Origin of the sequence: Propionibacterium freudenreichii subsp. freudenreichii, from assembly GCF_000940845.1 — a bacterium.
Taxonomy (GTDB): Bacteria; Actinomycetota; Actinomycetes; order Propionibacteriales; family Propionibacteriaceae; genus Propionibacterium; species Propionibacterium freudenreichii.
In genome coordinates, this window is sequence record NZ_CP010341.1 from 2,412,847 (window position 1) to 2,528,189 (window position 115,343).

Sequence of the window (115,343 nt, forward strand, 5' to 3'; positions counted from 1 at the left end):
GCTACTGGGCGATTGAGATGCACGTCGACGGGTTCCGCTTTGATCTGGCCGCCGCCTTGGCCCGGGAGTTCCACGACGTCGACCGCCTCGCCGCGTTCTTCGACCTGGTCCAGCAAGACCCCGTGGTTTCCCAGCGCAAGCTCATCGCCGAACCGTGGGACATCGGCGCCGGCGGTTACCAGGTCGGTAACTTCCCGCCCCTGTGGACCGAGTGGAACGGCCGCTACCGCGACACCGTCCGCGACTTCTGGCGCGGCACTCCCGGGACCATCGGGGAGTTCGCCTCCCGGCTCACCGGCTCCTCCGACCTGTATGAGTCCAGCGGCCGGCGCCCGTACGCCTCGATCAACTTCATCACCGCCCACGACGGCTTCACCCTCCAGGACCTGGTCTCCTACAACACCAAGCACAACGAGGCCAACGGGGAGAACAACGCCGACGGGACCAATGACAACCGCTCGTGGAACTGCGGGGTCGAAGGCCCCACCGATGACGCGGCCGTCCTGGCGTTGCGCGAGCGGCAGAAGCGCAACCTGCTCGCCACGCTGTTGCTGTCCCAAGGGGTGCCGATGCTATTGGCCGGTGACGAGCTGGGCCGTACCCAGGACGGCAACAACAACGCCTACTGCCAGGACAACGAGCTGTCCTGGGTCGACTGGGGTCGCGCCGCGCAGTTCAGCGAGCTGACCGAGTTCACCGGCCGGCTCATTCGCCTGCGCCGCGAGCACCCGGTGTTTCGCCGGCGCCGGTTCTTTGAAGGCCGCCCCGTGCGCGGCACCAACCTTGAAGACATCGCCTGGCTCACGCCTGCCGGTGAGCTGATGAGCGACCATGAGTGGACCGCCGGGCACGCCCGCGCTCTGACCGTCTTCCTCAACGGCGAGGGCATCCCCGAACCAGACCGCCGCGGTCGGCCCGTGCGCGACGATTCCTTTCTCCTCATGGTCAACCCCACACCCGCGCCGTTGTCGTTCACCGTGCCCGGGATCGAGTACGGCACCACCTGGACGGACTACCTCGACACCGCCGACCACACGACCGGCATCACCGTCGCAGCCGGGGCCATCCCGGCTTCAGCGCCGCGATACGGACCCCGCGACGTCATCACGCTCGAACCCCACTCCCTCCGACTGCTCATCTGCACCCACTGACCCGCTGCGCGGTACTGCACCTGCGGTCATTCCGGCGCCGGGTCGGTCCGCAAGGTGGTGTGAGGTCACGTGAGCGAACACGGCGGTTTGGAGGAAGACAGCTGGGCAACCTCGTTCCGGTCCCGTCTCAACTTCCTCGTGGCTATGGTGCCCCCGCCGTCTGGTGAAAAGTGGACCAACGAACTCATCGCAGAGGAGTGTTTGGCCAGGGGAGTGGAAGCCACTTACTCCAATATCGCCCATCTCAGAACGGGCCGCCGGACGAACCCGTCAGCCCGTCTCGTGGGCGCTCTAGCACAGGTTTTCGGGGTCGACGTTGACTACTTCTTCAACGATCTCCGCGCCCATCAGATTCAGAAGCAGTTCCTGGCGCTGCAACAGCTCCGCGAGTCCGGAGTGAAGATCGAGGGCATCGCAGCCCGCGGTGAGGGTCTGAACCCCGACCTGGTGATGGAAGCCATCAGGGCTCTGCGCCGTGACTCAGACGACCGACGATGACGTCGTAGAGTGACTCACCAGCTTGTGATCATCGACAAGCGGGGGGAGAGTCCGATGAACGTTCGACACGTGTTTTCGACGGTTCTTCGTGATGTCAGGTCAGTGGACGAGGCCATCAAAGCGACGAGCGCTGCCACAGGGCGACCCATCTGTCTCCAAGAGGTCTCATACCTAGGACAGCAGGGCCCTTCCGGTCTTCTGGTGCAGTCCGGATCATGTGATGTCATCCAGCTACCATCCGGCGTATCTGGTCGCCGTCGGGTCGGGATCATTGGTCATGAGCTTGGCCACCTCCTTCTGGGGCATCAGCCCGAGGATCTCTCTGGCTTGTTTTCCATCGACCCGGACATCGTCAAACGGATCTTGGCTCGTCACCACTTCGACGACAGGAAGGAGCGAGACGCTGAGCTGATTGGCACGATGCTGGCTCAGACCATCGGAAGGAATCTTCAGTTCGAAGGTCTGTGGAGCTGCCTGTCATGACGATTGACCTGGTGCTTGTTGGCTTGTGGCTGGTGGGGATCGTCGACCTGACACGCACTCTGCGAGGACGATCTGATCCTGGCTCATCACAATCCACGGTGTAGTGGGGGTGTGATGGTGGCTGGTGTGTCGGTCACCGGGTAGGGGTCGAGGTCTTCCGAGGATGGGGGTTCTCACACCAACCCATCGGGAAGACCTCGACGTGCCTGACGCTACCTTCGCGACCCCTGACCTGACCACCTTCTGCCGGCTCGACGAGCTGGGCCTGGTTGCGGTTGGTCAACGACTCGAGCCTGGACGGGCGGTGATCGCTTGTCAGGTTGTCGAGCCGGACGACTGGTGCCACCGCTGCGGCCAGCATGGTGTGTTGCGGGACACGGTGGTGCGTCGGCTCGCTCACGAACCGCTCGGGTGGCGGCCGACCCTGCTGGAGGTGCTCGTCCGCCGGTACCGGTGCGCCGACTGCGCTCATGTGTGGCGCCAGGACACGAGCCGGGCCGCGGAGGCCAAGACCCGACTGTCGCGCCGCGGGCTGCGGTGGGCGTTGGAAGGGATCGTGGTGCGCCACCTCACCGTGGCCCGGATCGCCGAAGGCTTGGACATCAGCTGGAACACAGCGAACGACGCGGTGCTCGCCGAGGGTAAGCGGGTGCTGATCAACAACCCGCACCGGTTCGACAAGGTGACCACGATCGGCGTGGATGAGCACGTGTGGCGGCACACCCGTCGCGGCGAGAAGTACGTGACCGTGATCATCGACCTGACGCCGGCAAGGACGAACAGTGGACCGGTCAGGTTGCTGGACATGGTCGAGGGCCGCTCCAAGAGCGTGTTCAAGCAGTGGTTGTCTGAGCGTGACCAGGCGTGGCGCGACCGGGTGGAGGTCGTCGCGATGGACGGCTTCACCGGATTCAAGACCGCCACCACCGAGGAGTTGCCTGATGCGGTCGCGGTGATGGACCCCTTCCATGTCGTGAGGCTCGCCGGCGACGCCCTCGACCGGTGCCGCCGTCGAATCCAACAGGATCTGCACGGCCACCGCGGCCGTGCCGGCGACCCGCTCTACTCGGCCCGGCGAACCCTGCACACCGGAGCATCGCTGCTCACCGACAAACAGAAGACCCGGCTTGACGCCCTGTTCGCTGACGAGGCGCACACCGAACTTGAGGTCACCTGGGCGGCCTACCAACGCATGGTCACCGCCTACCGCGACCCCGACCCTGCTCGCGGCCGAGACCTCATGAACAAGCTCATCGCCAGCCTCGCCAGCGGCGTCCCAGCAGCGCTGGTCGAACTCCGCACACTGGGCCGCACGCTGAAGCAGCGGGCGGTCGACGTGCTGGCCTACTTCGACCGGCCCGGCACCAGCAACGGTCCCACAGAGGCGATCAATGGCCGCCTCGAGCACCTCCGCGGATCAGCCCTCGGCTTCCGCAACCTCACCCACTATGTCGCCAGATCCCTCCTCGAAACCGGCGGGTTCAGACCTCAGCTACACCGTGGATTATGATGAGCCCCTATGGGTACTGGCCATGGCCTACGGGCCGGTGCGCCTGGTCCTGCTGGCGGTGATGGCGATCGGGGCGGTGAGTGCCACCCTGATCCTGGGAGCCGACTTGTGGGAGCGCCCACGGCGGCGAGCCCAACGTGAGCAGGTCATCCTGTTCAATTTGGCCACCACCGCGACCGTGGCCATCGGGGTTGTGGTGTTCTACCTCGTCTTATTCATCCTGTCCTGGGTCGGCGCGCTGCTGCTCATCGACGAGCAGGTACTGGCCGGTATCGCCGGGAACCCAGTGAACGCTTTGGACTACGCGAAGATCAGCTGGCTCACCGCCAGCCTGGCCACCGTGGGCGGAGCACTAGGAGCTGGACTGGAGGACGACGATGTGGTGCGCGCCGCTGCCTACACCCGGCCCAGCACCTGACACAGCCCCAGCACGCCACGCCCAGTCCTTCGGCAACTCGGGCCATCGACAGGTGGCCGACGACGATCCCGACCAGACCCCACCGCAGGCCGGCGCGGGAGATCTTGGCCCGCGGCGGCGCCGCAGCGGTGGTGTCCTGACGCCACACGTGCGAGCACTCCTTGCAGCGGTAGCGGCGCACGGTGAGCACCAGCGTGGTAGGGCGCCACCCGAACGGCTCGTGCGCCAACTCCCTGCTCACCGTGTCACGGGGCACGCCCTGGCAGCCGCACCGCCTGCACCAGTCGTCCGGCTCCACGACCCGGCACGCCAGCACGGACCGGTCAGGCTCGAGCAGCTGGCCGGTGACCTCCAGACCGAGGCCGTCGAGGCGGGTGAAGGTAGTCAGGTCAGGGCGCGTGAAGGTAGCGTCAGGCACGTCGAGGTCTTCCGGACGGGTTGTGTGAGAACTCCCATCATCGGAAGACCTCGACCCTCACCCCGACACCGACGCGCCGCCCCAGGTCGCACCACAGCTACACCCTCATCTGTGAAGAGCCCCTCAAGGGCGCTGCGCGTCGCTGCGCGATGCCGCCTGCGGCGGCACCCTTGACTGCCACCCTCCACGCACCTGCTGGCAACTATCAGGACGAAGGGGTGCTCTGGGCTCGGGCAAGGGCTCGGCGTACCGATGACGTGCTCACGCCGAGCACGGTGGCGATGTGCGCGTTGCTCTGGCCCTGCGCCTTCATGCGCAAGGCGGCGTCGATTCGCTCCGACCCCATGACGGTGGGGCGGCCGCCGACCCTCCCCTGGGCCCGCGCATAGGCCAGGCCGCGCCGGGTGTTCTCCCGGATCGTGTCCACGCGCAACTGAGCGAACACGGCCATAATCCCCACAATGGCCTGGCCCATCGGGCTCGACGTGTCGATGCTCAGCGCCGGCTCCGTCAAGCTCTTGATGCTCACGCCCTGCCCGATCAGGTCATGGACGATCTCGATGGCCATGACCTCGCTTCCGGCCAGCCGGTCCAGCGCCCGGAACACCAGCGTGTCGCCCGGACGCAGATAGTCGCGGCACGCCAACCACTGCGGCCGGTCGGCCGCACGGCTGGACTCGCCGTGGTCCACGAACACGCGCTCGGCCCCGGCCGCGCGCAGCTCCGCCTCCTGGGCGGCCGGAGTCTGTTCGCGCGTGGACACGCGTGCGTACCCGACGATCGTCATCGGCTCCCCCGTCCTCTCGGCTCTCCTCGGTGCGGGTCGTCATCGTCATCGCGCTTCGCGCGACGCCGTTCCATCTCGCTCTCGATACGTTCGTGCAGGCCAGCCCGGGTGTTCTCACGCCGGACGCGGGCGTGAATGCTCGATGCCCACGCCTTGGTGCGCATCTTCACATCGTCGAGCTGACCAGCCGTCAGACCGTAGACGCGCACCTCTTCGGGCTGGATACGCTCCACGTTGTCAAGGTTCTGGGCGAACCATCCCAGGTCGAAGCCAGCATCGACTCCCCGGACCAAGTCCAGCAGTTCCTCGTCGCTGTACCGGCCGGAACGCCGGATCGCGTCCACATCGAGGTAGTCGCGGGTCTCGGCCCGCGAGAACAGGGCCCCGACCTTGTTGCCCACCGCGTCCTCAATGGACAAGACGGGCCCGACCTCCAGCCGCACGGGCGGGTGAGCCCGCCAGTCCACGCCCAGGTCCATGTCAGTGCTGCGCCCTTGCGCGCTGACGATGGTGAGCTGGGCGAACGTGTCCTGCCGCCGGCGGCTCTCCACGGTGTAGCCGGCCGCACGCAGCGCCGCAATGATCCGGTCGAGCGACGTGCCGAACCGTGCCTGGGCCTGCTGGACGGTGAACAGGTCCACGTCCTCGGTGGGCCGGTCGATCAGCCCGTGCTCACGGATCGCGCCCGAGCCGGCCAGGGCGAAGCCGGCATCGTCGCCGACGGCCTCCAAGGCCAGGCGCGTGATGCGCCGCTGCTCCTCCTGATCTCTGCTCACACGACGACCCGAAGCCGGGGGAACCTCTTCTCCCACAGGCCGCGCACGCGCGGATCCATGTTCAGAATCGGCCACGCCTCGATGAGCCGATCTCGGTTCATCAAGCGGCGCTGCTGATCGGCAGTCCCCTCGGCGAGCAACGCCTGGTAAGCCATGCGACGCCAACCCAGGTTCGACACGTCCACGTCGAACCGATCGGCCTGCCAACGCACAGAGTGTGGCAGGTCGATGGGCCCGTCATAGGGTCCGCGCAGCTCGTCGAGCGAAGCGGGCGCGTCATAGGGCTTGACATCGCGGAACCGCACACGAGCCGCTGTCACCTCAGCCATGGCCCGCCTCCTTCCATCTCATCCCAGTTTACCCGGCCAGGTCGAAAACGGTCTATCACCCGTTTCGGTTTCGGTGGGGGTTTTGACCACCCTTCGACCGCCAACTTACGCGGGTCATGTCAGTTTCCGAAGTCGGCTGCACGGAAGTTCGAAGTCGTCTGCACTCTGTGCTCAGGTATGCCGCGCGAGCGCTCGGGTGCAGGTCGATGGGACGCCTCCAGGGATGTCCCTGGAGGTCCTGGAGGCCGCCATGGCCACCGACGCGGGCTGGAATCTGTTGCGGTCGCGTCGTGTGGGCTGTGGTGGTATCATGGGAAAGACGAGGCCCGGAGGGCCGGGCCACCGGTCACTGAGAGGTGATGGTGAAGATGACTGCTCTGGATCCGTTCCGTGAGATTGAGCGTTTGCTGGGCACGGCCATGCGTCAGGCCCCGTCTGCAGCGGCGATTCCGATGGATCTGTACCGCTCGGGTGATGATGCCTTTGTCGCCAAGATCGACCTGCCGGGCGTGGACCCGGACTCGATCGATATCGATGTCGATGACCGCACGTTGACGGTGCGCGCCGAGCGGCGCCCGGAGGAAGCGGAGGCGCAGTGGCTGGTGCGGGAGCGGCCTGCGGGGATTTTCGCCCGTCAACTCACCTTGGGTCGGGGGTTGGCGACGGACCGCATCGAGGCCGGCTATGCCGACGGGGTGCTGACGTTGACGATTCCGGTGGCTGAGGAGTCCAAGCCGCGCAAGATCCAGGTCACGGCCTCCGACCGCACGGCAGCGATCGAACAGGGGTCCTCCTCCGGCGAGCAGCAAGCCACCGGCGAGGGATCGGGGCAGAGGCAGTAGAGGGATCGCGGACGCCGGCGCGAGCGGGACGCCGGCGTCCGCGGCGGGACACCTCCCGTCTCCTGGTCGGCTGCCACTGGGACGCCCGGCTCCCTGCGCGACTCAACGGCTCACCTCGCTGCAGGCGCTCCCGCCTGGGGTAGCTGTACTTCCCCGGGAGGTTGTGAACGGGTGAGGTAGCGAAGACCTCCGGGCAGGATGTGGGTTACCACACTCACTCTCCTGACCACGGAGGTCTTCGTGACTCACGCTAACGCACCCTTGACACCGGAAGGGCGTCGTCGTCTTGCTGTTCTCGTCGTGGAACAGGGCTGGTCGTTGCGGCGGGCGGCGGAACGGTTCCAGTGCTCGCCCGCGACGGTGAAGCGGTGGGCCGACAGGTACCGGGCAGGGCTGCCGTTGATCGACCGTAGTTCGAGGCCCACCTCGTCACCGAACCGGCTTTCGCGTAAGACGGAGCATCGGATCGTCGCGTTGCGGTTCACTCGCCGGTGGGGTCCGCACCGGATCGCGTATCACCTGCGGTTGCACCGTTCCACGGTCGGTCGGGTGCTCGCCCGATACAAGATGCCGAAGCTGATCAACATCGACCAGGCCACCGGGCTGCCGGTTCGCCGCCCGAAGCCGACACGGTACGAGGTCGCCGCGCCGGGCGAGCTCGTGCACGTAGATATCAAGAAACAAGGCCGGATCCCCGACGGCGGCGGGTGGCGTGCCCACGGTCGCGGATCCATGCAGGACCGTCACGCGGGAGTGGCCCGCGACAAGGCAGCCCGTGCCGGGGCAGCCGGCTCTCGCGGCTACCGGTATCTGCACCACGCCGTGGACGACCACTCCCGGATCGCGTACTCAGAGATCCTTGACGACGAGCGCAAAGAGACCGCAGCGGGGTTCTGGACCCGCGCGAACGCGTTCTTCGCAGGCCTGGGCGTCACAGTCACCGCGGTGATGACCGACAACGGTTCCTGCTACCGGTCAGGCGCCTTCGCTGACGCGCTCGGCGACGAGGTGAAGCACAAGTGGACCCGGCCATACCGGCCGCAGACCAACGGCAAGGTCGAGCGGTTCAACCGAACCCTCGCCGTCGAGTGGGCCTACGCGAAGCCCTACGCCAGCGAAGCCGAGCGCGCCGCAGCCTACGAGACCTGGCTCCATCACTACAATCACCACAGACCCCACACCGGGATCGGCGGCCAGACTCCCTCAGCCCGCGTTCACAACGTCACGGGGAAGTACAGGTAGCCCCCATCAGAAAAGAAGCCACAGAGGGTCCAGGTGCGGGAATAAAACCTGAGCGTGGTTCGCTCAACTATGTGATCTTGATATGTGATCTTGAGACGAGAGGAAGGTGATGGTGATGGCACTGCCTGTTCGTGGCGGCAACACGGAGATCACCCATCGGGATCCTTTCAGCGAACTGCACGACCTCACCACCCGGATGAACCAGCTCGTCCAGTCCGCGCTGGGCGACTTCCCCAACCGGGTCGCCTCGCTCTGGGCCCCGCCGGTAGAGCTGGAGGAGACAGAGGGCTCCTACGTTCTGGAGGCTGACCTGCCCGGTGTGAAGGAGGACGACGTTGACCTCGAGCTGCGCGGCAACGAGCTGAGCATCCACGGCGAGGTCAAAGAACGGGAGCGGACCGGCATCCTACGCCGGAGCACACGCCAAGTCGGGCAGTTCGAGTACCGCGTGACGCTGCCGGCCGACGTCGACCCAGACCAGGTCAACGCCACGCTACGCGACGGTGTCCTGCGGGTGGAGGTGGCCAAGACCGAGGCCACCCAGCCACGCCGCATCCAAATCACGAAGGGCTGAACGCAGCTCCACGCCGCGTCCCCACGCGAGAAATCAGAGGGAGGTCCTCCCCATTCAGAAGACCCGCACTGCCACCAACCTCATGGCCGGGTACATCTAGGCATCTGAGGAACCCGGGCGACCTCACAGACCGGGTCACCACAAACTATCTCGTCCTCAGACTGTGATCACATCGCCGAGAACGACCGATCGGGTTCGCGGAATCCGGAAGGCCGTGGTGCGGTCGGCCTGGTTCCTCGACAGCGTGAGGTAGACGAGCCGCCGCCAGGTGGCCATCGGGCATCTGGATGCCAATGGGTCGGTGTCGTCGGCGCGACGTATGTTGGCCACTGACAGGAAGTAGACAGCTTCCTGCATGTGCATCCGGGGGTCGGGGAGCTGGTCCATGACCAGCGCCAGGGCGGACGGAATGTTCTGGGAGTCGGCGAAACCGACATGGCACTCGACGTATGCGATGCCGTCGTCGGGGTCCCCGAGGTCGGTGACCCTGATCCGATCCCGATGAGGGATGTGGGAGATGTTCTCATCAACCATCGAGATGATGACGTTGTGCTCATGGAGCACATGGTTGAACTGGATATTGTTGCGCAGCGCGAGTGGTGTGGTGACCCGGCCCGGATGCGGGTAGATCGCCAAACCGGGAACCCGAGTCGGTCGATCGTCCTTGATACGAGCCAGGAAGTCATCCAGCGGCCCCTCGGCGGAGGCACGACTGGAGACGACGAACGCGGTGCCCTTGCGCCACGCCGTCATGATGACGATGATCGCACCGGCGATCACCAACGGAATCCAGCCCCCCGAGGTGATCTTGAGCAGATTGGCCGCGAGGAGAGACAGCTCCAGGCCACCGATGACCACTGCTATCGGCAGAACTCGCCACCACGACCAGTCCCAGACGAGGCGGACCAGGATCAGGAAGAGGGCCGTGGTGAGCAGCAGGGTTCCGGTCACGGCGAGTCCGTAGGCGGTGGATAACCGTGCCGACGTGCGGAAAGCGCCGATGAGCAGCAGAACACCGAGGTAGAGCATCCAGTTGACCTCGGGAATGTAGATCTGGCCGCCCTCCTCCCGAGAAGTGTGGCGAATCGAGAAGCGAGGCAGCAGGCCAAGCCTGGAGGCTTGATGGGAGACCGAGAACGTGCCGGATATCACAGCCTGGGAGGCAATGATGGTGGCCAGAGTGGCGATCACCACCAGCGGGACCTGTGCCCACTGCGGCGCAGTTCGGAAGAAGGGGTTGTCGATCCAGGCGGGATGAAGAATGATCATGGCGCCCTGCCCGAGGTAGTTCAGCATGAGAGCAGGCAGCACCACCGAGAACCAGGCGATGCGGACCCGGCGGCTGCCGAAGTGGCCCATGTCGGCGTAGAGCGCCTCCGCTCCCGTGACGGTCAGCACGACCGCCCCCATGGCGACGAAAGCCGTCCACGGGCGCTCAAGGACGAACAGCAGGGCCCACTGGGGTGACAGCGCCATCAGGATCTGAGGACAGCGAAGAATCCACGGTGCCCCCAGCGCGGCGATGCTGATGAACCAGACCAGCATGATGGGTCCGAACGCCCGTCCAATCACCGCGGTACCCCTCTGCTGGATGACGAACAGGGCGGTGAGGATAACCACCGCGGCGGGCAGCACCATCCGAGTCAGACCGGGATCGATGACGGCGGCACCCTCGAGGGCGCTCATCACCGAAATCGCGGGCGTGATCATTGAGTCCCCGTAGAACAGCGCCGCCCCCACCATTCCGATTCCCATCGTCACAGCGGCGAGTCGGCAGCGTGAGGGGATGTGGCGTTGCAGCAGAGCCATGAGGGCCAAGATGCCGCCCTCGCCCCCGTTGTCGGCACGCATCACGAGGGTGACGTACTTGATGCAGACGATGAGCAGGATGGACCAGATGACCAGCGAGATGATGCCGATGACGTTGTCGCGGCTGGGTACGGCGGTGTGGTGATCGATCGCGAAGACGGTCTGCATGGAGTAGAGGGGTGAGGTGCCGATGTCGCCGAACACGACACCCAGCGCAGCGAGCACGAGCCCTCGAGCGGGGGAATACGGTGCCTTGGATGGTCTCTGTCGCCATAAAGGCAGACTCCGGTGATCGCTGTGTGTGGACACGAGCATCTGACTCCCTTGTTGACAGCGGCAGCGCCACTCACCCTGGATGCGCTCCGCCCGACCGACCTGATGGCGCACTGCACTCTGGGCAGGCGCAATCATCGATCAAATCGCGGCACGCGCAGGAGTGGCGCGATCCTCACGAAATCCATACGGTGGAAGGGGCAATGCTTGCAGAATCCTCACGGCCGCAAGGGTCCCCTCCGCGCTTCCAGGAATGATCGCCGAGCTGGGCTCATCATAATCCACGGTGTAGCTGAGGTCTGAACCCGCCGGTTTCGAGGAGGGATCTGGCGACATAGTGGGTGAGGTTGCGGAAGCCGAGGGCTGATCCGCGGAGGTGCTCGAGGCGGCCATTGATCGCCTCTGTGGGACCGTTGCTGGTGCCGGGCCGGTCGAAGTAGGCCAGCACGTCGACCGCCCGCTGCTTCAGCGTGCGGCCCAGTGTGCGGAGTTCGACCAGCGCTGCTGGGACGCCGCTGGCGAGGCTGGCGATGAGCTTGTTCATGAGGTCTCGGCCGCGAGCAGGGTCGGGGTCGCGGTAGGCGGTGACCATGCGTTGGTAGGCCGCCCAGGTGACCTCAAGTTCGGTGTGCGCCTCGTCAGCGAACAGGGCGTCAAGCCGGGTCTTCTGTTTGTCGGTGAGCAGCGATGCTCCGGTGTGCAGGGTTCGCCGGGCCGAGTAGAGCGGGTCGCCGGCACGGCCGCGGTGGCCGTGCAGATCCTGTTGGATTCGACGGCGGCACCGGTCGAGGGCGTCGCCGGCGAGCCTCACGACATGGAAGGGGTCCATCACCGCGACCGCATCAGGCAACTCCTCGGTGGTGGCGGTCTTGAATCCGGTGAAGCCGTCCATCGCGACGACCTCCACCCGGTCGCGCCACGCCTGGTCACGCTCAGACAACCACTGCTTGAACACGCTCTTGGAGCGGCCCTCGACCATGTCCAGCAACCTGACCGGTCCACTGTTCGTCCTTGCCGGCGTCAGGTCGATGATCACGGTCACGTACTTCTCGCCGCGACGGGTGTGCCGCCACACGTGCTCATCCACGCCGATCGTGGTCACCTTGTCGAACCGGTGCGGGTTGTTGATCAGCACCCGCTTACCCTCGGCGAGCACCGCGTCGTTCGCTGTGTTCCAGCTGATGTCCAAGCCTTCGGCGATCCGGGCCACGGTGAGGTGGCGCACCACGATCCCTTCCAACGCCCACCGCAGCCCGCGGCGCGACAGTCGGGTCTTGGCCTCCGCGGCCCGGCTCGTGTCCTGGCGCCACACATGAGCGCAGTCGGCGCACCGGTACCGGCGGACGAGCACCTCCAGCAGGGTCGGCCGCCACCCGAGCGGTTCGTGAGCGAGCCGACGCACCACCGTGTCCCGCAACACACCATGCTGGCCGCAGCGGTGGCACCAGTCGTCCGGCTCGACAACCTGACAAGCGATCACCGCCCGTCCAGGCTCGAGTCGTTGACCAACCGCAACCAGGCCCAGCTCGTCGAGCCGGCAGAAGGTGGTCAGGTCAGGGGTCGCGAAGGTAGCGTCAGGCACGTCGAGGTCTTCCCGATGGGTTGGTGTGAGAACCCCCATCCTCGGAAGACCTCGACCCCTACCCGGTGACCGACACACCAGCCACCATCACACCCCCACTACACCGTGGATTGTGATGAGCCCCCATAGGTCCGCGGCCACCAATGTCAGTATGTCGGTGGCCGCTGCCACGACCAGCGCCCGGGAGAGCCGGGCCACGAAGGCCCAAGGCTGGTTGGCGCGGATCATGCCCAGCAGCAACCGCACGTTGCCGCTCAGCACTCGGGCCGTGAACTGCACGACGTTGTCGTCCGGGCGTTCGTCGAGGTCGGTGGACAGCTGGTGGGCTCTTCGAGCAAGATCCCGCTGGGCGTTGGGGTCTTCGGCGTCGTAGCCCAGGAGCTGCCCGACCACGTGCACGGTGGTCTCTTGCACCTTCTGCCGCACGTGCACGGGTCCCAGGGTTGGGACGGAGACCAGTCCTACCCCGTGCACGGGGCTGAGCTGGGTGAGCACCGGACGTCGGCCGGTCTTCAGGGGGATCTCGGTGAGCACCACGGCCAAATCCCAGTTCTCCTCCAGCACGCGGTTTCGGGCCGCCTCCCGCAGGTCCAAGGTCTCGGTGGGTGGATCGACCAGCCGGTCTTCGGCCATCTTCAGTTGCCAGCGCACTCCCGGATACCGCTGCACCAAAATCTTGCGCACCGAGGTGGTGACCTCGGGGCCGAGCACCGCATTCAGGGATGGTGAGACCACCAGGCCGATGAGCAGCTCGGCATCGGAAAGGGGTTCGGCAGGATCGGCGGTGGATCGGCAACGCTCAGCAGTCACCGCTCCATGGTGAGGCAACCACGGTCGGATTGCCACTGGCTCGATGGAGCCCCCAAGGTTTCGTGCAGCACCGCGGGCCGGATTCGGTGGTCGCCTCGATCCCGGAAAGAGCGGTGCTGCTCACTGAAATCCTCTCCCCGCCGACGCCGCCAGCGCGAAGACATCACAGCCAGCGGGCCCGGGACCTGCCGGTGTCGAGGACGACTTCTCGATGATGCTGCAGTGACGGATCGGTTGAAGTGCTTCGGCGGTGTGGGAGCAGTGATCAGCGTGGGGCCGGTCGATTCCGTTCGGACAGGTGATGCATCGACTGCCCAGCGGCAGGTGCGGTACTGATGCGGGGGTACCCGGTGCAGGGGTGTCAAGGCCCAGCTCCGAAGACGGCAAGCCGGGCACGTGAAAGGCGAATTATAGCCCGCCGCAACCCGAGCGGGAAGGCATGTGTGGCACGAGGCGCCGAAGACGGGCCGGGCGTTTACTGCAGAGATAAATATGCTTATCCTGGTAAGGTCCGCGACATTTTGTAAGGCCCTGAGAGCGGGCCCGTCGCTGGTCCACCACGGACCGACGGGCTCGGGGATGGGGCTGAGGACCCGGAGAGGAGCCACGGCCGTGGCCGAGCTGATGCGCAAGGACCTTGATGCGTTCGGGTCTTTCTACCGCCACCTGCACCGACGGGGTGCTGGTGATTTCGGGCTCCGATGCCGAGTCGGAGCCAGTGGCAGAAGTCCACGAAGATCGCAGGCACCGCGGCTGAACGGCCGATACCGAGGGGGAGGAAGGGAGGCCAGGGCTGCTGATGTGCCCGGACTGTTCCGCAATTTCTCTTCCTAACTTTCCGTCCACTCCCGACCCAGGTGCCCGGCAACCCCGGGTGCAGGCCACCGTCCGGGTCGGATCGTCACCACGAACAGGAAACGATAAGCATGTCCCATCCCTCCCCTCTTCCACCCACTGCTTCGGCTCATTACCAGGTCCTGCGCACAGTGCCCTCCTATGACGAGGCTCAGCGCCTTGTCGACCGACTCTCCGACGCCGGGTTCCCGGTTGAGCACGTGCGCTTGGTCGGCACCGATCTGCGCCTGGTTGAGCAGGTCACCGGGCGGATGACCTACGGCAAGGCCGCCCTGTACGGGGCCGCCTCCGGAGCCTGGCTGGGATTGCTCATTGGCTTGCTGTTGGGTCTTTTCACGGTCGTGGGGTGGCTGTCGGTAATCCTGTGGGCGGTACTCCTGGGCGCGGTGTGGGGGCTGATCTTCGGGTTGCTGGGCCACGCGGCCACCGGCGGGCGCCGGGACTTCAGTAGCGTCCAGGGCCTGGAGGCGTCCTCCTACGAGATTCTTGTGGAGGCCGAGTACTTCGAGGCGGCCACGGCCAAGCTCGACGCCAGCCGTCCCACGACTTGACCGCCAAAGGCCCGGGCCCGGACCGGGTGCTGGCCCACGCCCGAGTAAGTGCTGAGGGCCGTGGCCCTCTGCGCTCCCCCGACACTCACCGCTGGAACGGATTCAGGAGCGGATCTCGCCGGGAAGCAGGGACGTCGGCGTGCCTGTCACCACCAACCGGGAGCCTGCTCGGCTCTGCCGAGCGTGATCCCCGCAGTTGCCTGCAGTGGACCCCGACAGCTTCGTCCCCAAGACCCTCTGTCAGGGGCATCCCAGGTAATCACCCGCGGGACCGTCCGAGGCATTCTCCGGCCACAGCGATGGCCTCGACCGGATCGGAGCAGCCCGGCGGATTCAAGCGGTCAGTGCAACGAGTCCTGTGAGATGAGGCAGTCACTGATCACAGGAGGATCCGGATGCAGGGCAGGCACGGTCATCTCAGCCGGGAGCAGAAGCAGCTCGCGCTCAGGCTGCACGGGAAGGGCTGGCGGCTGGTCGACATCGCGAAGGAGATCGGCTGCAGCGCGCCGATGGTCGGCATCATGGCCCGCACCGGCAGGCACCTTGACGCCAGGCCGTTCGGGTGGGAGCCACGTCAGGGCTGTCTGACGATCGACGAGCGCGAGCAGATCCTGCTGGGCATCAATCGCGGCGATACCTTCACCGCGATCGCCGAGCAGCTGGGGCGTGCGGTGTCGACCGTCAGCCGTGAGGTGAAGCGCGGTGGGGGTCGCTGCGGCTACTCGGCGTGGCGTGGTCATGAACGTGCCCGCGAGCAGGCGCGCCGACCGAAGCCGTTCAAGCTTGCGTCGGGCCGGCTGCTCGAGGAGGTTGCCAGCCGGCTGGAGCAACTGTGGTCACCTGAGGAGATCGCGGCGCGCCTACGGTTGGATCACGCCGACGACCCGGAGATGCGCGTGAGCCACGAGACGATCTACCAGTCGCTGTTCGTGCAGGGCCGAGGCGAACTGCGCCGTGAGCTGGCGCGGTGCCTGCGGTCCGGAAGATCGGCCCGCAAGCCCCGCCGAACCACGGACGGTCGCGGCCGCATCCCCGGCATGATCATGCTCAGCGAGCGCCCCGCAGAAGCCGACGACCGCGCCGTGCCAGGCCACTGGGAAGGTGATCTCATCCTCGGCGAGGGCAGCCGCAGCGCCATCGGCACGCTCGTTGAGCGCTCGACGCGAATGACACTGCTGCTGCACCTGCCCGACGGCAAGAGCGCCGAGCAGGTCGAGGCCGCGATGCGCGCCGCAATCAGCAAGCTGCCGTCCTCGTTGATCCGAACGATCACCTGGGACCAAGGCGCGGAGATGTCCAAGCACGCCGCGTTCTCCATCGCCACAGGAATCCCGATCTACTTCTGCGATCCCCACTCGCCCTGGCAGCGGGGGAGCAACGAGAACACCAACGGCCTGCTGCGCCAGTACCTACCCAAAGGCACCGACCTGAGCGTCGTCAGCCGCGAGGAGTTGGACGCGATCCAGGACAGCCTCAACGGACGCCCCCGCAAGACGCTGGGCTATCTGACACCATCAGAGAAGCTCGCAGAGTTCCTTGCGCCCATCGCTTGAATCCGCCATCGAGTTCGCCCTGCGCAGCTCACGCACTTCCTTCTCCAGCTCGACCAGGCGCTGGGACTCGCTGGTCGTGGTCCCGGGACGGTGCCCCTCGTCAACCTCGGCCTGCACGACCCAGTTCCTCAGAGTCTCAGGATTGATCCCGAGCTGCTCGCCCACACGGCGAAACGTTCCCGACCTCGTCGATGGATCGCGCCGTGACTGAACTGCCATCCTCGTGGCTCTCTCCCGAAGTTCGTCGGGGTACTTCCTCGGTGCTGCCATGCTCCTCATCCTCCCGTGGATTCAGAGCCTCCACCAGACCCGGGGCGATTCACCAGGCCGACACCGAGCTGCGGGGCGATGGCACGTATCGACTCTGCGCGCGGGCCTCCCTCGCGCGCCTGGCGCTCGTAGACCATCCGCACGGCGCGGTCACGCAGCTCGGGACTGAACTTCTTGGGCATACTCCGATTCTCCTTGCTGAGACTCGGAACAGAACCCAGGACGCTTCACCCGCACCCCAAAACACGAATCGCGCCACCGTTAGTAAACGATGACGCGACTCATGACATACGGGGTGCCTGAGTAGTACGTTCGGCAACTCCGCCCCCAAGACAAAAACCCTGGTCAACCGCCTAGACCGTGGGGTCTACGAGGTCTCTCGACGTCCCCAGGATACCGCTCCGAAGGATGATCGTGGCCCTGTTGCGAGCACTGTCGAGACGGCTCAAACTTTTCTGACCGACTCCGAGGTGGACGCCCTCGTCGGCGACTACCTGGCCGGGATGAGCGTCAAGGCGCTCGCTGAGAGGTACGGCATTCACCGCGCCACCGTGTTCTCCCATCTGCGTCGCCGCAAGGTGCCGAGCCGCCGACCAAGGCTGGGGATCGACGAGAAGGCGGAGGCCGTGCGGCTCACCCGAGCGGGCGTCTCGATGCGGGCCATCGGTCGCCGGATGGGCGTGGACCGTAAGGCCGTGCGGGCTGCACTGGTCGAGGCTGGACTCATCGTGGACGAGGCGAGCGATGACTCGTAGCTGCGGTTCCGATTTGCTGATCCGTCGGTAGCTCTCGGCGCACCTCGTCGGTAACGAGCGCCGAGAGGAACCGATGATGACCAGCTTGAGTGAGGTCGCGAATGACGAGCGCACCGCGAGGATGGTGCTGTCCATGCTCATCGAACCCAATGACCCGGTGACAGGACGCATCTTGTCCAGGCTCGGAGCAGTCGAGACGCTTTGGCGGCTCATCGCGAATGAGAGTGTAGGAGCGGTCTGAATCCGCCGGCTTCGAGGAGCGATCTGGCGATGGTATGTCGACCTCGGGGTTATGTTGACCGGCTCGGTGAGCGCGCAGGCGGGGCAGGGGTGAATGGTTGAGCCGGTCAACATAACCATCGCGGTGTCACCGGTTCTTGAGGAACGCGATGAGAGCGTCGGATGCCTTGTATCGGGCTGGTGGCCGCTCGTCGAGCGCGGGAACGCGTTCGAGGGTTCGCTGCTTGAGTTCCAGGTCGGCATGCAAGTAGATCTGCGTGGTCTGGATGCTCGCGTGCCCGAGCCAGAGCGCGATGCTGGCGGTGTCGATGCCGGCGTGCAGGAGGCTCATCGCGCAGGTGTGCCGCAGCGTGTGCGGCGTGACGTTCTTCCCTGTCAATGAAGGACACCTCTCGGCCGCGGTCGCGGCGTGCCGGGTAACGAGCTTCCCAACGGCAGCCCTGGTCAGGGGTGTCCCGCTGTTGGTCGGGAACAGCGGCCCCTCTCGCGCTGGTGGGAGCTCGGCGAGCCAGGCCGTGAGGAGCCTGACGGTGTTCTTCTGCAACGGGATCACGCGTTGCTTGCGGCCCTTCCCGACGCATTCGAGTTGGCTGTGTGGTCCGAGCTGAAGGTCACCGACGCGCAGGTTGATGAGTTCGCTGACGCGGAGTCCGGTTTGGATGCCCAGGTGCAGCAGGAGCCGGTCGCGGCGACCGAGCCAGGTCCGGGTGTCCGGGGCAGCGATGAGCGCCTCTGCTTCGGGGCGGTGAGGAACGACACGAGCGTGGTCTTGGTGCGTTTCGCGGCTCTTCACGAACGAGGGTGTAGCGGGTTGAGCGTGTCGGTGGCCGGGTAGGGGTCGAGGTCTCCCTGAGGATGGAAGTTCTCACACTCGCCATCTGCCGGAAGACCTCGACGTGTCACACCCTACTTTCACTACACCTTGCCTGACCACGTTCTGCGGTCTCGACGAGCTCGGCCTGGAGGCTGTCGGGCAGCGTCTGGACCCGGATCGGGCGGTGATCGAGTGCCGTGTCGTGGAGCCGGACCGGTGGTGCCGCGAGTGTGGATGCGAGGGCGCCCCGCGCGACACGGTGATCCGTCGGCTCGCGCATGAGCCATTCGGGCATCGGCCCACGACCCTGCTGATCCGGGTCCGGCGCTACAAATGCTGCGGGTGTGGGCGGGTCTGGCGGCAAGACACCACGGCCGCCGCGCCGGTACGGGCGAAGATCTCCCGCGGTGGGTTGGCGTGGGGGCTGGCGGGCTTGGTCCTCGATCATCTCTCGGTCACGCGTGTCGCGGCAGGGCTGGGGGTGTCCTGGTCCGCCGCGAACGACGCGATCCTCGCCGAGGGCCGCCGGCGGCTGATCGATGACCCGGCGCGGTTCGAGGGCGTGACCACGATCGGCGTCGACGAGCACGTGTGGCGACACACCCGCCACGGCGACACGTACGTGACCGTGATCATCGACCTGACCCCGGTGCGCGACAAGACCGGCCCGGCACGGCTGCTGGACATGGTCGCCGGACGCTCGAAAGCCGTGTTCAAGACCTGGCTCGCCGCCAGACCGAAGCCCTGGCGAGAGGGGATCGAGGTCGTCGCCATGGACGGATTCACCGGGTTCAAGACCGCCGCCGCCGAAGAACTGCCCGACGCGGCCCCGGTCATGGATCCGTTCCACGTGATCCGGCTCGCCGGTGACGCGCTGGAGAACTGCCGACGCCGGGTACAGCACGACGTCTTCGGCCGGCGGGGCATGAAGGGCGATCCGCTCTACCAGGCCAGACGGACCCTGCTCACCGGTGCCGGTCTGCTCACCGACAAGCAGCAGGCGCGGCTAGATGCCCTGTTCGCCGAGGACAGGCACGTCGAGGTCGAAGCGACGTGGGGCATCTACCAAGACATGATCACCGCCTACCGGGACAAGGACCGCGGCCTGGGCAGATTCTTCCTCGCGCACACGATCGACAAGATCAGCGCCAGCGTCCCGGAGCAGCTCGTCGAGATCCGCAAACTCGCCCGCACCCTCACACAGCGCGCTTCGGACGTGCTCGGCTACTTCGACCGCCCCGGCACCAGCAACGGCCCCACCGAAGCGATCAACGGCCGACTCGAACACCTCCGCGGCACGGCCCTCGGCTTCCGCAACCTCAGCCACTACATCGCTCGGTCGCTGCTCGAAGCCGGCGGATTCAGACCCGCGCTACACCCTCGTTCGTGAAGAGCCACAAAGCTGGCCAGTCAGGCCCTGGACGAGGTGCGTCGCCGAGTCCAGCAAGACACCCTGGGGCGCAGGGGACACGCCAAAGACCCCTTGTATCGGGCTCGGAGACTCCTCCTCACCGGCGCCAACCACCTCACCGAGAAGATGGCGACCAAGCTGGATGCCCTCCTCCAAGAAGGCGACCCGAACTGGGAGGTGACCATCACTTGGACCGTCTACCAGAAACTGATCGATGCCTACCAGCAGAGCGACTCCCATGACATGGTCACCCTCATCGATGCTCTCAAGGACCTGGGGGTACCTCCCGCTTGGAGCGAAGCACGCGGGGGAGCCGATTCCTGAGGTCGCCAGGCTGGGGCGCACCTTGAAAGCCTGGAAGAGGGAGATCCTGGCCTATTGGCACACCGACCGCTCGAACGCGGGCCCCACCGAGGCGATCAACAACGTCATCGAGACCACCCGACGCATCGCCCGCGGCTTCCGCAACTTCGACAACTACCGCCTGCGGATCCTCGCCTCAGCCTCCGGACAACGCCCCTACCGCCAACCCCCGAAACTCGTCAAGCAAGGACAACCAAACCACGCTGAATGACGAAGAGCCGGATATCCCCTATCCATGAACCACCGTGAACTTGTCGGAGATCCGACGATAGTGCTTTCTGGGAACTCCTCCAATTTCAGAAACACCGTCTCGCAAAAAAACTCCAGCGAAACGATATGCACGAACTCTGGTGACGGGATCGACGGCCTGAATGAATACTACTCGCTTCTGTCCAGTAGCCGAATCTATTGCATTCCAATCCTCATTGTATTCATCCAGACTCAGCCCGTCATCCGAGAGCATATTGTTCCAGCCACGACTGACCGCATGCCCCGCAACTGCTTTCTTGGGAAACCAGACCAAATACTCGCTGCCATAGATCGACCGGAGAGAACTGGGAACAAAGCAAGACTTGCGAGGACCTCTACTCTCCAGAGAGTATGAAGACCCAAGAATCGAGTTGCATACCGTGGCAATATTGGCGAATCCGATGTCATCGGCCATGGAAATCTCATCACGGTTCTGGAAGTATGCAAATGGATCGTCCGGTTCAATCACCCAAGGCGAGAAGCCGCCACTTTGCCGGAGGGTCTCGATTCGTGCGCGCAGCTTTCCAACCACGTCATCGATGGCATTGTCAACCGCTTCAAGCGGAGCCCATTGAACGTTCCCAGTGTGATCCCTGACAAACACGTCGATGTCAAGTTGTTGATACCCACTGTTCGGTTGAACTTGATGCAGCACATCGAATATGGTAATCGTTCTGCCCGCGTCTTGCTCTGAGCGAGTTGCGTGATACGGTTCGTTGCATTCGATGCCCATATTGAGCTGTGGAAAGTACAAGTCAATGAAGTATCGCGACCGAGGATCGATCGCAACCAGCTTCTGGGAGACCGGCTGGACTTCAGAGTCGTCGAGGCGGTTCCAAACCGCGTTCACGACGTAGTTCTCATAGTCTTTGCGACTCGTTCGCGAGAGTGTCCGCGCCAAGTACTCCAGTTTTTCCACGGCTATTCTCCTCTAGACAGTCTGGGCCAACGCCCGTTGGCGGCGGTCTTGCATGATCAAGCAGAACCACGTCAGCGGGCTTCCTTCTGGCCACGAGATCCATTGCAGCGCCCGAACTCAATGCTCATCCAGTCTACCCTCCTGATGCCCAGTTGTACGGCGGTTGACAGTGGACAGATCTTCTGAGCACAAAAGGCTGCCCAGCAGGGAACTGCACGCATATGCTTCGAGCATGTCTACCGACTTGGGCGGGCTCCTAACCGCCGTTCAACAGGATCTCGGCGACTCAGCGAACTGGCAGTGTCCTGTCGAGTTCCACGACTCGTTGGCCCTGTGCGCGCTCAACTCCGCATACTCCCTTCGCGCTACCTCAGCCTCAGTCAAGAAAGTGATCTCGCTATACCGGGAGTCTCGTGCGACAGCGGATACCGACAGTGGACCCGATCTCCTCCAGTTCATGCAGGAAGCGGGCGGGCCCGAGGACTTCGCTCGCGATGTTCTGCAAAACCTGAGCAAACTGCCCGGCACGAGTCGACTTCGAACCGTTGGGATACATGAAGCACTGACAAACCGGCTCTTCGTCATTCAGCGTGGTTTGGTGAGGCTGGCCTGAGTGTCGTGGGGTGGTGAGAGGGGTGTGTCGGTGCTGGTGAGAAGGGTCGGGGCCTTCTTGAATGGGAAGCGTTCAGACTCACCCGTTCGAAGAAGACCCCGACCGTGTTCCACACTACCTGCACTCATCCCGGCTACTGCACGCTCGCTGATGCCATCGCTGACCTCCCCGGCTTCCACGTCACGCGTGTGGACCGCTCACCTGCGGGCCTGCGTCTGAACGTCGAGACCGACCCTGGGGGAGTGCTCTGCCCCGCCTGTGGGGTCCAGGCTGTGGCGGATGGTCGCCAACAACGTCTCCTCCACGACATCGGTGTCTTCGGTGTCCCTGTCCTCCTCGTGTGGTCCAGGCGCACCTGGCGGTGCAGGCAACACTCCTGCCCCCAGGTCTCGTGGGGGGAAGAGACGCAGTTGGCTCCACCCCTGCCAAGCACTTCACGACCCGAGCCATCACCTGGGCTGTGAACCAGCTTCTCACCCGAGACGTTGTCATCTCCGCCCTGGCCCGGGACCTCCAGGTGGGGTGGCGCACCTTGTGGAAGGCAATCGAGGGACCCCTCCAGGAGCGCCTCAAGGAGATCAGCGACCAGGCCAGCGTGGAAGCCCTGGGCCTCGACGAGCACGTGTGGCGTCATTGCGGGCCCCACAAGAATCGGATGATCACCGGGGTGGTGGACCACACGAGGCCGAAGAGAGGCAAGGACGGGAAGACGAAGCCGTTCGCGAGGCTCCTGGATGTCCAGGTCGGGCGCTCGGGAGCGGTCGCTGAGGACTGGTTGGCCTCCCAAGGCAAGGAGTTCGCGAGCAAGATCCTCATCGCTGCCATCGACCCCTACAGGGGCTATGCCAACGCGATCTCAGCGACCCTGAAAGAGGCGGACATGGTCGTCGACATCTTCCACGTGACAAAGCTGGCCAGTCAGGCCCTGGACGAGGTGCGTCGCCGAGTCCAGCAGGACACCCTGGGGCGCAGGGGACACGCCAAAGACCCCTTGTATCGGGCTCGGAGACTCCTCCTCACCGGGGCCAGCCACCTCACGGAGAAGATGGCGACCAAGCTGGATGCCCTCCTCCAAGAAGGCGACCCGAACTGGGAGGTGACCATCACTTGGACCGTCTACCAGAAGCTGATCGATGCCTACCAGCAGAGCGACTCCCATGACATGGTCACCCTCATCGATGCTCTCAAGGACCTGGGGGTACCTCCCGCTTGGAGCGAAGCACGCGGGGGAGCCGATTCCTGAGGTCGCCAGGCTGGGGCGCACCTTGAAAGCCTGGAAGAGGGAGATCCTGGCCTATTGGCACACCGACCGCTCGAACGCGGGCCCCACCGAGGCGATCAACAACGTCATCGAGACCACCCGACGCATCGCCCGCGGCTTCCGCAACTTCGACAACTACCGCCTGCGGATCCTCGCCTCAGCCTCCGGACAACGCCCCTACCGCCAACCCCCGAAACTCGTCAAGCAAGGACAACCAAACCACGCTGAATTGGGGTTACCCGCAAGTTTCGGACGGTTGGATTGGTCCAGGCGGCCCGTGTCAGGGCTGCCGCGTGTTGGGCTTCGAACTCGACTGGGGTCTGGTAGCCGATCGCTGAGTTGAGGCGCTTCGTGTTGTAGAAGTCGTAGATCCACTCCTCCACGCCCTGAATGGCCTGCTGGGGGGTGTCCCACTCGTAGCGGTCGTAGAACTCAGCCTTCAACACGGACCACTGGGATTCGATCATCGCATTGTCCCAGCACACCCCGGTGCGTCCCATTGACTGGTCGAGGTGGAGTTCCCGGCAGCACTCATACATCTGCTCGGAGGTGAATTGCGTGCCACGGTCGGAATGGATGATCACTTTCCTGGGCGCGTTCGGGCGAATAATGCGAGCCCGGCGCAACGCCTCCTCCACGAGGTCCGTCGTCATGGTCGTCGACATGGCGGTTGCGATGACCTTCCGGGAGCAAGCGTCCTTGATGGCGCACAGGTACACCCACCCGGCCCGCGTCCTCAGGTAGGTGATGCCGGTGACCCACACGCGATCCACCTGCCCCGTGTCCCAGTGTCGCTTGACCCGGTCAGGGATCGAATGCGTGCGCGTCCCCGGTATCGTCGTCACCGGACGGAACCGGCGCGGGCTGATGCCCGCAAGGCCCTGACGGCGCATCGAGGCCGCCACCGTCTTACGATCCACCACCACCCCCTCACGGCGAAGCTGGGCGCACACACGCAGGTACCCGTACGTGCTTCGGGAGTCCACCCATATGCGGCGCACCGCCTCATCCAGGCGCCGACGCGCCCGGAGGCTGGGGAGAAGATGATCCCCATCCCGCTGCTGGGCCGCAACCCACGCGTAGTACCCGGAAGTGGACACTTTCAACAGGCGGGCCATCCGGGCAATCGGGTACCGAGCCTTCTCCGCCTGCATCAGCGTGTACTTCTCACTCACTGATGCTTCGCAGCGAAGAAGGCCGCTGCTTTTCCCAAGAACTCGTTGTCCATCCGCAGGTCCGCGTTCTCCTTGCGGAGCCGCTTCAACTCCTCGCGTTCATCCGGACTCAACGTGCTCGGCGTCATGGTCTCCTTCTCTGCCTTCACCCACCTGCCCAACAGTTGGGGACCCAGCCCCAGCTCCTGGGCGACCTCGGCGATCGTGCGACCCGAGTCGATCACCATCCTCGCCGCCTCATGGCGGTACTGGGCCGTGAACTTGCGACGCTGCCTCCGCGTCTTCTCGTTCCCCGTGCTCATGACAACACCTTCCCCCAGGGCCACCAGGCCCCGCCACATCAGGTGTCCGAAAAACCAGGGTAGGCCCACTGCACGGCTGGCGGCACCATGGCGGTGAAGCGCGGCACCACCTATTGCACCTTCGGCACGCAGGTGCAGACAGCACTTGCTGCCGACGCCACGCGCACGTCGCTCACCCTCACCAACAGCCAGACCAGACGGTCAGTGGCCGTCACCTGCGCCAAGGGCACCACGATCACCACATGCACCGGGGACGACGGTTCGGTGGTCTGGCTGCGCGGCTGACCCGGCGCGCTCGGAGGCCGTGCGCCTGGATGCGTACGACCGGACCACGGCGCACGTCGGGGCATGGTGCCACACTGGAGACATGCTTGCCCATGTGTTCGGTCTGGAGGCCGATTGGCCCGGCCAGGATCTCGTGGGCTTCACCGACACCATCGACACCGAGTTGACGCTGGCAGCCTATGCGTCGGGCCTGTTCCCGATGCCGCTGCATGAGTCCGATTTTCATGGCATGGGCTGGTGGTCGCCCGTACGTCGCGCCATCCTTCCGCTGGGGGCGCTGCGGGTGAGTCATTCGCTGCGGCAGGCGCTCAACCATTACCGAACCTCGGTCGACACCGCCTTCGAGCAGGTGCTGGCCGGCTGCGCCGACCCAAAGCGTCCCGACGGCTGGATCGACCAGGATGTGGTCGCCGTGTACACGCAATTGTTCGAACGCGGCGTGGCGCATTCGGTGGAAACCTGGGATGACGAAGGACGTCTGGTGGGCGGCCTGTATGGCGTGGGTATGCGTGGCCTGTTCGCCGGTGAATCGATGTTCCACGACCCCGAACATGGCCGGGATGCGTCGAAGGTGGCGCTGGTGCGTCTGGTCGACACCTTGCGGGCGCGCCCAGATGGGGTGGCGCTGTCGGCTGATGTCTGGGTGTTCCCCCGGCCACCCCCGTACGTGCCCGCTGCCCGCACCCGTCTGATCCCCTCAACTCTCACCGTCTGGCAGAGGAAACAATCATGCCGAGCAAGAACCAGCCGACCACTGAGCAGGTCGCAAAAACCAAACGGAGGGCCGAAACCGTATCGGCCTACGCATCCAAGGGCTGGGTGCAGGCCGTCGCTTTCGTCATGTTGCTGGGTTTCGGCATCATGGCAGCGCTTGCGATGCGCACCTACACCGACTCGATGCCCCAGCCCGATCGCATCGTCAATGAGCAGGGCCAGGAGATCATCTCCACCGAGCAGATCAGCCACGGTCAGGCGCTCTACCAGAGCCGCGGCCTGCAGGAATACGGCTCGGTGATGGGCCACGGTGCCTATCTGGGCCCCGACTTCACCGCCGAATATCTGCGCCTGACCACCGACGCTGCCGTCGAGAAGTACACCGCCGATGGTGTGCAGGATCCTCGTCAGGCCGTCGAGGACGAGTGGCGCACCAACCGTTACGACGAGAACACCGGCACCTTGGTGTGGACAGACCAGCAGATCGCCGGTTATCACCAGATGGTCGACTACTACACCGACTTCCTGGGTTCGCCGACCACCGAGCATGGCATGTTCCCCAATGCACTCGAGCCCGGTGAAGAAATCGAGGACACCACCGCCTTCTTCGGTTGGACGGCGTGGGCATCGTCCACGAACCGGCCCGGTCACGACTACTCGTACTCGAACAATTGGCCCTCCGAGCCGAATGTGGGCAACGGCCCAACCGCCAATCTGATGATCTGGTCGGTGCTGTCGCTCATCGTGTTGCTGGGTGGCATCGGCATTCTGTTCGCCGTCTATGGTCGCTGGTCGGCACGCATCGGCTGGCATGGTGAAGAAGCCCCGGTGCTTGATTTCCGCCAGCCCGACGAGGTGCATCTGACGCCCAGCCAGAAGGTTTCGGGCCTGTTCTTCGTGGTGATCATGGTGTTGTTCTTCGCCCAGGCGATGGTGGGCGCGCTCACCGAGCACTACCGGGTCGAGCTCACCGGCTTCTTCGGTATCGACATCGCCCAGATCCTGCCCTACACGGTCTCGCGCACCTGGCATGTGCAGCTGTCACTGCTGTGGACTGCCGCCGGGTTCCTGGCGGCCGGCATCTTCCTGGCACCGCTGATCACCCGCAAGGAACCCAAGAAGCAGGGCTTCCTCACCGGCGTGCTGCTGGTGGCCGTGGCCATCGTGGTGTTCGGCTCGCTGGCCACCGAATGGTTGAGCCAGAAGGGCATCCTGCCCGAGGGTTCACTGTTCTCTCAGCAGTGGGAGTATCTGGATTTGCCCAGGCTGTTCCAGATCGCATTGACCGTGGGCATGTTCTTGTGGATGTTCATCGTGATCCGCACGCTGCGCTCCAAGCTCAACAGCACCAAGAAGACGTCGCTGCCGTGGCTGTTCATGTTCTCCGGTCTGGCCATCCCGATGTTCTATGCGGTGGGCATGCTGGCCGGTTCCGAGACCCACTTCTCGGTGGCCGAGTTCTGGCGCTTCTGGGTTGTTCACCTGTGGGTTGAGGACTTCCTGGAGCTGTTCACCACCGTGATGGTTGCCTATGTGTTCGTGCTGCTGGGTGTGGTGCGTCAGAAGATGGCGATTTCGATCATCATGCTCGACGTCATCCTGTATTCGCTGGGTGGCGTGGTGGGCACCATGCACCACCTGTATTTCTCGGGCACCAGCGCCGAGACGATGGCTTTCGGTGCCGTGTTCTCGGCTGCCGAGGTGATCCCGTTGACGTTCTTGACGGTGGAAGCCTGGGGCTTCATGCAGTTGGGTTCGCGTCAATACACCAACCGCACCAAGCCGTTCCCGCATCGTTGGGCCGTGATGTTCCTCATCTCCGTGGGTTTCTGGAACTTCCTGGGTGCCGGCATTTTCGGCTTCCTGATCAACCTGCCGATCGTGTCGTACTACGAGATCGGCACGGCCTTGACCGCCAACCATGCGCATGGCTCGATGATGGGCGTCTACGGCATGTTGGCGTTGGCGTTCGCGGTGTTCGTGTTGCGCTACATCATTCCCGAGAAGGAATGGCCCGAGAAGGGCGTCAAATGGGCGTTCTGGGCAACCAACATCGGCTTGGTGTGGATGGTGTTCATCTCGCTGCTGCCGTTGGGTGTCGCCCAGCTGTACCAGAGCGTCGGCAAGGGTTATTACGATGCCCGTGCCATCGGCTACATCACCGATCCGGGCAATACTCTGCTCGACTGGTTGCGCATGCCCGGTGACGTGATCTTCCTGTCGGGCATCGTGCCGCTGCTGTGGCTGGCGTGGAAGGCGCTGAAGTCGTACTTCAGCAAGGATTCCAAGCCGGTTGTCTACGAATTGATGGATCCGCCGCTGTACGAGGCGCTGACCGATGAGCGCATCGCCGAGATGGCTGCCGCCAACAAGGCCGATGCGGTTCCCGATCAGGTGAGCCCCTACCGCAGCGATCGCAGAGAGGAATAACACCATGGATGCGCCGTTGTGGGGTGTTGATTTCGTGGTGTGGATGTTCTGCGCCTATGCGCTGATCCTGGTTGGTGTGGGCTATGGGCTTGACCTGTTGGCCAAGCGCACCTCGCAGCAGTCGTCGGCGAAGCGGAATTTCGGTTTCCACTACCACGAGAATCAGGACGCCTGGTTGTGCTCCGAGGACCAGTGGCTTTTCCCCACTGCCTTCGACCGTGACAACCGGGTGATGCACTACCGCGCGTCGTCCATCGTGTGCAACACCTGCCAGGTGAAGAACACCTGCACCACCTCGATGATGGGCCGCGAGATCACTCGCGAGGTTGATCCGTGGCCCTATTCGGAGTCGGGACGTTTCCACCGGGGCATTGCCCTGGCGGTGGCGGTTTCGGGGTTGGTGTTGATCGCGGGGGTGGCCATTTTGGGTCACACCGCGGCAGACATTGCGGTCGAGGTGGCCACTGCCGTTGCGGTGGTGGCTGCCTCGGTTCCGCTGGCCCGTCATCTGATGCGCAGCCCGGCGAATTTCGTCGAGCCCACGCATGTGAAGGTGGTGGACGCCGACGAGATCGATGCTGCTGTGCTGGCCGATCGGTTCGCCCAGAAGTGGGGCAATGTGAGCGACGAACGCAAGCGCGCCGCAGCCCTGGAACGCGAACGCGTACTGGCCGATGCAGCCCCGGCCACCGGTTGGCGTGGACGCGGCACCCGCGACACCCCGCTGCACATCAGCTCGGCGTTGGCGATGAAGGAACGCCTCAAGCGCGAAAGTCGGGGCGCCGAGGTGATCCATGATGGTTCGGCGCCGATTCCGGGAGGCCCGCGTCCACGTGACATCGGTGCCGGTCGTGAAGAGACGCCGGACTCGTGACCATCTGCTCGTGGGTCGGCCACCCGTGATGGGCCGATCCTTGGGGTCGAATCCTGATCAATCATGAGTTCTGCGGCCGGGACCCCGGCCATGCCAAACCGTCACTACTTTTTTCGTTCTGAAAGGCCCGCGTCGTGGCTCTGCTGATTGTTGTTCTTGCTGTTGTTGCCGTCGTGCTCATTGTGCTGCTCGTGTCGTTGCGGGTGATTCCCGAATATCAGCGCGGCATTGCGTTCCGGTTCGGGCATCTGCGTCCCACGTTGGAGCCGGGCATCCACTTCGTGTTCCCGCTGGTCGATTCGTTGCAGCGGGTTGATCTGCGGGTGATCACGTTGACGATTCCGCCGCAGGAAGTGATCACCAAGGACAATGTGCCGGCGCGGGTGAATGCGGTGGTGCTGTTCAAGGTGCTTGAGCCGAAGGATGCGATTCTCAAGGTGGAGAATTACGCGATTGCCACCTCGCAGATCTCGCAGACCACATTGCGTTCCCTGCTGGGACGGGTCGATCTGGATACCCTGCTGGCCCACCGCGACGATCTCAACATCGATTTGCAGGGTGTGATCGATGCCCGCACCAAGCCGTGGGGCATCGAGGTGTCCACCGTGGAGATCAAGGATGTGGAGATTCCCGAGGCGATGCAGCGGGCGATGGCGCGTGAGGCGGAGGCCGAGCGTGAGCGTCGCGCCAAGGTGATTTCGGCGCGTGGCGAGTTGGAGGCCTCCGATGAGCTGCGTCAGGCCGCCGAGACCCTGAGCCAGTCGCCCGCGTCGTTGCAGTTGCGCTACCTGCAGACGCTGCTCGAGCTGGGTGCCGACCAGAACTCCACCGTGGTGTTTCCGCTGCCGCTCGACATCATCGGCCCGCTGCTCAACAAGATGGGCAACGCCCTCAAATAGAGCATGTGGGCGGTCAGATTTTCGACCGTGCACTGAACAGCCCGTCCTGGTTCACCGGGGCGGGCTGCTTTCAGTTGTCCATGCCGATGGGCTCGGCCTCGTAGGCTTTGGATATGCCAGAGTCATTGACGCAGGCCGAGCCCATTGCCCTGTCGCAGGCGGTGTCGCCGCTGGTGTTGGCGATGGACATCGGCTCCACCTCGAGCCGGGCTGCGGTCCATGACGCGCTGGCACGCCCGGTGGTGGGGCATCAGACCGAGGCGAAGCATCGTTTTCATGAGGCCTCCGATGGCACATCCGAGATCGATGCCGATGCGATGGTTGCCGAGATTTCCGGGCTCATCGGCGAGACGGTCCAGGGCTTGCCGGCATCCAGCATCGCGGCGGTGGCGATGGACACGTTCGCCAGCTCGCTGGTGTGTGTCGACGATCATGGTGGCGTTGACGATCCTCGACCCCCGCAGCCGTCCGTTGGTCCCAGGGGTGGCGCCGATGACATCGGAGGAGTATCAGCGGGCGTTGACCGGGGTTCATGACGTGGTGGCCTCTGCAGTCGCACTCCCGCCCGCCGATGCAGGAGAAGCACTCGCCAGCATGGACATGGGGATCCGTGCCGTCACCCTGAGTAGCGGGGAGCTGGGGTTCTGGTCGCGTCGCGATGAAGTTGGCAGGGCGGTGGTTCGCGGAGACCTCGACACCGTGCGCTACTCCGCGTTCTTGGAAGCCCTTGGTGAGCACGTTGTCTGGCCCAAGGCGGACATGCAGCGAAACAGCGTCGAGGGTTGAGAGACGTCGAGTGACCCTCACGCCTCCCAGAGATGGACCTGGTAGTCCATCAGCCGTGCGGCGCGAAGACGCCGACCCATCGAGGGATGTACCGCGATCTCCTTGGTGACCATCGAGGCAGGCTTTCCGTATCCGGGAAAGGAGAGCGTTCCAGACTTCGGCACCGGTTGCCAGCTGTCCCCCGGTTGAACGATCAGTCGCGGATCGGATCGACGTGCGCCCCAGAGGTAAAGAGTCTCTTTCAATAGCTGGTCCAAGAACGTACACATCGACCCTCGCAAGCCCTCCAGCACCGTCTGCGGCGTGGACACCAGGAACATGGAACTCATCGTGCCTGCTTTTCCGGCGTCGATCATGGCACGTGTGCCCACCCAGTCCGGCTGACTGGGCAAGGGATTGATCACACCCGTCGGACGCGCCCTGGTGCCCACCATCTGGATCAATGACATTCGCGGTGCACGGTGCACCATCGTGTTGCGCTGAGCGATCAGCCAGGAAAGCCAGTCCTCAGGGCCATGATCCTCGGGTTTCAGGACATCTGAGAGCAGAGCATTCTGTCGCTCACGCCCCGATGTGCCGACATCAGCCAGCACACCCTGTCGCAACCCTTGGCCACGACCGTTCTTCAGCGCCTTGACGGCCACCTTCTGAAGTTCGCCCCAATCGGTGCGAATGACGTCGCACTTGATCCCGGCGACAATGACGATCACCGCGGCAACCCGGTCGAGGGCCTGTCCAAGGCTGACGATGGTCTGCTCTAGCCATGCGTCGAGTCGATCCTCACGCCGCTGTCCGGCATCTCCGAGAGCCTGCTGAGCGCCGATCAGTTCGTCGCGGGATCCCCCACGCTTGGCAATGGCGCGCCAGGCCTGCGTCAACGCATGGTCGCGGGCACATGAGCTGAAGCGCCCTGGGTCTGATGGAGACTCGCGCTATTTGATTCCGATCAGCAGATTGCTGTCGTTGGGGACAGCATAGAACGCGTTCTCGAACTCGGCGGGTGGGACGTCTCCGAGGTATCCGTGGAGGCGCTGCGTGTTGTGCCAGTGCACCCAGCCGAGCGTCGCGAGCTCGAGATCCTCGACCGTCTTCCACGGTCCCGAGCGGGTGGGCCCGCGAACCAACTCGGCCTTGTAGTAGCCGTTCACCGTCTCGGCCAGGGCGTTGTCATACGAATCGCCGACGGTCCCGATCGAGGGTGTCGCACCGATCTCTGCGAGGCGTTCGCCGTAGCGAATCGATGTGAATTGCCTGGGTTCAACCGGTCGTTGCAACACCGGGTTGTTGGAGCGAGTGTAACTGCTCCTGGAATACTTCGGCGGGGGTCTTCCAGTCGAGGCTCTTGCGGGGTCGGTTGTTCAGTGCGAGGGCGACTGCTTCGAGGTCTTCAGCGGACCATCGTGAGAGGTCGGTGCCCTTCGGGAAGTATTGCCGCAGCAACCCGTTGGTGTTCTCGTTCGTCGGCCTCTGCCAGGGCGAGTGGGGGTCGGCGAAGAACACCTTCGTGCCCGTCTCGAGCGCGAACTGGGCGTGCGCGGAGAGTTCTTTGCCGCGGTCCCAGGTGAGCGTCTTGCGGAGCTGTTCGGGGAGCTTCATCATCGACGCGATGAGCGCGGCGTTCATCGCGACTGCGCCGTAGCCGCCCAACGCGGGCCCGTTCTTGATCGGCGGCGCCTCGCCCCACCCGTCCAGCCTCGGCAGGTGCACCAGCAGGGTCGACCGGCTCTTGCGTTCGACGAGAGTGCCGATCGCGGACCGGCCCGTGCCGATGATCAAGTCGCCCTCCCAATGCCCGGGCACGGCGCGGTCCGCGGCTGCTGCGGGCCGTTCGGAGAACACGACATCGGCGGTGACGTGACCTTGCGGGCGGTTCTGTGCTCGAGCCCGCGGCTGCCGGAGGGCGCGGCCGGTGCGCAGGCACGTGACGAGCTCGCGTTTGAGCGCACCACGGCCCTCAATGAACAGCGACTGGTAGATCGCCTCGTGGCTGATGCGCATGGATTCATCATCCGGGAAGTCGACCTTCAGCCGGTGCGAGATCTGCTCCGGGCTCCACGCGGTCGCCCACCGCCGGTCCTGCCGGTGAGGTTTGTTCAGCCCCTTCCATGCCGGCGGTTCCGGCCCCACGACGATGCTGCCGTCAGGCCGACAGACGTTTCCGGCGAGGCGCTCCTGAACGTACTCACGCAACCGGTCGTTGGTCGCGAGCTTCGCCGTCTTCGGGCGCTTCGCTGTCTGCTGAGCCTTCCATTGCGCTACCAACGCCCGGTACTCCTGCTTCCCGCTGCGCGTGGCCGCGTTGCGGCGCAGTTCGCGGGAGATCGTTCCCGGGTCGCGGCCGATCCTGCGCGCGATCTCACGCACGCCGACCTGCTTGGCGCGCAGGAGCGCGATCTCCTCACGCTCCTCGAAGGACAGGTAACGGCCGCTGGGCTCGGCAAGTGAGATCGGTGGCATGCCGCCAGCGTGGCGAAACCAACGGGACCCGACCGGCACAGACACGCCCACCTTCAGAGCCGCTTCGGCTGAGGTGATGCCCGTCGCGATCAGACGCCAGAACTGCCGCTGCACCGCCCGCGAGGGCTCAGGCCGCCCGGGCGAACGCATCGGCGGACGCAACGCCCGATCCGCACGCCATTGCCGACGCGCACCCTCGGGCACATCGCTCGTCTTCGCGGCCCAGTCCCTCGTCGCCACAGCTGAACACCTCCACGGTCAAGGTGTTGCGACGACCAGTTGAATTCACCTTGACAGCCCGCGTCGCTGTGACACCGCAGATCCTCATGGTGGGCGCCTCGGGACCAGCGCGCCATCTCGATCGCGTCGAGGACCATCTCGGTGCGCATATGTGACGCGACCCGCCACCCCACGATCATCCGGGAGAACGCGTCGATGATGAAGCAGACGTAGGCGACGCCAGCCCAGGTGGGCACGAATGTCAGATCGGTCACCCAGAGCCGGTTCGGTGCCGTCGCGGTGAACTCCCGCTTGACCAGGTCCGGGTGCCGCGACGACGCCGGGTCCGGCCGCGTGGTCTTCACCCGCTTCGACCGCCTCGCACCTTCGATCCCTGCGACGCGCATCAGCCTCGCAGTCTGGTCGCGGCCGATCATGATGCCCCCACGCCGGGCAGCCTTCCAGAGCTTGCGGACCCCGTAGACGCGGTAGTTGGCCTCCCAGATCTCGACCAGCTGCGGGATCAGTTCCTCGTCACGCAGCGCACGGGCAGAGGGCGCACGGGTCTTGGCGGCGTAGTAGCTGCTCGGAGCCACCTGCAACAGTCTGCAGATGAGCTCGACTCCGAGCCGGCGACCGTCCACGACGTCGTCCTTGTTCGCGTCGATGAACGCGACTACTTCCGGTAGTGGCGGTCGAGCTCCGCCCCGAAGAAAGACGCCGCCCGTTTCAGCACCTCGTTGGCCCGGCGCAGCTCCCGATTCTCTTGCTCGAGCTCTTTCACCCGCTGCTCCTCCGCCGAGCTCACACCGGGGACGACACCGTCGTCGACGTCGGCCTGCTTGACCCACATCCGCACGGACTCGACCCCGTAACCGAGCTGCGTCGCGACCCGCTGCACCGTCCCCTGCGTGACGCCCAGCTCCGCGCGCAGCGTCCTCACCATCCGCACCGCGGCGGCCTTCTCCTCGACCGAGTAGCGACGCGTCGTCGGCTTCCCATTCGCCAGTTCCTTCGGCATAACCCCATCCTCGTTTCCAAGGTCAGGAGTCTCCAACAAACTCAGGGCGCTTCAAGCTTTCTCTATACTCCTGGATGGCCAGCGAGGCTTTGATCAAGGCTTCCGACACACCGCCGCAAGCAGACAGTAGATACTCCCCCAGTTCCGCTGAGACTTGCCAGCCCACGTATCCTCGCCACCAGCCAATCCCGCCCTGATTGTCGTCAAGGTCGGCCAAGATCTCATCCATGAGACGAGCCACCGAGGATGTGACCGGCTCGACTGCGCTGCGGTAGGACGTCATAGCCCCAGCGTAGAAGGACATCGCCGTGATGCCCGGCGTTGTCGTCGCGGTCCTGTGGGCACTCATTGCCCTGATCCTGTTCCTGGTCGGGCGCAGCCAGATCAAGCAAGTGAAGGGCGTCCCGCAGACCGTGGACACCCTGAAAGAGATCCCCGAAACGCTGAAGAGAAATGAGGAGAACCGATGAGCGATTCACCCGACGAGATCCGCGCCGACATCGAGCGGACCCGCCACGACCTCGGCAGGGACGTGGACGCCCTGGCCGATGAGGTCTCCCCGTCGAAGATCGTGGACCGACAGGTCGACAAGGTCCGTGGCGCCTTCACCTCCGTCCGGGAGCGTGTGATGGGCGCAGCGGATGACGCCGGCTCGTCGCTGACGGATGCGGGCTCTCACGCCGGAGATCTGAAGGACCGCGCGGTCGCCAAAGCAGAAGGGAACCCGCTGGCGGTCGGACTGATCGCGTTCGGTGCCGGCCTGCTCGCGGCGTCGCTGATCCCCGCGTCATCGAAGGAGAAGGACCTCGCTGCAACCGTGAAGGAGCAGGCGCAGCCGCTGGTTGACGAGGTCACCGATGCTGCGAAAGAAATCGGCGAGCATCTGAAGGAGCCTCTGCAGGCGTCGGTCGAATCCGTGAAGTCGTCGGCACAGGACTCCGTCGCCACAGTCAAGGACGAAGCCCAGGGCGCGGCCAGCGACGTGAAAGACCAGGCTCAGCACGCTCGCGATAACATCTCCGACAGCTGAACCCGCACGAATCGGGCGGGCCCGTCACACGACGGGCCCGCCCCTTCACGAAGGAGCCTGCAATGACCAGCACAGCCCCCTCCACCCCGCGCAACGCCCCAGACCCCGAAGCATCAGGCAAGCCCGATTCCCCAGACGATCTGCACAAGAGGTCCTGGAAATACGTACTGCGGAAGACGATTCGCGAGTTTTCCTCGGACCAGTGCACCGACATCGCCGCCTCCCTGACGTATTACGCGGTGCTGTCGCTCTTCCCGTGCCTGATTGCAATCTTCTCGCTACTGGGTGTCGTCGGGCAGGGAAAAGCCGCCAGCGACGCGGTGCTGGGAATCATCGAGCAGGTCGCTCCCGGCGACACGGTCGACACAATCCGCGGACCGATCGAGCAGATCGCCGAGTCCCCGGGTGCCGGGTTCGCCCTCATCACCGGCATCCTGCTGGCCATCTGGTCAGCATCCGGATACGTGGGAGCGTTCAGCCGTGCGATGAACCGGATCTACGAGATCGAGGAGGGGCGGCCGTTCTGGAAGCTGAAGCCCGCCCAGCTGCTGGTCACCGTCATCACCATCGTGCTGCTCGTCATCGCCGCGATCATTCTTGTCGTCTCCGGCGACGTCACCAAAGCGATCGGCGACGCCCTCGGCATTGGCGACGTACCCCAGACGATCTGGTCCATCGCCAAGTGGCCGTTGCTCATATTCATCGCGGTGTTGGTCGTCGCCATCCTCTACTACGCCACCCCAAACGCGAAGCAGCCAAAATTCCGGTGGATCAGCATGGGCGCCCTGCTAGCAATCATCGTGCTCGCACTCGCCACCGCAGCCTTCGGGTTCTACGTCGGAAACTTCTCCAACTACGACCGCACCTACGGCTCGCTCGCGGGCGTCATCATCTTCCTGCTCTGGCTGTGGATCGCGAACCTCGCGCTGCTGTTCGGCGCGGAGTTCGATGCTGAGCTCGAGCGAGGTCGCCAGCTGCAGGCGGGCATCGCCGCCGAGGAGGACATCCAGCTACCTTCGCGCGACACCCGCAAGAGCGACAAGGCCGCCGAGAAGGAGCGGCAGGACATCGAGAAGGGCCGAGAGATCCGACAGAATGCCGACCCCGACGACACAGCCAAGGACGCGACCACCCCCGGTCCTGCCAGAGAACACTGACGGACGGCCTCGCTCGGGGCGCTCACGCCGCACGCGATTCTTCCCCGTGTCCGTCTTCGACCTCGCCCAGACTGACCCTATCGAAGGAGCCGAGCCGATCCCCGAAAACCCCGCTGACGCCCACCAGCTCAGCGGCGACGACCCCGCTGGCATCGCCGAGGCCGTGACCGACTGGCTCACCGGCCAGGGCTGGGCCATCGAGCACAACCAGCTCGGGGCCGGACTCAACGGCTACACCAGCCCCGACGACAAGCGAATCGTGATCGGGCTCTTCCCAGATGAGGGTGTAGGTGTGGTCTGAATCCGCCGGCTTCGAGGAGTGCGCGGGCGATGTAGTTGGTGAGGTTGCGGAAGCCGAGGGCCAGGCCACGCAGGTGCTCGAGGCGACCGTTCACGGCTTCGGTAGGTCCGTTGCTCGTGCGCGGCCGGTCGAAGTAGGCCAGGACGTCGCAGGCGCGTCTTGTCAGGGTGCGGCCGAGCTTGCGCAGTTCTACCAACGCCTCAGGCACACCCTCGGCGAGGGCGTCGATCACGGAGCTCATCTCGACGCGGCCGGCTGCCCGGTCGGGGTGACGGTAGGCGGAGATCATGCGCTGGTAGATCCCCCAGGTGCACTCGACGTGCACGTGCCGGTCCCCAGCGAAGAGCTTGTCAAGGCGCTCGTGCTGGCGGTCGGTGAGCAGGTCAGCCCCGGTGTGCAGGGTCCGCCGCGCGGTGTAGAGCGGGTCGCCCTTGCGTCCGCGGTGTCCGTGCAGTTCCTGCTGGACTCGGCGGCGGCACTCATCGAGAGCGTCCCCGGCCAACCGGATGACGTGGAAGGGATCCATAACCGTGACGGCGTCCGGCAGCTCCTCGGTGGTGGCGGTCTTGAAGCCCGCGAACCCATCCATGGCCACGACCTCGATCCCATCGCGCCAAGCCTGGTCCCGCTCGGCCAGCCAGTCCTTGAACGCCTTCTTCGACCGACCTTCGACCACGTCCAGCAGGCGTGAGGGCCCGGTGCCGTCCCGGACCGGGGTGAGGTCGATGATCACGGTGACGTACTTGTCACCGCGCCGGGTGTGCCGCCACACGTGCTCATCGACCCCGACGACCTTGACACCGTCCAGGCGGGTCGGGTCCTCGATGAGCAGACGCCGGCCCTCAGCCAGGACCGCGTCGTTGGCGGTGTTCCACGCCACGCCCAGTCCTTCGGCAACTCGGGCCATCGACAGGTGGCCGACGACGATCCCGACCAGACCCCACCGCAGGCCGGCGCGGGAGATCTTGGCCCGCGGCGGCGCCGCAGCGGTGGTGTCCTGACGCCACACGTGCGAGCACTCCTTGCAGCGGTAGCGGCGCACGGTGAGCACCAGCGTGGTAGGGCGCCACCCGAACGGCTCGTGCGCCAACTCCCTGCTCACCGTGTCACGGGGCACGCCCTGGCAGCCGCACCGCCTGCACCAGTCGTCCGGCTCCACGACCCGGCACGCCAGCACGGACCGGTCAGGCTCGAGCAGCTGGCCGGTGACCTCCAGACCGAGGCCGTCGAGGCGGGTGAAGGTAGTCAGGTCAGGGCGCGTGAAGGTAGCGTCAGGCACGTCGAGGTCTTCCGGACGGGTTGTGTGAGAACTCCCATCATCGGAAGACCTCGACCCTCACCCCGACACCGACGCGCCGCCCCAGGTCGCACCACAGCTACACCCTCATCTGTGAAGAGCCGGTTTTCCAGTGAACCCCCGTACTCGTCCGTCCGGTGGTTGTCGAGTGGTGACAGGAACTGGTTCACCAGGTACCCGTGAGCTCCGTGAATCTCCACTCCGGTGAATCCGGCGTCCCTCGCGATGACTGCGGTGCGTGCGAACCGACCGACAATCGCTTCAATTTCGCCACGGGACAGCTCGCGGGGCATGGAGAAGAAGCGTTCGTACTTGCCACCGAATCCGATGGCACTGGGAGCTACCGGATGCTGGTTGATGGTGCGGGGCGACTGCTTGCCGGGATGGTTGATCTGCATCCACAGGGCCGCACCATTCTCGGTACCGGCCTGCGCCCACTGGCGCAGCATGTCCATATCCGTCTCGTCCTCGACGGCGACATTGCCGGGCTCGCCCAATTGCCGCGGATCGACCATCACATTTCCAGTGAGCAACAGCCCGGTGCCGCCGCTCGCCCAATGCCGATAGAGGTTCACGAGCGGCTCGGTTGGGTGCGCACCGCGATCGCCCAGGGCCTCGTTCATGGCGCCCTTGAGGATGCGATTCTTGATCACGGCACCCGAGGGCAGCGTCAGGGGATCAGCCAGGGTGGCCTGCCTGGTCGCCAGGATGTCGGCGGATGCATGGTTCGAGCTCATGGCTCACCTTCTCGGAGTAGATGTTTGTGCGTAGAAACGTTTATACCCTTTGACATATGGCACGCTAGCTGTACTTCCCCGGGAGGTTGTGAACGGGTGAGGTAGCGAAGACCTCCGGGCAGGATGTGGGTTACCACACTCACTCTCCTGACCACGGAGGTCTTCGTGACTCACGCTAACGCACCCTTGACACCGGAAGGGCGTCGTCGTCTTGCTGTTCTCGTCGTGGAACAGGGCTGGTCGTTGCGGCGGGCGGCGGAACGGTTCCAGTGCTCGCCCGCGACGGTGAAGCGGTGGGCCGACAGGTACCGGGCAGGGCTGCCGTTGATCGACCGTAGTTCGAGGCCCACCTCGTCACCGAACCGGCTTTCGCGTAAGACGGAGCATCGGATCGTCGCGTTGCGGTTCACTCGCCGGTGGGGTCCGCACCGGATCGCGTATCACCTGCGGTTGCACCGTTCCACGGTCGGTCGGGTGCTCGCCCGATACAAGATGCCGAAGCTGATCAACATCGACCAGGCCACCGGGCTGCCGGTTCGCCGCCCGAAGCCGAAACGGTACGAGGTCGCCGCGCCGGGCCAGCTCGTGCACGTAGATATCAAGAAACAAGGCCGGATCCCCGACGGCGGCGGGTGGCGTGCCCACGGTCGCGGATCCATGCAGGACCGTCACGCGGGAGTGGCCCGCGACAAGGCAGCCCGTGCCGGGGCAGCCGGCTCTCGCGGCTACCGGTATCTGCACCACGCCGTGGACGACCACTCCCGGATCGCGTACTCAGAGATCCTTGACGACGAGCGCAAAGAGACCGCAGCGGGGTTCTGGACCCGCGCGAACGCGTTCTTCGCAGGCCTGGGCGTCACAGTCACCGCGGTGATGACCGACAACGGTTCCTGCTACCGGTCAGGCGCCTTCGCTGACGCGCTCGGCGACGAGGTGAAGCACAAGTGGACCCGGCCATACCGGCCGCAGACCAACGGCAAGGTCGAGCGGTTCAACCGAACCCTCGCCGTCGAGTGGGCCTACGCGAAGCCCTACGCCAGCGAAGCCGAGCGCGCCGCAGCCTACGAGACCTGGCTCCATCACTACAATCACCACAGACCCCACACCGGGATCGGCGGCCAGACTCCCTCAGCCCGCGTTCACAACGTCACGGGGAAGTACAGCTAGCACGACCCACATGATGAGGAAAGAGCCCAGTTACCAAGGCAGTGACGCCAACGCCCGCGGGGTACCGCGGGTAGTACGGATGTCGCCCAGGCGAGACCTCGGCGCGGTACGAATCGGCGGCGTTTGGACGGCCCACTCGCGAACCGCCACAGCCCGGAACGATGATCCAGTAGGGCCAGAACTCGTCGAGGGTGACGCTCGGGCGGTACCCGTCTTCAGTGGAACAGCGGCACGCCCGCGGCCTCGGCGGCCTCCCGATAGTCACGGCCCAGCGACTCCACGGTTTCGTGGGCGTTCAGCCCGCTGGGGTTGGGCAGCGCAAAGACGTGGGCGCTGCTCCCGGTGCCGTCGCCCCAATCAAGGCGCAGCGCCTGTTCACCGACCTTGGCATGCCGGTCCCCGGTGGCCACCCGGTAGGCACCGATGCCCAGGAAGGCCACCACCTTCGGGTGATAGCGACGCACCATCTCACGGATGCGCGCCAGCCCGTCAACGAACTGCTGGTTGTCCAGCTCATCGGCCTTCGTCGTGGCCTCGCGCGCCAGGTTCGAGATGCCGACACCGCCACGCTCCAGCTCCGACAGCCCCTCGGGCGGGTACCCGTGGGAGGCGTCGATCACGTGTGAGGTGATGCCGGCCGCAGCCAGCGCCGGATAGAAGCGGTTGCCCGGATGGGCGAAGTGGACGCCCACCCCGGCACTCCACAGGCTCGGGTTGATGCCCACGAACAGCAGGCGCAACGGCTCCGGCAACAGGTCGGGCACCGTCTGGTGACGAAAGGCCTGCAGCTCGGCGCGGGTGAATCCCTTCGCCATGGCTCAGCCCCGCTCCCCCAACGTCGCGACCATCACGGCCTTGATGGTGTGCATCCGGTTCTCGGCCTCGTCGAAGATCACGTCGGCGTTCGCCTCGAAGACGTCGTCGGTGATCTCCAGGTCGTCCATGCCGGTGAGCTCGTAGATCTCGCGGCCGATCGCGGTGCCCAGGTTGTGGTAGGCGGGCAGGCAGTGCAGCACCTGGACCTTCGGATTGCCGGTGCGAGCCAGCAGGGCGGAGTTCACCTGATAGGGCCTGAGCAGGTCGATGCGCTCGGCCCAGGCCTCCTTCGGCTCGCCCATCGACACCCACACGTCGGTGGAGACGAAGTCGACGCCCTCCACCGCATTCGGATCGTCGGTGACGGTGAGCCGCGCGCCGGTCGTCGCGGCGATCTCGTTGGCGGTGGCGATCACCTCGGCACTGTTCTGCAGCTCCTTGGGCGCGATGATGCGCATGTCCATGCCGGACAGCGCGCCCGACACCAGGTGCGAATTGCCCTCGTTGAAGCGCGCATCGCCCACGTAGGCCACCGACACCTCGCGCAGCGGCTTGGTGGACCGTTCGGTCATGGTGAGCTGGTCGGCCAGCATCTGGGTGGGATGCCATTCATCGGTGAGCCCGTTCCACACCGGCACCCCGGCGTAGTCGGCCAGCGTCTGCACGCGGCTCTGGCCGAAGCCGCGGTATTCGATGCCGTCGAACATGCGTCCCAGTACGCGGGCGGTGTCCTCCACCGACTCCTTGTGCCCCAGCTGCGAACCCGACGGGTCGAGGTAGGTCACGTGGGCACCCTGGTCGTGGGCGCCCACCTCGAAGGAACAGCGCGTGCGCGTGGACGTCTTCTCAAAGATCAGGGCGATGTTCTTGCCCACCATCGTGGGACGCTCGGTGCCCGACTTCTTCGCCGCCTTCAGCTCGGCGGCCAGGCGCAGGAACTCGGCCCACTGCTCCGGGGTGAAATCGGCTTCCTTCAGGAAGTTGCGACCCGACAGATCTACCGCCATGTGATCCTCCGTTGACGAACTGGTCTCCAGACTATCGGGCACCACCCCCACGCCCGGCGATCGCCCGGGGGTCGATTGGGGGACGCCGCGGGTGCCGCAGCCTTGATTGCCGGGCGCCCGGCACGGCAGGCTGGGGGCATGCTCTGGCGCACAGTGGTGAATGCGGCGGCGGTGGGCGTTGCCACCTGGCTGCTGCCCGGAATCAGCTTCATCGGCAACGACACCACGGGGCAGCGCGCCCTGACCCTGGCGATCGTGGCCATTGTGATCGGCCTGCTGAACGCCTTCGTCAAGCCGGTGTTGACCCTTGTCAGCAGCTGTTTCGTGGTGATCACGCTGGGGCTCTTCCTGTGGGTGATCAATGCGGCGGTGCTGATGTTCGCCAGCTGGCTGTGCGGTGCCATGGGCGTCGGCTGGCATGTGGCCGGCTGGGGCTCGGCCTTCGTCGGCGCGCTCATCGTGTCGGTGGTGGCGATGCTGCTCGGCGGCAACCGCGACAACTACGGGGGCCGGAATTGAGCGCGTTCGACCTGCTGTTCGTCTGCCTGGGCAATATCTGTCGCTCCACGATGGCCGAGCAGGTGGCCCGCGCACAGGCCGCTGACCGGGCGCTGGGGCTGCGCATCGATTCCGCCGGCGTGAGCGATTGGGAGCGCGGCAATCCCCTCGACCCGCGTGCTGCGAAATGCCTGAGCGCCCACGGCTATCCGGTGGGCGATCACCGGGCCCACCTGGTGACCGATGCCGAGCTCGGCTCCGGCCTGATCATCGGCATGGAGCGCTCGCACCTGGACGACCTGGCGTCGATGGGCGCCCCCGGCGACCGGCTGGCGCTGATCACCGACTTCGTGCCCGGCGACCACGCCGACGGCCTGCCCGATCCCTGGTACGGCGATATGTCCGACTTCGAGTTCACGCTGAAGGTGATCGAGGCGGCGATGCCCGCCATCCTGGATGACGCCGCCTCGCTGCGTCGATAAGTGGGATCCGCGGGTGAGGGAGGCCTTCGGGGGCGGCGCTGAGTAGGCTGACGCCATGACTCTCTTCCTGGTGGGTGGCGGCCCGTCTCAGGCGACGGGGCCGATTTATGACAGCTTCGTCGAGCAGGCCCGTGGCCGCGGACCCCGCATTGCGCTGGCAATCCTGGGCGCGCCCGAGCAGGCCGGCGCATCAGTGGGGATGTACGCCGACCCGATCAGGCAGCGCTGGCCCGAGGCACAGATCGAACCGATCTGGCTGATCGACGAGGACGAGGGCACCGTCGAGTGGCCCACCGATCCCGAGCAGCTCGGCGGCCTGGTGGTTGCCGGCGGCTGGGCACCGGGTTACCTGGACGCGCTGACGCCGCTTCGCGACGAGATCGTGCGCATCGTGCGTGGCGGCGTGCCCTATATGGGCTTCAGTGCCGGCGCCCAGATCGTGGCCAAGCACGCGATCGTGGGTGGCTGGCAGTCGCACGGACGCGCAGTGGGCCCCGAGATCGCCGGCGACGGCAGCACCGAGATCGTGGTGCGCGACGGGCTGGGCCTGATCGGCAGTGCCGTGGACGTGCACATCGACTCGCAACACCTGCTGGAACGCGCCATCTCCGCGCTGCTCGACCATGACATCTCCAGCGCCATCGCGATCGACGAGGACACCGCGCTGGTGGTCGACGTCGCCTCGGGACGCTCCGACGTGGTCGGATCGGGCGCGGTGCACTGGCTCAACAACGAGGGCCACGAGGTGCGCGTGCGTCGCACCCAGGGTCCGCAGGCGCAGCCGGTCGTTGAGGACGACACTGAATCCACATCGGACGCTGGGTCCACAGGCGACACTGCCTCCCCTGAAGACACTGCGTCCTCTGATAGCGCTGCGTCCACCGGCGCGGACGTGTCCGCCGACACGGCAAGCCCCGGAACAGAATCCGAACCGCCGACGAACGAGAAATGAGACAGCATGGCGATGCAGATCCTGGTTGTTGACGATGATCAGGCGGTGCGCGATTCGCTGGCGCGTTCACTGCACTACAGCGGCTACGAGGTGGAGACCGCCGAGGACGGGCTCGAGGCGCTCGCGAAGCTGTCGAACCTGCACCCCGACGCCGTGGCGATGGACGTGATGATGCCGCGCCTGGATGGCTTGGAGACCACCAAGATGCTGCGCGCCAACGGCAATGACGTGCCCATCCTGGTGTTGACGGCCCGCGACGCGGTGGGAGATCGCGTCGATGGCCTGGACGCCGGGGCCGACGACTACATGGTCAAGCCGTTCAGCCTCGAGGAGCTGCTCGCCCGGCTGCGGGCGCTCACCCGCCGCTCGCGTCCCGAGTCGCAGCAGGCCAATGAGGTGCTCAGCTTCGCCGACATGACGCTCGACCCGCAGACCCGCGAGGTCACCCGGGGCGGACGCCGGATCAGCCTGACGCGCACCGAGTTCGCGCTGCTGCAGACCTTCATGGAGCATCCCGGCAAGGTGCTCGACCGCAGCTGGCTGCTCAATGAGGTGTGGGGCTTCGATTTCCCGGCCACCGCCAATTCGCTGGAGGTCTACATCGGCTACCTGCGTCGCAAGACCGAGCAGGAGGGTGAGCCCAGGTTGATCCACACCGTGCGCGGTGTGGGCTATGTATTGCGTGAAACTGCACCGTGATCCGGCCCCTGCGGCGGGCAGTGCTGGGCAGGAACGGCGAACCCCGCACCCTGCAACAGCGCTTTGCGGCCATGACCGCGGCGGTGGTGGCGTTGGCCGTGGCCGTTGTGGGCATGATCGCCTATGTGTCCACAAGCCGCTCGTTGTACGGCCAGGTCGACGATGAGCTGGTGAGCCTCGCGGGCTACATGGTCACCCCCATCGCGTCGGACGTCACCGGCATGGGCGGGCTGAACAGCTCGTCGTTGCAGGCCGCGAATGTGAACATCGTGCTGGTGAAGTCCGACCGTTCCATCGTGCGCGTGCAGGGCGAGAAGGTGAGCATCCAGCCCGACGCCCCCGAGGTGGCGGTGGCGCGTATGAAGTTCGGCAAGTCGACGCGCACCGTGTCCCTGGGCCCCGACGGTCAGCGCTATCGGCTCGTCGCCGTGCCGATGGAGGCCAAGGACAACAGTTCCTATGCGCTGGTGTTGGCGCGTCCCCTCGAACCGCTGGTCGACACCCTCGACCAGTTGCGCGCCATCCTGTTGTGGCTGGGCATCGGCTTCACGATCATCGCCGCGGCGGTGGGCTACACGATCGGACGCCGGGTGATGCAGCCGCTGCGCCAGCTGTCGGACGCGGTGGCGCACGTGACCGAGACCGACGAACTGGTGCCGATCGGCTCGACGCGTGCCGACGAACTGGGCGACCTGTCACGGGCCTTCGACACGATGATGCATTCGCTGGCGTCCAGCCGGAACCGCCAGAAATACCTGATTGCCGACGCCAGCCATGAGCTGCGTACACCCCTGACGTCGATGCGCACGAACGTCGAGCTGCTGGTGGCCGACGAGAAGAGCGGCATGCTGCCCGAGGGTGCACGTGCCGAGATCCTGGGCGACGTGGCCGCCCAGCTGGGTGAGTTCACCTCGCTGGTGGGCGACCTGGTGCAGCTGAGCCGCGACGACGTGGTGCTGCCCAGCCCCGAGCCGCTGGACTTCGCCGAGGTGGTGGAGTCGGCGATCACCCGCGCCAAGCGACGCGGCAGCAGCCTCAACTTCGATGTCTCGCTGGAGCCGTTCTACGTGGTGGGCGAGCCCGACACCCTGGAACGCGCCGTGACGAACCTGCTCGACAATGCGGTGAAGTTCTCGCCGCGCGGCGGCACGGTGCATGTGCACCTGGCCGGCGACACGCTCACCGTGTCCGACGAGGGTCCCGGTATCGCCCAGGACGACCTGCCGCACATCTTCGACCGCTTCTACCGCTCGAACAAGGCCCGCAACACCCCCGGCACCGGGCTGGGCCTGTCCATCGTGGCGCACACGGTGAAGGCGCACGGCGGCTGGGTGCACGCCGACAATGCCCCCGGCGGCGGCGCCATGTTCACCGTGCGGCTTCCGGCGGCACCGCCGGAGGTCGTGGCCCAGATGGACCATTGAGTCCGGCTCGGCGGGCACGCCCGGGCGCTCAGCCGGTGGCCGCTGCCTGCGGCGCGGGCCGCGGGCGCAGCAGCGGCGACAGGGCCATGATGAGCACGGCGCTCAGGGGGATCACCAGTAGCGCCAGCCGCAGGCTCACGGCGTCGCCCAGCGCACCGATCACGATCGGGAACAGCACGAAGCCCACCCGCATCACCCAGGTGGTGATCGTCAGCCCGACGCCGGCGGGGACGCCCGGCAGGCCGTCGGCGGCGTTCATGGCGTTGGGAATCATGGTGGCGATACCCCAGCCCGAGGCGCCGAAGCCGATGAGCGCGGTGACCGGCGTCGGCACGGCAAGGGCGAGCGCCATGCCCGCCAGACAGACCACGGCACCCCAGATCACGGTCCTCACCAGGCCCAGCCGGTCAACGATCACGTCGCCGGTGAGGCGGCCCAGGGTTTCGAAGACCATCAGCGCCACGAAGCCGAGGCCGGCGACGAAGGGCGTGGCGGCGAACTGGTCGGTCATGTAGAGCGGCGACCAGGCGCTGCCACCCAGTTCGATGCCGCCGGCCAGCGCGCCGAGCAGGCCCAGGCCGACGAGCACGGCCAGGGTGCGCGGACGCAGCCAGGCGCGTCCGGTGGCAACCTCGGTGCCCGCGACCTGCTCGCGGTCCTCGCCGGGCAGCATCATGGCCCAGCTGGCCCCCACGCAGCACAGCAGCACGCCCACCGTCACATAGGTCTGGGTGGGCACGGCCATCGCGGCGCCGGCCGCGGCCGATCCGAGGAAGCCGCCGACCACCGCGCCGATGCACCACCAGCCGTGGAAGGAGTTGAAGATGGAGCGGCGGTAGAGGCGTTGCACCCGCAGGCCGTGGTAGTTCATCGAGGTGTCGGTGACCGCGTCGAAGGCACTCATCGCGAACATGGCGACGAACACCCACTCGATGCTTCCGGCGAGCGCCAGGATCACCAGCGCACCGCTGGAGGCGATCTGGGCGAGCGCGGCGACATTGCGTGAGCGGTAGCGACGCATCAGTGGGGCGGCCAGCCAGCCGAGCGCGATGCCGCCGATGGGCCCGATGCCCAGCGCCAGCCCCCACAGCGTGTTGCTGACATGCAGCCGCTCGATGATCTCGGGGTAGCGCGGCACCAGCGACGCGAAGGTGGCGCCGTTGACGAAGAAGATGAGCAGCACGCCGAGCCGGGCCAGGCGCAGCCGGGTGGGCACGCGCCCGGTCTTGTGGGCTGGCTTATCGGACGCCTTGCGCTCTGTCTCGGGGGACTCCATGCCCGACGCCATTACCGCCGCCAGCTGCGGCGCCGGTTGACCCCGACGCCGGGAACGTGGCTGGGCAGGGTGCGGCGGGCACCGCGTCGGGCGGCATGGGCCACCAGCGGGGTGACGAGCAGTTCCACCCGGTAGCGGTGGCCGGCATAGGGCGCGAGCGCCTCGTCGGCGAAGGCGTCGTCGCCCTTCTGCCCGGTGAGTGCCAGTGAGATCAGTGCGGGCGCGTGGTAGTCGCCGATGCTCCAGGCGTCGGGGTCGCCGTAGGCCCATTGCAGCACCTTGGCGGCGGTCCAGGGGCCGATGCCGGGCTGCGTCTGCAGCAGGCGGGAGCGCTCCGCACCGTCAGTGGCGCGCCCCAGGGCTCTCTCCAGGCTGGGGACGCGTCGCATCGCGCGCACCAGGGCGGCGGCTCGGCGTCCGTCGACGCCAGCGCGGGTGAACTCGAAGCTGGGAATGTGGGCCCACTGCTCGGCGGTGGGCGGCACCACCATGCCGTGGGCGGGGCCGTCGGGCGTGGCGGCGGGACCCGGGGCGGGAGTGGCGTACTTGGCGAGCAGTGAGCGCAGGCCCCCGAAGGCCTCGGGGCCGGTGACCTTCTGCTCGATCACGGCGGGGGCGAGGGCCTCGGTGAGGTTGTCGGTGGCGCCGATCCGCCACTGCGGGTGGTCGTGGTGGGCGCGGCGCAGGAGGTCGCAGTCGGCCGCCAGCGCGGCGAAGCCGCTCGGATCGTCCTGCTCACCGAGCAGCCGTGGCACCTGGTCGAGTGCCCAGTCGGCGCCCTCTCCCCAGGCGCGCGTGACGACGTCGGCGTGGTGGTCGAACAATTCCAGCAGCGCGGGGCCATCGGGCGTGCGGGTTGCGCGCCACCAGTGCTGCGCGCCGACGCGTCGGTGCGTCGGATCGGCCGGGCCCTTGGCCAGGCGACCCAGCGCCATGTCGAGGCGTCCGGCGGCACCCAGCACGGTGCGCTGTGCCGGTGACCCGGCGGCACCCGAGCGGGTTCCCGCAACGGGCTGTCCCTCGGCGTCCGGCGCGGGAGGGGACGTCGCCGATCGGCTGGTCGCACGGGGGGAAGAAGTCACGGCGACCAGCGTAGGCCGCCGGTGCCATGGGTCCGGAATCGCCGGTCCCGGGACGGTTGGATGTCCTGGGGACGCCGTGCCAGCGCCGGGATCCACGCTCCGTGCCAGGGCCGCGCTCCTCCACCCGCAACCGGTTTCAAAACCCCGCCCGCACCCGAAACCCCACTAGCTGGACACCTGTGCGGCGTCATTCCCGCACAACTGCCCACTTCACGACCAGGACGCCGCCCAACGGACGCTGCGGCCACACTCCCCCACCCGCGCCGGCATCCACACACCCGCAACCGGCTTCAACACCCACCCGCACCCGAAACCCCACTAGCTGGACACCTGTGCGGCGTCATTCCCGCACAACTGCCCACTTCACGACCAGGACGCCGCCCAACGGACGCTGCGGTCACACAACCAGCCCGGGCCACACTCCCCCACCAGCACCCGAAACCCCACTAGCTGGACACCTGTGCGGCGTCATTCCCGCACAACTGCCCACTCAGGGGCCGGATCGTGTCCGCGCCAACTCGTCCACACGGGCACCACCGGAAGATAGGGGCGGATAAAGCACCGACTACGGTGCTTTATCCGCCCCTATCTCCTCTAACCCGCACGACCCTCTGTCCCACATGACGCAGCGGGCGCCGGCACCTAGACCGTGATCACCCGCTCCACCTGATCGTGCAGCGTCGCCAGGTGCGCGGGGTCGAGCGACTTCTCGGTGATCACGACGTCCACCTCGGACAGGGGCAGGAACCTGTGCAGGGCATTGCGGCTGAACTTGGTGCGGTCAACCAGCAGGATGCGCTGGCGGGCGGCGCGCATGAGACGCCCCTTCACCGCGGCCATCGCCTCGTCGGGATGCGAGCAGACCCCACCGGTCACCGCGGTGGTGGACATGATGCACACATCGGGGCTGACCTGGTCGATCATCGCCTCGGTCATCGGGCCGGCATAGGCGTCGGCCCAGCGCAGGTAGCTGCCACCGAGGGTGATCAGCTCAAGCTCGGCGCTGTCCCGCACGGCATCGGCGATGAACCGGGCGTTCGTCACCACGGTGAGCGGCGCCAGCTCCCCCAGCCCCGGGAACAGGTGCCGGCAGGTGGTCGAATCGTCCATCGCAATCGTCGAACCGGGCGCCAACAACGGCAGGGCCGCGTCGGCGATGCGTTGCTTGGCGTCGAGCTCGGTGCCCATCCGCATCAGCGACGAGGCCTCGGCCATCGAGAACGGAGCGGCCGTGACGCGTCCGTGGGAGCGCTGGATCAGTCCGGAGGTCTCCAGCGCGGCGACGTCGCGGTAGACGGTCATCGGGGAGACGCCGAGCTCGTCGGCCAGCTCCTTCACCGCGATCGTGCCCTCGCGGGTCACCACCTGGAGCACGTCGTGGATCCGCACATCGCGCGATGTGGCCGGCTGTTGTTCCACGTGAAACCTCCTGCTTGTCGAGCGCCCCGCTTGTCAAACACCCTGCCTGTCAAACACCCCGCGTCGAGCGCCCCGCGGACGCCGGCCCGCCTACAGCGTCGGCTTGACGGGCAGGACGGCCCGCGCAACCTCCGTCATGGGGTCGGCACCGGCATCGTTGAGCAACCGGTTGACGGCCGCCAGCAGCGGCATGCGCTCGGCGAGTCCCCCGCCGATCTGCTCCACGAACCTTACGGCCAGTGCGGTGGCCGGCACGCCCTCGACCGTCTGCTCGAGGCGATCCATCTCGGCGAGCGCCTCCTGCGGCTGCTCGCCACGACCGAGGCGCACGCCGTAGACCTTGTTGCGTCCCGACAGGCCGGTCACCTCGAGGTCGCCGACGCCCGGCAGCCCGTAGGCGGTGGCCGGATCGGCCCCCAACTGGGCGCCCAGCAGCGACATCTCGGCGATCGCCTGGGCGAACGCCGCGGCCTTCAGGTTGTGGTGCGGCACCCCGGTCTTCTCCTCCAGGCCGTCCGCGACGCCCAGCGCGATGGCGTACACGTTCTTCATGGGTGCGCACACCTCGACGCCCGTCTCGTCATCGGTGTGGGCGATCGCATAGTTGGCCGTGGCGGCCTGCGCCGCGTAGCTGCGCGACACCTCGCCGTCACGGCAGCCGAAGATCGTCGCCGTCGGCAGCGCCTGGGCACACTCGTTGGCCTTCACCGGTCCGGCGATCGCCACCAGCGGCGGCAGGGTGACGCCCTTGGCGGCGGCGATCGAGCGGATGGCCTCGGGCAGCAGGCCGATGCGTCCGTCGTCTCCCTCGGAGAAGCCCTTGGACGTCATCCACAGCGCGTCGGCCTTCGCGATGCCGGGAAGCGCCAGCTCGGCCACCCGCGGCACGCCCACCGAGGCCACCGACATGACCACCACCTGGGCACCGTCGAGGGCCTGCTCGAGCTGCGCGGAGCGGAAGGTTGCCACGCCGGGGGCAAGCGGCACATTGGTGCGCGGGTGCGGCTTGCCGGCCTCCACGGCGTCGAGCAGGTGGTCGTCGAGCCAGGTGCCCCACAGGCGGACGTCCCAGCCGGCGTCGGCCAGCGGACGGCACAGGGCCGAGCCCATGGCTCCGGCTCCGAGAACGGTGATCGTGGGCATTGTTTCTCCTCTTGTTGGGGGTGATGACGGGTTGGGGACGCGGGGTGGCGGCGCTAGTCCTGCGACAGGGCCGCGAGCTCCTGGAAGGTCTCGCGCAGCGCCGGGTAGAGCCGGGCGTGCACCGCGGCGATCCGGCGATAGCGCTCATGGAGCTCCATGTCGGGGTGCACCGTCTCGCCGAAGCTGGCCATCGCCTTGGCGGAGCTGGCCACATCGGGTGAGCCATCGGCCAGGGGCTCGGCATGGGCGTTGATCGCCGCCATGGCGAGCACGGCGGCACCCAGCGCCGAGATCTCCTCTTCGAGGCAGACCGTGAGGGGCACTCCGGTGACATCGGCCATGATCTGGCGCCACACTCCCGAGCGGGCGCCGCCGCCCATGATGCGCAGCTGGGTGATCGGGGTGCCGGTGCCGTCGGCCAGCTCATCGAGGTTGCGGCGCATCTCGAAGCAGATGGACTCCAGCACCGAGCGGTACAGGTGCGCCCGGGTGTGCGTGCCCCGCCAACCGACGACGGCGCCGCGGGCCAGCGCGTCCCAGTAGGGCGATTGCACGGCGTTCCAGTACGGCAGGGTGACCAGGCCGTCGGCCCCGGGGGCGATTGCGGCGGCGGCCGCATTGTCGCGTTCCACGTCGGGATCGCCGGGGTGGTCGGGGTCGCCGAAGGTGTCGCGCACCCAGCCGGCCAGGTAGGAGCCCGATGACTGCAGCACCTCGAGCACGTAGTTTCCGGGGATGCCCGATACGTGGGTGCGGAACGCCGGGTTGTAGATGTAGGAGCCCGATTCGACGCCGGCGTTCACCGCGGTGCCCATGTTGAGGTAGCCGACGCCCGGGTCGACGGCGGCGGCGCCGATGCCCGCAGCCTGTCCGTCGCCGAGTCCGGCGATCACCGGGATGGGACGCGCCAGGCCCCATTCGGCGGCCAGTTCGGGGCGGATGTCGGCGATCGGTGAGGCGGGGGCCACCAGTTCGGGCATCTGGTCGCGTCGCACGCCGGCGATCTGCAGCAGCTCGTCGGACCAGTCGCGGCGCTGGATGTCGAACAGGCCCAGCGAATCGGCAGCGGCGGTGGATGAGGCCCAGCGTCCGGTGAGGTTGAACACGATGGCACCCAGCACATCGGTGACCTTGTCGGCACGGGCGAACCACTCGGGGTGGTGCTGCGTCACCCAGGCCATCTTGTAGATCGCGGGGGTGACGCCGGCCGGCTTGCCCGACAGCTCGTGCACGTGGGCGCTGCCGTGGCGTTCGATCTGCTCGGCGGCGCGCCCGTCGAGCCACAGGATGCCGTTGGCCAGGGGCGTGCCGTCGGCGCTGAAGGGGGCGAAGGATTCGCGCTGGTGGGTGATGCCGATGGCCGCCACCCGGTCACGGTCGGCCTGACTGAGCCCGCCCAGCACCTCGCCGATGGTCTCGTGGCTGGTGCGCCACCACAGCGCGGGGTCGTGCTCGTAATGGTCCATGGCGGGTGTCAGGAGTGGGATCGGACGCCGGGCCGTGGCCCACACGGTGCCGTTGGTGTCCACGACGATGGCCTTGGTGGAGGTGGTGGACGAATCGATGGCCACGACGAGTGGCCCCTGCTGGGTGCGCTGACGCTCGGACACGGTGTCCCCTCTCAGATCAACGTTGATCGAGTCGGCGATGAGTTTTGCCTCAAGCTACCCCAAATTGTGGTTACTTCACCAGCTTTTGTGTGAATTTGGGGGAATCGGGGGTGCCGAGAACTGGCGCGGCATGGGCCCATACATCGGCCCCCCAGAGCCCCGCGACTCGAACGTTCAACCTGACGTGGAGAGTTATCCACAGGGTTATCCCCACATGTGGATTACTTACACACCTGTAACTACAGCTGTGGATCACAGGCGGTGGAGCCTGTGGACAACTCCCCACGACGGGCGGGCGGACGCCTCATTTCGCGATCCCCACGCGTCATCGGCAACGGACCGGCGCCCGGGTGCACACAGGATGTGGAAACCGGATGTGCACACATGTGGAGGACGCTCGGGTCGGCACCGGGCAACGCACCGCCCGCTCAGGTGCCCGGCGACACCAGGATCCGATACTGCCGGGCCCAGGGCATCACGCGGGCCGGGTCGCGTCCGGACAGCACGCACGCCGCCAGGTAGCGCATCGGCGCATCGATCGCGGTGAAGAAGTGCCGGTAGCCGCGGCACAGGTAGTTGACCTTCGGCCCATCCGCAGGGCCCGCCATCGGGTCGGCTCCCTCCGAGCGGGGTCCCCTCGTGAGTCGGTCCTCACCCGTGAGTCGGTCTTCACCCGTGAGCTGTGCCTCCCCCATGAGCCGGGCCTCCCCCGCGAGCTGTGCCTCCCCCATAAGCCGGGCCTCACCCATCAACTGGGCCTCCCCCATCAGCCGGTTCTTGGGGCACTCGCCGTGGCAGGCGAACAGCACCGGGCACTCACGGCAGCGCGCCGGGAGGTCGGCCTTGGCGTCGCCGAAGGTGCGCTGCCGCGGGTCGGCAACCATGGCCGCCAGCGAATCGTCACCCACCCGGCCGAGGCGGTGCGCGGGGTCGACGAAGTGATCGCACGAGTAGACGCTGCCGTCGTGCTCCACCACCACCGCGTCACCACAGTGTTCCCGGAACATGCACGACGCCGGCTCATCGCCACACCATGCCGCCAGGGCCCACTCGACGTTCATGACGAACACCTGCCCCACGTCACGGTGCAACCACTGCGAGAAGACGTCCACCTGGAACTCGCCCCATGCGCCCGGATCGACGCTCAGCCCACGCACCACGTGCCCGGGACGCGCCGGGTCGGGCACGACGATGGGGATGTACTGGTGGAAATCCGAGCCGACCTCATCGCGCAGGAAGCGGTAGACCTCCGCACCGCGGTGCTGGTTGGCCGGGTGCACCGTGGTGAAAGTGTTGAAGCGCACGCCGTGCTCGTGCAGCAGGCGCGCGGCACGCATCACCTTCGCCCAGGTGCCCCGGCCACCGCGGTCGACGCGCCAGCGGTCGTGCACGTCGCGGGGCCCGTCGATGCTCAGCCCCACCAACACGTCGTGACGCGCCAGGAATTCCGCCCACCGTTCGTCGATGAGCACGCCGTTGGTCTGCATCGACCACGCGAAGTGACACCCGGGCGGCACGATCCGGCGGGCCACCGCGAAGGCCTCCCGGTAGAAGTCGAGCCCGCGCAGCGTCGGCTCGCCGCCCTGCCAGCAGAACTGGATGGCGGTGTCGGGCGAGGCGTCGATGGCGTCCTGCAACACCGCACGCACCACCTCGGGGGTCATGCGCAGCGACGACCTCGGGAACAGTGCCTGCTTGTCGAGGTAGAAGCAGTAGGTGCACTCCATGTTGCAGGTGGGCCCGGCGGGCTTGGCCATCACATGCGGGGCCGGGCGGACGCCGCGGGAACCCCGCTGGGCACGAAGCGGGCCGCGCACCGGGGCCGGGGCGCCCCCAGGGCCGATGGAGGGACTATCCATCACGTTCACCACCGTCCTGAATGATCGTTATCGTCGCCGGCCGGGCCACGCGCAGGGGCGCCGCCGTGTCGGCGTCGCCGACTCGTTCACCTTTTGTTCATCTCGAAAATGTGAGATGAATTGCGTGATTGAACAATAACAAGCTAATGTCATTCCCATGAATCGCACCGACATCTGGGCCAGGACATCGTCCGCCCATGCCATCGTGCGTTGTAGTGCGCTTTGTACTGTGCATCAGCACCGCACGCCCTGTTGTCCGTAGCAAGCATCGGGTCCCCCAAGAGACCCCTGTCGACCGTGACAACCTCGCTCACTTCTCCTCAGTGACCGTGCCCCCGCATCCCATGACCGGTTGGATCCGGATGGCCTGACTCACCCTCTGACAAGGGGAGTCACACATCTTCCGCTGCGGCGGGACCTTGCCCGCCCATCGCCGGCACCTGCCGTCATGCCTGTTGGGAACGCTCCTGCGAACGATTGACGCAATCGTTCGGAATTGCCTTCCAGCCATCACTGTCGCATTACCCGTGCGCGACGCCGATGCCGGTTTGCCCGCATCACCACATTCATTGATTCGACGCGCCCCTGCGCCTTCGATTCACACCCCATTACAGGAATCCTCCATGCACAAAAAGCGACTGTTCCATATTCCGCTGGCATTGCTCAGCGCCCTGCTCCTCGTGCTCACCTCCGCCTGCTCCGCGTCCACCGACGACGGCTCGGGCACCCGGGCCAATGCGGGTGCCAGCGCCAGCACGCAGCTGCAGACCGTCAAGATCGGCGCCGTGCCCACGCTCATCCTGGGCTTCCTGCAGGTTGGTGAACAGCAGGGCTACTTCGCCAAGCAGGGCCTCAAGCTCGACATCACCCCGGCCGACAGCGGACCGAACATCATCTCCAGCCTGGCCGCCGGGCAGTACGACCTGGCCTACACCGCCTACGCCCCCGCGCTCGTGGCGGTGGCCGGTGGGCAGGACCTGCGGCTGGTCGACCACCTCGACAATGTGTCCGCGGCCGGTCACAACGCCGGGCTGCTGGTGAAGTCCGATTCCCCGATCACCCGCTGGAAGGACCTCGAGGGCAAGAAGATCGGCGCGAATGCGCCCCGCTCGCAGCTGGTGTTGTGGATCCAGGCGGCCATCAAGGCCGACGGTGGCGACCCGGGCACGTTGCAGATCGTGCCGCTGCCGCTCAACCAGATCGCCGACAATGTGGCCCAGGGCAAGCTCGACGCCGGCTCGGTGACCGAGCCCTATCTCACCCAGGCCCACAACTCGCCGGCGCTGCGCGACCTGGGCGACCCCGCCACCGCGGGATTCAGTCAGGGCACCCCGTCGGGTGGCGTGTTCACCAGCGAGAAGACCCTGCAGGCCAAGTCCGATGTGATCACCAAGTACCGCGCCGCCTTCGCCCAGACCATCGACTACGCCAACGGCCATGTTGATGAGGTGCGCGCCCAGGGCGCCAAGCTCGTGGGCCTGTCCGACGCCGCCGCGAAGACGATCACGATCGATCCGATCTCCACCGATGTGAAGGCCCAGGACTTCGGACCCTTCGTGAAGGCCCTCACCGAGCTCGGCTGGACCAAGACCGACGTCGATATCGAAAGGTTCCTGTCGCGATGAGCAGCCAAGTGACAACGCGCGCGCTGACCCCCGTGGAGGGCGAGTTGCTCGGTGAGCTGGCCGATCCGGGCTCTCCGGGAGCCTCCCGGGCCGCGGCCTCCCGCCCCGGGGCCACCACGGAAGGGGACGCATCGGCCGGGACGACCGCATCCTCCGACGTCCCTCCTCGACGCACCGGCATCCGCGCCCTGCTCGACGGCGGGCCCCGCGGGTTCATCCGCGGCCTGACAAGGCCGGGAGCCCTGGGTCGGCATCGGGCACTCATACTCGGGACGGCCGGTATCGTCGCCCTCGGCGCGGTCTGGCAGACCGCGGTGGGGCTGCGCATCCTCAACCCCGAGATCGTGCCCGGGGTTGGCGCCACACTGGCCGAGCTGGTGCGGCTGGTGGGCCTACCGGGCTTCTATGTGACCCTGGGCCAGACGCTGCTCTCCGCGGGCGTCGGCCTGGTGCTGGCCCTGGTGATCGCCGTGCCCGTGGGGCTCGCCCTGGCGAGCAGCGCGTGGTTGCGTCGCCTGCTCAACGCCACCATCGACGCCCTGCGCCCGATTCCCCCGATCGTGCTGCTGCCGCTGGCGATCCTCGCGATCGGCGGCGGGCTCGGCTTCAAGGTGACGCTGGTGTTGCAGGGGGCCCTGTGGCCCCTGCTGTTGCAGACCAGCTATGGCCTGCGCGCGGTGGACCCATTGCAGACCGACGTGGCCGCCAGCTTCCGCATCGACCCGCTGCGTCGCCTGTTCCTGTTCCGCATCCCTGCCGCCGCGCCGGTGATCTTCAGCGGGCTGCGCCTGGCCGCGAGCACTGCGTTCGGGGTGTCGGTGATGACCGAGCTGGTGGGGGGCGAGCGGGGCCTGGGGTCGATCCTGGCCATCGCGCAGAGCGGCAACAACGTGCCCCGCGTCTACGCGATCACCATCATCACCGGCCTGGTGGGACTGGCGATCGCCTTCTTCTTCGGACGCCTGGAGCGGCTGCTCCTGCCTTGGCAGGAGGCCACCCGATGAGCGCGACACTCGCCGGCCGTCTCACGACGCCGCTGGTGCCGGTGGCCGACCGCCGCTGGGCCCGCTACCTCGTTCCCGTGCTGGTGCCGGCGCTGTTGGTGGCCATCTACCAGCTGATCAGTGGGTCAAGCCCCTACCTGCCCGGTATCGGCGAGATCGCCGCCGCCAGTCGCCAGATGTGGACCGGTGCCGGGTTCAGCGCCAATGTGGTGCCGAGCCTCACCAACCTCGCGGTGGGATACCTGGCCGGGCTGGTGCTCGGACTGGCCGTGGGCGTCGCCCTGGGTCGCGCGGTGGTGCTGCGCGAGCTGCTGGCCCCGGTGATCGCCTTCGGGCTCAACCTGCCCGGCGTCGCCATGCTGCCGGTGTTCCTGATCGCCTTCGGCATCGGGCCGCGCATGCAGCAGGGCGTGATCGCCTTCGCGGTGTTCTTCGTGGTGGTGATCAACACCACCGCCGGCGTGCGCAACACCGATCCGCTGCTGGTCGACATGGCGCGGGTCTACCGGCTGCCGCGCTGGCGTCGGATCTGTCAGGTGATCCTGCCCGCCGCCTCGGTGTCGGTGCTTGCCGGCGCCCGGGTGGGGCTGTCCGCGGCCCTGCTCTTGATGGTGGTCGGCGAGATGGTGGGCGCGTCGAACGGAATCGGCGCACAAACCCTGCTCGCCCAACAGAACTTCGACTACGCGCAGATGTGGGCCGGCATCGTGCTGCTCGCTGCGCTGGGCATCGTGCTCAATCTCGGCTTCCTTGCTGCGGAACGCCGACTCACACATCGTCTGCGGCTACCGGCCGCGAACCTGCAGGAGACATCATGACCGAACCCATTGTGAAGGTTCAGGGAATCAAGAAGACCTATATATCCGACAAGGGCGACCACATTGCCCTGGCCGGCGTCGACTTCGACGTGGCACGCGGCGAGGTGGTGTCGATCGTCGGGCCCTCGGGCGCCGGCAAGACCACCGTGCTGCGCATCATCGCCGGGCTGTTGAGCCCGAGCGCCGGACGCGTGGAGGTGGCCGGCCAACCGGTGTCGGGGCAACCGCCCGAGCAGGTGGGGCTGGTGTTCCAGGACTACGGACGCTCGCTGCTGCCGTGGCTGTCGATCACCGGCGACGTGGCGCTGCCGTTGCGCTCCAAGGGCGTCGACCGGGCCGGTGCCCGCACGCTGGCACTCGGTGCCCTGGACGCGGTGGGACTCGCCGGCCGCGGCAAGGCACATCCCCGCGAACTGTCGGGCGGCATGCAACAGCGCGTCGCGATTGCCCGGGCGCTCGCCTATGAGCCGCAGCTGCTGTTGATGGACGAGCCCTTCGCCTCCGTGGACGCCCAGACCCGCATGGACCTGGAGGACCTGGTGCTGCCCCTGCGCGACCAGTTCGGCATCACGGTGGTGATCGTCACCCACGACGTGGACGAGGCGGTGTACCTCAGCGACCGGGTGATCGTGCTGACGCCGCCCCCGTCGGTGGTGAGCCGCATCGTGGAGGTCGACCTGCCCAAGCCCCGCGACCAGCAGCGCACGAAGGATGATGTGCGCTTCGCGCGGCTGCGCGGCGAGGTGCTCGACCTGGTGCGTGGACGCGAGCCGGAAGCGCGGGCGGCATGAGCGCGCCGAGCCGGAATCCGACGGAGCCACACCCGGTGACGCAGGGTCCGCGAGCACAGGACCCGGTGACCCCGGTCCCGGGAGCACAGGACCCGCGAGCACAGGGCCCGGCGACACAGGACCCGCCCCCGACGGCACTGTTCGACCGCCGCACCCGCGACGCGGCCGCGGAGCGTCCCTTCCGGGGATCGGGCCGCACGGCGGGGCGTCCGAACATCGTGTTCATTCTGGCCGACGACCTGGGCTGGGGCGACCTGGGGTGCTTCGGGTCGTTGCACAACCGGACGCCCTCGCTCGACGCCCTGGCGTCGCAGGGGCTGCGCTTCACCCACGGCTATGCCACCTCAGCCACCTGCTCACCCACCCGGCTGGGCCTGTACACCGGGCGCTATCCGGGACGGTTGACCGCGGGCCTCGAGGAGCCGCTGGGCACCCGCGACGAGCACCACGGCATCCCGGCCGACCACCCGACCCTGCCGTCCCTGCTGGTTGACGTGGGCTATCGCACCGCGATGATCGGCAAGTGGCATTGCGGATGGCTGCCCTGGTTCAGCCCGTTGAAGGCCGGCTTCCAGACCTTCTACGGCAACCTCGACGGCGCCGTGGACTATTTCGGCCACTTCGACACCTCGGGCCAGCCCGACCTGTGGGACGGCGAGGAGCCGGTGACCGAGCAGGGCTACTACACCGAGATCATCGGACGCCATGCCGCGGCCTATATCCGCGAGGCGGGCGATGACCCCTTCTACCTGCAGGTGAACTTCACCGGTGCCCACTGGCCGTGGGAGGGCCCCGACGACGAGGAGCTGTCGCGCCACATTGCCGACGAGCCGGCCGACACGCATGAGGAATCGCTCAGGCGGTTGTTCCATGCCGATGGCGGTTCGCTGGCCAAGTACGGCGAGATGGTTGCCGCGCTGGATGCGTCGATCGGCGAGGTGTTGGCGGCCCTGGACGCCAAGGGGATGCGCGACAACACGATCGTGGTGTTCGCCTCCGACAACGGCGGCGAGCGCTGGGCGTTCATGTGGCCCTTCGTCGGCGAGAAGGGCGACCTGGAGGAGGGCGGCATCCGCGTGCCGTTGATCGTGCGCTGGCCGGCGGTGATCGATGCCGGGCAGGTGAGCGACCTGCCCAATGCCACCTTCGACTGGACCGCCACCCTGCTTGACGCGGCGGGTGCGACGCCCGATGCGGACCATCCATTGGACGGCACCTCGTTGCTGGGGTGGCTCACCGGCACCCAGGGTGCGCCGCAGCGTGACCTGTTGTGGCGCACCCGCGAGCAGGGCGCGGTCAGGCGCGGCCACTACAAGCTGCTGGTCGACCGACACGGGCATTCCGTGTGGCACAACCTGTTCGGCACCGATGGGCGCCCCAGCTACCGACTGTTCGACCTGTCGGCCGATGGACGCGAGAAGGCCGATGTGGCCGATCAGCGTCCCGGGTTGGTGGCCGAGTTGAAGGCCGTGTGGCGCAGCTTCGACGAGGAGCTGTTGCCCTATCCGGACGCGTCGGCCTGGGATGCGTCAGCGGATGGTGCGTCATCCCGGGGCGCGTCCACATCCGGCCGATCAACACCCGGCCAATCAACACTGGGCCGATCAACACCGGGCCGATCAACGACAGGGGGTCAGTGTCCGGGGCTTCCCGACTGAGCAACGCAGCCAGCGTTGCCGCAGCAGCAGCACCGTCACAAGACACTCACACACAAGACCCTGAAGGAACAGACCAATGACCGAGATTGATATTCATACCCACACCGCCCTGTCAGATGCCGAGGCCGTGGTGCGCCATGCCGATGGTGGGCTGGACGACGCCACGAAGCCGGCCACCGGTTTCACGCGCCAGCTCAATGCGGGCGTGGCCGAGCGGCTGGGAATCGACCTGGACGACGCCTCGAACTCCGAATATGAGGTGGCCCGCGCACACCTGGTACGTCCGGCTGACACGCTGGAGATCCTGGACGACCAGGGGCGACAGGTGTGGAATGTGCGCAAGTTCGATTTCCTGAAAGATCCGCAAGTTCCCGCGACGGTGAATCCGAGCCTGTGGGTACATGCGAAGTCTGATCGACTGGCCGGATTGTTCGAGGTGGTTCCCGACACGATCTACCAGGTGCGCGGATTCGATATCTCCAATCTGACGCTGGTGAAGTCGAAGACCGGGTGGATCGTGCTTGACGTGCTCACCACCACCGAAACGGAGCGCGCCGCGCTGAAGTTTGCCGAGGAGGGATTGAACGCCGATATTGCGAACAACATCCGGGCAATCCTGATCAGCCATTCGCATGCCGATCACTTCGGGGGCATCGAGGGCATCATCGCGTCGGAGCGCATCGGGCGCACCGAGGACGGGCTGGTGCCGATCTATGCACCGGCGGGCTTCCTGGAGGAGGCCGTCAGCGAGAACGTCTATGCCGGAACGGCCATGTCAAGGCGCTCCGACTACCAGTTCGGCACTGCTGCTGCGGCGCGGGCCCATCAGGGATCGCTGCCGGGGTTGTCGCAGATCACGCCGAAGGGCACGGTGAACCTGCCGCGTCCCACCCATGTGATCGAGCACGATCAGACGATCGTGCTCGACGGGGTGGAGGTGTTCTTCCAGTTAACCCCCGGCACCGAGGCGCCGGCCGAGATGAACAACTACTTCCCGCAATTCCGGGCGCTGTGGTTGGCCGACAACACCCTGGCCACCCTGCACAACCTGTATCCGATTCGTGGGGCGCAGGTGCGCGACGCGAAGGCGTGGGTGAACTACATCCTCGACCTGGTGCATCGTTTCGGGGCGCAGGCCACGGTGGCGTTCCAGGCCCATGAGTGGCCCCACGAGAACACCGCCGAGCAGCCGAATGCGGTGCGTGAATACCTGTTGAACACGGCGGCGGTGTACAAGTACATCCACGACCAGACCCTGCACCTTGCCAATCAGGGATATACCGCCGATGAGATCGGGCGGCGCATCGAGGTGCCGGATCAGCTGTTGAAGCATTGGTACATCCGGCCCTATTACGGTTCGGTGGAGATCAATGCCCATGCGGTGTACAACCGCTACCTGGGGTATTTCAATGGGAATCCGATCAACTTGTTCCCGTTGGCCGAGGAGCAGTTTGCCCGCAAGTTCGTGGAATATGGGGGCTCAGCCGATCGGGTGCTCCAGCGGGCGCAGGCCGATTTCGATGCCGGCGACTACCAGTGGGCGGCCTATGCGGCCAACCAGGTGGTGTTCACCGATCCGGACAATCAGCGCGCTCGTTACCTGGCGGCTGACGCCCTGGAGCAGTTGGGCTACCAGTCGGAGCCGTCGATCTGGCGCAATGCCTATCTGCAGGGAGCCGAGGAGTTGCGTCACGGCGTGGACAGCTCCCAGCAGCTGATCGGCAACAAGGGGGCACTGCTCAGTCACGTGTCGGTGGAGTCGGTGCTGGACTACCTGGCGATCTCGTTGGACGGCCAGAAGGCGGCCAGTGACGACTTCGAGCTCGAGCTGACGGTGGAGCATCCCGATACCGGGCAGGACGCGGAGAGCTATCTGCTCTACCTGCGCGGTGGGGCGCTGCTGTATCACCGCATCGAGGGTTCGGACGGCACGCGTCCCCATGCCACCCTGCTGCGGTCCCAGCTCGGTGCGCTGATTGCCGGCCGTCCGGTGCCGGTGGGCATTGAGCGCGACGCCCACGACCTACTGGGACGCCTGCAGGGCTATCTGGTGAACCTGGCCGCTTCCTCGCGGTTCAACATCATCGAGCCGTAGCACCGCCCGCCGCCTGCTCTCCGCTCCACCTTCAGCGCCCCGCGCCCCGCGCTGACGGTGGAGGCCCCACGGGCGGGGCCCCGGGATCCGGAGTCACACAACCTCGGGTCCCGGGGCTTTCGGGCGCGTGGGGGGCTCCCGGGACCACCGGGACCACCGGACCCACCGGAACCACTGGGCGTGCCCGGACTTCGGGCCCGCGGACCGCGAGGATGGCGGCAACTGGAAAGCGGCAGCTTCGGTGCTCGCCGGTGCTGTCGTGTCGGGCTCCCAGTCCCGACGCCTGAACCGGCACCACCATCGGGGCAGACCCCCATACCTTCGCGCCGGAGAATGCGTACGCCGCACCCATTTTTTACATGGTGCCGCGATGGGACAGTCCCAAACGGACACGGTGGTGTTCGTTTCGTACCGAAGGACACCATCTCGGCGAAGCACGCGCCCGAGTGCGTCACGAATGGACGTCCACAAGGCACAGCGTGGACGTCCGCCGCGTACGCAATGGACCGAATAAGTGTGACGTACGCACTTCCCGAAGGGATGAATGCCCCGGATCGGGCCTGCGGGCGCGAAGTGGATCGTGCCCGGGAGCACGGACCAAACGGGCCGCCGGAGACAAATGGGCCCGTCGGAGACAAGCTGGGTCGTCGAAGACAAAGGGGGCCGTCGGAGACAAGCTGGGCCGTCCCCGGGGGCACACACCGGATGGCGCTGCGACCGCATGTGGACAACGCCCCGCGTCCATCCCCAGACGGCACGCGCGGCGAGAATCCGCGATGTTCCAACACACACTGTGGGCATGCCAGTAACCGTGAGAAACATCACCACCCGCGAGTTCCGCGACAACCTGTCGGAGCAGCTCAGCCGCGCCGCCTACTCGGGCGACCGCATCCAGATCCTGCGCAATGGGCAGCCCATCGCCATGGTCGTGTCGATGGACGACGCCGAGGAGCTCAGGGAGCTCGATTACTACAAGGACGCCGCCGATTACCGCCGCGCCGTGGCCGAACGCAATGGCGACCCCTTGGCCATGCCCACCCGCAACGACGTGATCGTCGCGGATGGCGCCAGCGCCCGGAACGACCTCGCCAGGCGGTTGGGGTTCGAATGAGACCCGACATCGCGCGCCACCCCCGTGCGACGACCTCAGGCGCCGGCCCGATCCAGACGCGCCTCAGGCGCCAGCCCGATCCAGACGCGCCTGGCGCGCAAACACCACCACCATCACGACCGTCGCCGCGGCCGTGATCGCCATCGCAAGGCGGAAGCCATCGGTGAAGTCTGGCACCACAGCCACCGCCCACACCAGCACGGTGTTCGACAGGGCGCCGGCCACCTGGCGCAGGCTGTTCAACAGCGCACTGGCGTGGCTGATGTCCTCACCGGTGAGTCCCTTCAGCGCCCGCGCGGTCGGCAGCGCACTCATCACCGAGGTGCCCACCACCCGCAACAGGTACGCGCCGGCGATCGCCCACGGCGCCGAGGCGGGTGACACCGCCAGCAGGGCCACGGCCGACACCACGGTGATCCCCGAGCCCCACGCCCAGATGGTGCGCAGGCCCCGGGCATCGAACACCCGCCCCGTCAGCGGCGAGGCGATCACATTCGACACCGCCCCGGGAAGCATCACCAACGCCGTGGCGAACCCCGAGCGTCCGGCATGCGACTCGAGCAACACCGGGATGATCGTCTCGGTGCCCAGGAAGACACCGAAGGCAAGCATCACGCCCACGGTCATGCGACGGAAGGTGGCCCCCTTCAGCAGCCGCAGGTTCAGCAGCGGTTGGGCGCTGGACCACTGGCGTCGCGCGAACCACGCCACGAACAGCAGGCCGGCCACCATCATCGACACGCCCACCAGCGGCGCCTCCTGCACCGTGGAGATGCCCGCCAGGAACAGTCCCATGCCCACGAACGACAACACGAACGACGGCCAATCGATGGCGATCTTCCGGGCCGCCTTGATGTTGGGCAGCGTGAACACCGCCGCGGCGAACACCACCGCCATCATCAGCACGCCGGCGCCGAACAGGGCATGCCAGCTGAGGTATTCGAGCATCACGCCCGACATCACCGGGCCGATGGCCGGACCGGCCGACACCACCATCATGTACAGCCCCAGCACGGTGCCCATCCGCCGCGGCGAGGTGATGCGCAGCAGCGCGATCTGGGCGAACGACATGATGATGCCGCTGGCCACCGCCTGCAGCAGACGCGCCGCCAGCACCGGCCAGAAGTTGTCGGCCACGAAGCCCAGCACCGAGGCGGCAATGAACAACCCGGTGGACCACAGGAACAATGCCCGGGTGCTGAACCGCTCGTACAGCATCGCCGACACGGGAGTGACCACCCCCACCACGAGCACATTGCCGGTGGTGAGCCACTGCGCCAAGCTCAGCGAGATGCCGAAGTCGTGCATCATCATCGGCATCGCGGTGACCATCAGCGTCTGGTTGAGCAGGCCGGTGAATGCCGCCGCCAACAACACCGCCGCAACCACCAGTCGCGTGGTCCGATTCAGCTCCATGCCACTCCTCATCACACCGCGACCTGCGAAATGGCACGTCACACGTCTCATACGCCACAAGGCCCTACGTCACCGGGCCACATCACACGACTCATGGGCCCGACGGCCCATGGTTCCCGCTGTTCACGGATCCCGCGGGCAGCGGTCCCGATCAATCCCGGGGACCCGAGAAAACGCAACCCGCGAGATCCAAGAACACGGGCAATCCAAGAACCCAAGCAATCCAAGAACCCGAGCATTCCAAGAACACGGGCGACCCAACGCCACAGTGTGCGCCCGATCACATGCCCCGCCGGATCATTTCGCACACTGGCCACCTGGCGCATCCCGCGGGCAGGCGAGCGGACAGGCCAGCGGGCAGCTCAGCTGATCACCAGCGCGATCGCGGCCACGAAGGTGAGCGCCACCACGACCGTGCGGAAGAACGACGGGTTGATGCGGTGGGCGAGCCAGCGTCCGAACAGCACGGTGGCAAGGATCACCGGCACCATCGCCGCCACCAGCGGCAGGCTCGAGGTCTGCAGCATGCCCAGGCTCAGCGAGATCGGCAGCTTGATCAGGTTGACCACCAGGAAGAACCAGGCGGTCGTCCCCAGGAAGGCCGTGACGCTCAGGCCCTCCGCCAGGAAGTACATGGTGGTCACCGGCCCGCCGGCATTGGCCACCATGGTGGTGAACCCGGTCAGTCCGCCGAATCCGAAGCCGCGCCACGAGAATCGCGCCCGGGTGCGCGCCCACCAGCCCTCCGAGGACGTTCCGCCGGAACGCGCCGACACGAAACCTGCCGGTTGGGACTCGCCACCCCCTGCAGCTCCGCCATCCCCGGCAAGCTCGCCATCCCCACCCGCAGATGCCGCAGCCCCCCGATCCCCGGGCGACGACACCGCCGGCGGCTCCGCGGGCACCGAGCCCGCCGTGGCAGCGCCCGACACCCCATAGCCCGCCAAACCACCACCCAGCGCCGCGCGCCGACGCTTGCGTGCCATGGCAAGCAGGTTCCAGATGATGAAGACCAGCAGGATCACCCCGATCGTGCATCCGGTGGCCGTGTCGTCGGCAAGCGCCAGGAAGACGGCCCCCACGCCGATGCCGACCACCACATTGGGCAGCAACCGACGCAGCACGCCCCAGTCGACGTCCTTGCGATAGGCCCAGATGGCACACCAGTCGGCCACGATGATCAACGCCAGCGACAGCCCCGACGCCTGCCGCGCCGGGATCACATTGGCGAGGATGCCGATCGCCAACGTGCCGGCGCCCGGCAGCAACGACTTGTCGATGCCGACGATCACCGCCACGGCGATCACCGCCGCAAGTTCCATGTCCATGCCCGTCTCCTCCAGCCGTCCTCGCCCGCTGCGTGCGTACAACCTGCGTGCCCACAACCTGTCGGCGCACAAACCTGCGTGCGCACGCCCGCGCCCGCACACCTGCGCCAGCCACGATCCAGCACGATTCTTGCAGTGATCCCGCCAAATGTCTTTACAAATGGCGTCTATCTCGTTTAGTCTTTTGGCACGCTCCAACACAGGGGCGGAGAGCACGGCGACCCAGCGGCCGCACACGCCCAGCAACACCGACAGCACCAGCACCACGGGCAACACCAGCAGCACCGGCAACCGCCAAGACCAACAATCGGCAGCACCGAATTGATCCCCTCACCGGCGATGGGGATTCTCAACGAGGAGAACGCATCATGACCCAGACAACGACCCCGGCCACCCAGAAGGCCCGCAACACCAACGACCCCAAGTACTCCAAGCTGGCCATCGGCGTGTGTCCCGACCAGTGGGGCGTGTGGTTCCCCGACGACCCCAAGCAGATGGCCCCGCGCCAGGCGATGCAGGAGATGGCCGAGGCAGGCTTCGTGATCCTCGAGACCGGCCCCTACGGCTATTTCCCCACCGACCCGAAGGAGCTGAAGTCGTGGACTGACGAGTTCGGGCTCAAGGTGGTGGCCGGCACCGGCTGGGGCATCCTGCACAAGGCCGAGGCCTGGGCCGAGACCGAACGCCACTTCCGCCAGATCGCCGAGACCCACGCCGCCGTCGGCGCCGAGTACATCGTGCACCTGCCGCCGCTCTACCGCGACGACAAGACCTGGGAGTTCACCGACGACCGCGTGCTCAGCCCCGAGGCATGGCACCTGTACGTCGACAACGCCAACAAGCTCGGCCAGATCATGCTCGACGACTACGGCCTCAAGATGGTGCTGCACCCCCACGGCGACTCGCACATCGAGACCCCCGACGAGATCGCCCGCATCTTCGACGCCACCGACCCGCGCTATGTGAACCTGTGCCTCGACTCGGGACACGTCGTCTACGGCGGCGGCGACCCGGTGGAGCTGGTGCACAAGTACCCCGAGCGCATCACCTATGTGCACATCAAGGCCTTCGATCCGAAGATCACCAAGGAGGCCCACGACAAGGACTGGCCCTTCGGCGAGGCCGTCACCAAGGGCGCCTCGGTGCGTCCGCCGGCCGGACTGCCCGAGATGCACGCCTTCATCGACGCGCTGGCCGAGCTCGACAAGGACATCTACTGCATCTGCGAGCAGGACTGCTACCCCTGCCCGCCCGATTTCCCCAAGCCCAACGCCATCAAGATGCGCGACTACCTGGCCGAGTGCGGCCTGGGCCTGAAGTGAACCGGCCCTGACCCGAGCCAGCCATCCCAAGCACAAGACCTGAGGACACCACAATGACTGTACGAATTGGACTCATTGGCGCCGGCGGCATGGGCCGCGCCCATGTCGAGCGCATCCAGAACGAGCTGGCAGGCGGCGAGGTGGTCGCCGTGGCCGACGTCAACCCCGACGCCGCCGGCTATGCCGAGAGCATCGGCGCCCGCTACTTCCCCACCGGGCCGGAACTGATCGCCGACCCGGGCGTGGACGCCGTGATCATCGCCACCCTCGGCAAGGTGCACGCCCCCGACGTCATCGCGGCCATCAGGGCCGGCAAGCCGGTGCTGTGTGAGAAGCCGCTGGCCACCACCGCCCAGGACTGCTTGGACATCCTGGCCGCCGAGCAGGAGGCCGGACGCAAGCTGGTGACCGTCGGCTTCATGCGTCGCTTCGACAAGGGCTACAACGAGATGCGCGCCCAGCTCACCGAGGGCCAGCACGGCTACGCCACCATGGTGCACTGCCGCCACCGCAATCCCTCGGTGCCGGGAACCCTGTACACCACCCGCAACATGATCGATGACACCGCGATCCACGAGATCGACATCTGCCGCTTCCTACTCGACGAGGAGATCACCACGGTGCGCGTCGACACGCCGCGGCGCAGCTCGAACGCACCGCAGGGCCTGCAGGATCCGCTGGTGCTGGTGGCCAACACCGCGTCGGGCGTGCGCATCGACGACGAGATCAATGTGAACATCAAGTTCGGCTATGCCATCGAGTGCGAGCTGGTGATGGAGTCGGGCACCGTGCGGCTGGCCGACCAGGACCACACCATCCTGCGCGACATCGAGGGCGACCGCCATGCGATCTGCCGCAGCCACATCGACCGCTTCCATGACGCGTTCAACGCCGAGGTGCAGCAGTGGATCCGCGCCGTGGAGCGTGGCGAGCACGCCGGCTCAACCTCCTGGGACGGCTATGCGGCCACCTGCGTGGTGGACGCCGCCATCGAATCGTTGGAGCACCAGGGCCGCGAAGTGGCCGTGCAGATGATCGATCAGCCCGCCTTCTACGCCGGCTGATCCCACCGCCGACCGCCCACTGCGCATCCGCAGGAACCAACCCGATCCCCCGACGGATGGGGCGGGCCAGCCCCATGATGGCCGGCCCGCCCCATTCACCATTTCCTTCCAATCCATTCCATTCCCCCACCCCATTCCCCATCGACGCATTTCCCACCGGCGCATTCCCCGACCCGTCCCATTCATCGTCAGGACAACCACGCAAGGAGACGTCCACCATGGTTGATATCGCACTTGATCCGAATATGTACTACGCCTCGATGTCGACGGCGCAGACCCTGTTCAAGGCCGCCGAACTCGGCTTCGATTACGTGGAGCTTTCACCGAACACCGAATTCCATTTCTGGCACCGCTGTCCCAAGGCCGACGATGATTTCGTAGCGGGGCTCAACAAGGCCCAGAAGGACAGCGGTGTCACCGTGCGCACGCTCAATCCGGTGTTCAACTGGTCGTCCCCCGACGAGCAGGAGCGCGCCGCCCAGGTGCGCAACTGGCGTCGCCTGCTGGAGCTGGCCGACCAGATCAACGTGCGCGAGATCGTCTCGGAATTCTCCGGGAACCCGAATACCCCGGTGCGCTGCGAGGAGCAGTGGTACAAGTCGATCTTCGAGCTGGCCCCTGATTTCGAGAAATACGGGATCACGCTGAGCATGGAGGCGCATCCCTATGATTTCGTCGAACGCCATGACGACGCCTATTCGATCGTGCGCGGCACGAACCTTGACTGGATCGGCTACGAATTCTGCTGCCCGCACACCTTCCACCTCGACGACGGCGTGGGCGATGTGGAGCGCATGATCACCAGCTGCGCGCCCAAGCTGCGCGAGGTGCACGTGGCCGACACGCTGAACCATCGCGCCAACGACGGCAACCGCTACATCGTCAACCCGCCCGGCGTCGACGCCCGGGTGCACCAGCACAGTGAGATCGGCAAGGGCGAGGTGCCCTTCGACAAGGTCTTCGAGACGCTGCGCGCCGTGGGCTTCGACGGGGTGCTGTCACTGTGCGTCTTCGGCTTCCACGAGCATGCCGACGAGATCAACCGCCGCATGCTCGAGCGCGTCCGGTCAGAGTTCGGGGCCTGATATCGCGTCCCGGCCTGCGCACCCTGCCCTAGCCTGACATCGGACCCGGCCACGCAGGCGCCGGGACGATTCACCACCTCCCTTGATCCGAACCCCCGTGGTCAAGGACGAAGCGACAGCGGCAAGGAGACCTCCATGGCGGGCGGATCACGACCGACCCAGGCCGACGTGGCACGCCTGGCCGGGGTGTCACGTCAGACCGTGTCGTTGGTGGTGCTCGACGATCCCCGGGTCTCGCCGCGTTCGCGAGCGGCGGTGACCAGCGCGATGGCCCAGCTCAACTACCGTCCCAATGTGGCGGCCCGGGCCCTGGTCTCGCATCACACGGGGTTCCTGGGGATCGTCTTCAGCGACCTGGCCAACCCCTTCCACGCCGAGTTGGCCGAGGCCCTGCGCGCCGCGGCCGACCGGCTCGGCTTCGTGCCGTTCATCTCGCCGGTGGGCCAGAGCGCCGACGAGGAGAAGGTGGCCATCAACCGCTTCACCGAGATGGCGGTCGACGGGCTCATCCTCGTGTCACCACTGTCCGACAACACGACGCTCGAGGCCCTGGGCGCGCAGGTGCCCACGGTGATCGTCACCCGCAACTCGGGGCCCGCCAATGTCGACCTGGTGCATGCCGACGACCGCGCCAGCGCCGCCCAGGTCACCCAGCACCTGCTGGCGGCCGGCTACGACCCGGTGGTCTTCCTCGGCTATGAGCGCCGCATCGAGGGCGACTCGTCGCTGGCCCGCATCGACGGCTACCGCGCCGCGATGCGCCGGGCCGCGCGCCCCGAACAGGTGCAGATCGTCACCCAGGGAGGCGTGCCGCAGATCGTCGGCGGACTGGCGGCCTCCCTGACGCGCGGCTTCGGCCTGGTCTGCCACAACGACCTGATCGCGCTCGAGGCCTGGGCGGCACTGGCGGAACTCGGCCTGGAACCCGGACCCGACGTGGGCGTGGCCGGGTTCGATGACACCGGCATGGCCCGTTTCCCGGGCGTCGGCCTCACCAGCGTGAACAATGGCACCACCGGGTTCGCCGACACCGCGGTGGAGATGATCTCGCAACGCCTTGCCGGACGCACCGCACGCCGCGAGGTGGTCCTGCCGACGCATCTGATCGTGCGTCGCTCCACGCTGCGCGACCAGCCGGACAGGCCACCGCGTCCGGCGCAGCAGAGATAACCCCCGGGGCAATTAGAATTGATTATCATTTTCATGTCGCACCGACTATGAGGCACCCCCCAACCCGCCTGTGACCAGCCATGATGGCGCCGACGGGCCGCCCGTCCAGCATCAGCCACGCACCTGTCCCCGGCCAGCCCCATGCTAATGAAATTAATTCGCAGTTGTATTTGCAAGAATTATCCGGAACATCATTGATTTCACACGTATTTCGTCGCACAATGATTCCAAGGTCCCCCGCCCACATATCGCTCCCCTGGTCGATGCATCCCGTATCGATGCTCCCCTGATCGATGCGACCCCGAAAGGAACAATCATGGCTGAACAGGACGCACGCGCAGAGCACACCATCGCCGAACACCAGCACGGCCCGGGCTGCGGCCACGCGACCGTGCAGCACGGCGACCACGTCGACTACATCCATGGCGATCACCGCCATGCGCTGCACGGCGACCACTACGACGAGCACGGCTCCGATCCGGACACGCCCGCCGAGCACACCATCGCCGAACACCAGCACGGCCCGGGCTGCGGCCACGAGACCCTCGAGCATGGTGACCACGTCGACTACCTGCACAACGGCCACCGCCACGCGCTGCGCGACGAGCCGGACAGGCCACCGCGTCCGGCACGGCAGATATGACCCGGGCAGCTGCATTCGGGCACTCAGTGGACAGCTGTGCGGGAATGACGCCGCACAAGTGCCCACTCAAGGGGATTTCCGCCCGGATGCCCACGGGCCCGGACGAGGGACCGGCTGCCACGCCCCCGGCCGGATCAGCTGACAGCGATTCCACCCTCCCCCTACCGGCGGCGCCACGATGGCAAGCTGGAGGAAAGCAGTCCGCGTCGCGTGAGGTCGCGGAGCATCTCGGCAGGAGAACAGCATGGCCATCCAGGAAGTCACCTTCCCATCGTCCAACGGGCGCGACACCATCTACGGCTGGATCTACGAGCCCACCCAGCCCGCGCGCGGCGTCGTGCAGATCGTGCACGGCCTGGGCGAGCATTCGCGCCGCTATCTGCACATGATCACCGCACTGCTCGACGCCGGATTCGTGGTGGCCGCCGACGACCATGCCGGGCACGGCAAGACCTCCACCGAATCGGGGGTGTGGGGCGACACCGGCGAGAACGGCGTCACCACCGTGATCAGCGACGAATACTCACTGCACAAGCTGGTGCGCGACGACCACCCCGACCTGCCGTTCTTCATGTTCGGCCACTCCTGGGGCTCGATGATCGCCCGCGGCTTCGCCTCGGCCCATGGGGCCACGCTGTCGGGACTGGCCCTGTGCGGCGTGGCCGCGCAGATCGACGGCGTCGAGACCAAGCTTGACCGGGTGGGCCTGGACGCCGCCCTGGCTGCCGGCCCCGGCACCGCGTCGGGTGAGGAGTTCGTGGGCCAGATCTTCGAGGACTTCGTCTCGCGCTACACCGATGTGCGCACGCCGAACGACTGGATCGCACTGGACCCCGATGTGGTGGCCGACCATGCGCGCGACCCGTTCAACAACTACTACAAGCCGATGAGCCTGCGCTTCGTGCACGACTTCGTCACCCTGTACGACCAGGTGAACGCCCCCGACTGGTACACCTCGATCCGCGCCGACCTGCCGGTGCTCGTGCTCGCCGGCGACCAGGACCCGGTGGCCAACTACGGCGAGGGCGCCTATCACGTGGCCAACCAGCTCGAGGCGTCCGGACACCGCGATGTGCGCACCCACGTGTACACCGGATACCGCGACGAGGTACACAACGAGCCCCAGACGCGCGCCGACGTCGAGAGTGAGCTCACGGTGTTCATCGACGGCCACCTGCAGTAGGCGATCGTCCGGATCGGGCCACCCTCGACCGGAACGCATCTCACCGAAGCGATTCACGCGTTACCGGTGGATTGCATCATTACTCGTTGCGGTGCAGCTGTGCAACGCAAGATGTTGCACGGTTGCATCGCAACAGCCGAAACTCCTTGCAGCGTGGGCGCGTGTGCCCGGCTTCGTGATCTCAGGGACTTTTCAGGGGACCCCCTGAGGTGGCATGCTGACGGCCGGAAACCACACGCCGGACAAGGAAGTCACCATGGCAGCAACCCGGGCCACCCAGCACGTCCCCACCTTCAACTCAACAATCTTCGCCCACCGCGGGCTGCCCAGCCGGGCACCCGAGAACACGCTGGCCGCCTTCGACCTGGCAGCTGACGAGGGCGCCACCTGGATTGAGACCGACGTCGACATCATCGCCGACGGCACACCGATCATCATCCACGACACCGCCCTGGACCGCACCACCGACCACCGGGGCAAGCTCTACGACATCGCGACCGCCGAAGAGCTGGCCGGCATCGACGCCGGATCGTGGTTTGCACCTGAGTTCGCCAGCGAACGCGTCATCACCCTGGATGCCCTGGTCGACCTGCTCAACCGCCGCAAGCTCAATGCCAACATCGAGATCAAGGCCAACGAGCAGGGCGCCGAGCGCACCATCGTGCTGGTCGACGCCATCGCCAGCTCACTGGCCCGGCTCGATCCCGAGCGCGAGATCATCATCTCGTCGTTCTCGCAGCCGGTCCTGATGACCTTCCACGCCCGCCATCCCGAGTACGCAATCGGCGTGTTGTACGAAACCGCCGCACTGTACGACGACTGGCTCTCGGTGCTGGAACTGTGCGGTGCGAGCTACATCCACCCCGAGGACGCCGGGCTCACCCGCGAGCGCGTGCAGGCCTTCCGCGACGCCGGCTACGGCGTGAACGTGTGGACCGTCGACGCCCGCGACCGCGCCAACGAGCTGCTCAACTGGGGCGCCACGGGCGTCTTCACCAATATCGCCGACCAGCTCATCCGCTGACCCGACGCCCCCGGGCGTCCGATCACGATCCCGTCCCCTCGGTACCCCTGCCGGCACCCCCCAGTCGGCACTCTGCCCCACTGGCACCCCCGGCCCAACCCCGGCCGCACTTCCGCATCACCGTGCGCGCCATCCATTGGAGCGCGTCACCGCATCACCTGCTGGAACGCGCCGCCTACTGAAAGAGCCTGCTCATGGCCACGTCCACGTCGTCCACGCGACGCTTCTCACTACCCGTCTTCCTGCGCAAGGGGCGTATCGGCCCCTTCCTCGCCGTCGTGATGTCGGGCCAGATCATCTATTCGGCATTCGAGGCCTTCAAGGGCTCGCTGATGATCCCGCTGCAGCAGATGCTGGGCATCACGCAGACCCAGTTCGGCATCCTCATGAGCTACATCGGCATCGCCATGTTCCTGTACGTGCCGGCCGGGTGGATCAACAACCGCTTCAAGGTGCGCACCATCATCCTGTGGTCGCTGGGTTGGCGACTGGCCACCTACCTGGTGCTGTTCCTCCTGACCCCACCCTTTGCGGTGATGAGCGTGATCGCCGTCTCGTGGGGCGTGTTGGACGCGATCGTCTGGCCAGCGGTGGTCAATGGCGTGTCGATCCTGTCGCAGGACCAGGACAAGGAGGGCAAGGGCCTGGCAATGGGCCTGCTGGAGTCGATCCGGCGCCTCACCGAGTTCCTGATGAACGGCCTGGTGATCGTGATCCTGATGGTCTGGTCTGATCACACCGTGGGCATCATGCGCATTGCCGCCATCGTGTACGCCCTGCTCATCGTGCCCATGATGATCGCCGTGGCACGCCTGGTGCCCGACACCAAGATCGCCCAGGAACAGGGCAAGTCTGATTCGTTGGCCGCACTCACCGGCCTGTTCAAGGTGATCGCACGCCCGCGCGTCTGGTTGGCCGGCATCGCAGCCCTGACCGTGTACTGGTCGTACATCAACCTGATGTACACCTCGGCTCCCTATCTGACGCAGGTGTTCGGCGTCTCGGCCGGGCTGGCCGGTGCGTTCGGCATCTTCAACACCGGCCTGGTGGGTATCTTCGCGGGACTCCTGTCGGGGCTGCTGGCCGACTATGTGTTCAAGTCGTCCACCAAGATGATGGCGATCTCGTTGGGTGCGGTGGCGGTGGCCTGCGTCATCGTCATGGCGCTGCCGGTGCGCTCGTCCATGATCTGGCCGATCATGATCATGCTCATCGTGGTGGCCATCGCCACCTTCCTGGGCAAGGCCGTGATCCTGGCGCCGGTGGCCGAGCTGAACCTGCCCGAGGGCATCTCGGGGTCGGCCATGTCCGTCGGCTCGTTCCTGGCCTACGCCTCGGTGTTCTGGGCATACACCCTCAACGGACACCTGATCGACGCCAACGCCGGCAACCCGCAGGCCGGTTACCGCCTGATCTTCGTGATCACCGCCGTGGTGGCCGTGATCGGCTGCGTGGCCGCCGGCCTTCTGACCGTGATCAACCGACGCGTCAAGGCCCACCAGCAGGTGGCTGCCGCCGAGGGCGGGACGGACGCCGCACCGGCACCCCGGGCCGAGTAACGGCCGTCCGGACCCGGGATGGGGCACTGCCCCCAGAACGGGTCCGGGCGTGCAGCGCCAGGAATGCGCAGATGGGGAGGACCTTTACAGGGCAGACGACATAAAGGTCCTCCCCATCCAGCATCCACCCGCCTGGCACGGGTCCGGACGGCACCCCAGTGGTCAGAGCGGCTCCCCAGTGGGCCCTGGACCCCCGGCCCCCGGCCAATACCTCCACTAGATGGTCAACTGTGCGGCGTCATTGCCGCACAACTGCCCATCCAGCCAAGGAACGCCCCCGCCGGGGCTGGACTGTGAGGTTAGGCTTACCTTTGTGACTGGGACGAGCGCAGCGGCGCGCAGTAGCCGGGAAAGCACGACCACCCGGATGCCCCGCGTCCAGGACTTCACACTCCAGGTGTGCGCGACGCACGAGGCCGGGCCCTACACGCGATTGCGCGTCCGTTGCCCCGAACTACTCAACCCACGCAAGTCCGACGAGCTGTTGCCCACCGCATGGCTGCGCCTGCTGGTTCCCGACGGCGGACGCCAGCACCAGCGCGGTTACACGCTGGTGGAGTGTGACCATGGCACCGGTGAGGCCAGCATCTACATGCTGCACCACGATCCGGCCGGGCCCGGGTCGCGGTGGGCGCGCTCCGCCCGCCCCGGTGACCGCATCGGTGCCCAACTATTGGCCGGTCAGCTGTACCTGCAGCCGCCACCGGACGCCGGCGCCCTGTACGTGGGCGACCTGGCATCCGCCCCGGCCATTGCCGGTGCCATCGCGGCGGCGCCCGCTTCGTGCGACATCGCGGTGGTGCTGCAGGCCGAACCGGGCAGCTGGTCACCCGTGCCACACACCGCGTGCACGCTGACCATCGTGTCGCCCGATGCCGGTGAGGACGCGCTCATCGAGGCCGTCACCACCATTCCGGGCCGCGACTACGCCTGGCTGGCCCTGGAAGCATCAGCTGCCCAACCGCTGCGGGCCGCGCTCATCGCGGCGGGCCTGCCCCGCGATGCCGTGCAGTACCAAGGCTATTGGCGTCGCGGCACGCCCATGGGACGCACCGTCGAGACGTCGGCACGTGCTGCCGCCTAACCGCTGACTGCCCGGGCACGGATAGGGGCGGATAAAGCACGGTCTACGGTGGTTTATCCGCCCCCATCTTGCGTTGGCCCATCGATGCCGGCCCGTTCGGGCACTAAGTGGACACCTGTGCGGCGTCATTCCCGCACAACTGCCCACTCAGCGGGCGTCAGCCGCCGCAATCAGGTTCTTGGCGCCGAGCTCAACACCCTCGAGCTGACCGAAGGCGGCGTCCTCATGCTCGATGTTGATGTTCATCTGCGGGTCGATCTCGACCAGTGCCTTGAGGAACTCGGTCCACCACGGCACATCGTGGCCCTCGCCGACGGTGACGAAGCGCCACGCGGGATCGGCCGGCCAGGTCGACACATAGTGGTCGAAGCCGGTGGGGGTGCGCAGCGCCGGATCGGCAGGCACCGGCCCGAAGCTGGAGTCGAGCACGCCGCGGGTGCCGACGCCCAGGAAGAGCTTGGTGTCCTTGGCGTGCACGTGCTTGATGTGCGAACCCAGCAGCCTGATCGACTCCACGATGTCCATGCCCTGCCACATCAGGTGCGAGGGGTCCATGTTGACGCCGACGTTCTTGGCGTCGATGCGGTCGGCGAACTCGAGGAAGTTCACCGGGGTGAACACCACATTGTGCGGATGCAGTTCCAGGGCGAGCTGCACCCCGGCGTCCTGGGCGCGCAGGTCCATCTCGCGCCAGAAGGGGTCGAGCACGCTCTTCTGGTATTCGAGCACCTCGAGCTGCGTACCGTCCCAGGGGTTCACCACCCACGCCGGGTACTTTCCGTCGGGGTCGGTGCCGGGGGTGCCCGACATGCAGACGATCTCGCCGACGCCCAACTTGCCGGCCAGCTCAATGGCCCGACGCAGGTCGTAGGCGTGCTTGGGCCCCTGATCGGGCAGGGGGCTGAGCACATTGCCCGAGGTGTTCAGCCCGGCCAGGCGCATGCCGTGCGCCTCGAACGTGGCCAGGTAGTCGTCGCGTGCCGTCTGCGACCCGATCAACAGGTCAACCGGGCAGTGCGGCGAGGGGATGAAGCCGCCGACGTTCACCTCGGCGCCGGTGAGCCCATCGGCGGCGAGGATCTCGAGGGCCTCCTCGAGCGTGTAGTTGTGCAGGCAGGCGGTGTAGGCGCCCAGGTTGAGCGGGCTGGGCGCATTGGTCGTGGTTGAGCTGGTCATGGTGCTTTCTACTGATGAGTGCTGGGTTGGGACGAGTGCTGGTTTGGGACCGGTACCGGATTGAGACCAGTGCCGAGTTGGGACCTGTACTGGGTTGAGACCGGCGCCGAACAGCGCCGTCGGCTACTTGATCTCGACGCTGGCGCCGCCCCTGCCGGCCGATGTGGCCACGGCGTCCTGGATGCGCATCGCGCGGTAGCCGTGCGCGAAGCTGGGCACGGGCGGAAGCCCCTCGTCCAGCCCGATCACCTGGTCAAGGAAGGCGCGCGCCTGGTAGGTGAACTGCTCGATCTGGGTATTGCCGACACCGGCGAAGTCCATCGACGAGCCGCCCTTGTAATAGGGGAAGCTCGGGTTGGTGAGCACCTGCTTGGGGCCGCGCAGGCCGGCGGGCGAGTTGGTGTCGTCGAGCTTGATCTCGCCCGACCGGGCAAGGTCGAACGAGGCGTGCCCCTGGGTGCCGAAGACGTGAAAGCACAGCGCATTGGGCATGCCGAAGGCGACCCGCGACACCGAGATCGATCCGATGGCGCCCGAGGCGAAGTGCATGTTGAACTCGGCAATGTCGTCATTCTCGACGGTCTCGGTGGCCTCGGCGTCACCGGCCGCGCCGCGTCCGCCGGCCAGGCCCTCGACCGCGGGGGGACGCTTGGCGATCACGGTGGCGAAGCTGCCGCCGCTCACCGAGGCGATCGGCCCGGCCACGAACTCCGCCAGGTCGGTGATGTGCGAGCCGACGTCGCCCAGCGCGCCGGAACCCATCGGACCGCGGTAGCGCCATGCGATCGGCACCTGCGGGTCGGCCCCGTAGTCGCACCAATAGCGTCCGTCGAAGTGCAGGATCTCGCCGAGCGCCCCGCTATTGGCCAGCTCCGCGATCTCGGCGATCGCCGGGTGGCGACGGTAACCGAAGCCGATGCCCGAGACCACGGACGCGTCGGCGGCCGCGGCAGCCATGGCGGCGGCGTCGTCGAGGTTGTCACTCAACGGCTTCTCGCACAGCACGTGCTTGCCGGCGGCCATCAGGGCCAGGGCGATCTCGCGGTGCAGCTTGTTGGCCACCACGATCGAGACGATGTCGATGTCGTCGGCCTCGACGATCTCATGCCAGTCGGAGGTGGCGCGCTCGTAGCCGTAGCTGTTGGCGGCATCGGTGGCGAAGGGTAGGTAGGCGTCGCAGATGGCCGCCAGTCGCACCTGCGGCACGCCGCGGGTGCCGAAGACGGTGCGCACCTGGCGCCAGGCGTTGGCGTGCGTGCGCCCCGCCATACCGGCGCCGATCACGGCTACTGACAGTGTGTTCTCAGGCATTCCTGTGTCTCCCTTGACTGGACCTGCGATGGTCCGGGGTCCGTGACCCGGACGATTTAACGCGCGTTAAACGCGATGTGTCCAGTGTCACAGCACGACATTTGTCCCGTCAAGGAGTTGTCCGGGATTGCTCAGGACGAGCTGCGCACCGACAACGCCGGCGCCACGATGAACTCGCGCCCACGCAGCGGCTCGTCATCGCCCTCGGCGGCGTCGGGATGGCGCCGCAGCGCACGGGCACCCATCCATTCGGCACGACCCTGCAGGGCCACCATCGCCAGCCGGGCGAGCTCCCCGGTGTTCTGCGACACCGAGGTGATGTCGAATTCCGGACGCCGGGCCATGTGCGTGTCATCGAAGCCGATCACCGCCAGGTCGTGCCCCGGACGCAATCCGCGGGCGCGCACGAAGGCGAGCACGTCGGCGGCGGTCAGGTCGTTGTGGGTGACCACGGCCACCCGCTGGTCGGCCTGCGCTGCCAGCACCCCGCCGAGCTGGGGGGCCAGCGCCTCGCCGCGCGGCACCTCGACGCGCTCCAGCGGCATCCCCGCCGCCGCGGCGGCACGGGCCAGGGCGCGATGGCGATGGGCCACCCACACCTCGCCCAGTCCACTGACGAACGAGACGGCCACGATGCGGCGCCACCCATGGCTCCGCAGGTGCTCCACGATCAGGGCGGCCGCGGCGTCCTCGTCGACATGCACCGAATCGAAGCCGTCGCCGGCCAGGGCCGCGCCGATGAGCACCAGTGGAAGCTGCGAGCCGATGCGGGTGAACGCCTCGGGGCCCTCCACCGGTGAGACCATCACGATGCCAGCGGCGCGCAACTCGCGGAAGCGTTGCAGCACCGTGGTCTCGCGCGAGCGGTCGTCGGCCGAGGTCGCCACCAGCGGCAGCAGCCCCAACCCGTCGGCCTCATGCTGCAGGTTGTCCACGACGCTCTCGAAGAACGGATTGCGCAGGTCGGGCAGCACCACGCCCACCACGGGCGAGCGCTTCGACGCCAACGACGCGGCCCCCAGGTTGCGGGTGTAGCCGAGCTCGTGGGCCACCTGCACGATGCGCTCGCGGGTGTCGTCGGCCACCAGCGAGGAGCCCGACAGGGCCAGCGAGACCAGGCCGCGCGAGACGCCGGCGGCCCGGGCGACATCGCGCTGGGTGGGATCAGCGGCCATCGTCACAGCCCCCGCCCACGGTGTGGCTAGCCGCGCTCAACGGGCCGGGAGTCGTCGGAGATCCAGTCGCTCCACGAGCCGGGGTAGAGCTTCACGCCGTTGATGCCGGCGACGTGCATCGCCAGCAACGCCTGCGAGGCGGTGATGCCCGAGCCGCAGTAGACGGCGTCGCCGGGCTTGACCGCAGGGAACACCTTCTTCAGCTCATCGGGCGACTTGAAGGTGCCGTCCGATTCCTGGGCCTCGGTGGCGGGCAGGTTGCGTGCACCGGGGATGTGTCCCGCCTTCGGATCGATCGGCTCCTCGTCGCCGCGATAGCGCTCCGGTGAGCGCACGTCCCACAGCGTGCCGCCGTTGGCCAGCAGGTGCTTGGCATCCACGCGCTCGAGGTGGCCGGCGCGCAGCATGATGTCGCCCACCTTCGACGACCAGGTGGGCCCGGTCTCGACGGGATATCCGGCGGCCTTCCACGCGGCGAAGCCCCCGTTGAGCACCTGCACATCGGTGAGGCCGCCGTCGGTGAGCAGCCACCACAGGCGTCCGGCAGCCAGGGAGTTGCCACCATCGAGCACCACCACGGAGCTGTCCTCGTTGAGTCCCTTGCGGCGCATGTCGGCCTCGAAGGCACCCGGGTCGGGCAGCGGATGGCGTCCGCCCGGCACGTCGGGGTTCGACATCTCCTTGTTCATGCTCACCCACAGCGAGCCGGGGATGTGCCCGGTCTCGAAGTCCTTGTGGCCTTCATCCACCGTGGCGGCGGGGCCCGACCAACGGGCGTCCAGCACGACGGGGGGATTGTCTGAGGCGAGCTTCGCCCTGAGGGTGGCGGGGTCGATAAGTGTCATGGACTGCTCCCTTCCTTGGTTCCAGCTTGTCATGCGCCACCCCCAACCGACGCCCGGGGATCACCCGCCGGCCTGCGCCGACCATGGGGCGACCACCCTCGGCACTGCACATGGTTGCGTTGCCATACATCCTGGGTGCACGCCCTCCGAATGTTTGGTCCGGTGATCGCTACGCCAGATCGCACTGCTACCGTCGAAAACGACAACAAAATCGTGTCAGGTGGCGCCCCGCGGCCGCAGTTCCTTTCGCGGCCGCAGACATGCCGAACCATCTCGCCAGAATCGCCCATCCACTCGGACGGGTGCTGGCTTGCAGATCAGAATCCGACAGCGAATCCCCCTCCGCAGCCCCCTCGGGCCGCACCGTTCCCCTGACCGCGATCACGCATCGCTTCAATCCCTGGAGGATATTTTGAACGATCCGACCCGTCATCCCACATACTCAATCGATCGCTCGCAGCTCGGCGCTGTGGAGATCAACCCGGTGTTCGCCCGCCCCGCGGAGGCCACCGAATTCTCGAAGTTCCGCCTGCCGGCGTCCGAGAGCCTGCCCGAGACCGCCTACCAGGTGGTGCACGACGAGGCCATGCTCGACGGCAACGCCCGCCTCAACCTGGCCACCTTCGTGGGCACCTGGATGGACGGCTACGCCAACCGCCTCTATGCCGAGTCGGCTGACAAGAACATGATCGACAAGGACGAATACCCCAAGACCGCCGAGATCGAGACCCGTTGCTGGACGATGCTCGCCGACCTGTGGCACGCGCCCGACCCCGACAACACCATCGGCACGTCGACCATCGGCTCGTCCGAGGCCTGCATGCTGGGTGGCCTGGCGCTGAAGCGCCGCTGGCAGCACGCCCGCAAGGCCGCCGGCAAGCCCACCGACCACCCGAACATGGTGATGTCGTCGGCCGTGCAGGTGTGCTGGGAGAAGTTCTGCAACTACTGGGACATCGAGCCCCGCTATGTGCCGATCTCGGAGGACCACAAGGTGCTCGACGGCACCAACCTGGCCGATTACGTCGACGAGAACACCATCGGCGTGGTGGCCATCATGGGCGTGACCTACACCGGCATGTATGAGCCGGTGAAGCAGATCGCCGCGGCGCTCGACGAGATCCAGGAACGCACCGGCCTTGACGTGAAGATCCACGTGGACGCGGCCTCGGGCGGCATGATCGCCCCGTTCATCCAGCCCGACCTGGAATGGGACTTCCGCGTCGAGCGCGTGGCATCGATCAACACCTCGGGCCACAAGTACGGGCTGGTCTACCCCGGCCTGGGCTGGGTTGTCTGGCGCAGCGTCGACGACCTGCCCGAAGACCTCATCTTCAAGGTCAGCTACCTGGGCGGCGACATGCCCACCTTCGCGCTGAACTTCTCGCGTCCCGGCGCTCAGGTGCTGCTGCAGTACTACATGTTCCTGCGCCTGGGCATGGACGGCTTCCGCCGCGTGCAGACGAACTCGCATGACGTGGCCAAGTTCCTGTCGAGCCAGATCGGCGCCATGGACGACTTCGAGCTGTGGAACGACGGCTCCGATATCCCGGTGTTCGCCTGGCGGCTGAAGGATCGCCCGAACCGCAAGTGGGATCTTTACGACCTGTCGGAGCGCCTGCGCACGCGCGGCTGGTTGGTGCCCGCCTACCCGATGCCGGCCGACCTCACCGATGTCACCGTGCAACGCATCGTGGTGCGCAATGGGTTGAGCCATGACCTGGCCGACGCCTTCCTGGAGAGCATGCGCGCCGAGGTGGCCTACCTGGACGCCCTGCCGGCCCCGATGCCCTCGCAGCACAAGCAGTCGGGCTTCCACCACTGAGTGCCCCTTCGGCAAACCACACCCCACCCCTGAAGGAAGCACTCCGTGAGCAGCACTGACAGTCATGCGAACACGCCATCGCGGCGCGCCGCAGCACCCCGCCGGGCAGCAGCACCCCCGACAGCGCCATCCCGGACAACGGCATCCGAGGTGCCGGCGCATCCACCGCGCTTCATGAGCGCCACCCGGATGGCCATGCTGACGCTGGTGACCGTGGCGTCGTTGCGCTCGCTACCGGCGATGGCCGAATACGGGCTGGCGTCGGTGGCGCTGTTCATCATTCCGGCGGTGCTGTTCCTGGTGCCGACGGCGCTGGTCGCGGCCGAACTCGCGACCGGCTGGAAGGGCGGCATCTACACCTGGGTGCGTGAGGCCTTCGGCAACCGCTGGGGCTTCGTGGCCATCTGGCTGCAATGGATCCAGAACGTGGTGTGGTACCCGATGCAGCTGGCGTTCATCGCGGTCTGCCTCACCTATGTGTTCGGGGTGAACATCGGCAACAACGGCTTCTACGTGGCTGCCGTGATCATCGTGTTCTACTGGGCCTCGACGTTGCTTTCGCTGGCCGGCAAGGGGTTGTTCGCCAAGGTCGGTTCGTGGAGCGGCATCGTCGGCACGATCTTCCCCGCCGTGCTGCTCATCGTGCTGGGCGCGCTGTGGCTCACCACGGGGGCGCCGGTGCAGACCGACATGCATGCCTCGGCGATGCTGCCGCCGTGGACCGGCATCGCGTCGATCGTGCTCATCGTGTCGAATGTGCTGGCCTATGCCGGCATGGAGGTGAACGCGGTGCACGCCGAGACGATGCGCGATCCCGGACGCGAATTCCCCCGCGCCACCGCTCTTGCCACGGTGCTGATCCTGTTGGTGTTCATCCTTCCGACGATGGCCATCGCCATCGCGGTGCCGCACAGCAAGCTGGGACTGATGGACAGCGTCAACCTGGCCTTCCAGGAGTTCTTCACCCACTGGCACATGGCATGGGCCACGCCCCTGATCTCGCTGCTCATCGCCGCGGGTGCGATCGCCTCGGTGATCGCCTGGATCTCCGGCCCGTCGAAGGGCCTACTGGCCGCGGCCCGCACCGGACTCATGCCGGTGGCGCTCCAGAAGCGCAACAAGGAGGGCGTGCAGTCGCACATCCTGTTCGCCCAGGCGGGCATCGTCACCGTATTGGCGCTGTTGTTCGTGGTGATCCCCAATGGGGACACCGCCTTCGCGACGCTGATCGGCATGGCGTCGGCGCTGTACCTGATCATGTACATGCTCATGTTCGCCGCTGCCATCCGGCTGCGTCACACCAAGCCTGAGGTGAAGCGCACCTACCGCACACCGGCGATGAATCTGGTGGCCGGTGTCGGTTTCGTCGCCTGTGCGGCGGCCTTCGTGCTGTCATTCATCCGACCGGCTGGGTTCACCGGCATCAGCGGCGTGGGATATCCGCTGCTGGTGGCTGTGGTCGTGGTGGTGCTCGGTGTGCCACCGCTGATCCTCTATGCGCTGCGTCGTCCCGGCTGGGATGTGCGCACCGACGAGGAGAAGGCCGATGACCAGGCGATCCTGGTGAATCCGGCACCGAAGGACTAACCCCTGCGGCAGGTTCACGTCCGGTCAGCGAGGCCAGTGCGCAGCGAATCAGCGTGCAGAGAAGTAGTCGGGTCCGGCGAGGTCGTCGAGCAACCCCGGGCCAGTGGGCGTCCAGCCGAGGAGCTGCTGGGTGAGTTCGCTGGACGCCGGACGGTCGCTCATGGCATACCCGGCGAATGCCTTGAAATACCACCGTGCACGCAGCGCGGACATGCCCACCGCGGGCACACCCAGGCCACGTCCGATCGCCTGTGCGATCTGCCGGAACTCAACGCCGGTCTCTCCGACGGCGTGATAGCGAAGGCTTGCTGCCGGATGCTCGACGGCGAGCCGGAAGAGCCTGGCCGCGTCTGCCACGTACACGGCGGGAAGGCGATTCGCTCCCTGCCCGGCGTAACCCGAAACGCGTTGCCGCCTGGCGAGTTCGATCAACCGAGACATCGTGAAGTGGTCACCCGCTCCATGCACGGCCGGCATCCGCACGACGGAGGCGCTGATGCCGCGATCGGCCAGGTCCACGATCGTGCGCTCCACATTGCGTCCCGCCGGACCGGTATGGGCTGAAGCCTCATCGGTCTCAACGAGTACCGGACCAGTCGCGACGACGGGAGCAAAACCTCCTGCGGCCACGAGGGGTCGACGCGAGCCGCTGAGGGCATCACCCATTGCCTGCAGCGCGGCCCGCTCAATCTTGCTGTTGCGAAGGAAGCTGGCCACGGACGAGTTATCAAACGCGGCGTGGATCACCGCATCAGCGTCTGATGCACCGGCACGGATCGCGTCTAGGTCTTCGAGCGACCCGGCCTGCGGGGTCGCTCCGGCAGCCGTCAAGCGGGCCGCCGATGCCTCGGACCGTGCCAGAGCCAGCACCTCGTGCCCGGCCGCAAGCAGCTCACGCACAACCGCCGAACCGACGAAACCGGTGCCCCCGGTGACGAATACCCGCATCAGACGTCCGAGCCCAGGCCGTCCACCCACATCACATCGCGCCAGATCATTCTGTCGCCCATCGTGCCTCCCGGGACCGCTCGTCGTGGATCTCCGACGATAGCGCCGGGCCCTCACCTCTTCGCGTGCTGACGCTCACACAGCGACACAGCGACACAGCGACACAGCGGGCAGGCCCATCGAGGCGGCCCGGCATTCTCGGGTTATGAGTTGCACACGACATCTCCAAATTCCTGACGCCGTTTGCCTCTTGACGCCACGGCGAGGGCTGGTTGATGCTTGATGGCGTCCAGCAACCAAGCCGGGGGCGCAATGCAGCGCGCGGTGCGTAGGGACTATCTGTTCTGGCTGACGGCCACCACATCAGACATGCTGTCGCGCGCGGTGTGGAGCCTGGCGCTGCCCTTCGTGATCTTCGCCCTCACCAGCTCCACCGCCACGGCGGGGCTCGTGCAATCGCTGGGTCAGATCGCCTATCTGTGCGTCATGTTGCTGGGCGGGGCGCTCGTCGACCGGATCAGTCGTCGCACCGGCATGGTCGTCCGCGGACTCACCGGGATGGTGCTGTGGATCGGGTTCGGCGTCCTGGTGTGGACGCATCTGCTCAACCTGTGGATTCTCATCGCCATCTTCCTGACCGCGCAGCTGCTCGATGGACTGTTCGGGATGGCGGACAATGCAGCCCTGCGCTCCATCGTGCACGACGATGAGCAGTTCGTGCAGGTCACGGGCATCAACCAGGGACGCGAGGCCGCCGTGCGCATCGGCGGCGCTCCTATCGGCGGTCTGCTCTATGCCCTGGGCGCTGCGGTGCCCTTCCTGGTCTCGGGCGCCTTGCTGGGTCTGGTGATCGCCTCGGCGAAGGCCATCCGCGCTGACCTGCGGCCACCGGTCGTCGCCGAGAATCGGCCCGAGCAGCGGCGCGGGATTGTGCGCTCGGTGGCGCGGTCGGTGGCGCAGGGGATCTCGTTCATGTGGTCGCAGCGGATCATGCGGACGCTGGCGATCACCTCCCTGTTCATCAACGCGGCCTTCTCCATCGTGATCTCCACCGCGATGCTCGGGCTGCTGGGCGCGGGCTACACAGCGCTACAGCTGGCCTATCTGGAGACTGTCTACGGCGTGGTGATGATGCTCACCGCGTTCGTGGCGGCCCGGCTCGTCTCCCGGCTGCCGACCGGTCGGCTCCTCATCGGCGCGCAGCTGTTCATGATGGTCGTAGCCGTTGGCGCGGCGTTCTGGCACAGCTATGCGATGTTGTTCCTGTGGCTGTCGCTGTACGGACTGGTCACCCCACTGTTCGCGACAAGCCTGTCGGGATACACCTTTGCCCGCACTCCCGATCATCTCCAGGGACGCGTGCGCTCGGTGGCGGCCCTGCTCGAGCTGAGCGCCACCATGGTGATCCCAGCAGTGGCTGGATGGATGGTGAACAGCGGCCACAACACCCCGTCATATCTGCTGGGCGCCGTCCTGGCCCTGGTGGGCATCATCGTGGTCTGCGTCAACCCCGGGGCGCGGAGGCTCGGCCCCACCCGCATGTGGCGTGAGGACGCCACCGAGAACTCATTGAGCACCTAGCCCTGGGTCGTCGCACGCACTTACAGGGCGCGAATCCGGGGTTCTTCATTTCCTCGCCCCATCGACCTAACGCTCCCATAAGAAGATGGTGTTGCCCTGCGCAGGACCACGCTTCGAGTAACCCACGTGATAGCCAAGGGCCGCCAGCTGCTCCCCATACAGCGATCCCCCCTGATTCCACGCGCCCACCCAAATCCGGTTCGGCAGATTCGGCAGCGTGGCCAGATCCACGGCTGGGGGATCATGCGCCCACGGATAATCCAGCGGAAGCCGTTCCGGGGCAGCGAGGTCGGCCATGCCCTTATAGGCACCTGGATCAGTCACGATTGCTGCCCGATAAGAGCCAATCAAGCCATCCAATGGATCGACCAGATAACCGTCTCCAGCACGGCCATGCTGCCTCACAACACTCGGCATGAGCCCATAATCATCGATGGGCGATTTGGAGAAAGGACGCTGTTGGAAGCCGTAGAGGACCAGGGCTCCGACGGCCAGCAGCACCACGAGCACTTTCGCAGCGCGCCATCGAGCCAACAGCACCGCCTCAGCGAGGACCATGGCGAAGAAGGGTGCAGCCGAAGAAAGATAACGGGATGCGAAGACGGGCATTGACGTAAGCGCAAGTATCCACATGGTGCCCACCGAGAGCACCAACGGAATGGATGCAATCCCCAAGCGTGCCAGTCCTCGTCCCCGCGATGCGACGATCACCAGCACGATGAGCAGCCCGGCGATGACTGCCATGGCAAGGGCAACGCGGCCAGGCGTCAGATCAGTGACGGTAGGCGCGGCATTCACTCTGGACGTCGCCCATGACTCCACCAAGAAGCGGTTGGCGAGTGAGAACTTCTGGTCAGCCAACCACGATGACTGGCCGATCTGTTGATAGGACAGCCACAAGAACGGGGACAAGATCGCTGCTGAGAAAGCGGCTGCAATGGTCACAAGCCATCGCGCCCGACCTTTCAGGAAGAACCACGAGGCCACGACAAGCCCGGCGATTGGGAACGCTGCATAAAGCTGCATCGCCACCGCACCCACCATCGACATCACCAACAGCAGCCAACCCCACCAGGCCAGCTTGCGCCTGGCCATCACAACGAAGAGCAGCGCCGCAGCCATGAACATTGATGAGAGGGCATAAGGCCGAGCCTCAATGGCCATAGCCGTCGTGCGTGGCAGCAGACCGTAACACGTCGCATAGGCAAGTTGCCCGCGACGTCCCACGAGACGACGCCCTACCGCAGCCATGACGGCGGTGCCCACTCCGGCGGCAATCACGCTCGGCAACCTCAACGTCAACGGTGAGATCCCGACCAGACGCACCCACTGATGCACCACGAGGTAATAGGGCGCTAGAGCCACATCGACACCTTTGAACCACCACCGCGAGGCGGTCCACAATTGCGTCATATCCCATGTGGGATAGCTCACGATATTGGCCGTGGCCGCCTCGTCGAGCCATGGGGACACATGCGCCGCGCCAACGAGTGTGAGGACGACAACAACCAGGGCCAGGACGATGTCACCCCTGACGTTCAGGGGGACGACGCGACGCCAGCCCCGGCCTCGCTGCGTAGAGCCTGCTTCAGCCATCAAGACCTTCCCCGATCCTGGCCGCGTCAAATGATGGTCAAAGGGACACCGTGAATCGGACTACTCAGCCCAGAACCAGGCCACCACACCACCGAATGAGTGCCCGACCGCCCTTATCTCCGGCACGGACGGCCATGTGGCCATGACGGAGCCCTCACAGGATAGCCGCGAGCGCCTCTACTCTCGAGTCATGGCAGTGCTGTTCATCACGATTGCTATTCGGGCAGCCCCACCATGGCAGCGCTCATTCTCCACAATTGTGTCGCAAGGCGCGGGTTGCGTGCCTTGCGTGACGGGCGCACTGGTTCTGAATCGTTGTAGTACAGGCCGCTGATCCAATCGCGCGGCGGACGCCCCCGGGCAAGGAAGACCAATGTCTTGGCGGCATGCTCCGGGCTCACCATCATGCTCCGACCAACTCGCGACCGGTAGAAGACCCCTACCGGTCCCGGGAGATCAAGCGCGAAACTGCTGGCCACAATGCCGGGATGGAAGCATGCCGATGAGATTCCCTTGAGGGAATAGCGCTTGTGCAGCTCCCGGGTGAACAGAATGTTCATGAGCTTTGAATTGGCATAGGCACGCCAAGGCGACCATCCCCGGGCGAGCTCCGGGTCACGCATGGTGAGACGTGCCGTCCGGTGGGCGACGCTTGACGTGGTGATCACCGAGGCCCTGGACCGCTCCAGCATGTCCACCAACAGGTTTGTGAGCAGAAAGGGGGCCAGATGATTCACTTGAAGGGTCATCTCGTGGCCATCGAGACTTAGTTCCCGGGACGGCATGACGCCTCCGGCATTATTGGCGAGCACATCAATGTGGTCGAGATTATTTCGCAGGTCTTCAGCAAGACGACGAACATCATCGAGATCTGAGTAATCACAAATAAAATGTTGTGCTTTGATCTCGTTGGCGACCTGCTGGGTCCGGCGAGGATTGCGCCCCACGACCACGACGTCATCGCCCTGTCGGGCCAGTTCACGGGCGGCGGCGGCGCCCACCCCGCCACTCGCACCGGTGACCACCACCACGCGTCCGCTCATGAGCCACAGACTACTTGGGCAAGCTTGACGGCGGGCCGGCGACGCTGTGGATGCGCAGTGCAAGGGCTATTAGTCTGTGGTCGCGTCGGGGCTGTGTCTGTACCCATACCGGGGACTGTCCCGGCAAGATCGGTCCGGCAGGTCCGGCAGGTCCGGCAGGTCCGGCAGGTGACGGTCTCATGCGACACGATTCAGCGTGGCAGGGTTCGACGCCGGATGCCTCGACACAGCCCGGTTCAGTACGCCATGGTTCCGCACGGCACGATTCAGCGCGGTGAGGCCGACGCGGCAGACGATTATGGGCCCACCGGGCATTCCGGGATCATGGCCGAAGAAGGCACCATGACGCGCAGCGCTTGTGCGGTGCACATCAATTGAGGAGCATCCAGATGGACAAAGGCGTGATCCTGGCGATCGCCTGCCTGGTCGGCACTGTCGCGATCTGGGCGGTGGGACTGTTCTCCGTCATCGCCCGGGCACCCCTGACACGCCCAACCGGGAATGCCCACCCCGAAGAACCAGAGGCCAACCAGCCCACCGACGCGTCAGCGGCGGTCAACGCCGCCTGGCGGCGCACCGGGACACGCCATCTGCGCGTCTGGGGCCTCACGCTCATCCCAGTCGGCGTGATCGCCATCCTCTTCGTCACCCGGGCACCGGGAATCGTCGCGGGCGTCGAGGGCCTGCTCGCTTTCGCGAGCTTCGCCTGGCTTGTCGTCGCCCTACGCGACGGGGCTGACGCTGTTGCTCGGCAGAGAACCGACGACGAAGGGCCCGGCGCCCCACACTGAGGTCCAGCAAGGAAGACCGTGTGGAACGACCCTTACGACGACCGGCGAGGAATCAGCCATATTCAAGGCGTCGGACCACACCGGCCGAGTGCGCGAGTCGCCACCGACGGACGTCAGGGCATCCGCCCGCATCAGTTTCCGGTTCACACACGAACCCGATCACGGGACCGGCGCCGCTGCATGGTCGTCTGCCACGAGGGCCGTCCCGACAGAGCCGCATCGCCTCCGTGGCTTCTGGTATCACGCCATCTTCTGGTGTGACGCTGACTTCTGGTGTGACTCTGGGCTGCTCGCCACGATGTCTGCTCCCACTATTAGTGTCGAGGCATGACCGACCCCACCCGAACCCGCGACGGGGGCTCGCCCGCCATTGAGTTCCGCGGCGCCACCTTGGCCTTTGCCGACGGCACCGTGGCGGTTGACGGGCTCAACCTCACCGCGGCGGCCGGTGCCCTGACCGTGTTGCTCGGGCTATCGGGCTCTGGCAAGACCACCCTGCTGCGCATGGTGAACCGGCTGGTCACCCCCACATCAGGCTCGGTGCTCATCGACGGCGACGACGTGGCCAACACCGACCCGGTCCAGCTGCGTCGCCATATCGGCTATGTGATGCAGGACCCCGGGCTCTTGCCCCATCGTCGGGTCATTGACAACATCGCCACGGTGCCGCGGCTGCTGGGCCGCTCACGCGAGGCCGCGCGCGCCGAAGCCCTCCACCAGATGGACACGGTGGGCCTCGATCGGGATCTGGCCCACCGTTATCCCCGCCAGCTGTCGGGCGGGCAACGTCAACGTGTTGGGGTGGCACGCGCACTGGCCGCGAATCCCCGCGTGCTGCTCATGGACGAGCCCTTCGGGGCCGTGGACCCGATCGTGCGGGCCGAGCTCCAACATGATCTGCTCGAATTGCAGCGCACTCTCGGCAAGACCGTGCTCTTCGTCACGCATGATGTCAGCGAGGCCTTCAAACTGGGCGACCACATCGTGCTGCTCGACACCGGCGCGCGCATCGTGCAACAGGGGCGTCCGAGCGATTTCATCACCAGACCCGCCGACGAGTTCGTCTCACGTTTCATCGGATTGGGAAGCGGCGCCGCCACCCTCCACACCGAATACGTGGATGGTCACACGCTGGTGCTCAACAGCTCGGAGCAACCGGTGGGACTGCTCGGTGACCAGAGTGAAGACCGGAACAGCGCTGAGGGGTCCACCCCGTGAGATGGCTTTCCGGCAACTGGACGACCATCGGCGCCGCAGTCATTGATCACCTGCTGCTGGCGCTCCCTGCAATCATCGCCGCGTTGGTGATCGCCATCCCGGTGGCCTGGTTGGCGCATCACTTCCGGTGGACGCGTTTCACCCTGGTCACCCTCGGGTCACTGCTTTATGCGATCCCCTCGCTGCCGCTGCTGGTTGTCCTACCCCTGATCATCGGAACGAATGTGCGGGATCGCCTCAATGTGATCGTCGCGCTATCGGTCTATGGATTCGCGCTGATGATCCGCGCCGCCACTGACGCCCTCGACGCGGTGCCGGTGAGCGCGACCACGGCGTCCACGGCCATGGGCTTCGGCTGGGCGCGCCGCTTCTTCACCGTGGAGCTGCCCCTGTCAGGACCCGGGCTGCTGGCTGGGCTGCGAGTGGTGTCGATGAGCACTATTGCGCTGGTCTCGGTGAGCGGCATCGTCGGGGTCAACTCCTTGGGCATGCTCTTCGTCGACGGCTTCCAGCGGGGGATTCTCGCTGAAGTAGTCGCGGGGATCGTAGCCACTGTGGCGGTGGCCCTGGCGGTCGACTTCGTGCTGGTGATCGCGGGACGGCTGCTCATGCCCTGGGCGCGCGGCGAAGAGGTCCGATCATGAACTGGATCTCCCAGGCCATCGCCTGGCTCACCGACCCGGTGCATCTGGCTGGACCAACCGGTCTGTGGGCCTTGGTGGGTCAGCATCTGGCCATCACCGGCTGGGCGACCCTCATCGCCGTGGTGATCGGCGTCCCAGCGGGTCTGGTGATCGGGCATACCGGACGCGGACGCCAGCTGGTCGTGGGCCTGTCGGGTGCCGCGCGGGCCCTGCCCGCCATCGGCCTGCTCACCATGGTCGCCCTGATCGCCGGCATCGGGCTGATCGGGCCGCTCGTCGCGCTGGTTGTGTTGGCGATGCCGTCGGTGATCGCGGGAGCCTATTCGGGGATCGACTCCATTGAACCGGTCACCCGCGACGCGGCCCGGGGCGTGGGCATGTCACCCATGCAGGTGCTGTGGCAGGTGGAACTCCCGCTGGCGCTTCCCCAGCTGGTGGGCGGCATTCGTGCCGCCGCGCTGCAGGTGATCGCCACCGCCACGCTCGCCGCCTATGTGGGAGCCGGAGGGCTCGGCGTACTGCTGTTCCGCGGGTTGAAGACCCAGGACTATCCCCAGATGCTTGCCGGATCGATCGTGGTGGTGGCTCTGGCCTTCCTGGTTGACGCCGTCTTCGAGGTGCTCGGACGGCTGATCTCCCGGTGCACCGGCGTCGTCAACCTGGCGACATCACGCTGAGAGCTGTGCCACCGGGCGATGTCCGCCCAGTTGCTGACGTCATCTCGACATCTGCAAATTGGACGGCCCCACGCTCACTCCTCGTTGTAAAGCACTGCGCGGGAGGCGAGCTTTCCTTCGGCCAGGAGCTGCAGGGCCTTGTCTGCCTGATCCATCGGGAAACGCTGCGTGATCGTGTGCACCTTCCCCGCTGCGGCCAATTCCAGCACCCGCTCCATGCCAGCATGATTGGCCAGAATGGTGCCCTTGATGATCTGCCCCTTGTTGAAGGGGAACTCCTTGAAGTGCAGGGGCACCGCATTCACCAGGGTGCCGCCCCACTTGAGGGCCTCGAAGGCCTGTGCCGTCACCACATCGGAATCGGCGAAGGTGATCACGGCGTCCATCGCATCGGTCAGCGAGGCGAGTTCATCGGAATCTGTGGAATTGACCGCTCGCGTGGCGCCCACTTCCAGCGCCACCTTGAGATGCTCAGGAGTCCGTCCCACGGCGACAACCTCGGCACCGGTGAGGGCGGCGAACTGAATGGCCATATGGCCCACGCCGCCGGGCCCGAAGATCGCCACCGTGTCACCGGGGCCGACGTCGAGCTTCTCGACGGCGCCGAAGGCGGTGATTCCGGGGCAGAACAGCGGTGCGGCGTCGATGAGGTCGAGCCCCTCGGGGATGCGATAGGCATAATCGGCGGTGGCCACCATGTACTCGGCATAACCGCCATTGACGGTCTCTCCGGTGATCTCCCGGTGGTGACACAGCATCTCGCGACCGCTGGTGCAGAACTCGCAGACGCCGCAGGTCTTCCATAGGGGCGTGACGCCCACAGGGTCGCCCACGGCGAAGTTCGTGACCCCCTCGCCCAGCTCGACGACACGTCCAGTCACTTCGTGGCCCGGCACGATCGGGCTGATGGAGGGCACATCCGGCAGCCAGTCGCCCTCGATCATGTGCAGATTCGACCGGCAGACGCCACAGGCGACAACCTTCATGAGAATCTGCCCAGGGCCAGCCGAGGGCTTGGCGGTCTCGCGCCAGTTCACGGGATGAGTGGTGATGGGGGCGGTGTGATCCAGTTCATTGGCGAACATTGTGGTCATGCTGCGAGCCTATCCGGGCGCTCTGACATCGCTCCGAGCCCGCCAGGGGAGCCCGGCACACCAGCTCCCTCAGGCGTTTGCCGGAAGCAGCGCGGCGAGCTTCTCGAGGCGCTTCAACGATTCGGTGAGAATCTCATCGGCCTTGGCGAAATGCAATCGGATATAGCGGTTGACCGGCTCGTGGAAGAAGCTTGACCCGGGCACGGCCGCCACGCCGATCTCACGGATCACCCATTCGCAGAATTCAAGATCGGTCATATTCGCGAATTGCGGCAGCGCCAGGAAATCAGCGACGTCGATCATCACGAAATAGGTGCCCTGCGGCCAGGTGATGGTGAATCCCAGTTTCTCCAGGCCACCGCACAGCAGATCACGCTTGTGGGTGTAGGTCGCCTGGAGCTGCTTGTAGTAGTCGGGGCCCAGCCTCAGGCCCACCACGGCGGCCTCTTGTAGCGGGGCGGCCGCGCCGACGGTGAGAAAGTCATGCACCTTGCGGGCTGCCTCGATCACCCGGGCCGGGCCGATCAGGAAACCGAGACGCCAGCCGGTCATCGAATAGGTCTTCGACAATGAATTGCAGGTGATGGTGCGGTCGAACATGCCGGGCAGGCTGGCCACCGGCACGTGCACATTGGGCGCATAGATGATGTGCTCGTAGACCTCATCGGTGATGACGAAGGCGTCGTATTTGGTGGCCAGCCTCGCGATCACCTCCAGCTCCTCGCGAGTGAACACCTTGCCGGTGGGATTCGACGGATTGCAGACGATGATCGCCTTGACGCCACGGGCAAAGGCGGCCTCGAGGATCACCGGGTCGAACGAGAAATCGGGCGGATCGAGCGGCACGAAGATCGGATCGGCACCCGACAGGATGGCGTCGGCGCCGTAGTTCTCGTAGAAGGGGCTGAACACGATCACCTTGTCGCCGGGATCGCAGACGGTCATCACCGCGGCCATCATCGCCTCGGTACCGCCACAGGTGACCACGATCTCACTGGCCGGGTCGATGGTGCGTCCGATGGTGGGCGAGTATTTGTCGGCAAGTGCCTCACGGAAGTTCTGAGCGCCCCAGGTGGTGGCGTACTGATGTGGCCCCTCATAGGCCACCTGCGCCAGCCGGTCGAGCACCGGAAGGGGCGGCGGAAAATCAGGGAATCCCTGCGACAGATTGATCGACCCGGGCGTTTCAGCGTTGATCCGGGTCATCCGGCGGATGACCGAGTCGGTGAACGTGGCAACGCGTGCAGACAGTTGGGGCATGGCTCCTTCTCACGCCGGCGGACGATGGGCCAGCTCTTTCCCCTCCCATTGTGCCCGCCCGGGCGCGGAGACCGCCTCACGACGGATGATGGTCAGTCGCGAGGACGTCCTTCAGCCTCCACGAGGCCCCGGATGCGGGATGCACCCTCAGCCACATCGAGGTGCCCTGCCGCGGCCGCCATGATCAGGTCGAACCAGTCGTCGTCACTGACATGGGAGATATCGATGCCATTTCCCATGAGAACAAGCGCAACCATCAGGAAACCAACTCGTTTGTTCCCATCGACAAATGGATGAGACCCTTCGACGGAATCCAAGAAGGCGGCCGCCTTCTCCCACAATGTTGGGTACACATCACTTCCACCGATTGTAGCCAGCGGTCGGTTCAGGGCAGCATCAAAGAGACCCCAATCTCGAGCGACGAACCCGTTGTTCACCACCCACGATTGGACATCGTCGAAGACCGACCACCACAGACTCACTGTGCGAGTCGCCGCATCAGGTCGGCACGTTCTGACGCGAGCTGGTCAAGAATTGAATGCGTGTAGGTGCGGGTCTGGCGCCGTTGCCATTCCTGACGCACCAGGTCAGCCACCAGCTGGTTCTTCGACTTTCCCTCCTGGGCAGCCATCTGCTCGAGGAACTTGTCGTCGCTGTCGGAAAGACGTAGCTGCATGCCCATGCGCGCAAAGGTACCACCGCGGTACCACCCCGGAGACGTCCAGGGAGCGAAGCCACCACCATCAGGCATGGCTCGCGATGGAGCAGCGGCCACGCGTCACAATGGAGGCGTCCCAGATTCCGGTCCGAGGAGATTCCATGAGTGTGCGCGACAAGTTCCCCGCCGATGTGCTGACCACGCGTGACCGGGGGTTCCAGGCGCTCCAGTCGGCCTATGACCTGTGGGTCGGCGCGCGCTACAGCCGCGAGGGCTTCGAGGCGTTGGCGCCCCGCGACCAGGAGAAGGCGGCGCTCTACACGCTGCTCACCCGCACGATGAACGCCTCCTTCACCAGCTTCCTGGAGGACGACGTCGCCACCTTCATGGGCACGGCGGCACAGCAGGCGTTGAAGAACATCGGCGCCACCGACACCCTGGCGATCATCGAGGAATACCGCCAGCACCTCACGCCGTTCGCCGACGCACAGGCCTGGCCGCCCTATTCCCAGGTGCCCGAGGCCGACAACGACAACGAGCTGGTGGCACGTCTGCACAAGGAATTCTTCGACTACCCCGACGACATCGAGACCCTGGCCGCCGACTACTACGGCAACGACCCCGAGCCCACCGATGCGCCGAAGCTGCCCTCGTCGGGCGAGGAACTTGCGATGGACATCGACGAGATCACCTACATCATCGAGGCGCGCTTCATCGGCGTCTTCGACCCGCCCACCGGCGATTACGGCACCTACGAGAGCTGGCCGGCCATCCGCCTGCTGCCCAGGCAGCGCCGCCAGATCATCGAGGGTTGGCGCTACCAGATTCCCTATGGGGCCCATGCCACCGGCGATGACCTGGCGGAGGCGAGCACCTTCCTGTACCAGAACAACGTTGACCTCCAGGCCGCAGCGCAGGAGCAGCTGAAGGCCGCGACGAACTGAGCGGACCCTCGGCGATGAACAGCCCCCAGCCGGCCACGACGCGGTTCGCACTCTTCCTGCGCGGCATCAACGTGGGCGGGGTCAAGGTGCCGATGGCGCAGCTGCGCGAAGTGCTGACGCAGATGGGTGGCTCATCGGTGCGCAGCTGGCTGGCAAGCGGCAATGTGGCGTTGGACTGGCCGGGCGATGCCCCCGGCTTGCAGCGTGCCGCGGAGGCCGTGCTGGGTGAGCGCTTCGGTTACCGGGCGCGCGTGCTCGTGCGTCGTGTCGACGAGCTCGCCGCCATCATCGCGGCCTGCCCGTGGGCCCCCGACGACGGCTTCCACCGCTATGTGGTGTTGTTCGACGACGCCGACGACGCCGACGACGCCGCCCGGGCGCTGGCCGGCCTGGCCTCCCCCGGTGGTTCCGCGGGGGATCCAGGACGTGACGGGCCCGTGGTGCCCGCCGGAGCGCTCCTGGCCGGGGAGCGCGTCCAGTTGCACGGTGACCTGATCTATTGGCGCTGCCCCAAGGGCCGCACCACCGACAGTGCGTTCGGCAAGCAGCAGAACCGTGGGCCGGCGGTTCGGCGTCCAACCGTGCGCAACCTGCAGACATTGCAACGCATGGTGGGCTGACGCGCGGCAGCGATAACCAAGTCCCCAGGGATCGCACCCGGGCCCTGGGTGGACACCTGTGCGGCGTCATTGCCGCACAGCTGTCCCCTTAACGGTGCCCACCTAACAGGGAAACGGGGGCCGGCCACCCACAAGCGGCCGAACCGCGCCGCACCCCTAGGACTTCATCTGGCCGGTATTGGTCACCGGCGGGGCACCCAGGATCATGTAGTGGGTCACCTGCGGGGCATCGTCGGCCAGGGCCCGCGCGGCGGTCAGCAGGTCCTCCTCATGACCGGTCCAGCGCACCGTGTGCTGCAGGATGTGCTCCTCCCAGCTGGGCACGGTGAACTCCTCGGCGAAGGAACCCTCAGCGTCGGTCTGCTCAAGCAGCTGCCACGACGCCGCACCCGTGCGCAGCCGCGCCGCCCGCACCGGCCACATGGCCTCGCGGAAGGCGTCGATGTTCTCCTTCTTCACGTGATAGGTGCTGCGCACCACCACCGGATCGCTCTTCGACTCGTCGAGCGACAGCACCGGCAGGTCGGTCGACAGGGCCACCACATTGCGGTCGAGCTTGCCCTTCACCTTGATCAGCGGCAGCAGCGGCACCGACAGCCCCGCCAGCAGCAGGAACACGCCCGCCACCACCAGCGTCCAGGCCACGCCCACGCGATCGGCGACGATGCCCCAGATGAACGAGCCGATCGCCTGTGAACCCATGAACACCAGCAGGTACACCGACAGGCCGCGGGCGCGCACCCACTCGGGCAGCGTCAACTGCATGGCGACGTTCAGCGTGGTGAGGCTCAGGATCCAGGCGATGCCGGAGATCAGGGCGATCGGCCACATCACCTGCAGCGACACCTTGGCCACCGCCAGCGTGCCCAACCCGAACACGATCGCCGAGATGAACAGCGCGGTGGAGTTGCTCATGATCTGGCGCACCTTGTCCATGAGCAGCGCGCCGATGATGGCGCCCACGCCCAGCAGCACGAGCAGGGTCGAATAGCCGGCCGCGTTGGTGCCCATCAGGTCGTGCGCAGCGGTGGGCAGCAGGGCCCCCACAGGGCACATCCGGGGAAGGCGAACAGGACGCAGCGGATGAGGATGCGGCGGATGCCCGGCGCCGAACGCACGTAGCGCATGCCCGACAACAGCCCGGGCAGCACCTGCTCGCGCACGGCCGGCTGCTGCTGGGTGCCACGACGCCACAACACCAGCGCCAGGGCCACGGCCAGGAATGACACCGCGTTGATGCCGAAGACCATGGCCGGACCCGACGCCACCACGATGATGCCGGCGATGGCCGGCCCGATCGCGCGGGCACCGTTCACCGTGATGCTGCCCAGCGACGACGCCTGCGGCAGCTCCTCACGGGGCACCAACTCGGGCTGGATCGCCTGCCAGGCCGGACCCATGATGGCGGCCGCGCAGCCAAGGATGAAGGTGAAGCCCAGCAGCTCCCACGGCCCCAGCCAACCGGCCGCCGTCACCACGGTCAGGGCCACGGCGATGGCCGCCGACACCAGGCTCAGGGTCAGCAGCAGCCGCTTGCGGTTCACCAGGTCGGCCGCCACGCCCGCGAACAGGGACAGCAGCAACACCGGCAGGGTGCCGGCCGTCTGCACCCACGCCACCAGGGCGGGGCTACCCGCCTGCTCCACCAGGAACCACTGGGCACCAACGCTCTGCATCCAGCTGCCGATGTTCGACACCAGCTGGGCCACGAAGAGCATCAGGAAAACCGGGCGTCGCAGGACGGCCAAGGAGCCACCCCCGGACGGCCGGGCCTTTTCGGTGTTCCTGCCCGACGTCTGTTTGTCGCTCACACCCATGAATCTACTACCGGGCCCGCGCGGAAACACCCGTATCAGCCACCAGCGTTGACGCCCCGCCGCAGCGCCCCCATTTGCCGTCCCACAAGCGCAAACGTGCACTGCTGCGAAAAGCCCCGACGCCCGCCGGGAAATCGCGCATCGACAGGCCGATCCCAGTTGTTGCCCAGTCGTTACCCGCACGACGCCTTGGTAACAACTGCCGATCATTCGCGGTCCCTAGCCTCAACACGTTGCTTGGCCGCGGAACCAACGCGGCGGATTGGAAGGAAGCACGTGACGGCAATCGAGTCGCACTACGTGGCGCCGGCCCCACCACAGGTATCCACACCCGAACCCCTGCCCGACCAGCCTGCCGGACGACGGCTGCGACGACATCCCCACCGGGGACGCGCCAGCCGCAACGGCCTGCGCGAGAAGTTGCTGTTCGTGGCGCTCATCGCACCCAATGTGGTGCTCATCGCGGTGTTCGTCTACCGGCCGATCATCATGAACCTCTACTACTCGTTGCTTGACTGGACGCTGGGCAGCTCGACGGCCAAGTTCGTCGGCCTGGGCAACTACGTGGAGTTCTTCACCTCCCGCGACGCCCCCAGCGTGCTCGGCACCACCGCCGTGTTCACCATCGCCACCGTGGGCGGGTCGATGGCGATCGGCCTGATGCTCGCCACGGTGCTCAACCGCCGCCTGATCGGACGCAATGTGGCCCGCGCCACCGTCTTCGCGCCCTATGTGCTGTCGGGGGTGGGCGTCGGGCTGGTCTGGTCGTTCATCTTCGGCCCCACCATCGGCGTGCTGGCCGGCGTGCTGGCCGGCGTGCTGCGCAAGCTCAACGTGGCCTCACCGCAATGGTTCCTCGACCCGAAGCTGTCGCTGGTGATGGTGGTGCTGGTGTACGTGTGGAAGAACCTCGGCTACTGCGCGGTGATCTACCTGGCGGCGCTGCAGGCCGTGCCACGCGACGTGCTCGAGGCCGCAGCCCTGGACGGCGCCAGCCGCACCCGCACCTTCTGGTCGGTGATCTGGCCACTGCTGGGGCCCACGAACTTCTTCCTGCTGCTCACCACCCTGCTGGGCTCGCTGCAGGCGTTCGACATCATCCGCATCATGACGCCCATGGGCCAGGGCACCACCACCCTGATGTACAGCTCGTACCTGCAGGCCTTCGGCAGCTACAACCGGGCCGGCTACTCGGCCGCCATCTCCACCGTGCTGTTGGTGATCCTGATGATCCTCACGCTGGTGCAGATGCGTCTGCTCGAACGAAGGGTGCACTACGCATGAGCGTCACGATCAATCGTCCCCGCGGGGACCATCGCGAGACCGACACCGCCCACGACGACCGTGCCCGACGCAGGACGCTCAGCAAGCTGCTCAAGCGCGGCTCGCTGCGCCACGACCGCACCGACAATGCCCCGATCGGGGTGGTGGGACCCACCAGCCGCACGCGCACCCTGTTGGGCGGCTACCTGCCGCTGATCCTGGCGTCGCTGGCGGTTCTGGCGCCGCTGGCATGGATGGTGCTCGGCTCGTTCAAGGGCTCCAGTGAGATCGTCAACCAGAACGTGGTGTGGCTGCCCCACGACCCGAACTGGGACGCCTACCTGACCGCCTCGCAGCGGGTGAACTTCCCGCGCCTGTTCGCCAACTCGGTGCTGGTGACCGCCGTCGGCGCCACCATCAAGCTGGTGCTCGCCGTGCTCAGCGCCTACGCCCTGGTGTTCATCCGGTTCCCGTTCAAGCGGGTGATCTTCATGTTCATCCTCGCGGCGCTCATGGTGCCGGCGCAGGTGTCGATGCTGCCGAACTACATCCTCATCTCCGGGATGGGCGGGGTGAACACCTACTGGGGCATCATCCTGCCGGGCCTGGGCACCGCGTTCGGCACCTTCCTGCTGCGCCAGCACTTCATGTCGCTGCCCGGCGAGGTCCTGGAGGCCGCCAAGCTCGACGGCGCCGGGCACCTGAGCCGCCTGCTGCGCATCGTGGTGCCGATCTCCACCCCGGCGATCGCCACCGTGGCGTTGGTCACGATCGTCGACGAGTGGAACTCCTACCTCTGGCCGCTGGTCATCACCAATGACGACACCCGCATGACGCTGCCGGTGGGCCTGACGCTGCTCAAGAACATCGAGGGCGATCCCAGCGCCTATCCCGTGCTGATGGCCGGCGCGGTGCTGGTGATCGTGCCGGTGATCGTCATCTTCCTATTCCTCCAGCGATACATCGTCGCCGGACTCACGCAGGGCGCAGTCGACTGATGGCGCTCACATCCCGAGGAGAGAAACTCTCAATGAACCCCGTCTCACCAAGGAACAGTGCTCCTTCACACAGCGCTTCCTCACAGGGCAGTGCCGCACCCCACGTTCTCTCGACGACGTTGTCGCGTCGTCGCCTGCTGTCGATGGCGGCCCTCGGCGCTGGTGCGGTGGCCCTGGCCGCCTGCGCCGGCCCGTCCACCTCAAGCGGCGCGTCGAGCTCGGCAGCCGACGCCAATGGCCCCGACTTCAGCGGCGTGACGCCCGCCACCACCATCACCTTCTGGTCGAACCACCCGGGCTCGTCGGAGGACATCACCAAGCAGATCATCTCCGACTTCAAGAACGAGACCGGCATCACCGTCAACCTGGTGACCGCCGGATCGAGCTATGAGGACGTGGCGCAGAAGTTCCAGACCGCCCAGACCGGCGGCACGCTGCCCGACATCGTCGTGTTCTCCGACGTGTGGTGGTTCCGCTACTACATGCAGGACTCGATCATCCCGCTGACCAATGCCCTCAAGGCGGCCAACGTGGACACCTCCGACTACCGCGACGGCCTGTTCGCCGACTACCAGTACAAGGGCTCCCAGTGGGCGGTGCCGTGGGCGCGCTCGACGCCGCTGTTCTACTACAACAAGAGCCACTGGGCGGCCGCCGGACTGCCCGACCGGGTGCCCGCCACCTGGGACGAGTTCGCACAGTGGGCCCCCAAGCTGAAGGACGCCAACAGCTCGGCCCAGCATGTCTACGAGCACCCCGCACTGGCCGACTACGCCGGCTGGACCCTGCAGAACATCCTGTGGGGCTACGGCGGCGGCTGGTCCGCCAAGGGCAGCTTCGACGTCACCTGCGACTCCGAGGCGTCGGTGAAGGCGCTGCAGTACGTGAAGGACTCGGTGTACCAGGGCAAGTGGGCCGGGGTGGCCTCGTCGGCCGGCACCGACGACCTCGCCGCCGGCGCCTGCTCGGCGACGCTGGGTTCCACCGGATCGCTGGTGGGCGTGCAGAAGGCTGCCGCCGGCAAGTTCGAGGTGGGCGTCGGCAACCTTCCCGGCGGCCCCTCGGTGACCACGCCGGTCTGCCCCACCGGCGGCGCCGGCGTGGGCATCCCCAAGAAGGTGCCGGCGGCCAACCAGCTGGCAGCCGCGAAGTCCATCGGCTTCCTCACCAACCCGAAGAACACCGTCGCCTTCTCGCAGCAGACGGGCTACATGCCGGTGCGCAAGTCGGCCGACACCAGCGAGCTGCTGGCGAAGAACCCGCTCATCGAGACCGCCATCAAGCAGCTCGACGTCACCCGCACCCAGGACTATGCGCGCGTCTTCCTGCCCGGGGCCGACCAGGAGATGGCCAAGTCGGTGGCGCAGATCGTCACCCAGAATGCCGACGTCGCCTCCACCATGAAGTCGCTGCGCTCCACGTTGGAGGGCATCTACAACGGGCAGGTGAAGTCAAAGACCTCGTGATCCCATCATCACGAGCGCGAGGAATGCATGACCGTCAGGGCCGTTGGCGATGAGACCGCGCCGGCGGCCCTGACGCTGCCCGGGGTTCGCGTGCCGCGACGCCGGGGTGGCGGGCCACGCTGCCCACGATTGTCCGCGGCCCGTGCACGGACACCACGTCCGGGCGCATCCACACCCCCGAAGGACCGGTTGATGATGCAGGTTTCCCCCATGAGCCAGATGACCCCATGAGCCGGGTGTTCCTGTGAGCCAGGACTCCGCCGCAGGCCGCTCGTCGGCAGGTCACTCGTCGTCCCCCACCGACGTGGGCGATGACGGCGCACGCCCGCATCCCAACCGCGGCATCGTCATGGCGGCGGTGTTCATCGCCACCTTCATGACGTCGGTGGAGGTGACCATCGTCACCACCGCCCTGCCGACGATCATCAGCGAGCTGCACGGCCTGTCGCTGCAGAGCTGGATCATGAGCGCCTATCTGCTCACCACGGCGATCACCACCCCCATCTACGGCAAGCTTGCCGACAGCCTGGGACGCAAGCGCATCTTCCAGTTCGGCGTGGTGCTGTTCACCGTCGGTTCGCTGCTCAGCGGGCTGTCGCCGTCGATCGGCATGATGATCGGCTTCCGCGCGCTGCAGGGCATCGGCGCCGGCGCCGTGATGCCGCTGACGTTCACGATCATCGCCGACTACTACAGCTTCGCCGAACGCGCCCGCATCATCGCGTTCAACAACACCGCGTGGGGACTGTCAGCCCTGATCGGACCGCTGTTGGGCGGGTTCCTGGTGGACGCGCTGTCGTGGCACTGGGTGTTCTTCGTCAACGTGCCGCTTGGGGCGGCCGTGCTGGTGCTCGTTGCGTGGGGCTACAAGGAGAAGCGCCAGCCCGCGCACGGACTCAGGCCGGATTGGGCGGGCATCTGGTGGTTGACGCTGTGCCTGGTGTGCCTGCTGCTGGCGGTGCAGGACCTCGACGTGCGTCCGCTGGTGAGCGGCGCGCTGTTCGTGGTGGCGGTGGTCGCGGGGCTCATGCTGGTGCACGTGGAGCGGCGCTCGGCCGATCCGCTCATTGCGCCGGCGATGTTCGCCCGGCCCACCTTCACTGTGCAGATCGTGACAGCGACCATCCTCAGCGGGGTGCTGATCGGCTACCAGACCTATGTGCCGATGTGGCTTCAGTCGTTGTACCACCGGCCCCCGACGATCGCCGGGCTGGTGGTGACGCCGAGTTCGATCATGTGGCTCACCGGCTCGTTCTTCGTCGGCGGGCTGATCTCGCGTTTCGTGCCGAAGCGGATCGCCGTGGTGTTCATTGCGGTGCTGCTGGTGGGATACGGCGCCCTGGCCGTGGCGCCGGCCGGCTTCCCGGTGTGGGCGTTCTATGTGTTCGCAGCGGTCAATGGCACCGGCATGGGCATCGTCATCTCGATGAACACCGTGCTCACCCAGCACCTCGTGGACCCTTCGATGGTCGGCTCGGCCACCGGCATCTTCACCCTCGGACGTTCGCTGGGCCCCACGTTGATGGCCGGCATCTACGGGGCCGTGCTCAATGTGGCGATCCGGGTGCAGCTGCGCGGCCAGCAGGCCGTCGGTGCCGGGGTGGACTTCGGGCAGGTGAACACGGTGATTTCCAGCTCCGGGGGCGCCGGCTCGTCGGTCGACCGGGCGGTGGTCGACCCGATCCTGCTCAACTCATTCCACGCGCTGTTCGGCGTGGTGGTGGTGATCCTGGTGGTGGCGCTGTTGATCAATGTGTTCGACCCGAACAAGAAGGTCATCAGGTAGCGGCGGGGGGACATGCCCCGGGGCCCAATACCGCGGTCCCACCACACCGGCCCCGAACGCAGCTGCGCCCGGCAGGTCCACTCGGGACCCACCGGGCGCAGTGATGTTCTCGCGCTGGTGCGCATGCCCTACTTGCCGGCAGGCACAACCTCAACGTCAAGGTGGATCTTGACCGCGTCGGTCAGCTTCACCTCAACGCCGTGACGGCCGACCGTGCGGATCGGCTTGTTCGCGGTGACGGAACGCTTGTCGATCGCAGGGCCACCGGCCTTGCGAACGGCCAGGGCGATGTCAGCGTTGGTGACGGCGCCGAAGAGCTTGCCGGTGTCGGACGCATTGGCCGGCACCTGCACCTCGAGTCCGTCGAGCTGCTCACGCACCTGCAGGGCGTGCTCGTTGTCGCGAATGGTCTTCGCGTTGCGCGCGCGCTGGATGCCCTCGATCTCCTTGGCGGTGCCACGGTTGTAGACAATCGCGAAGTTCTTGGGCAGCAGGAAGTTACGGCCATAGCCGTCCTTCACCTCGACGACGTCGCCGGCCACACCCAGGTTCTCCACCGGGGCGGTAAGAATGAGCTTCATTTCCTGCCTCCTCAGCGGGTGGTGGTGGTGTAGGGAAGCAGGGCGAGCTCACGGGCGTTCTTGATCGCCATGGCGACCTTGCTCTGATCCTGCACGGACAGCCCGGTCACGCGACGGGCGCGGATCTTGCCGCGTTCGCTGATGAAGCGACGCAGCAGGGTGGTGTCCTTGTAATCGACGTGGTCGACGTGGGTCGTCTTGACCGGAACGACCTTCTTCTTGTTCACAGACTTGCGCTGTGGACCGGCCATTGTGGTGCTCCTTCTCGTTGGCGGACGACGACTGTGCGTCGTCCTGAGCCCGGCATCGATGTGCCGGAATGTGCCTGGTTCTTGGAATTGTTGGGGATGGATCAGAACGGGGGTTCGTCGCTCTGGGCGCTCGCCCAGGGATCGGAGACCGGGCCCTGATTGCCACCTTGCTGGCCGCCGCCGGCCATCCCCTGGTTGCCCTGGGGTGCCTGCTGCTGACCGCCGCCGTAGGGCTGACCGCCCCCGGCGTTGCCCCGCGACTGGCCGCCACCGGCATTGTTTCCCTGCCAGTTGCTGCCGCCGGACGCGGCACGGGTGACCTTGGCGGTTGCGAACCGCAGCGCCGGGCCAACCTCGTCCACCTCAACCTCGAAGACCGTGCGGCGATTGCCCTCACGGTCGTCGTAGCTGCGGGCGCGAAGGCGTCCCTGCACGATCACGCGCATGCCCTTGGTGAGCGATTCGGCAACGTTCTCCGCCGCCTGACGCCACACCGCACAGTTCAGGAACAGGGCCTCGCCGTCCTTCCATTCGTTCGCCTGGCGATCGAATGTGCGGGGCGTGGAGGCAACCGTGAAGTTGGCCACCGCGGCACCCGAGGGGGTGAAGCGCAGTTCCGGGTCGGCCGTCAGATTGCCGACCAGTGTGATTGGGGTTTCGCCTGCCATGATGCGTCCTCGTCGTGGTTGTGTGCCTGAAACGGATCGGGATGAGTGCCCTCAGCCTGCCAGCTGCCTGCCACAGTTTGCGACGGCTGTGGGCGAATATGCCCGCCGCTGCCGCCTGTGGAAAACCATCTGATCGGGCACCGCACGCTGTGCGGCCCGAGCCGATGCTCGCTGGGAGCCTCAGGAATCGATGCGCATGACCTTCGTGCGCATGACCTGCTCGTCGATGCCCATGAGACGGTTCATCTCAGAGACGCTCGCGGGCTCACAGGTCAGGTCGATGACCGCGTAGAGGCCCTCGGTCTTCTTCTGGATCGGATACGCCAGGTGACGGCGGCCCCAGATGTCGACGTTGTCGACGGTGCCACCTTCCTTGGTGATGATCGCGGTGTACTTATCAACGATGGGCTGCAGCTGACGCTCATCGACATCAGGGCTGATGATTGCCATGACCTCGTACTTGCGCATTGCGAACTCCACCTCCTTCGGTCTCAACGGCCATGGGTCGTTCCCATGGCAGGAGGGCGTAATGCTCGGATCCGCATGCGTGACGCGGACCCGACGACACGGCTCGTACGTGTGACGCACGGGTCGAATTACATGGCCCACGCGACGTGCGTGCGGGCCAATCCCCAAGTTTACGCGACGAGGGGGTGCAGGCGGAAACCGATGCCCGGGCGATGGGGGTTCGGGGTGGGTTGGTGGCGTGGGTGGCGTGGGGCGAAGGTGCGCTGGGTGGGCAACTGTGCGGCGTCATTGCCGCACAAGTGCCCAGTTAGAGACCGAAGCAGGCGCCCGCGCGCCGAGCCAGCCTGATCCGGCACTCACCGGATGGTTTCGATGCGTCTATTCACCAGAACCATCCAGTTAGTCGTTCTTCCTCGGGAGGTTATGAACGGTTGAGGTATTGGGGAAGGTCCGGCACCGTGTAGGTCAGCTGACGCACGGCGGCCGTCCTTGCGATGCGTACTCGCCCGGCGTCGACATGCCACGACCCATGGGGCGACGGCGTCCTGTTCTTCGGGACCGTCCTATGTGGGGCACTGTCCTGCGAATGATCCCCTGGATGCCAAAGTGCCGCGCCATAGTGAAGTGCCATAGTCTGGCCGGTTCACCGTCGACGCCGAGGAATGGATCCATGAGCACATACCGAACCGAAGTCTTCGAGGACGGCGAACCCTGCTGGTGGTGCGAGCGGGAGGCACTGCGGGCCGAATTGGACACCGAGGCGGGCGAGCCTGATCCCTCCGTGGTCGCCGCCCTGGCGGAGGCCGAACACCACCCGGACCTGGAGATGAAGGAGGTCATCGCCGAAGCCCGCAACTCCCCCGCAGATCCGGAGGACATCGCCCTGGCGGAACGCGTCTTCGGACAGGGGCCGGCTTCCGAACCCACTGGCCAGGGTGACGCTACGTCAGGGACGCCGACGGAATAGGGAGCGGTGAGCCAGACACGTGGAGTGCAGGCGTGGGGGCGAACGCCAGCCGTCCGGACGACCGCGCCGAATCAGGCGGCGTCGCTACTGCTCCACACCAGCATGTGGAGTTCCTGCTCCAGGAAGTTGCGCACGATCCCGATCTCTTCCGAGGTGCAACTGATGAGCACCTTGGGTTCCAGCTCCTGCTTCATCAGGTCGAGGCACAGGATCACGCCGGTCACCCGATGCTCGGGCAGCGTACCGACGAAGACATCGAGGCCCTCACCATCAACCGACTTCAGGTCGACATATCCATAGTCGACGGGATAGACGATGCTCGGGAACCGTGGATGCCTGGAGCCCTTGGGACGGTCCAATCTCACCGGACGCGACAAGAGCTCCCGGAACAGCGGACCCTCAAATGACGTGTTGAAACCCTTATCGCCCATGACCGGCCTCCCGCCTTCTTGACGCATTCTCGCAGGCCACCCGACGGTGTGTTGGGACGAGGCGAACTGCTGCCCGGATTTGCTGCCGGATCATGCGCTGACCCAAAGATGGGGAGGACCTTTGCAGGGTAGACGACGCAAAAGTCCTCCCCATCTTCGTTTACGGGCCGGCCTGGGGCCCGAAGGTGGGATGGGTGGGCAACTGTGCGGCGTCATTGCCGCACAGTTGCCCAGTTAGAGACCGAGGCAGGCGTCCACGGGTCCGAACCATGGAGAACCGAAGATAGGTGCGGATAAAGCACCCCAGACGGTGCTTTTGCCGCACCTATCCCGCGTCCACCCGCCGGCACAGCCCCGGACATGCCCTGGGTGGACACCTGTGTTGGGGAGCGGGATGGGTGAGTGTGTGGCGCGGGCCCGAAGGTGCCCTAAGTGGGCACCTGTGCGGCGTCATTGCCGCACAACTGCCCAGTTAGTGGCCGAAGCAAGCGTCCACCCGCCGAGCCAGCCTGATCCGGCACTCACCGGATGGTTTCGATGCGTCTATTCACCAGAACCATCCAGTTAGTGACGGGAACGTGTCCGCAGGCTCAGCCCCAGCTGTTGACGATCTCGGTGAGGTCGCGGCGGCGTCCGGAGTAGAAGGGCGTCTCCACGCGCACATGGCGACGTGCCCCGGTGGTGCGCATGACGCGCATCAGGTCGACGATGCGGGCCATCTCGTCGGCCTCGAAGCACAGGATCCACTCGTAGTCGCCCAACCCGAACGACGCCATGGTGTTGGCCCGCACATCGGCGAAGCCGGACGCGGCGCGTCCATGGTCGGCCAGCAACTGGGCGCGGTCCTCGTCGGGCAGCAGGTACCACTCGTGGGACCGCACGAACGGGTAGACGCAGATGTTGTCGCGCGGCTGCTCGTCAGCCAGGAACGCCGGCACATGGGCCTTGTTGAACTCGGCGGCTCGGTGCAGGGCGAGCTGCGACCATACGGGCGTCAGCACATTGCCCAGGGTGGACGCGCGCAGCACGTGGTAGGCGCGCTGCAGGGTCTCGTAGTCGTGGGCGTGCCACCACACCATCAGGTCGGCATCGGCGCGCAAACCGGCCACGTCGTACCACCCGCGGATCACCAGATCGGTGTCGGCGGCCACGGCCTGCAACTGCTCCAACGCCTGTTCGCCGGCACCCGGGCCGGCAGCCGCCTCGGAGCGGAACACGGACCACATCGTGTAGCGCTGCATGTGGTTGATCTCGTCGGCGGTGTGCGCCATGGAAGCCTCCCCATTGATGGAGTTAGGTAACCCTCACTGGACGAGTTCAACCTATCGGCCCGCACTGAATCGATGACAGGCCGACGGACGGGGTTCGGCGCTCGGCTGAACGCTTGCCCGCAAGTCGTCGGACGCGGACGTCCCCCTTGTCCCTGCGGAGATCCCACTTATCCCTGCGGACGCCCCTACCTCTGCGGACCGGGGATCAGCACCTGCCCGTCCTGCACCCAGGCGGCCAGTCCGCCGGCAAGCGCGAAGGCGTCGCGTCCCTCCTGGCGCAACAGGGCGGCCGCCCCGTTGGCCCGCAGGCCCGTGCTGCTCACCACGATCACCGGCTTGGAGGTGTCGGCGAGGGGATCGTCGCCCCAGATGGCGGCCACCGGATCGGCCCGGATGGCCTTGATGTCCACCAGCCGTGACCCCGGCAGGTGGCCGCGCTCGAACTCGCGGCGCTTGCGCACATCGGCCACCACGGCACCCTTCGACATCAGCGTGAGCGCATCGTCCACGCTGATCCCGCGCCCGGACTCGTCCGGACCCTCCTTGGCTGCCTTCCTGCGCCACAACATGGACATATTGTCTCATCGCCCGACGGGTGGCCGTCCGCGCGTCCCGGTCGGGCCGACGAGCAACCGACGTGCTGTTCCGCGCACGGCCCGGCAATGTCAGTGGCGCACGCCATGATGGAGGCAAGACCGGTCAATCCCCAGGAGCTGCCATGAGCGCCATCACAAGTCCCAGCGCCGACCTCGACCCCGACGACGAGCTGGACGACACCAGCGAGCTGGATTCGGGGCCCGACGCCACCGGGCGTGCGGCATTGCTGGTGATCGGCATGCAGCAGGGCAACCTGGACGGCTGTTGGCAGGCCGAGCAGGTGACCGCGACCGTCTCCGACCTGATCGATCGGGCGCGCCTGGCGTCGGTGCCGGTGATCTGGGTGAACGACCTCACCCCTCCCGCGTCGGTAACCGGCAGCGGCGAATTGCTCAGCTCCCTGACCTGCGGCGCCGGCGAATACGTGGTGCTCAAGCCCTACCGCGACGGTTTCGAGTCCACCGGGCTGGCCGACTCGTTGGCCACGCTGGGGTCCGGCACGCTGTTCCTGTGCGGGGCATGGTCGCACGAATCGGTGCGCGCCACCATGGTCGGTGCATTGTCCCGCGGCTATTCGACGGTGCTTGTGGAGGACGCCCACACGGCCCCCTCACGCCATGACGGCACCGCCACGGTGAGCGGCGAATCCATCGTCTCGGTGGTGAACATGATCGCGGCCGCACCCGGCGCCCCCGCCCAGGACAGCAGCACCATGCCCTGTTACGACGTCAACTTCTCGGCCTTCGTGCACACCGACGACACCGCCGTCGGTGACGAGGCCCTGGCCGCGCAGGAGCAGGCGCAGGACGAGGCCCTCGACCCCGGGGATGACGACCCCACAGACGACGACTGAGTTCTTCCCGCGAACCGCCTGCCATGGGGCTGCCAGCGCGGTACTGTGCCTGCATCACGTGGCGAATCGGGTGCAATTCCCGGGCTGTCCCGCAACCGTGACAGTGCGTCGACCAGGCGCACTGGAGCCGGACCAAAGCGTGATAACCCACTCACCAACCCGTCGCGGACCGCGGGAGACCTGGGGCGCCACATCCGGCTCCATCGGCCTTTCCCAGATCCTCACGGGTCTTTGAAAGGAAGCCCATGCAGGCCCTCCAAGGAAGGCGCCGGTCACGACGGGTGATGGCGGCCGCGGTAGCAGCCCTCACCGCCATGACCGTGCTGCCCTCCCAGCTCAACGCCGTTGCTGCACCCACTGATTCATTCGCTACCACGATGCCTGATGCGGCCCTAAGGGGTTGCGTCACCACGGCGCTGAACCTCGATTCCACCGCCGCTCCAACTTCGGACCAGCTCGCAACCGTGACCAGCCTCAGTTGCTCTGGCAAGGGCGTCGCTGACCTCACCGGTATCTCGGCCCTCCCCAACCTGGGCAAGCTATTTCTGGGCAACAATTCGCTGACCAGCTTGGCCCCACTCGCGACGTCAACCAAGGTCTCCTCACTCGACGTCTCCAGTAATCAGCTTTCCGACATCACCCCGACGGCCAACCTGAAGGCCCTTGTCAGTGTGAACGTGGCGAACAACCGGCTTCGTGATCTTTCCCCGCTGAGCACCCTCCCGAATCTCGGAGGGCTGAGCATCACGTCAAATAGCCAGAAGGCAGTGGGAGCACCCGCCACCTCGGGCCAAGCGACCGCAGTCCCGACGGCCATTGACAAGACCGGCACGGTGTTCAAGGCCGAGGCACCGAGCGGGGTCACGGTGAGCGGCGCGACCGTCACCTACCCGATCGCCGGCACGTACGACTGGTCGTTCAAGGACCAGAGCCTCTACTTCAACGGCACCATCACCGTCACAGTTTCCGCTGCATCGGGCGTGACCATCCCGGACGCCGGGCTGAGAGGGTGCATCAACGACAAGTTGGCCCTGGCCCCGGACGCCACGCCTACTCAAGACCAGCTCGCATCGATCACCGACCTCTCCTGTGTCAACAAGGGAGTCACCGACCTGACCGGCATATCGCAGCTGGGCAGCTTGAAGAACCTCACCCTGTCGACCAACAAGATCTCCGATCTCACGCCCCTGACTCCCCTGACCGGTCTCGAATCACTCATCCTCACCGGTAATTCTGTCGCGGACGTATCGCCGCTGACGAGCCTGCAGAATCTCGCTGCCCTCACGCTCGACCGGAACAACGTCTTGACACTGAACGGGCTGGGATACCTTCCCAAGCTCGCAACCCTTTCAGCATCATCCCAATTCAAGAATGAGGGGAGGACGCGCCTGGCAAGCATTGCAGGCCTCGACAAATTGACCGGGCTCACGAGCCTCGCGATCAACAACACTGACGTATCGGACCTCACCCCGGTGACTGGCCTCTCCGGCCTCACCAGATTGTCCGCAACCAACTCCCAGATCTCGTCTGCGGCACCGCTCGCCGCACTTGGTCGGCTCACGGCCCTTGATCTCAGTGGTAACCACATCTCAGATATTTCGCCCCTGAACAAGCTGGACATGACGTTGAATGCAATGCGCGTCACCGGGCAAACCCTTGCGGCGCCCGAGGCGAAGGCGTCGGTTGCGACGGACGCGCCAGGCGTCACCGCGCTGGACGGAAGCATTCTCGTGGCAGCTCCCCCTGCGGGCCTCACGGTCAACGACGCCAAGGTCACCTACGCCTCTCCGGGCGATTACACCTGGACCTTCGAAGAGAAGACCCCCGGCAGCTATCCGAGGACTTTCTTCAGCGGCAAGATCACCCAGAGGGCAACCGATGCCCCGCCTGCGGTCGTGGGGGTGGACATCCCTGATACGAATTTCCGTACCTGCCTCGCCGGATTGCTCAACCACAGTGATCCCGCGGCACCCATCAGCGCCGATGAACTGGCTGGTCTCACCTCCGTGATCTGCGTCGGGAAATCAATCTCGAACCTCACCGGGGCCGCGAACCTGACCGGAGCAACTGAACTGATCCTGTCCACCAATTCAATCTCCGACGTCACGCCGTTGCGTGGCTTGACCCAGCTGCAGAAACTCTACCTTCCGGGGAACAAGATCTCAGATCCTGCTCCGCTGTCCTCGCTCACGAATCTGAATGAGCTGCTGTTGGGACAGAACCAGGTCACTTCCATCTCGGCGTTGTCCCCGTTGGCCGGACTCACCACGCTGGAAATCAGCCAGAAATACGACAAGAACGGAAACACCGGTCTCACCAGCCTTGACGGCGTGCAGCACATGTCTTCGCTGAAGGCTCTGACGGCCAACAACTCCCGTATCTCGGATCTGGCGCCGTTGAAGGATCTGCACGAACTCAGCTCGCTCTACCTGAACAACAACTCAGTGAATGACCTCACGGCGCTGTCAGGACTGACCGCGCTTGAGAAGCTCGGGTTGAGTAACAACAACATCTCCAGCGTTACGCCACTGGCTTCCCTGACGAAGCTGTCCCGAATCGACATCGGGAATAATCACCTCATGGACCTGAGCCCCCTCGGATCCACGGCGATTGATGCCACGTTCAACCTGAACGCAAACAATCAGGCCACCCACCTTGCCACGGTCCCCGTCGGGCTCACCACGAGTGTTCCGCAACCGCGAGACATGAAGGGCGCAATTGTGCCCGTCACGCCTCCTGCAGGCCTGACGATCACCGATGGCACCGTCACTTACCCAAAGTCGGGCACGTATTCATTCACGTGGACCTCATCCACCGGGGAGGGTGGCAAGTCATTCAGCGGAAGCGTTGACCAAGAGGTGGGTGCTGCAGTCATCGGCGCGGCAAACGTGCCCGACGCGGCACTACGCTCCTGCCTTGCCTCAGCAGCCGGCCTCGACGCCACCGCGTCCCCGACCGTCGACCAGCTCAAGGCACTGACCACCGTGAAGTGCGCGTCCAAGGGAATCACGAACCTGACCGGCGTTGAGAACCTCACCGCCGCCACGACCATCGACCTGTCGGGCAACACCCTGGCCGACGTCACCCCGCTGGCGGGGCTCGACAAGCTTGCCACGCTCAACCTGTCCCACACCGGACTGTCGTCGTTGACCACCGTGTCCGCCCTTCCAGCGCTCACCGCGCTCACCATCAGCGGTAATCCGATCACCGACCTGTCGGCGCTCAAGGCGAAGACCGGCCTGGTCCTGCAGGCCACCGACATGACCGGCAGCGCCCCGGACGTGAAGGGCGGCGTCGCCAGCGACGTGCCCACCGCGTTCGACGCCACCGGCACCTCGGTTCCGCTCGGGGCCCCCGCCGGCGCAACCGTGGCGAACGGCAAGGTGACCTACACCGCTGCGGGCAGTTATTCATGGCCCTTCACCACCACCGGCGGAGCCTTCTCGGGGACGATCACGCAGAAGGTCACCAGCGATGCGACCGACCCCGACGCCAACAAGGGCGCCCAGGCCTGCGTGCAGGCCGGCAATGTGTGTGGGTCGTGGTGGAACGCGACACAGGCCTTCAGAAGGGCGGCTGCGCCACGAAGTTCTCCACCGGCACCGAGGCGCTGACGAGCGCAGGCTTCACCACTGACAATCCGACCTTCGTCGGAAAGATCGACGGCTACCCGGCAACGGCCCCCGTCGATGACCCCGGGCGCTACTCCTACTGGACCTACTGGCACGGCGTCTCCGCCGACCCGACGGCGACCACCCAGACCTACCCGTGGACCTTTTCCGAAGTGGGCCTCGGCGACTACCACCCGCGTGCCGGATCAGTGGAGGGCTGGCGCTTCGCAGTGAACCTGGGCAGTACCGACAAGGTGCCTGCCCCGAGCTTCGTGCTGAGCTACACCAACGGCGCGTCCCCGAGCCCGACGCCCACGCCGAGCCCGACGCCTTCCCCCACTCCCACGCCGAGCCCGACGCCCAGCGCGACCCCAACCCCGACACCCACGCCAAGCCCGAGGCCCAGCGCGACCCCGACGCCCACACCAACCCCGACGCCCACCCCCGTGGCGTGCACCATGTCCTACCCCGATGTGCCGTCCTCAATGGCCTTTTCGGACGACATCTGCTGGCTGACACAGCACAAGATCGCCACGGGCTGGCCCGACGGCACCTTCCGTCCGGTCACGCCGCTCAACCGTGACGCCATGGTGGCGTTCCTCTACCGGATGGCCGGCTCCCCGGCGTTCACGCCCACCCGGCAGACCTTCACCGACGTCGACGCGGGCAACATGTTCTTCAAGCAGATCGAGTGGGCCGCGTCCAATGGCATCGTCACGGGCTGGCCCGACGGCACCTTCCGTCCCACCCAGCCCATCACCCGCGACGCGATTGCCGCGCTGATCTATCGCCAGGCGGGAAGCCCCGCCGTGACACTGCCCGACCGCCCGTCATTCAATGACGTCTCGCCGACCACGATGTTCTACCG

Annotated in this window: 111 protein-coding genes, 5 pseudogenes and 1 other annotated feature (2 of these 117 only partly in view); of the genes and pseudogenes, 67 read left to right on the plus strand and 49 right to left on the minus strand. The window is 66.3% G+C overall.

The window, feature by feature from the left end:
* From glgX to RM25_RS10590, 5 genes are all read left to right on the plus strand, one after another.
* Positions 1-1,151, plus strand: the 3' portion of a protein-coding gene (gene glgX / locus RM25_RS10570) for a glycogen debranching protein GlgX (RefSeq protein ID WP_044636893.1). The gene continues 982 nt to the left of window position 1, outside the view; 1,151 of the gene's 2,133 nt are visible here — the last part of the coding sequence; its start codon lies off the left edge, out of view; its stop codon occupies positions 1,149-1,151.
* Between the two features lie 69 nt (positions 1,152-1,220).
* On the plus strand, positions 1,221-1,649 hold the full coding sequence (locus tag RM25_RS10575; protein ID WP_013162098.1) for a helix-turn-helix domain-containing protein: 429 nt from the start codon (positions 1,221-1,223) through the stop codon (positions 1,647-1,649).
* A 24-nt stretch (positions 1,650-1,673) separates the two neighbouring features.
* Positions 1,674-2,132, plus strand: coding sequence for a hypothetical protein (locus tag RM25_RS12800; protein ID WP_129931495.1), 459 nt, complete (start codon positions 1,674-1,676; stop codon positions 2,130-2,132).
* Positions 2,133-2,334: 202 nt separating this feature from the next.
* Positions 2,335-3,642, plus strand: a complete 1,308-nt coding sequence (locus RM25_RS10585; RefSeq protein WP_013162114.1) for an ISL3-like element ISPfr6 family transposase — start codon at positions 2,335-2,337, stop codon at positions 3,640-3,642.
* Positions 3,632-4,060 carry a hypothetical protein gene (locus RM25_RS10590; protein WP_197661759.1) on the plus strand — a complete coding sequence of 143 codons (429 nt, stop codon included), beginning with the start codon at positions 3,632-3,634 and terminating at the stop codon, positions 4,058-4,060. Before RM25_RS10585 ends, RM25_RS10590 begins: the two co-directional genes overlap by 11 nt.
* A 13-nt stretch (positions 4,061-4,073) precedes the next feature.
* Here RM25_RS10590 and RM25_RS12400 read toward each other — a convergent pair.
* From RM25_RS12400 to RM25_RS10605, 4 genes and pseudogenes are all read right to left on the minus strand, one after another.
* Positions 4,074-4,478, minus strand: a pseudogene (locus tag RM25_RS12400) (ISL3 family transposase); the annotation flags it as partial.
* A 205-nt stretch (positions 4,479-4,683) separates the two neighbouring features.
* Complete coding sequence (locus RM25_RS10595; protein WP_027587600.1) at positions 4,684-5,265, minus strand: recombinase family protein; 582 nt, start codon at positions 5,263-5,265, stop codon at positions 4,684-4,686.
* Positions 5,262-6,041 (minus strand): nucleotidyl transferase AbiEii/AbiGii toxin family protein, encoded by a 780-nt coding sequence (locus RM25_RS10600; RefSeq protein WP_013162108.1) that lies wholly within the window; start codon positions 6,039-6,041, stop codon positions 5,262-5,264. The genes RM25_RS10595 and RM25_RS10600 overlap by 4 nt, the downstream gene beginning before the upstream one ends.
* Positions 6,038-6,370 (minus strand): hypothetical protein, encoded by a 333-nt coding sequence (locus RM25_RS10605; RefSeq protein WP_013162109.1) that lies wholly within the window; start codon positions 6,368-6,370, stop codon positions 6,038-6,040. Before RM25_RS10605 ends, RM25_RS10600 begins: the two co-directional genes overlap by 4 nt.
* A 368-nt stretch (positions 6,371-6,738) precedes the next feature.
* Between RM25_RS10605 and RM25_RS10610 the strand changes: the two genes are divergently transcribed.
* The 3 genes from RM25_RS10610 (at position 6,739) to RM25_RS10620 (ending at position 9,028) form a co-directional block, all read left to right on the plus strand.
* Entirely contained in the window at positions 6,739-7,212 is a 474-nt protein-coding gene (locus RM25_RS10610) for an Hsp20/alpha crystallin family protein (RefSeq protein ID WP_041704881.1), read from the plus strand.
* A gap of 240 nt (positions 7,213-7,452) precedes the next feature.
* Positions 7,453-8,454 carry an IS481-like element ISPfr17 family transposase gene (locus RM25_RS10615; RefSeq protein ID WP_044636895.1) on the plus strand — a complete coding sequence of 334 codons (1,002 nt, stop codon included), beginning with the start codon at positions 7,453-7,455 and terminating at the stop codon, positions 8,452-8,454.
* A gap of 115 nt (positions 8,455-8,569) precedes the next feature.
* Positions 8,570-9,028 carry an Hsp20/alpha crystallin family protein gene (locus RM25_RS10620; RefSeq protein ID WP_027587601.1) on the plus strand — a complete coding sequence of 153 codons (459 nt, stop codon included), beginning with the start codon at positions 8,570-8,572 and terminating at the stop codon, positions 9,026-9,028.
* 156 nt (positions 9,029-9,184) lie between these two features.
* Here RM25_RS10620 and RM25_RS10625 read toward each other — a convergent pair whose 3' ends face one another.
* The 3 genes from RM25_RS10625 to RM25_RS10635 all read right to left on the minus strand — a co-directional run bounded on the left by RM25_RS10625 (position 9,185) and on the right by RM25_RS10635 (position 13,502).
* Positions 9,185-11,005, minus strand: coding sequence for a potassium transporter Kup (locus tag RM25_RS10625; protein ID WP_421957929.1), 1,821 nt, complete (start codon positions 11,003-11,005; stop codon positions 9,185-9,187).
* 379 nt (positions 11,006-11,384) lie between these two features.
* On the minus strand, positions 11,385-12,692 hold the full coding sequence (locus tag RM25_RS10630; protein ID WP_013162114.1) for an ISL3-like element ISPfr6 family transposase: 1,308 nt from the start codon (positions 12,690-12,692) through the stop codon (positions 11,385-11,387).
* An 87-nt stretch (positions 12,693-12,779) separates the two neighbouring features.
* Positions 12,780-13,502: a hypothetical protein gene (locus RM25_RS10635; RefSeq protein WP_218915918.1), complete on the minus strand. Its 723-nt coding sequence runs from the start codon at positions 13,500-13,502 to the stop codon at positions 12,780-12,782.
* Positions 13,503-14,488: 986 nt separating this feature from the next.
* On the opposite strand from RM25_RS10635, the gene RM25_RS10640 reads away from it, so the two are divergent.
* Together RM25_RS10640 and RM25_RS10645 are read left to right on the plus strand one after the other, a co-directional pair.
* Complete coding sequence (locus tag RM25_RS10640) at positions 14,489-14,908, plus strand: YflT domain-containing protein (protein ID WP_230297855.1); 420 nt, start codon at positions 14,489-14,491, stop codon at positions 14,906-14,908.
* Between the two features lie 395 nt (positions 14,909-15,303).
* Positions 15,304-16,461 (plus strand): IS30-like element ISPfr16 family transposase, encoded by a 1,158-nt coding sequence (locus RM25_RS10645; protein WP_036939329.1) that lies wholly within the window; start codon positions 15,304-15,306, stop codon positions 16,459-16,461.
* A gap of 6 nt (positions 16,462-16,467) precedes the next feature.
* On the opposite strand, the pseudogene RM25_RS12415 reads toward RM25_RS10645, so the two are convergent.
* Positions 16,468-16,740, minus strand: a pseudogene (locus RM25_RS12415) (transposase); the annotation flags it as partial.
* Positions 16,737-16,913: a transposase gene (locus tag RM25_RS12805; protein ID WP_013162090.1), complete on the minus strand. Its 177-nt coding sequence runs from the start codon at positions 16,911-16,913 to the stop codon at positions 16,737-16,739. The pseudogene RM25_RS12415 and the gene RM25_RS12805, both read right to left, overlap by 4 nt.
* A 288-nt stretch (positions 16,914-17,201) precedes the next feature.
* On the opposite strand from RM25_RS12805, the gene RM25_RS13325 reads away from it, so the two are divergent.
* Positions 17,202-17,486 (plus strand): hypothetical protein, encoded by a 285-nt coding sequence (locus RM25_RS13325; RefSeq protein WP_013162091.1) that lies wholly within the window; start codon positions 17,202-17,204, stop codon positions 17,484-17,486.
* Between the two features lie 367 nt (positions 17,487-17,853).
* Here the strand turns inward: RM25_RS13325 and RM25_RS12420 are convergent, their stop codons facing one another.
* Positions 17,854-18,519, minus strand: coding sequence for a tyrosine-type recombinase/integrase (locus RM25_RS12420; RefSeq protein WP_080774559.1), 666 nt, complete (start codon positions 18,517-18,519; stop codon positions 17,854-17,856).
* A 103-nt stretch (positions 18,520-18,622) separates the two neighbouring features.
* Between RM25_RS12420 and RM25_RS10670 the strand changes: the two genes are divergently transcribed.
* The 3 genes from RM25_RS10670 to RM25_RS12810 are packed head-to-tail and all read left to right on the plus strand — an operon-like array spanning position 18,623 to position 20,525.
* A complete protein-coding gene (locus RM25_RS10670; protein ID WP_013159941.1) occupies positions 18,623-19,930 on the plus strand; it encodes an ISL3-like element ISPfr1 family transposase in 1,308 nt (435 codons plus the stop codon).
* Between the two features lie 12 nt (positions 19,931-19,942).
* Entirely contained in the window at positions 19,943-20,275 is a 333-nt protein-coding gene (locus tag RM25_RS12425) for a transposase (protein WP_080516027.1), read from the plus strand.
* 22 nt (positions 20,276-20,297) lie between these two features.
* A complete protein-coding gene (locus RM25_RS12810; RefSeq protein WP_157761608.1) occupies positions 20,298-20,525 on the plus strand; it encodes a transposase in 228 nt (75 codons plus the stop codon).
* Between the two features lie 18 nt (positions 20,526-20,543).
* Here the strand turns inward: RM25_RS12810 and RM25_RS12435 are convergent, their stop codons facing one another.
* A complete protein-coding gene (locus RM25_RS12435; RefSeq protein ID WP_196485327.1) occupies positions 20,544-21,482 on the minus strand; it encodes an AbaSI family restriction endonuclease in 939 nt (312 codons plus the stop codon).
* Between the two features lie 855 nt (positions 21,483-22,337).
* Between RM25_RS12435 and RM25_RS13555 the strand changes: the two genes are divergently transcribed.
* The 3 genes from RM25_RS13555 to RM25_RS13560 are packed head-to-tail and all read left to right on the plus strand — an operon-like array spanning position 22,338 to position 23,699.
* The gene (locus tag RM25_RS13555; protein ID WP_370695574.1) at positions 22,338-22,559 is read left to right on the plus strand and encodes a transposase family protein; all 222 of its coding nucleotides are present in this window, start codon (positions 22,338-22,340) and stop codon (positions 22,557-22,559) included.
* A complete protein-coding gene (locus tag RM25_RS10685; protein ID WP_218915919.1) occupies positions 22,556-23,338 on the plus strand; it encodes a transposase in 783 nt (260 codons plus the stop codon). Before RM25_RS13555 ends, RM25_RS10685 begins: the two co-directional genes overlap by 4 nt.
* On the plus strand, positions 23,274-23,699 hold the full coding sequence (locus RM25_RS13560) for a transposase (protein ID WP_373561278.1): 426 nt from the start codon (positions 23,274-23,276) through the stop codon (positions 23,697-23,699). Before RM25_RS10685 ends, RM25_RS13560 begins: the two co-directional genes overlap by 65 nt.
* Here the strand turns inward: RM25_RS13560 and RM25_RS10690 are convergent.
* Positions 23,626-24,833 (minus strand): annotated as a pseudogene (locus tag RM25_RS10690) (IS3 family transposase); the annotation flags it as partial. The gene RM25_RS13560 and the pseudogene RM25_RS10690 overlap by 74 nt on opposite strands.
* 87 nt (positions 24,834-24,920) lie before the next feature.
* Between RM25_RS10690 and RM25_RS10700 the strand changes: the two are divergent.
* From RM25_RS10700 to RM25_RS10720, 6 genes are all read left to right on the plus strand, one after another.
* On the plus strand, positions 24,921-25,118 hold the full coding sequence (locus RM25_RS10700) for a hypothetical protein (RefSeq protein ID WP_013160028.1): 198 nt from the start codon (positions 24,921-24,923) through the stop codon (positions 25,116-25,118).
* A gap of 82 nt (positions 25,119-25,200) precedes the next feature.
* Positions 25,201-26,133 (plus strand): leucyl/phenylalanyl-tRNA--protein transferase, encoded by a 933-nt coding sequence (gene aat / locus RM25_RS13435; protein WP_311317205.1) that lies wholly within the window; start codon positions 25,201-25,203, stop codon positions 26,131-26,133.
* Positions 26,016-28,262 (plus strand): nitric-oxide reductase large subunit, encoded by a 2,247-nt coding sequence (locus tag RM25_RS10705; RefSeq protein ID WP_230845462.1) that lies wholly within the window; start codon positions 26,016-26,018, stop codon positions 28,260-28,262. Before aat ends, RM25_RS10705 begins: the two co-directional genes overlap by 118 nt.
* 4 nt (positions 28,263-28,266) lie before the next feature.
* Complete coding sequence (locus RM25_RS10710) at positions 28,267-29,136, plus strand: hypothetical protein (protein WP_013160024.1); 870 nt, start codon at positions 28,267-28,269, stop codon at positions 29,134-29,136.
* A 134-nt stretch (positions 29,137-29,270) separates the two neighbouring features.
* Positions 29,271-30,035 carry a slipin family protein gene (locus RM25_RS10715; RefSeq protein ID WP_036940428.1) on the plus strand — a complete coding sequence of 255 codons (765 nt, stop codon included), beginning with the start codon at positions 29,271-29,273 and terminating at the stop codon, positions 30,033-30,035.
* A gap of 113 nt (positions 30,036-30,148) precedes the next feature.
* Positions 30,149-30,571, plus strand: coding sequence for a hypothetical protein (locus tag RM25_RS10720; protein ID WP_044636453.1), 423 nt, complete (start codon positions 30,149-30,151; stop codon positions 30,569-30,571).
* 267 nt (positions 30,572-30,838) lie between these two features.
* Here RM25_RS10720 and RM25_RS10730 read toward each other — a convergent pair whose 3' ends face one another.
* From RM25_RS10730 to RM25_RS10755, 5 genes and pseudogenes are all read right to left on the minus strand, one after another.
* On the minus strand, positions 30,839-31,699 hold the full coding sequence (locus RM25_RS10730; RefSeq protein WP_044636454.1) for a hypothetical protein: 861 nt from the start codon (positions 31,697-31,699) through the stop codon (positions 30,839-30,841).
* Between the two features lie 54 nt (positions 31,700-31,753).
* Positions 31,754-32,071, minus strand: a pseudogene (locus RM25_RS10735) (integrase core domain-containing protein); the annotation flags it as partial.
* 7 nt (positions 32,072-32,078) lie between these two features.
* The gene (locus tag RM25_RS10740) at positions 32,079-33,428 is read right to left on the minus strand and encodes an IS30 family transposase (RefSeq protein ID WP_421957925.1); all 1,350 of its coding nucleotides are present in this window, start codon (positions 33,426-33,428) and stop codon (positions 32,079-32,081) included.
* 140 nt (positions 33,429-33,568) lie between these two features.
* Positions 33,569-34,518, minus strand: a pseudogene (locus RM25_RS12445) (IS3-like element ISPfr12 family transposase); the annotation flags it as partial.
* Positions 34,085-34,219 (minus strand) — a sequence feature (AL1L pseudoknot). (Overlaps the previous pseudogene by 135 nt.)
* A 22-nt stretch (positions 34,519-34,540) precedes the next feature.
* Positions 34,541-34,801, minus strand: coding sequence for a hypothetical protein (locus RM25_RS10755; protein WP_257009032.1), 261 nt, complete (start codon positions 34,799-34,801; stop codon positions 34,541-34,543).
* 28 nt (positions 34,802-34,829) lie between these two features.
* Here RM25_RS10755 and RM25_RS12450 point away from each other — a divergent pair, with 28 nt between their 5' ends.
* The 4 genes from RM25_RS12450 to RM25_RS12645 all read left to right on the plus strand — a co-directional run bounded on the left by RM25_RS12450 (position 34,830) and on the right by RM25_RS12645 (position 37,006).
* Positions 34,830-34,988, plus strand: coding sequence for a phage holin family protein (locus tag RM25_RS12450; RefSeq protein ID WP_196485067.1), 159 nt, complete (start codon positions 34,830-34,832; stop codon positions 34,986-34,988).
* Positions 34,985-35,548 (plus strand): DUF3618 domain-containing protein, encoded by a 564-nt coding sequence (locus RM25_RS10760; RefSeq protein WP_013160019.1) that lies wholly within the window; start codon positions 34,985-34,987, stop codon positions 35,546-35,548. Before RM25_RS12450 ends, RM25_RS10760 begins: the two co-directional genes overlap by 4 nt.
* Before the next feature lie 62 nt (positions 35,549-35,610).
* Positions 35,611-36,705: a YihY/virulence factor BrkB family protein gene (locus tag RM25_RS10765; protein WP_013160018.1), complete on the plus strand. Its 1,095-nt coding sequence runs from the start codon at positions 35,611-35,613 to the stop codon at positions 36,703-36,705.
* Positions 36,706-36,751: 46 nt separating this feature from the next.
* The gene (locus RM25_RS12645; RefSeq protein ID WP_036943364.1) at positions 36,752-37,006 is read left to right on the plus strand and encodes a hypothetical protein; all 255 of its coding nucleotides are present in this window, start codon (positions 36,752-36,754) and stop codon (positions 37,004-37,006) included.
* Here RM25_RS12645 and RM25_RS10775 read toward each other — a convergent pair.
* Positions 36,930-38,285 (minus strand): ISL3 family transposase, encoded by a 1,356-nt coding sequence (locus RM25_RS10775; RefSeq protein WP_044636457.1) that lies wholly within the window; start codon positions 38,283-38,285, stop codon positions 36,930-36,932. The two genes, RM25_RS12645 and RM25_RS10775, sit on opposite strands and share 77 nt — an antisense overlap.
* Positions 38,252-39,040, minus strand: coding sequence for an oxidoreductase (locus RM25_RS10780; RefSeq protein WP_013160015.1), 789 nt, complete (start codon positions 39,038-39,040; stop codon positions 38,252-38,254). The genes RM25_RS10775 and RM25_RS10780 overlap by 34 nt, the downstream gene beginning before the upstream one ends.
* Positions 39,041-39,205: 165 nt before the next feature.
* On the opposite strand from RM25_RS10780, the gene RM25_RS10785 reads away from it, so the two are divergent.
* A complete protein-coding gene (locus RM25_RS10785) occupies positions 39,206-40,207 on the plus strand; it encodes an IS481-like element ISPfr17 family transposase (RefSeq protein ID WP_044636672.1) in 1,002 nt (333 codons plus the stop codon).
* A 215-nt stretch (positions 40,208-40,422) separates the two neighbouring features.
* Here the strand turns inward: RM25_RS10785 and RM25_RS10790 are convergent, their stop codons facing one another.
* Positions 40,423-41,022, minus strand: a complete 600-nt coding sequence (locus tag RM25_RS10790) for a mismatch-specific DNA-glycosylase (RefSeq protein WP_013160014.1) — start codon at positions 41,020-41,022, stop codon at positions 40,423-40,425.
* Between the two features lie 3 nt (positions 41,023-41,025).
* On the minus strand, positions 41,026-42,030 hold the full coding sequence (gene argF / locus RM25_RS10795) for an ornithine carbamoyltransferase (protein WP_044636458.1): 1,005 nt from the start codon (positions 42,028-42,030) through the stop codon (positions 41,026-41,028).
* A gap of 138 nt (positions 42,031-42,168) precedes the next feature.
* Here argF and RM25_RS10800 point away from each other — a divergent pair, with 138 nt between their 5' ends.
* The 5 genes from RM25_RS10800 (at position 42,169) to RM25_RS10820 (ending at position 46,085) form a co-directional block, all read left to right on the plus strand.
* Positions 42,169-42,549 carry a phage holin family protein gene (locus RM25_RS10800; RefSeq protein WP_036940614.1) on the plus strand — a complete coding sequence of 127 codons (381 nt, stop codon included), beginning with the start codon at positions 42,169-42,171 and terminating at the stop codon, positions 42,547-42,549.
* Positions 42,546-43,010, plus strand: a complete 465-nt coding sequence (locus tag RM25_RS10805) for a low molecular weight protein-tyrosine-phosphatase (protein WP_013160011.1) — start codon at positions 42,546-42,548, stop codon at positions 43,008-43,010. The genes RM25_RS10800 and RM25_RS10805 overlap by 4 nt, the downstream gene beginning before the upstream one ends.
* Before the next feature lie 55 nt (positions 43,011-43,065).
* Positions 43,066-43,962 (plus strand): type 1 glutamine amidotransferase family protein, encoded by an 897-nt coding sequence (locus RM25_RS10810; RefSeq protein WP_138427834.1) that lies wholly within the window; start codon positions 43,066-43,068, stop codon positions 43,960-43,962.
* Between the two features lie 12 nt (positions 43,963-43,974).
* On the plus strand, positions 43,975-44,661 hold the full coding sequence (locus RM25_RS10815) for a response regulator transcription factor (RefSeq protein WP_275451357.1): 687 nt from the start codon (positions 43,975-43,977) through the stop codon (positions 44,659-44,661).
* A 71-nt stretch (positions 44,662-44,732) separates the two neighbouring features.
* The gene (locus tag RM25_RS10820; RefSeq protein WP_044636901.1) at positions 44,733-46,085 is read left to right on the plus strand and encodes a sensor histidine kinase; all 1,353 of its coding nucleotides are present in this window, start codon (positions 44,733-44,735) and stop codon (positions 46,083-46,085) included.
* 28 nt (positions 46,086-46,113) lie between these two features.
* Here the strand turns inward: RM25_RS10820 and RM25_RS10825 are convergent, their stop codons facing one another.
* The 6 genes from RM25_RS10825 to RM25_RS10850 form a co-directional block, all read right to left on the minus strand.
* Positions 46,114-47,361 carry an MFS transporter gene (locus RM25_RS10825; RefSeq protein ID WP_044636902.1) on the minus strand — a complete coding sequence of 416 codons (1,248 nt, stop codon included), beginning with the start codon at positions 47,359-47,361 and terminating at the stop codon, positions 46,114-46,116.
* Between the two features lie 11 nt (positions 47,362-47,372).
* Complete coding sequence (locus RM25_RS10830) at positions 47,373-48,443, minus strand: DNA-3-methyladenine glycosylase family protein (RefSeq protein WP_144406071.1); 1,071 nt, start codon at positions 48,441-48,443, stop codon at positions 47,373-47,375.
* A gap of 642 nt (positions 48,444-49,085) precedes the next feature.
* Positions 49,086-49,862, minus strand: a complete 777-nt coding sequence (locus RM25_RS10835) for a DeoR/GlpR family DNA-binding transcription regulator (RefSeq protein WP_044636461.1) — start codon at positions 49,860-49,862, stop codon at positions 49,086-49,088.
* Between the two features lie 90 nt (positions 49,863-49,952).
* Positions 49,953-51,005, minus strand: coding sequence for an NAD(P)H-dependent glycerol-3-phosphate dehydrogenase (locus RM25_RS10840; RefSeq protein WP_044636462.1), 1,053 nt, complete (start codon positions 51,003-51,005; stop codon positions 49,953-49,955).
* A 53-nt stretch (positions 51,006-51,058) separates the two neighbouring features.
* Positions 51,059-52,615, minus strand: a complete 1,557-nt coding sequence (locus RM25_RS10845) for a xylulokinase (RefSeq protein WP_044636463.1) — start codon at positions 52,613-52,615, stop codon at positions 51,059-51,061.
* Between the two features lie 428 nt (positions 52,616-53,043).
* Positions 53,044-54,372, minus strand: coding sequence for an anaerobic sulfatase maturase (locus tag RM25_RS10850; protein WP_060759111.1), 1,329 nt, complete (start codon positions 54,370-54,372; stop codon positions 53,044-53,046).
* Between the two features lie 725 nt (positions 54,373-55,097).
* Here RM25_RS10850 and RM25_RS10855 point away from each other — a divergent pair.
* From RM25_RS10855 to RM25_RS12815, 7 genes are all read left to right on the plus strand, one after another.
* A complete protein-coding gene (locus tag RM25_RS10855) occupies positions 55,098-56,099 on the plus strand; it encodes an ABC transporter substrate-binding protein (protein ID WP_044636464.1) in 1,002 nt (333 codons plus the stop codon).
* Positions 56,096-57,103: an ABC transporter permease gene (locus tag RM25_RS12090; protein ID WP_080774562.1), complete on the plus strand. Its 1,008-nt coding sequence runs from the start codon at positions 56,096-56,098 to the stop codon at positions 57,101-57,103. Before RM25_RS10855 ends, RM25_RS12090 begins: the two co-directional genes overlap by 4 nt.
* Positions 57,100-57,921 (plus strand): ABC transporter permease, encoded by an 822-nt coding sequence (locus RM25_RS10865; protein ID WP_052809206.1) that lies wholly within the window; start codon positions 57,100-57,102, stop codon positions 57,919-57,921. Before RM25_RS12090 ends, RM25_RS10865 begins: the two co-directional genes overlap by 4 nt.
* Positions 57,918-58,712 (plus strand): ABC transporter ATP-binding protein, encoded by a 795-nt coding sequence (locus RM25_RS10870; RefSeq protein WP_080774563.1) that lies wholly within the window; start codon positions 57,918-57,920, stop codon positions 58,710-58,712. The genes RM25_RS10865 and RM25_RS10870 overlap by 4 nt, the downstream gene beginning before the upstream one ends.
* A 35-nt stretch (positions 58,713-58,747) precedes the next feature.
* Positions 58,748-60,370 (plus strand): sulfatase family protein, encoded by a 1,623-nt coding sequence (locus RM25_RS10875; protein WP_052809207.1) that lies wholly within the window; start codon positions 58,748-58,750, stop codon positions 60,368-60,370.
* A 76-nt stretch (positions 60,371-60,446) separates the two neighbouring features.
* The gene (locus RM25_RS10880; protein WP_052809208.1) at positions 60,447-62,465 is read left to right on the plus strand and encodes an alkyl/aryl-sulfatase; all 2,019 of its coding nucleotides are present in this window, start codon (positions 60,447-60,449) and stop codon (positions 62,463-62,465) included.
* A gap of 811 nt (positions 62,466-63,276) precedes the next feature.
* Positions 63,277-63,576 (plus strand): type II toxin-antitoxin system Phd/YefM family antitoxin, encoded by a 300-nt coding sequence (locus tag RM25_RS12815; RefSeq protein ID WP_044636465.1) that lies wholly within the window; start codon positions 63,277-63,279, stop codon positions 63,574-63,576.
* Between the two features lie 63 nt (positions 63,577-63,639).
* Here the strand turns inward: RM25_RS12815 and RM25_RS10890 are convergent, their stop codons facing one another.
* A complete protein-coding gene (locus RM25_RS10890) occupies positions 63,640-64,992 on the minus strand; it encodes an MFS transporter (RefSeq protein ID WP_052809209.1) in 1,353 nt (450 codons plus the stop codon).
* Positions 64,993-65,354: 362 nt separating this feature from the next.
* The gene (locus RM25_RS12095; RefSeq protein ID WP_055346569.1) at positions 65,355-66,320 is read right to left on the minus strand and encodes a sulfite exporter TauE/SafE family protein; all 966 of its coding nucleotides are present in this window, start codon (positions 66,318-66,320) and stop codon (positions 65,355-65,357) included.
* Positions 66,321-66,688: 368 nt separating this feature from the next.
* Here RM25_RS12095 and RM25_RS10905 point away from each other — a divergent pair, with 368 nt between their 5' ends.
* From RM25_RS10905 to RM25_RS10945, 9 genes are all read left to right on the plus strand, one after another.
* The gene (locus RM25_RS10905) at positions 66,689-67,642 is read left to right on the plus strand and encodes a sugar phosphate isomerase/epimerase family protein (RefSeq protein ID WP_044636466.1); all 954 of its coding nucleotides are present in this window, start codon (positions 66,689-66,691) and stop codon (positions 67,640-67,642) included.
* A 53-nt stretch (positions 67,643-67,695) separates the two neighbouring features.
* Complete coding sequence (locus RM25_RS10910; protein ID WP_044636467.1) at positions 67,696-68,706, plus strand: Gfo/Idh/MocA family protein; 1,011 nt, start codon at positions 67,696-67,698, stop codon at positions 68,704-68,706.
* Positions 68,707-68,924: 218 nt separating this feature from the next.
* Entirely contained in the window at positions 68,925-69,791 is an 867-nt protein-coding gene (locus tag RM25_RS10915; protein WP_036942660.1) for a sugar phosphate isomerase/epimerase family protein, read from the plus strand.
* A gap of 135 nt (positions 69,792-69,926) precedes the next feature.
* Positions 69,927-70,961, plus strand: coding sequence for a LacI family DNA-binding transcriptional regulator (locus tag RM25_RS10920; protein ID WP_013162146.1), 1,035 nt, complete (start codon positions 69,927-69,929; stop codon positions 70,959-70,961).
* Positions 70,962-71,277: 316 nt separating this feature from the next.
* Entirely contained in the window at positions 71,278-71,604 is a 327-nt protein-coding gene (locus RM25_RS10925) for a hypothetical protein (RefSeq protein WP_044636468.1), read from the plus strand.
* Positions 71,605-71,848: 244 nt separating this feature from the next.
* Positions 71,849-72,787: an alpha/beta fold hydrolase gene (locus tag RM25_RS10930; RefSeq protein ID WP_044636469.1), complete on the plus strand. Its 939-nt coding sequence runs from the start codon at positions 71,849-71,851 to the stop codon at positions 72,785-72,787.
* 256 nt (positions 72,788-73,043) lie between these two features.
* Positions 73,044-73,811 carry a glycerophosphodiester phosphodiesterase family protein gene (locus RM25_RS10935; protein ID WP_044636913.1) on the plus strand — a complete coding sequence of 256 codons (768 nt, stop codon included), beginning with the start codon at positions 73,044-73,046 and terminating at the stop codon, positions 73,809-73,811.
* 194 nt (positions 73,812-74,005) lie between these two features.
* Complete coding sequence (locus tag RM25_RS10940; RefSeq protein ID WP_013162149.1) at positions 74,006-75,370, plus strand: MFS transporter; 1,365 nt, start codon at positions 74,006-74,008, stop codon at positions 75,368-75,370.
* Positions 75,371-75,737: 367 nt separating this feature from the next.
* Positions 75,738-76,454, plus strand: a complete 717-nt coding sequence (locus tag RM25_RS10945) for a siderophore-interacting protein (RefSeq protein WP_036942663.1) — start codon at positions 75,738-75,740, stop codon at positions 76,452-76,454.
* Positions 76,455-76,601: 147 nt separating this feature from the next.
* On the opposite strand, the gene RM25_RS10950 is transcribed toward RM25_RS10945, so the two are convergent.
* The 4 genes from RM25_RS10950 to RM25_RS10965 all read right to left on the minus strand — a co-directional run bounded on the left by RM25_RS10950 (position 76,602) and on the right by RM25_RS10965 (position 80,961).
* Positions 76,602-77,630 (minus strand): sugar phosphate isomerase/epimerase family protein, encoded by a 1,029-nt coding sequence (locus RM25_RS10950; RefSeq protein WP_044636470.1) that lies wholly within the window; start codon positions 77,628-77,630, stop codon positions 76,602-76,604.
* 123 nt (positions 77,631-77,753) lie between these two features.
* Positions 77,754-78,941 (minus strand): Gfo/Idh/MocA family protein, encoded by a 1,188-nt coding sequence (locus RM25_RS10955; RefSeq protein ID WP_080774567.1) that lies wholly within the window; start codon positions 78,939-78,941, stop codon positions 77,754-77,756.
* Between the two features lie 131 nt (positions 78,942-79,072).
* Positions 79,073-80,116, minus strand: coding sequence for a LacI family DNA-binding transcriptional regulator (locus RM25_RS10960; protein WP_036942727.1), 1,044 nt, complete (start codon positions 80,114-80,116; stop codon positions 79,073-79,075).
* Positions 80,117-80,142: 26 nt separating this feature from the next.
* Entirely contained in the window at positions 80,143-80,961 is an 819-nt protein-coding gene (locus tag RM25_RS10965) for a sulfurtransferase (protein WP_044636471.1), read from the minus strand.
* A 412-nt stretch (positions 80,962-81,373) separates the two neighbouring features.
* Here RM25_RS10965 and gad point away from each other — a divergent pair, with 412 nt between their 5' ends.
* Positions 81,374-82,786: a glutamate decarboxylase gene (gene gad / locus RM25_RS10970; protein WP_080774568.1), complete on the plus strand. Its 1,413-nt coding sequence runs from the start codon at positions 81,374-81,376 to the stop codon at positions 82,784-82,786.
* A gap of 174 nt (positions 82,787-82,960) precedes the next feature.
* Positions 82,961-84,373, plus strand: a complete 1,413-nt coding sequence (gene gadC, locus RM25_RS10975; RefSeq protein ID WP_044636472.1) for a glutamate/gamma-aminobutyrate antiporter GadC — start codon at positions 82,961-82,963, stop codon at positions 84,371-84,373.
* 48 nt (positions 84,374-84,421) lie between these two features.
* Here gadC and RM25_RS10980 read toward each other — a convergent pair whose 3' ends face one another.
* Positions 84,422-85,321, minus strand: a complete 900-nt coding sequence (locus tag RM25_RS10980; protein ID WP_044636473.1) for an SDR family oxidoreductase — start codon at positions 85,319-85,321, stop codon at positions 84,422-84,424.
* A 324-nt stretch (positions 85,322-85,645) separates the two neighbouring features.
* Here RM25_RS10980 and RM25_RS10985 point away from each other — a divergent pair, with 324 nt between their 5' ends.
* The gene (locus tag RM25_RS10985; RefSeq protein WP_158487063.1) at positions 85,646-86,902 is read left to right on the plus strand and encodes an MFS transporter; all 1,257 of its coding nucleotides are present in this window, start codon (positions 85,646-85,648) and stop codon (positions 86,900-86,902) included.
* Between the two features lie 66 nt (positions 86,903-86,968).
* Here the strand turns inward: RM25_RS10985 and RM25_RS12100 are convergent, their stop codons facing one another.
* A complete protein-coding gene (locus RM25_RS12100) occupies positions 86,969-88,498 on the minus strand; it encodes a glycosyltransferase family 39 protein (protein ID WP_052809212.1) in 1,530 nt (509 codons plus the stop codon).
* A gap of 215 nt (positions 88,499-88,713) precedes the next feature.
* Positions 88,714-89,541 (minus strand): SDR family NAD(P)-dependent oxidoreductase, encoded by an 828-nt coding sequence (locus RM25_RS11000; RefSeq protein WP_044636477.1) that lies wholly within the window; start codon positions 89,539-89,541, stop codon positions 88,714-88,716.
* A gap of 216 nt (positions 89,542-89,757) precedes the next feature.
* Here RM25_RS11000 and RM25_RS12820 point away from each other — a divergent pair, with 216 nt between their 5' ends.
* From RM25_RS12820 to RM25_RS11020, 5 genes are all read left to right on the plus strand, one after another.
* Positions 89,758-89,919, plus strand: coding sequence for a hypothetical protein (locus RM25_RS12820; protein ID WP_155405131.1), 162 nt, complete (start codon positions 89,758-89,760; stop codon positions 89,917-89,919).
* Between the two features lie 11 nt (positions 89,920-89,930).
* Positions 89,931-90,332: a hypothetical protein gene (locus tag RM25_RS11005; protein WP_044636478.1), complete on the plus strand. Its 402-nt coding sequence runs from the start codon at positions 89,931-89,933 to the stop codon at positions 90,330-90,332.
* Positions 90,333-90,659: 327 nt separating this feature from the next.
* Entirely contained in the window at positions 90,660-91,550 is an 891-nt protein-coding gene (locus RM25_RS11010) for an ABC transporter ATP-binding protein (RefSeq protein ID WP_044636479.1), read from the plus strand.
* Complete coding sequence (locus RM25_RS11015; RefSeq protein WP_044636480.1) at positions 91,547-92,194, plus strand: ABC transporter permease; 648 nt, start codon at positions 91,547-91,549, stop codon at positions 92,192-92,194. Before RM25_RS11010 ends, RM25_RS11015 begins: the two co-directional genes overlap by 4 nt.
* Entirely contained in the window at positions 92,191-92,871 is a 681-nt protein-coding gene (locus RM25_RS11020) for an ABC transporter permease (RefSeq protein WP_044636481.1), read from the plus strand. The genes RM25_RS11015 and RM25_RS11020 overlap by 4 nt, the downstream gene beginning before the upstream one ends.
* Before the next feature lie 74 nt (positions 92,872-92,945).
* Here RM25_RS11020 and RM25_RS11025 read toward each other — a convergent pair whose 3' ends face one another.
* From RM25_RS11025 to RM25_RS11035, 4 genes are all read right to left on the minus strand, one after another.
* On the minus strand, positions 92,946-93,965 hold the full coding sequence (locus RM25_RS11025) for an alcohol dehydrogenase catalytic domain-containing protein (protein ID WP_044636482.1): 1,020 nt from the start codon (positions 93,963-93,965) through the stop codon (positions 92,946-92,948).
* Positions 93,966-94,034: 69 nt separating this feature from the next.
* Positions 94,035-95,225 (minus strand): pyridoxal phosphate-dependent aminotransferase, encoded by a 1,191-nt coding sequence (locus RM25_RS11030; RefSeq protein ID WP_044636483.1) that lies wholly within the window; start codon positions 95,223-95,225, stop codon positions 94,035-94,037.
* A 92-nt stretch (positions 95,226-95,317) separates the two neighbouring features.
* A complete protein-coding gene (locus RM25_RS12460) occupies positions 95,318-95,707 on the minus strand; it encodes a type II toxin-antitoxin system death-on-curing family toxin (protein ID WP_196488140.1) in 390 nt (129 codons plus the stop codon).
* Positions 95,704-95,907, minus strand: a complete 204-nt coding sequence (locus RM25_RS11035; protein WP_055346288.1) for a hypothetical protein — start codon at positions 95,905-95,907, stop codon at positions 95,704-95,706. Before RM25_RS11035 ends, RM25_RS12460 begins: the two co-directional genes overlap by 4 nt.
* A 137-nt stretch (positions 95,908-96,044) precedes the next feature.
* Between RM25_RS11035 and RM25_RS11040 the strand changes: the two genes are divergently transcribed.
* Positions 96,045-96,827, plus strand: coding sequence for a DMP19 family protein (locus RM25_RS11040; RefSeq protein WP_055344227.1), 783 nt, complete (start codon positions 96,045-96,047; stop codon positions 96,825-96,827).
* A gap of 14 nt (positions 96,828-96,841) precedes the next feature.
* A complete protein-coding gene (locus tag RM25_RS11045) occupies positions 96,842-97,447 on the plus strand; it encodes a DUF1697 domain-containing protein (RefSeq protein ID WP_052809213.1) in 606 nt (201 codons plus the stop codon).
* 156 nt (positions 97,448-97,603) lie between these two features.
* Here the strand turns inward: RM25_RS11045 and RM25_RS12105 are convergent, their stop codons facing one another.
* Together RM25_RS12105 and RM25_RS12110 are read right to left on the minus strand one after the other, a co-directional pair.
* Positions 97,604-98,503: an MFS transporter gene (locus RM25_RS12105; protein ID WP_080774570.1), complete on the minus strand. Its 900-nt coding sequence runs from the start codon at positions 98,501-98,503 to the stop codon at positions 97,604-97,606.
* Positions 98,458-99,258, minus strand: a complete 801-nt coding sequence (locus RM25_RS12110) for an MFS transporter (RefSeq protein ID WP_158487065.1) — start codon at positions 99,256-99,258, stop codon at positions 98,458-98,460. The genes RM25_RS12105 and RM25_RS12110 overlap by 46 nt, the downstream gene beginning before the upstream one ends.
* 282 nt (positions 99,259-99,540) lie before the next feature.
* Between RM25_RS12110 and RM25_RS11055 the strand changes: the two genes are divergently transcribed.
* The 4 genes from RM25_RS11055 to RM25_RS11070 all read left to right on the plus strand — a co-directional run bounded on the left by RM25_RS11055 (position 99,541) and on the right by RM25_RS11070 (position 104,777).
* On the plus strand, positions 99,541-100,548 hold the full coding sequence (locus RM25_RS11055) for a carbohydrate ABC transporter permease (protein ID WP_044636486.1): 1,008 nt from the start codon (positions 99,541-99,543) through the stop codon (positions 100,546-100,548).
* Positions 100,545-101,525: a carbohydrate ABC transporter permease gene (locus RM25_RS11060; RefSeq protein WP_013162172.1), complete on the plus strand. Its 981-nt coding sequence runs from the start codon at positions 100,545-100,547 to the stop codon at positions 101,523-101,525. Before RM25_RS11055 ends, RM25_RS11060 begins: the two co-directional genes overlap by 4 nt.
* A 119-nt stretch (positions 101,526-101,644) precedes the next feature.
* Positions 101,645-102,991 carry an ABC transporter substrate-binding protein gene (locus tag RM25_RS11065; RefSeq protein WP_230954660.1) on the plus strand — a complete coding sequence of 449 codons (1,347 nt, stop codon included), beginning with the start codon at positions 101,645-101,647 and terminating at the stop codon, positions 102,989-102,991.
* A 244-nt stretch (positions 102,992-103,235) separates the two neighbouring features.
* Positions 103,236-104,777 carry an MDR family MFS transporter gene (locus RM25_RS11070; RefSeq protein ID WP_144406073.1) on the plus strand — a complete coding sequence of 514 codons (1,542 nt, stop codon included), beginning with the start codon at positions 103,236-103,238 and terminating at the stop codon, positions 104,775-104,777.
* A gap of 128 nt (positions 104,778-104,905) precedes the next feature.
* Here the strand turns inward: RM25_RS11070 and rplI are convergent, their stop codons facing one another.
* The 4 genes from rplI to rpsF all read right to left on the minus strand — a co-directional run bounded on the left by rplI (position 104,906) and on the right by rpsF (position 106,745).
* The gene (gene rplI, locus RM25_RS11075; RefSeq protein ID WP_013162175.1) at positions 104,906-105,358 is read right to left on the minus strand and encodes a 50S ribosomal protein L9; all 453 of its coding nucleotides are present in this window, start codon (positions 105,356-105,358) and stop codon (positions 104,906-104,908) included.
* A gap of 11 nt (positions 105,359-105,369) precedes the next feature.
* Positions 105,370-105,609: a 30S ribosomal protein S18 gene (gene rpsR / locus RM25_RS11080; RefSeq protein WP_013162176.1), complete on the minus strand. Its 240-nt coding sequence runs from the start codon at positions 105,607-105,609 to the stop codon at positions 105,370-105,372.
* A 101-nt stretch (positions 105,610-105,710) separates the two neighbouring features.
* Positions 105,711-106,277, minus strand: a complete 567-nt coding sequence (locus RM25_RS11085; RefSeq protein ID WP_013162177.1) for a single-stranded DNA-binding protein — start codon at positions 106,275-106,277, stop codon at positions 105,711-105,713.
* A 180-nt stretch (positions 106,278-106,457) separates the two neighbouring features.
* Complete coding sequence (gene rpsF / locus RM25_RS11090; protein WP_036942745.1) at positions 106,458-106,745, minus strand: 30S ribosomal protein S6; 288 nt, start codon at positions 106,743-106,745, stop codon at positions 106,458-106,460.
* A gap of 670 nt (positions 106,746-107,415) precedes the next feature.
* Between rpsF and RM25_RS11095 the strand changes: the two genes are divergently transcribed.
* The gene (locus tag RM25_RS11095; RefSeq protein WP_013162180.1) at positions 107,416-107,712 is read left to right on the plus strand and encodes a hypothetical protein; all 297 of its coding nucleotides are present in this window, start codon (positions 107,416-107,418) and stop codon (positions 107,710-107,712) included.
* Positions 107,713-107,783: 71 nt separating this feature from the next.
* Here RM25_RS11095 and RM25_RS11100 read toward each other — a convergent pair whose 3' ends face one another.
* The 3 genes from RM25_RS11100 to RM25_RS11110 form a co-directional block, all read right to left on the minus strand.
* Positions 107,784-108,143, minus strand: coding sequence for an inorganic pyrophosphatase (locus RM25_RS11100; RefSeq protein ID WP_013162181.1), 360 nt, complete (start codon positions 108,141-108,143; stop codon positions 107,784-107,786).
* Between the two features lie 590 nt (positions 108,144-108,733).
* Positions 108,734-109,414, minus strand: a complete 681-nt coding sequence (gene hemQ, locus RM25_RS11105) for a hydrogen peroxide-dependent heme synthase (RefSeq protein ID WP_013162182.1) — start codon at positions 109,412-109,414, stop codon at positions 108,734-108,736.
* A 185-nt stretch (positions 109,415-109,599) separates the two neighbouring features.
* Complete coding sequence (locus RM25_RS11110) at positions 109,600-109,983, minus strand: rhodanese-like domain-containing protein (protein WP_044636919.1); 384 nt, start codon at positions 109,981-109,983, stop codon at positions 109,600-109,602.
* 149 nt (positions 109,984-110,132) lie between these two features.
* Here RM25_RS11110 and RM25_RS12115 point away from each other — a divergent pair, with 149 nt between their 5' ends.
* From RM25_RS12115 to RM25_RS11125, 3 genes are all read left to right on the plus strand, one after another.
* Entirely contained in the window at positions 110,133-110,864 is a 732-nt protein-coding gene (locus RM25_RS12115) for a cysteine hydrolase family protein (protein WP_013162184.1), read from the plus strand.
* Between the two features lie 314 nt (positions 110,865-111,178).
* Positions 111,179-114,478, plus strand: a complete 3,300-nt coding sequence (locus RM25_RS12825) for a leucine-rich repeat domain-containing protein (protein WP_158487067.1) — start codon at positions 111,179-111,181, stop codon at positions 114,476-114,478.
* On the plus strand, positions 114,406-115,343 hold the 5' portion of the coding sequence (locus RM25_RS11125; protein WP_060759114.1) for an S-layer homology domain-containing protein. Its footprint extends 142 nt past the window's final position; the window shows 938 of its 1,080 coding nt (coding positions 1-938); its start codon is at positions 114,406-114,408; its stop codon lies beyond the right edge, outside the window. The genes RM25_RS12825 and RM25_RS11125 overlap by 73 nt, the downstream gene beginning before the upstream one ends.

Coding starts and splice junctions, on each gene's coding strand:
- RM25_RS10595 (WP_027587600.1), bottom strand. CDS start 5,265: ATGACGATCGTCGGGTACGCACGCGTGTCCACGCGCGAACAGACTCCG.
- RM25_RS10605 (WP_013162109.1), bottom strand. CDS start 6,370: ATGGCTGAGGTGACAGCGGCTCGTGTGCGGTTCCGCGATGTCAAGCCC.
- RM25_RS10610 (WP_041704881.1), top strand. CDS start 6,739: ATGACTGCTCTGGATCCGTTCCGTGAGATTGAGCGTTTGCTGGGCACG.
- RM25_RS10620 (WP_027587601.1), top strand. CDS start 8,570: ATGGCACTGCCTGTTCGTGGCGGCAACACGGAGATCACCCATCGGGAT.
- RM25_RS10625 (WP_421957929.1), bottom strand. CDS start 11,005: ATGCAGACCGTCTTCGCGATCGATCACCACACCGCCGTACCCAGCCGC.
- RM25_RS10645 (WP_036939329.1), top strand. CDS start 15,304: ATGCAGGGCAGGCACGGTCATCTCAGCCGGGAGCAGAAGCAGCTCGCG.
- RM25_RS12805 (WP_013162090.1), bottom strand. CDS start 16,913: ATGCCCAAGAAGTTCAGTCCCGAGCTGCGTGACCGCGCCGTGCGGATG.
- RM25_RS13560 (WP_373561278.1), top strand. CDS start 23,274: ATGCTCTCAAGGACCTGGGGGTACCTCCCGCTTGGAGCGAAGCACGCG.
- RM25_RS10700 (WP_013160028.1), top strand. CDS start 24,921: ATGGCGGTGAAGCGCGGCACCACCTATTGCACCTTCGGCACGCAGGTG.
- aat (WP_311317205.1), top strand. CDS start 25,201: ATGCTTGCCCATGTGTTCGGTCTGGAGGCCGATTGGCCCGGCCAGGAT.
- RM25_RS10705 (WP_230845462.1), top strand. CDS start 26,016: ATGCCCCAGCCCGATCGCATCGTCAATGAGCAGGGCCAGGAGATCATC.
- RM25_RS10710 (WP_013160024.1), top strand. CDS start 28,267: ATGGATGCGCCGTTGTGGGGTGTTGATTTCGTGGTGTGGATGTTCTGC.
- RM25_RS10720 (WP_044636453.1), top strand. CDS start 30,149: ATGCCAGAGTCATTGACGCAGGCCGAGCCCATTGCCCTGTCGCAGGCG.
- RM25_RS10740 (WP_421957925.1), bottom strand. CDS start 33,428: ATGCGTTCGCCCGGGCGGCCTGAGCCCTCGCGGGCGGTGCAGCGGCAG.
- RM25_RS10755 (WP_257009032.1), bottom strand. CDS start 34,801: ATGACGTCCTACCGCAGCGCAGTCGAGCCGGTCACATCCTCGGTGGCT.
- RM25_RS12450 (WP_196485067.1), top strand. CDS start 34,830: ATGCCCGGCGTTGTCGTCGCGGTCCTGTGGGCACTCATTGCCCTGATC.
- RM25_RS10760 (WP_013160019.1), top strand. CDS start 34,985: ATGAGCGATTCACCCGACGAGATCCGCGCCGACATCGAGCGGACCCGC.
- RM25_RS10765 (WP_013160018.1), top strand. CDS start 35,611: ATGACCAGCACAGCCCCCTCCACCCCGCGCAACGCCCCAGACCCCGAA.
- RM25_RS10780 (WP_013160015.1), bottom strand. CDS start 39,040: ATGAGCTCGAACCATGCATCCGCCGACATCCTGGCGACCAGGCAGGCC.
- RM25_RS10790 (WP_013160014.1), bottom strand. CDS start 41,022: ATGGCGAAGGGATTCACCCGCGCCGAGCTGCAGGCCTTTCGTCACCAG.
- argF (WP_044636458.1), bottom strand. CDS start 42,030: ATGGCGGTAGATCTGTCGGGTCGCAACTTCCTGAAGGAAGCCGATTTC.
- RM25_RS10800 (WP_036940614.1), top strand. CDS start 42,169: ATGCTCTGGCGCACAGTGGTGAATGCGGCGGCGGTGGGCGTTGCCACC.
- RM25_RS10810 (WP_138427834.1), top strand. CDS start 43,066: ATGACTCTCTTCCTGGTGGGTGGCGGCCCGTCTCAGGCGACGGGGCCG.
- RM25_RS10815 (WP_275451357.1), top strand. CDS start 43,975: ATGCAGATCCTGGTTGTTGACGATGATCAGGCGGTGCGCGATTCGCTG.
- RM25_RS10820 (WP_044636901.1), top strand. CDS start 44,733: ATGACCGCGGCGGTGGTGGCGTTGGCCGTGGCCGTTGTGGGCATGATC.
- RM25_RS10825 (WP_044636902.1), bottom strand. CDS start 47,361: ATGGAGTCCCCCGAGACAGAGCGCAAGGCGTCCGATAAGCCAGCCCAC.
- RM25_RS10840 (WP_044636462.1), bottom strand. CDS start 51,005: ATGCCCACGATCACCGTTCTCGGAGCCGGAGCCATGGGCTCGGCCCTG.
- RM25_RS10850 (WP_060759111.1), bottom strand. CDS start 54,372: ATGGCCAAGCCCGCCGGGCCCACCTGCAACATGGAGTGCACCTACTGC.
- RM25_RS10855 (WP_044636464.1), top strand. CDS start 55,098: ATGCACAAAAAGCGACTGTTCCATATTCCGCTGGCATTGCTCAGCGCC.
- RM25_RS12090 (WP_080774562.1), top strand. CDS start 56,096: ATGAGCAGCCAAGTGACAACGCGCGCGCTGACCCCCGTGGAGGGCGAG.
- RM25_RS10865 (WP_052809206.1), top strand. CDS start 57,100: ATGAGCGCGACACTCGCCGGCCGTCTCACGACGCCGCTGGTGCCGGTG.
- RM25_RS10870 (WP_080774563.1), top strand. CDS start 57,918: ATGACCGAACCCATTGTGAAGGTTCAGGGAATCAAGAAGACCTATATA.
- RM25_RS10880 (WP_052809208.1), top strand. CDS start 60,447: ATGACCGAGATTGATATTCATACCCACACCGCCCTGTCAGATGCCGAG.
- RM25_RS10890 (WP_052809209.1), bottom strand. CDS start 64,992: ATGGAGCTGAATCGGACCACGCGACTGGTGGTTGCGGCGGTGTTGTTG.
- RM25_RS12095 (WP_055346569.1), bottom strand. CDS start 66,320: ATGGACATGGAACTTGCGGCGGTGATCGCCGTGGCGGTGATCGTCGGC.
- RM25_RS10905 (WP_044636466.1), top strand. CDS start 66,689: ATGACCCAGACAACGACCCCGGCCACCCAGAAGGCCCGCAACACCAAC.
- RM25_RS10910 (WP_044636467.1), top strand. CDS start 67,696: ATGACTGTACGAATTGGACTCATTGGCGCCGGCGGCATGGGCCGCGCC.
- RM25_RS10915 (WP_036942660.1), top strand. CDS start 68,925: ATGGTTGATATCGCACTTGATCCGAATATGTACTACGCCTCGATGTCG.
- RM25_RS10920 (WP_013162146.1), top strand. CDS start 69,927: ATGGCGGGCGGATCACGACCGACCCAGGCCGACGTGGCACGCCTGGCC.
- RM25_RS10925 (WP_044636468.1), top strand. CDS start 71,278: ATGGCTGAACAGGACGCACGCGCAGAGCACACCATCGCCGAACACCAG.
- RM25_RS10930 (WP_044636469.1), top strand. CDS start 71,849: ATGGCCATCCAGGAAGTCACCTTCCCATCGTCCAACGGGCGCGACACC.
- RM25_RS10935 (WP_044636913.1), top strand. CDS start 73,044: ATGGCAGCAACCCGGGCCACCCAGCACGTCCCCACCTTCAACTCAACA.
- RM25_RS10940 (WP_013162149.1), top strand. CDS start 74,006: ATGGCCACGTCCACGTCGTCCACGCGACGCTTCTCACTACCCGTCTTC.
- RM25_RS10945 (WP_036942663.1), top strand. CDS start 75,738: ATGCCCCGCGTCCAGGACTTCACACTCCAGGTGTGCGCGACGCACGAG.
- RM25_RS10950 (WP_044636470.1), bottom strand. CDS start 77,630: ATGACCAGCTCAACCACGACCAATGCGCCCAGCCCGCTCAACCTGGGC.
- RM25_RS10955 (WP_080774567.1), bottom strand. CDS start 78,941: ATGCCTGAGAACACACTGTCAGTAGCCGTGATCGGCGCCGGTATGGCG.
- RM25_RS10960 (WP_036942727.1), bottom strand. CDS start 80,116: ATGGCCGCTGATCCCACCCAGCGCGATGTCGCCCGGGCCGCCGGCGTC.
- RM25_RS10965 (WP_044636471.1), bottom strand. CDS start 80,961: ATGACACTTATCGACCCCGCCACCCTCAGGGCGAAGCTCGCCTCAGAC.
- gadC (WP_044636472.1), top strand. CDS start 82,961: ATGAGCGCCACCCGGATGGCCATGCTGACGCTGGTGACCGTGGCGTCG.
- RM25_RS10980 (WP_044636473.1), bottom strand. CDS start 85,321: ATGCGGGTATTCGTCACCGGGGGCACCGGTTTCGTCGGTTCGGCGGTT.
- RM25_RS12100 (WP_052809212.1), bottom strand. CDS start 88,498: ATGGCTGAAGCAGGCTCTACGCAGCGAGGCCGGGGCTGGCGTCGCGTC.
- RM25_RS11000 (WP_044636477.1), bottom strand. CDS start 89,541: ATGAGCGGACGCGTGGTGGTGGTCACCGGTGCGAGTGGCGGGGTGGGC.
- RM25_RS12820 (WP_155405131.1), top strand. CDS start 89,758: ATGCCTCGACACAGCCCGGTTCAGTACGCCATGGTTCCGCACGGCACG.
- RM25_RS11005 (WP_044636478.1), top strand. CDS start 89,931: ATGGACAAAGGCGTGATCCTGGCGATCGCCTGCCTGGTCGGCACTGTC.
- RM25_RS11010 (WP_044636479.1), top strand. CDS start 90,660: ATGACCGACCCCACCCGAACCCGCGACGGGGGCTCGCCCGCCATTGAG.
- RM25_RS11020 (WP_044636481.1), top strand. CDS start 92,191: ATGAACTGGATCTCCCAGGCCATCGCCTGGCTCACCGACCCGGTGCAT.
- RM25_RS11025 (WP_044636482.1), bottom strand. CDS start 93,965: ATGACCACAATGTTCGCCAATGAACTGGATCACACCGCCCCCATCACC.
- RM25_RS11030 (WP_044636483.1), bottom strand. CDS start 95,225: ATGCCCCAACTGTCTGCACGCGTTGCCACGTTCACCGACTCGGTCATC.
- RM25_RS11035 (WP_055346288.1), bottom strand. CDS start 95,907: ATGGGCATGCAGCTACGTCTTTCCGACAGCGACGACAAGTTCCTCGAG.
- RM25_RS11040 (WP_055344227.1), top strand. CDS start 96,045: ATGAGTGTGCGCGACAAGTTCCCCGCCGATGTGCTGACCACGCGTGAC.
- RM25_RS11045 (WP_052809213.1), top strand. CDS start 96,842: ATGAACAGCCCCCAGCCGGCCACGACGCGGTTCGCACTCTTCCTGCGC.
- RM25_RS12105 (WP_080774570.1), bottom strand. CDS start 98,503: ATGTGCCCTGTGGGGGCCCTGCTGCCCACCGCTGCGCACGACCTGATG.
- RM25_RS11060 (WP_013162172.1), top strand. CDS start 100,545: ATGAGCGTCACGATCAATCGTCCCCGCGGGGACCATCGCGAGACCGAC.
- rplI (WP_013162175.1), bottom strand. CDS start 105,358: ATGAAGCTCATTCTTACCGCCCCGGTGGAGAACCTGGGTGTGGCCGGC.
- rpsR (WP_013162176.1), bottom strand. CDS start 105,609: ATGGCCGGTCCACAGCGCAAGTCTGTGAACAAGAAGAAGGTCGTTCCG.
- RM25_RS11085 (WP_013162177.1), bottom strand. CDS start 106,277: ATGGCAGGCGAAACCCCAATCACACTGGTCGGCAATCTGACGGCCGAC.
- rpsF (WP_036942745.1), bottom strand. CDS start 106,745: ATGCGCAAGTACGAGGTCATGGCAATCATCAGCCCTGATGTCGATGAG.
- RM25_RS11095 (WP_013162180.1), top strand. CDS start 107,416: ATGAGCACATACCGAACCGAAGTCTTCGAGGACGGCGAACCCTGCTGG.
- RM25_RS11100 (WP_013162181.1), bottom strand. CDS start 108,143: ATGGGCGATAAGGGTTTCAACACGTCATTTGAGGGTCCGCTGTTCCGG.
- hemQ (WP_013162182.1), bottom strand. CDS start 109,414: ATGGCGCACACCGCCGACGAGATCAACCACATGCAGCGCTACACGATG.
- RM25_RS11110 (WP_044636919.1), bottom strand. CDS start 109,983: ATGTTGTGGCGCAGGAAGGCAGCCAAGGAGGGTCCGGACGAGTCCGGG.
- RM25_RS12115 (WP_013162184.1), top strand. CDS start 110,133: ATGAGCGCCATCACAAGTCCCAGCGCCGACCTCGACCCCGACGACGAG.
- RM25_RS12825 (WP_158487067.1), top strand. CDS start 111,179: ATGACCGTGCTGCCCTCCCAGCTCAACGCCGTTGCTGCACCCACTGAT.